The following is a 115,343-nucleotide window of genomic DNA, read 5'->3' as shown; positions in this document are numbered from 1 at the left end:
TAGGTGGTGTAGATGCTTGAGCCCTCGCCGTAGACGTGCGAGAGATGGGTGAACACATGCACGCGCTCGCCCTCGGCGGCCAAGGCGTCGCGCAGGCTGTTTTCGATGAGGCTGAGCAAGTGGTCGACGTTGCTCCAGTCGGTGGCGGTTTCGAGGGTGTCGACCACGTAACCGGCGCTCCACAGGTTCTCGCGCAGGTAGGGAAAACGGAAGCGGTTCTGCGCCCACTTCTTGCCCAGCAGGGTGCCGGTGAACACGCCGCCGAAGGCTTTCAGATGCTGGCGCGCGTGTTTCAGTGACAGTGCGTTTTGCTGGCGATTGCCGGTCACACCGAAGGTCAGCAGGCATTTGCCGTCGCCGGCGCCGCGCAGCTTGAGGTACTTTTCCAGCCAGGCGATCTGCTGCGGATGGCCGGCCAGCGCCAGTTGCGTTTCGGTTTCCACCGCGTTCGACAGACGCAGCATCGACAGCGGTACGCGCGCCTGCGCCAATTGGCGGATCGCTTGCAGCGCCTGCGGCCAGTCGGGCAGGAACACACCGTAGAAACGCTCGTCCGCCGGCAACGCGCTGACCCGCACTTTGACCTCGGAAATGATCCCGAAACGGCCCTCGCAACCGAGCACCATTTCACGCAGATCGGGACCTGCCGCCGACGCGGGAAAGGTTGGAATCTGCAGAGGCCCGGCGAACGTTTCCAGGGTGCCGCCAGCGAACAATTGCTCGATCCGCCCGTAGCGCAACGACTGCTGGCCGCTGGAACGACTGGCCACCCAACCGCCCAGGGTCGACAGCTCCCACGACTGCGGAAAATGCCCCAGCGTGTAGCCGCGCGCGCGCAATTGGCTTTCGACTTGCGGCCCACTGGCGCCGGGGCCGAATGTCGCCAACAGGCTCTGTTCGTCGAGGTCGGTCAGGCGATTCATCCGCGCCAGCGACACCGTCAGCACCGGCCGCGTGGAGTTCGGCGGATTGATGTGTCCGGCCACCGATGTGCCGCCGCCGTAGGGAATCAGGCACAGATCCTGATCATGGGCGAGCGCCAGCAATTGGCGGATCTGTTCGGCCGTTTCAGGAAACGCCACGGCATCGGGATAAGTACCCAGCGCACCTTCGCGCAACGCCAGCCAGTCCGGCAGGCTCTGGCCGCGCGCGTGCAGCAGGCGATCGTGAGTATCGACGCTGTACAAGCGATGCGGCACCAGGCGCGAGGTCGGCACTTGCGCCAACGCCGCCGCCAGAGTCGCATCGGGCAATGCCCGGCCGGCGCCCAAGCGTTCGTCGAGAAATGTCGCGCCCTGGGCCGGCAGTTCGACCACCGTGCCTGCCTCTCCCCAGCCGTTCCAGCGTCGCATGCGTGTGTCCTTTTTCTGCCGTTGGGTCAAGCTTGCATACTAGTCAGCGCTGGAGATCTGTCACGGTCGCATCCGGCCAGAACCTGTAGCGAATGGCGCCAAACGTCCGGGCATTTACATTCGCCGGGCAATCCACTTACCTTGCGCCATTCATTCGCTCACGCACCGTCGATCAAAGGACCGCGACCATGCCATCGCTTGGCTTCACTTCCGTTCCGCCGCTGCTCAAATACCTGCGCCATGCCGAACAGTTGGGCATGGCCGTCGAGCCTGCGTTGGCGGCGGCCGGGTTGCAGGCGCAGCAGTTGAGCGACAACACCTTGCGCCTGCCGGGTGAGGTTCACGAGCGCTTGCTGGATTATTTCTGCGAGCACTCGGGCGATGGGTTGTTCGGGCTGCATGCGGCGAATTTCGTCCTGCCCAATTCGTGGAGCGTGCTCGGTTACATCACCATGAATTGCGCGACGCTGGGCGATGCGATGAGCCGGATCATGCCGTTCGAAAAACTCGTCGGCGACATGGGCGTCAGCCGCGCCGAGGTGCAGGGCGAGCACGTGCATCTGATCTGGGCCTGCCGTTACCAGCGGCCACGGATTCGTCGGCATCTGGTGGAAAATGTGCTCGGTTCGTGGCTGCACTATGCGCGCTGGATCGCCGACACGCAGCTGTCGCCGGCCTGCGTATGGCTGGAGCATGGGCGGCCGGATGCGGTGACGCTGGCCGAGTACGAGGCGTTTTTTGGTTGCCCGGTGCTATTCGATCAGGCGTATTCGGCGCTGGTGGTGCCGCTGGCGTATTTGCAATTGCCGCTGCGTCAGGCCGATGCGCAATTGCTGCGAACCCTGGAAGAACACGCGATGGGTTTGCTGGCGACGCTGGAAGATGCGTCGCTGGCGCAGCAGGTGAAAAACATCCTGCGCGGTTTGCTCAAGGAGGGCTTGCCGCGCAAGGAGCAAGTGGCCGAACAGCTCAGCGTCTCGGTGCGCACGTTGCAGCGGCAATTGCAGCAGGTCGGGACGTCGTATCAGCAGATTCTCGATGAGCTGCGTCAGGAACTGGCCGAGCATTATTTGCTCAACAGCACGTTGCCCATTCAGGACATTGCGCAGTATCTGGGCTTCACCGAACCGCGCTCGTTTCATCGCACGTTCAAGAGCTGGCGCGGGATGCCGCCGGGGGAGTTTCGGCTGCGGAATCGGCGGTGATGCTGATGGCCTCTTCGCGAGCAGGCTCGCTCCCACAGTAGTTCTCGGTTGCCTGCATTTCCGAGTTCACCGCAGCCCCCTTGTGGGAGCGAGCCTGCTCGCGAAGGCGTCATTTGCCACACCGATTAAACGCGTCTTGGCACAACTGTTTAAAGCCGCCAGACATTCAGCGAAACCACCCACAATTCCTTGCGCCGCTGCCTACGCCTGCGCCAGAATCCGCCGGCTTGTGCGCCCCAGACCTCATCGCTACTGTGATTGCGTCACTGCCTATCAGTGATCGGGTTTAGTAGCCCGGAGTATTTGGGGTGCATCGTTCATCAGACAGTCAGGTCTCGCCTGAGCTTTATGGTGGCTGTGCGCAGGGCGCTCTCGGGCGCGCCGGTTTCCCAGATCCCCGGTCTACTAACCTGCGCACAGCTGCCTCCACTTTCTTTAGTAGGAAAGCGGTGGCCAGCCAAAATGAGGATCTGGATATGTTCAAAGTAACCCCAAACCCGCCAACCTCCGACCCGGCATCCCCCTACGAATCCGCCGACTCGAAGAAATTCCACGAAGCCGCCGACCGCGCCCTCGACCATTACCTCGGTCCATCCAGCGCTGAATTCATGGCCCCGCCCTACAAATCCAACACGCTGTACATGGCCAATCCCGAGGCCGACAACGAATCGCTGCTGGCCGATGCCTGCGAAACCCTGGGGTCGGCGACGGTGATGCTCAACGATCAGGCGGGGCTGGTGAACGGCTCGCAGCGCAAGACGTTGCAGGGCATTGCGCAGATTGTGATGGTCGCGGAGATGGCGGTGAATCGGGTGCTGGATCGGCTGGTGCCGACTGATTGAGGGTTTTTGGGGGATTTGGTGTGGGCTGATTTTGGTGGGGTGTCAGGGATTGCCCTCACCCCAGCCCTCTCCCAGAGGGAGAGGGGGCCGACCGTGCGATGCTCACGAAATACGCCGACCTGAAATGATCGCTGTGAATCCATATTCGACACGGTCGTTCAGGTAGACGTTTGAAGCACGGTCAACTCGGTCGGTCCCCTCTCCCTCCGGGAGAGGGCTAGGGTGAGGGGCTTTTGATCTCAGGCATGCAGATCAAAGACTGATCGCATTGGTAAACACCAACCGATTGCCAAACGGATCAGCAATGGTCATGTCCTGACTCCCCCAAGGCATCGCCTGAATCTGCGGATGCGAGAACTTGTAATCCTTGGCCATCAGTTGCTGCTGAAACGCCTCCAGCTCATCGGTCTCGATACGCAGCGCCGAACCCGGGCACGCATCGCCGTGATGCTCGGACAGATGCAGCACACACTCGCCCCGTGACACCTGCAGATACAGCGGAAAATTCGCTTCGAAGCGATGCTGCCAGTCGATCTTGAAACCGAGAAAATCGACGTAGAACTCGACAGCCTTGGCCTCATCGAAGATCCGCAGGATCGGGGTGGTTTTGCCGAAGCTCATGGGGTGCTCCCTGACTGATTGGCCCCACAGTGTAGACGGGGAGGATGTCAGCAAATCGGCTTGTGGATGGCTTTCTTTAATTGCACAGTGCCACTATGAGACATGGATCAAAAGATCGCAGCCTTCGATCTCCTGTAGGAGCTGCCGAAGGCTGCGATCTTTTGGCGCCATCATCATCAATAAAATCATTCGCGCAAATTACCTTCGCGAGCCAGAAACCGCCCTGCCCTGCTGCCATTCGCCTGCCCGTCGCGATAACTCAACACGCCGTTGACCCAAACCCCGTCAATCCCCTGCGCCGCCCGCTGCGGATCGTTGAAATCGGCCACGTCACGCACGGTTTGCGGATCAAACAACACCAGATCCGCCCAATGTCCTTCACGAATCTCGCCTCTTTCCTGCAAGCCAAAACGCGCCGCCGACAGGCCGGTCATCTTGTGCACGGCGGTGTGCAGTGGAAACAACCCGACGTCGCGACTGAAATGGCCCAGCACCCGTGGGAAAGCGCCCCACAGGCGCGGATGCGGGAACGGGTCTTCGGGCAGTCCGTCAGAGCCGACCATCGAAAGCGGATGGGCGAGGATTCTTCTGACGTCGGCCTCGTCCATGCCGTAGTACACCGCGCCGGCCGGTTGCAGACGTTTCGCGGTTTCTTCCAGCGACAGTTTCCATTCGCCTGCGATGTCGATCAGGTCGCGCCCGCTGACTTCCGGGTGCGGCGTCGACCAGGTAATAGTGATGCGGTGGGCGTCAGTGACTTGCTTCAAATCCAGGGTCGAGGAACTCGCCGCATAGGGATAGCAATCGCAGCCGACCGGATGGGTTTTCGCTGCCTCTTCCAGCGCTGCGAGCAATTGCGGACTGCGCCCCCAGTTACCGACGCCGGCGCATTTGAGGTGGGAAATGATCACCGGCGATTGCGCGTGGCGGCCGATTTGAAATGCTTCGTCCATCGCCTCCAACACCGGGGCGAATTCGCTGCGCAAATGGGTGGTGTACACCGCGCCGAACGTCGTCAGCTCTTCGGTCAGTTGCATGACTTCATCTGTGGACGCGTTGAAGGCGCTGGCGTAGGCCAAGCCTGTGGATAAGCCCAACGCGCCAGCCTCGAGACTGTCGCGCAACTGCACGCGCATGGCGGTGATTTCGTCGGGGGTCGCGGTGCGGAACAAGTCGTCGAGGTGATTGCTGCGCAGCGCCGTGTGGCCGACCAGTGCGGCGACGTTCAATGTGGGGTTGGCCGCTTCGACGGCGGCGCGGTAGTCGCTGAAACGCGGGTAGACGAACGCCGCTGCGCTGCCGAGCAGGTTCATCGGATCGGGTGGATTGCCCTTCAAGGTGACCGGCGAAGCGCTGATGCCGCAATTGCCGACAATCACCGTGGTCACGCCTTGGCTAAGCTTGGGCAGCATCTCGGGTTGGCGAATGACCACGGTGTCGTCGTGGGTGTGCACGTCGATGAAACCCGGCGCCAGCACCCGGCCGGCGGCGTCGATTTCTTCGCTGGCGCGGGCGTCAGGCAGATCGCCGATGCGCTCGATGCGGCCATTGAGAATCGCCACGTCTGCGCGGTAGCCCGGCGTGTTGCTGCCGTCGATAACCAGCGCGTTGCGGATCAGGGTGTCGTACTGCATGTCAGTCTCCCAGCGGCAGGTGATCGTCGCCGCCACGGTATTCGTCGAGGGCGAGTTTGATTCGCCGCAGACGTTCTTGATTGTCTTCAGGGCTGGCCAGCGCCAGTTCGGTGGCGAGCACGTCGATGGCCAGCAACATGCCGTAGCGCGCCGCCGTCGGTTTGTAGATGAACGAGGTTTCCGCGCCTTGCAGCGGCAGCACGACGTCGGCCAGTTCGGCCAGCGGTGAATCGCCGCGGGTGATGGCGAGGATGCGCGCGCCGTAGTTGCGCGCCAGCTCCACGGTTTCCAAAAGCTCCGGGGTGATGCCGGTCAGCGAGCAGGCGATCAGCACTTGCTCGGCGTTCAGACTGGCGGCGGTCACGCGCATCATCACCGCGTCATGACACACCGCAATCGGGTAACCGAGGCGCACCAGGCGCACCTGCAATTCATCGCTGCACAGGGTTGAGCAACCGCCCATGCCGAACGCGTGAATCATCCGCGCCTGACCGAGTAATTTCACTGCGTCGGCGAAGCGCGATTCATCGAAACCGGCCAGATGCTGGCGCAGCGTGGTTTCGATGTCGCCAACGATCTGCCCGTAGAACGCCGACTGCTCAGGCGTGCCCGCCGGGTCGAGAAACCGGCTGCCAACGCCGCTGGCCTGGGCCAGTTGCAGGCGCAGATCACGCAGGTCACGGCAGCCGACCGTGCGGGCAAAGCGCGACAGCGTGGCGGTGCTGACCTCGGCGCGTTGTGCGAGGTCTTCGAGGCTGGCGCTGGCGGCAAACCCGACATCGTCGAGCATCAACCGCGCAATGCGTCCCTCGCCGGCGCTGAAGGAATCCTGGCGGGCGCGGATCTGGTAGAGGATGTCCATGGGCGGCGGGCTCCGGTTACAGCAGGTAGGAAAGGCCGACGGTCAGCGCGAAAGCGACCAGCGAAATCAGCGTCTCGAGCACGGTCCAGGTCTTGAACGTCTGCGCGACCGTCATGTTGAAGTATTCCTTGATCAACCAGAAGCCGCCGTCGTTGACGTGGGAAAAGATAACCGAGCCCGCGCCGGTCGCCAGCACCAAAAGCTCAGGATGTGGATAACCCAGACCGATGGCCACCGGCGCGACAACGCCCGATGCGGTGGTCATCGCCACGGTTGCCGAACCGGTGGCAATGCGCATCAGTGCGGCGAACAACCAGCCCATGATCAGTGGCGACAGGTGGAATTCGTGAGCGAGACCGACGATCTGATCGGTAACGCCGGCATCCACCAGAATCCGGTTCAAGCCGCCACCCGCGCCGACCAGCAAGGTGATGCTGGCGGTGGGCGCGAGGCATTCGTTGGTGAACTTGAGGATCGATTCGCGGTTGAAACCCTGAGCAATGCCCAGCGTCCAGAAGCTCAGCAAAGTCGCCAGCAACAGCGCGATCACCGAATTGCCGATGAACAGCAGAAACTGGTTGAACGCACTGCCGGGGGTGGAAATCAGATTGGCCCAGCCGCCGATCAGCATCAGCACCACCGGCAGCAGAATGGTTGCCATGGTGATGCCGAAACCCGGCAATCTGTCGCGCGGCTCGCGCTCGAGAAATTGCTTTTCCAACGGATTGTCCGCCGGCAATTGAATGCGCGGCACGATGAATTTCGCGTACAGCGGGCCGGCGATGATCGCGGTCGGAATGCCGATCGCGATCGCGTACAACAAGGTCTGCCCGACCGACGCCTGATAGGCCTGCACCGCAAGCATCGCCGCCGGGTGCGGCGGCACCAGCGCATGCACCACCGAGAGGCCGGCTACCATCGGCAGACCGACCATCAGAATCGACACGCCAACGCGGCGGGCGACGGTAAAGGCGATTGGCACCAGCAGGACGAAACCGACTTCAAAGAACAGCGGCAGACCGACCAGAAACGCAATGCAGACCATCGCCCAGTGCGCGTTCTTCTCGCCGAATCTGTCGATCAGCGTGCGCGCCATCTGCTCGGCGCCGCCGGACTCGGCCATCATCTTGCCGAGCATCGTCCCCAACGCCACCACCAGCGCAATATGCCCCAACGTCTTGCCGACGCCGGCCTCATACGCACCGACCACAGCCGACGGCGGCATCCCGGCCACCAGCGCCAGGCCCAGGGAAATCAGGGTGATGACAATGAACGGATTGAGCCGGTAACGGGCGATCAACACGATCAGCGCGATGATGGCCACAGCGGCGTAGACCAGCAGCCAATAGCCGAAGGAAGGCGTCATGCGGTACTCCTCGAAAGGGTCACGTTCGAATGGGTTGTGAAACTCATAAATCATTTCGAGATAGAGATTTCAAACCGCATGAAAGTAATTTTCGTGGAGAGACAAGGTGTGTCGCTGATGGGTATGGCGTGTCGTGATTAATGAAAATCGGAGGGCGGGATTTTCATGGCTTCCTGGCCACCACAAAGTCCCTGTGGGAGCTGGCTTGCCAGCGATGACGGCGCCACGTTCAACATGGGTGGCGACTGATCCACCGCTATCGCTGGCAAGCCAGCTCCCACAGGAATTACATTTTTCCAGGCAGAACGCGGTCACCTGTGGGAGCGAGCCTGCTCGCGAATGGCTTCACTCGGTGCGCGCTGGGCTCACACCATTTCGTTACGAATCCATTCCACCACCGACGTGCGCTTCGGCGTCCAGCCCAGCAGTTCCCGGGCGTGTTTGCCGCGTACGCGGCTGTTGGAACCGAGGCCGTAGTTGGCCATTTCGTAGCCCCATTCGGCTTCGGCGTCTTGCAATGGCCAGTCTTGCGGTTCGCCCAGATTGAGGGCTTCGGCCATGGCGGTGGTCATGTCGATGAACGAGGCTTCACCGCTCTCGACGAAGTAGAAAGTGCCGGGCACGTTTTGGGTCAGCGCCAGCCGATACAGGGCGACGACGTCTTCGATGTGCACGTTGGACCAGATGTTCTGCCCTGTTCCGACGTGGCGAACGACGCCGCTTTTGCGCGCCTGTTTCAGCAGTCGCGGCAGTTGCACGCTGTCGCGGTTGACGCCCAGGCTGTGGCCGTAGATCAGGGTGTTGCAGATCACCGCCGAGTTCACGCCATCCTTCGCCGCCGCGAGCACGAGGTTGTCGATGGCTACGCGATCGGCCTTGTCGACAGTCGGCTCCGGCAGGTTGTCCTCGTAGTAAATGTCATCGCTGGATTTGCCGCCGGAAGCGTCGCCGACAATGCTCGAACCGCTGGTGTGCAGAAAGACCTTGTTCGAGCCGCGCAAAGCGTCGAGTAACGCTTCCACCGCACCGCGATGGTCGCTGCTGGCAGCGTTGATGACGGCATCGGTAGCACGGGCCTGTTGCGCCAGCAATTGGCTGTCATCGAGGGTGCCGATTACCGCGTTCATGCCCAACGCTTTCAGCTCATCAGCCTGCTCCGCGCTGCGCACCAGACCAGTAACTGTGTGCCCGGCCTGCAACAGGCCGGTGGCGATGGAACCGCCGATAAAACCAGCCGCGCCGGTAACGAATACGTTCATGGAGAAACTCCCTGCGTGAATAAGTGATGCAGCGAGTATCGGCCGATGAAACCCGGCGAAAAACCCGCCCTCGGCCAATTCACTCTTGCGCAGGGATCACGAATCAGCCCTTGAATTCGGCGCTGGCGTAGGCGGCGAGTTTGCCCTGGATAAAGTCGAGGAAGCACTGGATACGCAACGCCAGTTGCGAGTTGCGGTAGTACACGGCGTTGATCGGCTGGCGGTAGCCACTGTTGAATTCGCCGAGCAGGACTTTCAGGCGCCCGGCACGGATGTCGTCGATGGTCATGAAGTGCGACAGGCAGGCGATGCCCTGCCCCTCCAGCGCCAAATGGCGCACGGTCTCACCACTGGAGGCGCTGATTGCCGGAGTGATCGGCCAACGGTCGCCATGCACATAGCGCAGCGGCCACTGGTTGAGGCCTTCGTTCTGGGTGAAGCCGAGCAACGTGTGTTCGCTCAAATCCGCCACTTGTCGTGGCGCGCCGTGTTTTTTCAAATAGGCGGGGCTGGCGACGATCATTAATGGGCTGCAACCGAGCGAACGCGCATGCAGCGTCGAATCGGCGAGGGTGCCGATGCGGATGGCGACGTCGGTGCTTTGTTCAAGCAGGTCAATGATCAGGTCATTGCTGTTGAGTTCGAGCAGGATGTCCGGGTACAGCTGCCGGAATTCGTCGATGTAGGGAACGATGGCGTGGAGCATGAACGGCGAGGCAGCGTTGATGCGCAGGCGCCCGGATGGGGTCTGCTGGCGCGAGGACAGGCGTTCTTCGAGTTGATCCATCTGGTCGAGAATCAGCTTGGCCTGTTCGAAGAAATACTTGCCCTCCTCGGTCAGGTCCATGCGTCGCGTGGTGCGGTTGATCAGCGTGGTGTCGAGCTTGGCTTCGAGCTTCGACAGCGTGCGACTGACGGCCGACGGCGTCTGGCCGACCTGCTCGGCGGCGGCGGAAATCGAACCGCACTCGATCACGCAGACGAAAATCTGCAACTCATCGGATCTGGCTTTCACGGGTGTCCTCTTTGGAATCGCCAAGATCGCAGCCAATCGCCATGCCCCCTGCGGGACCTACCGAAGGTCGCGATCTTTTGCTGTACCCGGATAGTAGCCCGAAACCCATCAAGCCTTGAGGCCAAACACCTCAGTCAGATGCTGCTCATAGCGCACCACATCATTGTCGATATTCGGACGCTTCATTACGTCGACGCAGAGGAAGGTCGGCAGCGCGGTCATGCCCAGAAACTCGTTGGCCTTGTGGAACGGGAAGTACACCGCGTCCACGCCTTTGGCTTCGAAGAAATCAGCCGGGTCATCGAAGGCTTGCTGCGGCGCGTTCCAGGTCAGCGACAGCATGTATTGCTTGCCCTGAATCAGACCGCCACTGCCGTACTTCTGCGAGGCATCGGAACGGGTGCGGCCGTCGCTGGCGTAGAGGCTGCCGTGACCTTCGGTGAAGACTTCGTCGAGGTACTTTTTCACCGTCCACGGCGCGCCCATCCACCAGCCCGGCATCTGATAAATGATCACGTCGGCCCAGAGGAATTTCGCCACTTCTTCGGCAACGTCATAGCCCTCGTCGATAAACGTGGTCTTGACGTCGACACCGCCGCGATCCAGCACGCTCAGCGCGGTTTCGTGCAGGGTGGTGTTATAGCGGCCATCGGAATGGGCGAATTTTTTACCGCCATTGAGCAACAGCACTTTCTTCATCGGAAAACCTCGGCGCAGCCTTCAAGGCTGGATTGAAACAGGAATTGGAATGGCGGCAGATTAACCATCGATCTCGCGCGGAAACAGCCACATCGACGCAAAATACATTTGATCAAAACGCACGAATCGATCGGCAATTGTTGCCGTAGCATCGCCGCTTTCTGCTTTTGAGGAAGTTGTGATGAGTGAACGCCAGGGTTTCATCCTGCACGCCAAGACCCACCCGGAAAAAGCCGCCGAGTTCGAAGCGCTGTTCCGCGCTTACGTCGAGCCAAGCCGCGCCGAACCGGGCTGCATCGAGTACCACATGCTGCGCGACAAGGAAGATCCGACGCTGTTTATCTTCTACGAGATCTGGGCCAGCCAGGCGCATCTGGATGTGCACTCGGCGTTGCCGCACATGAAAGCGTTTTTCGCCAGGCGCATGGACTATCTGGAGCGCGATTTCGATATCCGCGCGATCGACATGCTCAGCGAATCGTCGGCTAGCCGCTGATCAGCAAATGGGCGCCGAGCGCGCCCAGTCCGATAAAGAACACCCGCTTGAACAGCACCGCACTGATGCGCTGACGCAACCACTGACCGAGCCACATGCCAAGCATGGCCGGGATCAGCGCCAGCAGCGAGGCGCTCAATTCGCCACCGCCGAGTGCGCCGTGCCAGAGCAGCCCAGCGGCCAGCGCCAGGGTCGAGACGGCGAAGGACAGGCCGAGCGCCTGCACCAGCTCATCGCGGCTCAGCCCCAGCGCTTGCAGGTACGGCACCGCCGGAATCACGAAGACGCCGGTGGCTGAGGTGATGACGCCGGTGATCAGGCCACACAGCGGGCCGAGCCACGATTCATGCGCGGATTTGACGTGTAGCGTGGGCAAGAACAATCCGCTCAATGCATACAGCAACAGCGCCGCGCCAAGTCCGCGCACTACCCAATGTCCGCTGGACATGTCGAGCCAGAGGGTGCCGATGCCGGTGCCGAGGAAGATCATCAGCAGCATGGGCCAGAGGCGTTTGATCAATCCTTGCAGATGACCGCCGAAGGCCAGTTGCCAGAGGTTGGTCAGGGTCGCGGGGACGATCAACAAAGCGGCTGCCTGCGCCGGCGCCATAGCCAGACCGAGCAGGCCCATGGCGACAGTGGGCAGGCCGAGGCCGATCACGCCTTTGACCGTGCCGGCGAGGAGGAAGGTGGCGATGACCAGTAGAGAAAGGGTCAGGCCGAGGGTTTGGTAGAAGTCGGTCAGTGTGTGCATTGGGGTAATGTGCACTGATCCGGGCTGGGGGAAAATCTGCCATATACTTAGGCAGCCTCTTCCTTTGCAAGAGGCTGATCTTTGTAGTGAGGCATCTGGCCTCATCGCTGGCAAGCCAGCTCCCACAGAATCTCGGTTGTTCATCCATTTAGAGATCAACAAGAAACCTGTGGGAGCTGGCTTGCCAGCGAAAGGGCCAGCCCACACACCATAAAAATCAGAGGCAAACTCCATGCATTTCGACCTCACCGACCTGCGCCTCTACCTGCACATTCTCGACACCGGCAACATCACCGCCGGCGCCGCCCGCAGCCACTTGTCCCTCGCCGCCGCCAGCGCCCGAATCCGCGCGATGGAAGCCTCGCTGGGCGCCGAATTCCTCGAGCGTGGTCGGCGCGGCGTCACCCCGACCCCGGCCGGTAAAGCCCTCGCCCGCCATGCGCGCATTCTTTTGCAACAGGCCGAACGCATGCAGCAGGATCTGGCCGATTATGCGCATGGCGTCAAAGGCCAGGTGCGGCTGTTATGCAACACCACGGCGATTACCGAGTACCTTCCGGAAGTGCTCGCGGATTTCCTGCGCAGCCATCCCAATCTCGACATCGATCTACAGGAACTGCCCAGTGCGCGAATTACTCATGCCTTGCGTGAAGGCGCAGCGGATCTGGGGATTGTGTCCGACGCGGTCGACACCAACGGCCTGCAGACCCAGGCGTTTCGTGATGATCCGCTGGTGCTGATTCTGCCGCTCGATCACCCGTTGTCTGACGCCGCCGGGGTCAGTTTCAGCGACGCGTTGCAGCACGACTTTGTCGGATTGAGCGCCGACAGCGCACTGGCGATTTATCTGGAAGAACAGGCGCTGCACAGCGGCGCGCGGATGCAGGTGCGCATTCGCGCCGATGGCTTTGATGGCGCGATGCGTATGGTCGCCCGAGGAGCGGGACTGGCCATCGTGCCCTTGGCCGCTGTCGAACGTACGGCGCTCAAACGGTTCCAGTGCGTGACCCTGAATGAGCCGTGGGCGCGCCGCGCGTTATTGCTCTGCGCGAAAGACTTCGCCGCGCTGCCGGGTTATGCCCAAGCGCTGTTACAAGCACTTATTGCTGCGCGCGTTTCTGAGCACTCCGATGTCGACCCCAGACAACTGAGCGGCGACCGGCCGCTATAGGGTGCGACTTCAATTCTCAAGTCCACTTGCCCGGAGTCCCCATGACCGCGACCGCCCCTATCACCGTTCTGCGCGACACCCACCCGCTGCCGGTACTCGACGCCTGCAAATGGGAAAAACTCGAAGGCGACCCGCACACCGTCAACCTCAACGCCTACACCAGCGAAGACGGCAGCAAGATCATGGGCACCTGGATCTGCACACCGGGCAAGTGGCGCGTCGATTATGTGAAGTGGGAGTACTGCCATTTCCAGGAAGGCTACTGCGTGATCACCCCGGACGGCATGGCGCCGATTCATCTGCGTGCTGGCGATATCTTCGTGGTTGAGCCGGGTATGAAAGGCACGTGGGAAGTGGTCGAGACCGTGCGCAAATATTTCGTCTTCGCCTGATGCAAAAAAGCCGGGAAATCACCCGACGTGATTTCCCGGCAACACCTGCTGCAATTTTTAAACACACCCCAGTGTTACCTGTGGACATAGAGAACCCTGTGGCGAGGGGATTTATCCCCGCTCGACTGCGCAGCAGTCGCAAACCCTGAGCACTCGGTTTACCTGACACAATCCAGGGGTCTGCTGCGCAACCCAACGGGGATAAATCCCCTCGCCACAAAGGGCTGATCGCGTTACTGCGGCTTGCGATAGCTGTTGATGATCGCCGAGAAATCCTTCCCGCCGTCACCGCGCTGGCTCATCGCCTGATACAACTGCTGTGCCACCGCGCCGAGCACCACCGGCTGGTGCGCCTGCCGCGCCGCTTCCGTCGCCAGCCCAAGATCCTTGAGCATCAGTTCTGCACCGAACCCGCCGGTATAACCGCGCGAGGCCGGCGCCGTTTCGACGATGCCCGGCCACGGGTTGTACATCTCCGAACTCCAGCAACGGCCGGTCGAGCTGTTGATGATTCCGGCCAGCACACCGGTGTCGATCCCCAGCGCATCGCCCAACGCCATCGCTTCACTGACGCCGACCATCGAGATTGCCAGCAGCAGGTTGTTGCAGATCTTGGCGATCTGGCCGGTGCCGACTTCACCGCAATGCACGATGTTGCGGCCCATCTGCGCCAGCACCGGTTGCAGGGTGGCGAACAGTTCCGGGGTGGCGCCGACCATGAAGGTCAGCGTGCCGGCGGTCGCGCCGCCAGTGCCGCCGGAGACTGGCGCATCGGCCATGGCCACGCCGTGTTTGGCGGCGGCCGCAGCAACGTCGCGGGCGGTCTGCGGATCGATAGTGCTGCAATCCACCGCCGGCACGCCTTGGCGAATGCCGGCGAGCACGCCCTCTTCACCCAGCCAGACACTGCGCACATGCACCGCGGCCGGGAGCATGGTGATCACCAGTTCGGCATCTTCTGCCGCCTCGCGGGCCGAAGCGCGGATGGTGCCGCCCAGTTGCTCGAGTTCCGCCAGCACGGTTTTGTTCAGGTCGACCAGGTTCAACGAGTGGCCGGCCTTGATCAGGTTGCGCGCCATCGGCGCGCCCATGTTGCCCAGCCCGATAAATGCGATTTTCATGATCGAATCCTCAGCGCAGGTTGATGGTGGTGTTCACGCCGTCGTTGACGCTGTCATCATCGAACCAGCGCGCCGTGACCGTTTTGGTCTGCGTGTAGAACTGCACCACTTGCTTGCCGTACGGGCCGAGGTCGCCGAGTTTCGAACCGCGCGAACCGGTGAAGCTGAAGAACGGTACCGGCACCGGAATCGGAATGTTGATGCCGACCTGACCGACGTCGATTTCAGTCTGGAATTTACGCGCCGCCGCACCGCTCTGGGTGAACAGGCCAGTGCCGTTGCCGAAAGGATTGGCGTTGACCAGCGCAATCGCCTGGTCGAGGGTGTCGACTTCCAGCACCACCAGCACCGGGCCGAAGATTTCCTGGGTGTAAATCTGCATGTCGGTGGTCACACCGGAGAACAGGGTCGGGCCGACAAAATTGCCTTGTTCATAACCCGGCACGCTGATGTCACGACCATCGAGTTCAAGCTTGGCGCCTTCCTTGATGCCGCTTTCGATCAGTTCAAGGATCCGCGCCTTGGCCTTTTTCGAAATCACCGGGCCGACATCGGTACCCGGCTCGCTGCCGGCGTTGACCTTGAGCTTCTGCGCCAGCGCTTTCAGGTCTGGCAGCCACTGTTTTGCGGCACCGACCAGCACCACCACCGACGTGGCCATGCAACGTTGCCCGGCCGCACCGAAACCGGCGCCGACCAAGGCATTCAGCGCTTGCTCGCGATTGGCATCGGGCAGCACCACAGCGTGGTTTTTCGCGCCCATCATCGACTGCACGCGTTTGCCGTGTTTGCCGGCCAGGTCATAAACGTGGGTGCCGACAGCGGTCGAACCGACGAACGACACGGCTTTGATGTCCTTGTGCGTGCACAGGCCATCGACCACATCCTTGCCGCCGTGAACCACGTTGAGTACGCCAGCAGGGACGCCCGCTTCGATCGCCAGCTCCACCAGCAACATGGTCGACAGCGGATCCTGTTCCGAAGGCTTCAGGACAAAGGTGTTGCCGCAGGCGATCGCCATCGGGAACATCCACAGCGGAATCATCGCCGGGAAGTTGAACGGCGTGATGCCGGCGCACACACCGATCGGCTGGCGCAGAGTGTAAGTGTCGACGCCGCCAGCGACGTTCTCGGCGAATTCACCCATTTGCAGGGTGCCGATCGAGCACGCGTGCTCGACCACTTCCAGGCCACGGAAAATATCGCCTTCGGCGTCAGCAATGGTCTTGCCCTGTTCGGCGCTGAGGACCACGGCGATGCGCTTGGAGTGCTCGCGGATCAGCGCTTGCAGCTTGAGCATGATGCGCATCCGCGCGCCGATCGGGGTCAATTTCCAGGTCTGGAAGGCACGCTGGGCGGCGCTGACAGCGGCATCGACCTCAGCGGCGGTGGCGAACGGAACCTTCGCCAGCACTTGCTGGGTGGCCGGGTTGACGATGTCGTGCCACTCGGTGGTCTGCGACTCGACCCACTCGCCGTCGATCAGCAGCTTGACCTTTTGCAGCGTGGTGTCGTTGGGCGTAAGCGATGCGTTCATGCTGGTCTCCAGAACTTGTTTTTATCGTAGGAGCCAAGGCGAAAGGTTCGCCTTGAGATGAGGCGTGTGTCGCGAATTGGTTGTCGGACTGTTTTTGGAGTATAGATGTGCAAACTTCTAATAAGAACGCACATATAAGCCCGACCATCATGCAAAAAAACATCACCTCGCTAGGCTCGCTGAACTGGGACGACCTGAAGTTTTTCCTCGAAGTCGCCCGCACCCGCAAGGCCAGCACCGCCGCCAAACGCCTGGCCGTCGACTACACCACGGTGTCGCGACGGATCAGCTCGCTGGAAGCGGCGCTCGGCACATTACTGTTCGAAAAGTCCCGCACCAGCGGTTTCGTCCTGACCACTGAAGGCCAGCGCTTGCTCGGTTATGCCGAGTCGATCGAAAGCACATTGCACATGGCCTGCGAACAGGTTTCCGGCTCGGGCGTGGCCCTGTCCGGGCACGTGCGCATGGGCTGCACCGAAGGCTTCGGCAGTTTTTTCATCACCCCGCAACTGAGCCATTTCGTCGACGCCTACCCGGCGATCTCGGTGGACATCCTGCCGCTGCCGCACTTCATCAGCCTGTCCAAGCGCGAGGCCGACATCGTCATCGCCCTCGAGCGGCCGGAGCACGGGCCGTACGTCTGCTGCAAACTCTGCGACTACCGTTTGCAGCTGTACGCAACCCAGGACTATCTGGACAAACACCCACCGATCCGCCGCCCGGCCGACTTGAGCAAGCATCAATTCATCAGTTATGTGGACGACCTGGCGTTCAGCTCGGAGCTGCTCTACCTGGCCAACGTGCTGCCCGGCGCCAGCGCAAACTTGCGCAGCACCAGCGTGATCGCGCAATACGTTGCCGCGCAGCAGGGCCGCTCGCTGGCGATCCTGCCGTGCTTTCTCGCCGCACAAGACCCGCGATTGCTGCCGGTGCTGCCGGAGGAAATCGACATCACCCGGCAGTTCTGGATGTACTGCAGGGAGGATCTGCGCAAGTTGAAGCGGATTACGTTGTTGTGGGATTACATCCGTGAGGTGACTGAACGCAATCAGGCGTTGTTGATGGGTGAAACGCGGGAGATGCGCTTTGCCGATTAGTCGGCGCTGACCACGATCGACACCCGGCGATTTTCCGTGCGCCCCGCTGCGGTGTCGTTGGAAGCCACCGGTTCGCTGCTGCCCAGGCCTTGCAGCTGGATGTTTTCCTGCTTCATGCCGACCGTGCCGAGGACGTTGGCGACGCTCTTGGCCCGGCGCAGCGACAGTTGCTGATTGTAGGTTTCCTTGCCGGACGCATCGGTGTGGCCATCGACGCGCACCTGCTCGATTCCCACGCCGAGCAACGCCTTGCCGATGCGTTCGACGATTTCCGTGCTGGCTGCGTTCAGGCTTTCGACGTCGCTGCCAAAAAGCACTTTGCCCGACAGGCCGAATTCCCAACCGTCGTCGGTCAACTCGAAACCCTGCTGTTTGAGCACGGCGACCTGCGCCGGTGTCAGGCCTTTCTGCGGGGCGGTCTGGCAACCGCTCAGGGTCAGCGCGGCGATCATCAGCAATGCGGAAAAAAGTCGAACGGGAAGAGTGAACACGGGCATCAGCTCCTGGTGTGAACGGAATCGACCGGGCGCTCCGACCCGGCGGTGAATTGCGCGCCCCGCGACAGGCGCTTGGCCTGGTACATTGCCGCGTCGGCTGCGTTGAGCAAGGCACCCGGCGTGGCGCCATGATCGGGGTAAACGGCGATGCCGATACTCAGCGAGGTCACCACACTGCTGTCGCCGGGCAGGGTGATCGGCATGTCCATGCTGGCGAGAATCTTGTCAGCGATGTGCTCAGCGTCTTCGACCGTGTGCAGTGGCGCGAGCAGCACGGCGAACTCGTCGCCACCCAGCCGCGCGACCAGATCATCCTCGCGCAATTGCGCTCGCACGCGATTGGCGATGGCCACCAGCACTGCGTCGCCCGAGGCGTGGCCGAAGTTATCGTTGATGCCTTTGAAGCGGTCGCTGTCGAGAAACAGCACGGCGACCCGCTCATCGTGTTTTTTGCCGTTGCGCAAGGCGCGGATCAATCGGCCTTCGAAAAACGCGCGGTTGGGCAAACCGGTGAGGCTGTCGTGGGTCGCTTGGTGAGCGAGAGTTTCGTTTTCGTTTTGCAGATGGGTTTGCCACGACTCGAGTTCGCCGAGCAAGGCATTGAAGTCGTTGCCCAGATTGTCCAGTTCGGCGATTTGCGCCGGCGGCACGCGCCGATCCAGCGCTCGCTCACTGCGCGCGGCGTGGGCGACGGAGGCGAGGCTGTGCAATGGGCCAATGATCGCGCGCAACTGCCGCCGCGCCAGATAGAGCGCGACCCAGGCGCTGATCGCGGTGCACAGCACAATCCCGGCGAGGCCGCTAAGCAGGAAGCGCATCAGGCTGCCGCCGTGACCGATGAGCAGGACGCGACCGATTTCGCGGTCCTGATGCTCAATCGGCAGGCTCACCGGTTTTTCCAGAAGAGCGCGGGTGATCTGCATTTCCAGCTCGGAGAACAAGCCGGTTTCAGCGCGCTGCCATTGCGCGATCAATTGGCCTTGCGCGTCGAGCACTCGGGCATCCGCTACTTCCTCGGTGGCGGCGATGATCGCCAGCGCCTCGGTTGCCGCCGCTTTGTCATTGAACACGACGGCCGCTTCGACGGTGTAGCTGATCGAACGGGCGATCAAATGCAGGTTGTGATCGGCATACACCCGCAGCGCGAGCACGCCCAGCAAGGTCAGCGAAACACTGGCCATCGCTACCGCCACCAGCGCGACAATCAAATGCCCACGGCCAATGACCGAACCAAGGGTGGGGCGAGCCTTCCAACTGAACAGCTTCATGGCGCCGCCGCTTTGCGACGGGACAACTGCAGGACGCTGGGGTGTATGCGCACACCACTGCGAGCCACGGAGTCGAGATTGACCTCGAACGACACTTGTTCATCGCCAACGCGCAGGCAGAACAGACTGCCGACGGTGCATTGATCGTCTGCTTCGCTGATGCTCAGCACCGGATGCCCGATCAACGATGCGAACAGGCGACTGCGTTCATCGGCGGTCAGCTTGCCGATGTACACCGCGTCGCATTCGCTGACGATGGCCGGGTTGTCCGCCAGCAGACGCCGCACAGCCACCGGCCGACCCGTGGCTTGGGTGGTGCCTTTGACCAGGTCATCGGTGTATTCGGTGGGGCCGACGATGCACAGACGCAATTGCGCTGGTTCCACCGGCCAGCGTGCATAACTGAGGATGCCAAGAACCACTTGTGTGACCGCTTTGGCCCGTTGCTCGGCCGGCCCGGTTTGCGCTTGGGCGATGGCGCTGCCCGTCAAAAACCAGAGCAAAGCGATCAGCAATGCGTGCTGGCAGGCCACCACACGCTGTGTCGCCCAGACGGCCACCTTCATGGAGGGATTCTCTTGGAGCGTAACGAAATGATGCCGCAACGATAGCACAGCGCTAGAACACCAGCGAGGCGCCTGCCTCTGACCGGTTGGTCAGTATTCGTTGTCGGTCATTCAGCACTTCATCCCTGAGACTCGGCACCCTCCTCCAGCTCCAGCATCAGCCCGCTCAGCCGCTTCACCTTGCGCAGCACCGCCTCTTCAAACACGCCGGCACGCGGCTCGATCAAGGTGAACCAGTGCCGGGCGCGAGTAATCCCGGTGTAGATCAACTCTTTGGTCAGTACCGGATTCAGCGCATCCGGCAGGATCAGCGCCGTGTGGGCGAACTCCGAACCCTGGGACTTGTGCACCGTCATGGCGTACACGGTTTCGACATCATTGAGTCGACTCGGCAACACGAAGCGCACGCCGCCCTGACCATCGTTACGCGGGAAGGCCACGCGCAGAACCGTTTTGCCGATTTCTGCGCCTTCACGCTCGGGCAGTTTCAGGGCGATACCGATGTCACCGTTCATCAGGCCCAGACCATAGTCGTTGCGTGTCATCAGCACCGGCCGACCTTCATACCACTGCTGATCGCTCTCGATCAGACGCGCCTTGAGCAACGCAGCGGTGATGCGCTGGTTCAGACCTTCAACGCCCCATGGCCCTTTGCGCACGGCGCACAGCAACTGGAACGTGTCGAACGCCTGCAAGACTTCCCGCGCCCAATCGGTCCAGGCCGCATGCTCAAGGGGCCGCGTCGACGGTGGACGCTGATCGCGCAGTACGCTCAGGTAATGGCGGTAACCTTGCGGGCCGTTGCCGTGACCTTCGAGCAGCAGACGTTCGAGCTTGAGATCGTGCTCGCCTTTGAGCGGCAGCGAATACACGTCGTCGTAGCCGCCAGCGGCGAGCAACTGTCGCGCCTCGTCGGCCAATTGCTGATTGACCCGGCGCGCAAGCTGACCGATACCGCTGCCCTCGCCGAAGCGGCGCGAGTGACGCAGCATCACCACTTGTTGCGCCAACGGATGGGTGCCGTCGCGATCTTCATGCAAACCGCTGCCCTGCAACGACTCGCCACTGACAGACTCCAGCCATTGTCGCGTTTGCGGGCTGTACCAACCGCCCTCGGCGTCACGGCACAGATCGCCCAGTACCGCACCGGCCTCGACCGAGGCCAACTGATCCTTGTCGCCCAGCAGCACCAGCCGAGCATGGGCCGGCATGGCGTCGAGCAAGTTCGCCATCATTTCCAGGTCGATCATCGACGCTTCATCGACCACCAGCACATCCAGCGGCAGGCGGTTGCCGGCATGGTGACGGAAATGCCGGGTGCCCGGTCGACTGCCGAGCAGACGGTGCACGGTGGTCACATCGCTGGGGATCGCCGCGCGCACCGCTTCGGCGACTTGCAGTGATTGCACTTGCTGACTGATCGACTCGGTCAAACGCGCAGCGGCCTTGCCGGTCGGTGCGGCCAGACGAATGCGCAGCGGATGGCCAGCCTCGACGGCCGGTGCCTGCAGCAACGCGAGCAAGCGCACCACCGTAGTGGTTTTCCCGGTGCCCGGGCCGCCAGTGATGATGCTGAAGGCGCTGCGCGTTGCGATGGCGCAGGCGAGTTTTTGCCAATCGATGACAGCTGCGGATTCCGCGCCGCCGAACAATTCGTTCAGACGCTGCGGCAGATCATCCGGCGTCGGCTCCTGCTGCATCAAGCGTTGGCGCAACGCTGCATCGATGCGGCGTTCGTAGGTCCAGTAGCGGCGCAGGTACAAGCGTTTCGAGGACAGCACCAGCGGACGTGTCTGCGCTGTTTCACTCGGGTCAGCGGCCAGGGCCACCAATGGACTGCTTGCCAGCACTTTGCACCAATGGGCTCCATCGAGCGTTTCGAGCAATTGCGAGGGCAGCAACAACACACCGCCCTGCACGTCGCCTTCGGGCGGCAATGACAGTGCAAAATCCGGCGCCTTGAGGGTTTCAAACAGGTCCAGACACACATGACCATGGCCGAGTTGGTGACTGGTCAACGCCGCCGCGAGCAACACCAGCGGATCGGTCTCGGGCTCGAGTTCATGCAGGAACGCGACAAAGGCGCGGTCCAGCGCGCGCAGCCAGCCGCGCTCGACCCAACGGCTCAGCAACAACAGCAAATCATCGGCGCGGGTCAGCGGCGAGAGTTTCGACAGGCTGTCCGCTTCCAGCGGCGTCGGCAGCAGATCGGCGAATGTGCGGCTCATAGCAGGACTCCCTGTTCCCAGGCGGGTTCGGACTTGGGTTCGGGTTTGCCCTGGAACATCCGGTCGAGGCGTTCGATCAATTCCCGTGGCGGACGCACGAAGTACATGCCACGACTTTCCGCACGCGTACCGCGCAGAAACAGATACAGCGCCCCGCCGATGTGACGGTCGTAATCGTAATCCGCCAGCCGCGCCTTCAACTGGCGATGCAGTGCCAGCAGATACAGCACGTATTGCAGGTCGTAACGGTTGTCGAGGATCGACTGCTCCATCGCCTGCACCGTGTAGGCCTGATCATCCACGCCGAGCCAATTGGATTTGTAATCGGCGACGTAGTAACGGCCAGCGTGCTCGAAGGTCAGGTCGATAAAGCCCTTGAACATGCCGTTGAGCTGAACCGGTTCTGCCGCAACACGAGCGACGCCATTGTGGGTGTGCTGGCGCACCTGTTCGTCGAGTTTGAGCACGTCGACTTTGTGGCTGGCGAACCAGAACTCCATCTCGACGCGGTATTGCGTCAGTTGCTCAAGAACCACCGGCGGTTGCCCGCCAGCAATCGGCAACGGTGAGTTGAGCAAATGCTGCAGCCAGTCAGTCAGCGTGGTGATCCAGCCTTGCCAGCCGCGCAGGTTGCAACGCCGGGCAATTGCATCTTCCAGCGCTTCGCGGGTAACCGAAAAACCTTCAGCACCCGCCCATTCGAGCAAGCCATGTAAAAACGTGCCCGGGTTAGGGCCACGCGGGAAGCGGTGGATATCTGCTCCACCACTGCTGATTTCATGTGGCGCGTCGGGATCGAGGCGCTCGTCATCGAAGAGCTTTTGCGCCTGCGGACTGTCCGGTGCTTCATCGCTGCCGACGCTCAATATGTCGCTGATGCGCAAAGCGCTATAGGAAGCGATCCACCAGTTTTCACTGGCTTTGCGCTTGGGCCGTAGCGTGGCTCGCAGGACTGCTTCATTGCGCGGCGGCTGGTAATGCTCCTCAGTGGGATGAGGCATTTCGCCGATGCCGATGGCCGGGCAGTCTTGCTGCAGATCCCGCAGCCAGCGATTCAATTCGCTGGACTCGCCCAAAGCGGCACCGCCCCCCAGCAAGTAACCCAGCGCTGACAGGTGCAGCACCGAGCTGTTGTTATTGCCGCGTTTCAGGTCAGTGACGCCCAGCCAGCAGGCATGCTGCGCGCGGGTTAACGCGACATACAGAAGACGCAGATCTTCGGCCAGACGCTCATCGTCAGCCAGGGCGATCAACTCGGGGGTAGGCTTGAGGCTGATCTGCGCCTTGCCCGCAGCGTCGTGGTAATGCAGCGGCAAACGGCTGCCATCCACCGGTTTCGCCGAGCAAATGAATGGCAGGAACACCAGCGGATATTCCAGACCCTTGGATTTGTGGATGGTCACCACTTTGACCAGTTGCTCGTCGCTTTCCAGACGCAGAATCTGCTCTTCACCGGCCTGACCGGACAGTGCCAGCAGCTCGGCCAGATGGCGGATCAGCGCTTGCTCGCCGTCCAGTTCAGCAGCGGCTTGCTGCATCAGCTCCGACAGGTGCAAAAGGTTGGTCAGCACGCGCTCGCCGTCACTGCGCCGCATCAGGGTTTGCGGCAGATGGAAGTCGTGAAGCAGGCGTCGCAACATCGGCAACACGCCCTGTTTGCGCCAGAGCTCTCGATAGCCGCGGAACTGCATGACCCGGGCTTCCCAGACCATTTCGTCCTGGTTCAGACGCTCCAGTTCGATCAGCGGCAGGTTCAATGTGGTGCAAGCCAGCGCAGCCTTGAGCGAGCGTTCGACATCGGGTTCGGCGCAAGCCTTCAGCCACGCCAGCAGATCGTGCGCCTCTTGGGCGGCAAACACCGAATCCTTGTCTGAGAGATAAACACTGCGCACACCTCTGGCGGCGAGTTCGGCGCGTACGGCCTGGGCTTCCTTACCGTCGCGGACGAGGATCGCGATGTCCGAAGGGCGTAAACCTTTGAAGTCGTCTGCTTGAAAGAAACCAGCGCTGCCGGTTTGCCCGCCATTGAGCAGTGCGGTGATTTGACTGGCGCAGGCGGCGGCCATTTGCTGGCGATAAACCGCGCCGGACAGCGGCTGATCGCTGGGCAGTAGCCAGACATTCAGTGCCGTGACGTCTTGCCCGGCAATCCGCAGCGTTTCCTTGCGTCCCTGAGACTCGACCGGGAGGAACGGTACCGGGTTCTCGCCGGTTTTCTCGCGAAACAAAAACGCGCCGCGCCCCTGCTCTCGGGACTCGGCGCGTTCGAATACGTGATTGACCGCTGTCACCATGCCGTGGCTGGAGCGGAAGTTGGTGCCTAGTGTATGCAAACGGCCGGTAGTGGCCTGACGTGCGCGCAGATAGGTGTAGATGTCGGCACCACGGAAGGCATAGATCGCCTGCTTGGGGTCGCCGATCAGGAACAGGCCGGTGTCAGGGTGATTGTCTTCGATGCGGTAAATGCTCTCGAAGATGCGGTACTGAACCGGGTCGGTGTCCTGGAATTCGTCGATCAGCGCGACCGGGAACTGCTCGCGGATCAGCGTTGCCAGACGCTCGCCGCCCTCCGATTGCAGCGCGGCATCCAGACGCAGCAACATGTCGTCGAACCCCATTTCTGCGCGACGGCGCTTCTCTTCTTCAAAACGCGCGCCGACCCACTTGGCAGCGTGTTGCAGAACAGCAGCATCGGGCGTCGGCAAGGCATCAAGGCTCGACTTGAGTCCGGACATGGTGTCCAGTCCCGGATGACTGGGCGCCGGGCCTTTCCAGGCCTCGGCCATGCCATCGGGCGTCAATCGGGTGAAGCCGGTGCCAATGTCCAGTTGCTCAAGCGACTCGTCTTCGGCCCAGGTCTTGAGCTTCTCGAACCAGGGCTCGAAATAACGCGCCTGCATCTTGCGGCCATCGACGGTTTTGCTGGCGACGCCTTCATGGCAGAGAGCAAGCAGCTCGTCTGCCCAGTCACGCCAAGGCATTTTCAGTTCGACCAACGCCGCTCGCCGCTCCAGCAAACACTCCTCGATCAGCTCCGCGGGCGCCTTGCCTTCATCGGTGTCACGCTCGCTGGCAAACAAGCCGCGCACCCGAGGCAACAACGCGGCGGGGCCACCCCAATTGCTGCGCACCCAGTTCAGCGCATCGCCCTGCATCGGGTAGCAGAACAGTCGCCAGTAATCGCGCAACACTTCGCCAAGCAGATCGCTGTGATCGGTTTCCAGGGATTGCGTGAACAGGCTGCCGCTGTCGAACGCATGCTCGCGCAGCATGCGCTGACACCAGCTGTGAATGGTCGAGACGGCGGCTTCGTCCATCCACTGCGCGGCGATATCGAGGCGGTTGGCACAGCCCGGCCATTGCAGCGGATCGAACTGATCGCGCAGCTCGGCAATCAGTCCGTCCGGGGCAACAATTTCGTCGCGGAAGAACCGCGCGGCCTCAGCCAAGCGTGTCCGAATGCGTTCACGCAGCTCTTTGGTAGCAGCGTCGGTAAACGTCACTACGAGGATTTGCGGCGGCAGCAGTTCGCGTGAAAAACCGCTTGTCTCGCCGCCATGGCCGAGAATCAACCGCAGATAAAGTGCCGAAATCGTGAAGGTTTTGCCGGTGCCTGCGCTTGCTTCGATCAACTGACTGCCGCGCAGCGGGAAGGCCAGAGCCAACGGTGTTTTGGTACTCATGCGCGCGCACCTTCGCTGGACAAGGAACGCCACGGCGCTTCGAATAATGGGCGGTACAACGCGTCGCACCAGCCGGTGAAGGTTTCGTCTGCCAACAATGCATCGAAGTCGGGATATTGCCGGAGCAGTGCCGGGCTTTCGCGCCGCTCGCCGTTGCTGGTCTGGCCGTCACCGTCACCGTCATAGGCTTTTCGCGCAGCTGCTTCGGCTTTGACCGGGTCAGTTTGAGACAACCAGGCGAACGCGGTTTTTATCGCAATCGGCAAGGGCTGGCGCATGCCTAATTGCCAGGCAAGAAGCAGGTCACCGAGCAAACGCAACGCTCGGTCTCGCTCCATTGGCTCCAGCAACAACGTATCGTCACTGGCGACCAATGCCGTGGTCAGCGCATGCTCGCTGGCGCAGGCGACCAGATGGGTAACCCACGATTTGGTCAGCCGATGCCACTTGCGAGTTTTGATCGAGCCGATGCTATTGGGAATGGTCGTGACCGACAGCAGGCCGCCATCGGCGCGTTGATGCAGGTTTGCGAGCCAGCCCTCCAGCCGCAAACCCTGCAGGTCGAGACTGACCGGGATCGCACTGGTCAACGGCGTCGGCCATAACGTCAGCAACTGTTGATAACGCTGCAGAAGATCCGGCAGCGGTTCGATCAGTTCACGCTGTAGGCATTCGCCAAAACCGGCCATAGGCAGCAGACCACTGTTTTGCAGGCGCAGCGCCCGGGCTTGCAGCGCCTGATCGATATTGTCCGGCTGGCTGAGTGCGGCTTCCAGCAAACTGTCGCTCAGCGTGTAGCGCTGCAGCGCGTCCAGCACGAAAGGTTCTTCATCGGCCAACGGCGCTTGCGCCGCCTCGAAATAGACCTTGAGACGCTGGGTGAAGAAATGCCGAACCGGGTTTCGCAGAAAATCCTGCAGCAATGCCAGCGTCAACGGTTCCTCTTGAACATATGGCGCGAGTAACGGCGCTTCGCTTTGCTGCGCTTTCTCTTGATGTAACACCTGCCACTCGCTGGCGTAGCTGAACAGTTGCTCGCCTTCGTGGAAATAGCGGGCACTGAAAGGTTGCAAGGGGTGTTCTTCGGTCAGCGCGTCCAACAGATCCTGGATTGGGTCGATTGAACGCCAGCCGCTGGCGAGGTGATCGCGCAACTGGCCGATGAGCACCGAGGCGGGTCGTTCGCTGTTGTCGCGAATGCTGCGACCGACCCAACTGATATAGAGCTGAGTGCGTGCGGATAACAGCGCTTCGAGTAACAGGTAACGGTCGTCTTCACGTCGTGAGCGGTCGCCTGGGCGGTAATCACTGCCCATCAGATCGAAGTCCAGCGGCGGCTGCGCGCGCGGATAATCGCCGTCGTTCATGCCCAGCAGACAAACCAGTTTGAAAGGAATGGCACGCATCGGCATCAAGGTGCAGAAATTCACCGCACCGGCGAGGAATCGTTGCGACAATCGGCCCTGATCGAGCCCGGCGAGCCAGGCTTCGCGCACAACAGTCAGCGGCAATTCGTCAGTCAGGCCGACCGCCTCGCAGGTTTCCAGCCAGGTCTCGCGAAGCTCTTCGAGCTGGGTCAGCAGGTAGTCGTCGTGCTCGTTGCTCGCCTGAAAGAACACCTGCATCAGCGCCTGCAAGCGCAGCCCCCACTCTTTCGGTTGAGCCGGTTGCGTGAGTTGCTGATGAGCGATTTCCAAGGCATCCAGCAGCGCAACCAATGGCCCGATCAGGGCAGCATCAAGTCCACCAATTTCGTCGTAAGGCTCGATACCTGCACATGCATCGGCACTGCCGACGGCGTAGCCCAGCAGCATTCGGCGTAGACCGAAATGCCAGCTGTTCTGCTCCAGTTCCTCAGGCAATCCGAGACCGGCCCGTTGTTCGGCACTCATGCCCCAACGCACGCCGGCGCCCTCGATCCAGCGGTGCAGAGTTGGCAGGTCACGTTCCTCTACGCCAAAGCGAGTACGCAGAGCTGGAACATCGAGCAGGTCGAGGATCTCGCTGACCGGGAAACGGCTGTCCGGCAGCTTGAGCAGGTGCTCGACGGCGATCAGTAATGGATCACGTCCTCGCTGGCCCTGGTCCGCCAAAGTGAACGGAATGAAGCGCGGGTCAAATCGATCGAGCTGACCGAAAACCGCGCGGATATGCGGGGCATAGCTGTCGATATCCGGGACCATCACGATCACGTCCCGTGGGCGTAGAGCCGGGTCGGCGCTGAAACGCGCCAGGAGTTGATCGTGCAGGATTTCGACTTCACGCTGGGCACTGTGGGCGATGTGGAAACGTATTGAATGGTCTTGGGTTGCATCAACCGCAGGCCAGAGTTCGCGTGTCTCGTTGAGGGGACGTAACTCCAGAATGTCATCCTGAAGCTGGTTAAGCATGTTGTGCGGCTGGGCTTCGCTGAACAGGTCGATGCGGCCGTCACGAAAGGCTGCGCGGTAGCTGTTGGGATCGTCGTAGCTGTCGAGCAGGTTGATATAGTCGCGACCTTGTTTGCCCCAAGCGGCCAGCAAAGGATGTGCATGCTGATGCAGGGTCTCGGCATCAAGGACCACTGGCATCCCGCTTTTGCGTTGTTGCCGCTTGTATTGATGTCGCAGCAGGTCCTTGTCGGCGACGATATCGGCCCAGTGATGGCGACAGGGGTTGTGTACGCAAAGCAGAACCTGACTGAAGCGCGCCAGACCGGCGAGCGCTTCAAGAACTTGTGCGGGCAATGAAGAAATGCCAAAGACGATCACGCGCGGCGGCAGCGCAGCCGGGGCCTTGTCGAGTATGTTGATGCGCTCCATGAAACGTTGATGCACGCCGGCACGACTCTGCGCCATGCCTTGTTCGCCGACGTCATCCAGCAGCGCTCGCCACAACTCTGCCTGCCAGCAACTGGTCGCTGGCAGAGACTTGATTTCACCTCGCACATTGCGCAGTTGATGACGCCCCTCAGCCCAATCTTCCAGCCAGTCAGCCCGGTAGACCTGATATTGGTCGAACAGATCGGCTAGACGCTCTGACAACTGATAGCGCTTGCGCAGATCGCTGTCGTGAGTGAGGAAGCGTTGCAGCGGCTCGAAATGGGGGCGATCGATTACCTGTGGCAAGAGGCGCATCAGACGCCAGGTCAGCGGAGCTTTATCGAGCAGGGATTTCGCCGGAATTTCTTCTCGTCCCAATACCATGCGATACAGCTGCCACATGAAACTGCCGGGTAGTTGAACGTCAATCGCCGCAGCGATCCCGCAACCGCCAAGGTCATCGTCTTCAGGATCTTCGGCCAATGCGAGTTTGAGCCATTGGGCGATGCCGTTGCTTTGCACCAAAGCGATTTCGTTTTCCAAGGGTGCCAGTGGGTAGCGCCGCATGATGCTGACCACAAGACTGCGCAGCTCATCGAGACTGTTGCTCTGAACCACCATGAATGCAGCGTTGAGGGACTGGGCGTCCGACATATGGATTCCTTGGAAAATCGCTAAAGCCGAGGCAGAACCTTAGCATTGTCGGCCGGCTGTGACAGCCGGACGAGGTCTGCGAAGCCTGTAAGAACTTTCTCGCAGGCAAAACAAAACCCCAACTGCTTTCGCAATTGGGGTTTCGGAATTTAATCTTGACGATGACCTACTCTCACATGGGGAAACCCCACACTACCATCGGCGATGCATCGTTTCACTGCTGAGTTCGGGATGGGATCAGGTGGTTCCAACGCTCTATGGTCGTCAAGAAATTCGGGTACTGACTCGTGACCAGATGGCCTCGCTTCAGCAAATTGGGTATGTGACAGCTAGGTGTTTGTGAATTTCGAACTTTCGGTTCGTTTCGTCTTCACACACCGCAATCTGGCGCCTTTTCAGGTCAGCAAATTGCTTGGGTGTTATATGGTCAAGCCTCACGGGCAATTAGTATTGGTTAGCTCAACGCCTCACAGCGCTTACACACCCAACCTATCAACGTCGTAGTCTTCGACGGCCCTTCAGGGAACTCAAGGTTCCAGTGAGATCTCATCTTGAGGCAAGTTTCCCGCTTAGATGCTTTCAGCGGTTATCTTTTCCGAACATAGCTACCCGGCAATGCCACTGGCGTGACAACCGGAACACCAGAGGTTCGTCCACTCCGGTCCTCTCGTACTAGGAGCAGCCCCTCTCAAATCTCAAACGTCCACGGCAGATAGGGACCGAACTGTCTCACGACGTTCTAAACCCAGCTCGCGTACCACTTTAAATGGCGAACAGCCATACCCTTGGGACCGGCTTCAGCCCCAGGATGTGATGAGCCGACATCGAGGTGCCAAACACCGCCGTCGATATGAACTCTTGGGCGGTATCAGCCTGTTATCCCCGGAGTACCTTTTATCCGTTGAGCGATGGCCCTTCCATACAGAACCACCGGATCACTAAGACCTACTTTCGTACCTGCTCGACGTGTCTGTCTCGCAGTCAAGCGCGCTTTTGCCTTTATACTCTACGACCGATTTCCGACCGGTCTGAGCGCACCTTCGTACTCCTCCGTTACTCTTTAGGAGGAGACCGCCCCAGTCAAACTACCCACCATACACTGTCCTCGATCCGGATAACGGACCTGAGTTAGAACCTCAAAGTTGCCAGGGTGGTATTTCAAGGATGGCTCCACGCGAACTGGCGTCCACGCTTCAAAGCCTCCCACCTATCCTACACAAGCAAATTCAAAGTCCAGTGCAAAGCTATAGTAAAGGTTCACGGGGTCTTTCCGTCTAGCCGCGGATACACTGCATCTTCACAGCGATTTCAATTTCACTGAGTCTCGGGTGGAGACAGCGCCGCCATCGTTACGCCATTCGTGCAGGTCGGAACTTACCCGACAAGGAATTTCGCTACCTTAGGACCGTTATAGTTACGGCCGCCGTTTACCGGGGCTTCGATCAAGAGCTTCGCGTTAGCTAACCCCATCAATTAACCTTCCGGCACCGGGCAGGCGTCACACCCTATACGTCCACTTTCGTGTTTGCAGAGTGCTGTGTTTTTAATAAACAGTCGCAGCGGCCTGGTATCTTCGACCGGCATGAGCTTACGGAGCAAGTCCTTCACCCTCACCGGCGCACCTTCTCCCGAAGTTACGGTGCCATTTTGCCTAGTTCCTTCACCCGAGTTCTCTCAAGCGCCTTGGTATTCTCTACCCAACCACCTGTGTCGGTTTGGGGTACGGTTCCTGGTTACCTGAAGCTTAGAAGCTTTTCTTGGAAGCATGGCATCAACCACTTCGTGTTCTAAAAGAACACTCGTCATCAGCTCTCGGCCTTAAGATCCCGGATTTACCTAAGATCTCAGCCTACCACCTTAAACTTGGACAACCAACGCCAAGCTGGCCTAGCCTTCTCCGTCCCTCCATCGCAATAACCAGAAGTACAGGAATATTAACCTGTTTTCCATCGACTACGCTTTTCAGCCTCGCCTTAGGGACCGACTAACCCTGCGTCGATTAACGTTGCGCAGGAAACCTTGGTCTTTCGGCGTGGGTGTTTTTCACACCCATTGTCGTTACTCATGTCAGCATTCGCACTTCTGATACCTCCAGCAAGCTTCTCAACTCACCTTCACAGGCTTACAGAACGCTCCTCTACCGCATCACCCGAAGGTGATACCCGTAGCTTCGGTGTATGGTTTGAGCCCCGTTACATCTTCCGCGCAGGCCGACTCGACTAGTGAGCTATTACGCTTTCTTTAAAGGGTGGCTGCTTCTAAGCCAACCTCCTAGCTGTCTAAGCCTTCCCACATCGTTTCCCACTTAACCATAACTTTGGGACCTTAGCTGACGGTCTGGGTTGTTTCCCTTTTCACGACGGACGTTAGCACCCGCCGTGTGTCTCCCATGCTCGGCACTTGTAGGTATTCGGAGTTTGCATCGGTTTGGTAAGTCGGGATGACCCCCTAGCCGAAACAGTGCTCTACCCCCTACAGTGATACATGAGGCGCTACCTAAATAGCTTTCGAGGAGAACCAGCTATCTCCGAGCTTGATTAGCCTTTCACTCCGATCCACAGGTCATCCGCTAACTTTTCAACGGTAGTCGGTTCGGTCCTCCAGTCAGTGTTACCTAACCTTCAACCTGCCCATGGATAGATCGCCCGGTTTCGGGTCTATTCCCAGCGACTAGACGCCCTATTAAGACTCGCTTTCGCTACGCCTCCCCTATTCGGTTAAGCTCGCCACTGAAAATAAGTCGCTGACCCATTATACAAAAGGTACGCAGTCACAGAACAAAGTCTGCTCCCACTGCTTGTACGCATACGGTTTCAGGATCTATTTCACTCCCCTCTCCGGGGTTCTTTTCGCCTTTCCCTCACGGTACTAGTTCACTATCGGTCAGTCAGTAGTATTTAGCCTTGGAGGATGGTCCCCCCATATTCAGACAAAGTTTCTCGTGCTCCGTCCTACTCGATTTCATGACTAAGAGATTTTCGCGTACAGGGCTATCACCCACTATGGCCGCACTTTCCAGAGCGTTCCGCTAATCTCAAAGCCACTTAAGGGCTAGTCCCCGTTCGCTCGCCACTACTAAGGGAATCTCGGTTGATTTCTTTTCCTCAGGGTACTTAGATGTTTCAGTTCCCCTGGTTCGCCTCTTGCACCTATGTATTCAGTACAAGATAACCATCTTATGATGGCTGGGTTCCCCCATTCAGACATCTCCGGATCAAAGTCTGTTTGCCGACTCCCCGAAGCTTTTCGCAGGCTACCACGTCTTTCATCGCCTCTGACTGCCAAGGCATCCACCGTATGCGCTTCTTCACTTGACCATATAACCCCAAGCAATCTGGTTATACTGTGAAGACGACATTCGCCGAAAATTCGAATTTCTCAATTAAGAGAACTCACAAATTTTACCTTAGCCTGATCCGTTACCAGTGAAAGTAACGTTCAGTCTATCTTTCTATCACATACCCAAATTTTTAAAGAACGATCTAGTCAAAGACTAGAAATCAACATTCATCACCAAACCGGTGGAATGCTCATTTCTAAGCTTTCAAACTTCAGAAGCAGTAGTGGTGGAGCCAAGCGGGATCGAACCGCTGACCTCCTGCGTGCAAGGCAGGCGCTCTCCCAGCTGAGCTATGGCCCCGTATTTCTACAGGCGTTTCCCACACAAAATTGGTGGGTCTGGGCAGATTCGAACTGCCGACCTCACCCTTATCAGGGGTGCGCTCTAACCAACTGAGCTACAGACCCAATTTCGGGCTGCTTCTATCGTCTTCTTCAATGAATCAAGCAATTCGTGTGGGAGCTCATGCAGCAGCTGATGTCGTCGATTAAGGAGGTGATCCAGCCGCAGGTTCCCCTACGGCTACCTTGTTACGACTTCACCCCAGTCATGAATCACACCGTGGTAACCGTCCCCCCGAAGGTTAGACTAGCTACTTCTGGTGCAACCCACTCCCATGGTGTGACGGGCGGTGTGTACAAGGCCCGGGAACGTATTCACCGCGACATTCTGATTCGCGATTACTAGCGATTCCGACTTCACGCAGTCGAGTTGCAGACTGCGATCCGGACTACGATCGGTTTTATGGGATTAGCTCCACCTCGCGGCTTGGCAACCCTTTGTACCGACCATTGTAGCACGTGTGTAGCCCAGGCCGTAAGGGCCATGATGACTTGACGTCATCCCCACCTTCCTCCGGTTTGTCACCGGCAGTCTCCTTAGAGTGCCCACCATTACGTGCTGGTAACTAAGGACAAGGGTTGCGCTCGTTACGGGACTTAACCCAACATCTCACGACACGAGCTGACGACAGCCATGCAGCACCTGTCTCAATGTTCCCGAAGGCACCAATCCATCTCTGGAAAGTTCATTGGATGTCAAGGCCTGGTAAGGTTCTTCGCGTTGCTTCGAATTAAACCACATGCTCCACCGCTTGTGCGGGCCCCCGTCAATTCATTTGAGTTTTAACCTTGCGGCCGTACTCCCCAGGCGGTCAACTTAATGCGTTAGCTGCGCCACTAAGAGCTCAAGGCTCCCAACGGCTAGTTGACATCGTTTACGGCGTGGACTACCAGGGTATCTAATCCTGTTTGCTCCCCACGCTTTCGCACCTCAGTGTCAGTATCAGTCCAGGTGGTCGCCTTCGCCACTGGTGTTCCTTCCTATATCTACGCATTTCACCGCTACACAGGAAATTCCACCACCCTCTACCATACTCTAGCTTGCCAGTTTTGGATGCAGTTCCCAGGTTGAGCCCGGGGATTTCACATCCAACTTAACAAACCACCTACGCGCGCTTTACGCCCAGTAATTCCGATTAACGCTTGCACCCTCTGTATTACCGCGGCTGCTGGCACAGAGTTAGCCGGTGCTTATTCTGTCGGTAACGTCAAAATTGCAGAGTATTAATCTACAACCCTTCCTCCCAACTTAAAGTGCTTTACAATCCGAAGACCTTCTTCACACACGCGGCATGGCTGGATCAGGCTTTCGCCCATTGTCCAATATTCCCCACTGCTGCCTCCCGTAGGAGTCTGGACCGTGTCTCAGTTCCAGTGTGACTGATCATCCTCTCAGACCAGTTACGGATCGTCGCCTTGGTGAGCCATTACCTCACCAACTAGCTAATCCGACCTAGGCTCATCTGATAGCGCAAGGCCCGAAGGTCCCCTGCTTTCTCCCGTAGGACGTATGCGGTATTAGCGTTCCTTTCGAAACGTTGTCCCCCACTATCAGGCAGATTCCTAGGCATTACTCACCCGTCCGCCGCTGAATCCAGGAGCAAGCTCCTCTCATCCGCTCGACTTGCATGTGTTAGGCCTGCCGCCAGCGTTCAATCTGAGCCATGATCAAACTCTTCAGTTCAAACATCTTTGGGTTTTTAAGAAACCCTAAACTTGGCTCAGCAATCGTTGGTTACATCTTTGATTTCTCGCGGAGTAACTTGTGATGCTGATAATCTTGTTGACTATCAGTCTGACTGCACAAGCACCCACACGAATTGCTTGATTCAGTTGTTAAAGAGCGGTTGGTTAAGATCTTTCGTCTCAACCGAGGCGCGCATTCTACAGCAGCCTCATTTGCTGTCAAGTGATTATTTTCAGAAGTTTTCGAAGAATTCTTCAACAACTTCAACCACTTGCGCTTCCGATCTCTCGTTAGCGGGAGGCGAATTCTACAGCGTTAATCGCTGCTGTCAACACCTCTTTTCTCCGCTTTCGACCGAGAAGATCGAACCGTTAAAAGAGCTACACATCACTGCTCTTTCAACTCCTTCCAGGCTTCGATGATCTGAAGCAAGCCACTGTCGAAAACTGCGTAACTCTTTGAATCTCAAGGAGTTTTCCGTTTCGACTGCGCCGGAAGTGGGGCGAATTATAGACCTCTGGAATCTGCCGTCAACACCTATTTTCATATTTCTGTCATATGGGGCAAAAAGCCCCGAAAACGCGAAGGCCGACCTGAAAGGTCGGCCTTCTGCACATCCAGCTACTTATAAGCTAGGAAATGCGAACTGCGAAGCTTCATGGCTTGCACGCTGCGGCCAGCGCTGGGTGATCGCCTTGCGACGAGTGTAGAAGCGCACGCCATCCGGACCATACGCATGCAGGTCGCCAAACAGCGAACGCTTCCAGCCGCCGAAACTGTGATAAGCCACCGGCACCGGCAACGGCACGTTGACGCCGACCATGCCGACTTCGATCTCGTCGCAGAACAGCCGCGCCGCTTCGCCGTCACGGGTGAAGATGCAGGTGCCATTGCCGTATTCGTGATCATTGATCAGTTGCATCGCCTCTTCCAGGCTGTTCACCCGCACCACGCACAGCACCGGCCCGAAGATCTCTTCTTTATAGATGCGCATCTCAGGGGTGACGTTGTCGAACAGGCAGCCACCGAGGAAGAAGCCGTCTTCATGACCGGCGACGCTCAGACCGCGACCATCGACCACCAGGGTCGCGCCCGCCGCCACACCGTCATCCACATAACCGCTGACCTTGTCACGCGCCTGACCGGTAACCAACGGCCCCATGTCCAGACCGCACGAGGTGCCCGCGCCGATTTTCAGCGCTTTGATCTGTGGAACCAGTTTCGCCACCAGCGCGTCCGCGACCTGATCGCCAACACACACGGCCACCGAGATGGCCATGCAGCGTTCGCCGCAGGAACCGTAAGCCGCGCCCATCAGTGCACTTACCGCATTGTCCAGATCGGCATCCGGCATCAGTACCGCGTGGTTCTTCGCGCCGCCCAGTGCCTGTACGCGTTTGCCGCGCTTGGTGCCTTCGGCGTAGATGTACTCGGCAATCGGTGTCGAACCGACGAAACTCAGCGCTTTGACTTCCGGCGCTTCGATCAACGCGTCCACCGCTGTCTTGTCACCATGGACCACACTCATAACGCCTTTCGGCAACCCTGCTTCCAGCAGCAACTGAGCGATCAGCAGCGTCGAGCTTGGATCGCGCTCGGATGGCTTGAGGATGAAGCAGTTGCCGCAGACGATCGCCAGCGGGTACATCCACAGCGGGACCATGGCCGGGAAGTTGAACGGGGTGATACCGGCAACAATCCCCAACGGCTGGAAGTCCGACCAGGCATCGATGTTCGGGCCGACGTTGCGGCTGTACTCGCCCTTGAGGATTTCCGGGGCGGCGCAGGCGAACTCGACGTTCTCGATACCGCGCTTCAATTCACCGGCGGCATCTTCCAGGGTCTTGCCGTGCTCTTCGCTGATCAGTTGCGAGATGCGCGCTTCGTTCTGCTCCAGCAGTTGCTTGAAGCGGAACATCACCTGGGCGCGTTTGGCCGGTGGCGTATTACGCCACGCAGGAAACGCAGCCTTGGCGGCATCGATGGCTTTCTGAATGGTGGCCTGGCTGGCCAATGGCAGTTTATGGATCGCCTGGCCGGTAGACGGGTTGAACACATCTACCGCGCGACCGGTTTCGGTTACCAGTTCGCCATTGATCAAATGCGGGATAACGCTCATCGAACACTCCTGAATTCTGGTCCGCAGGCGCCGTGAGAGGCGCCCGCACTTTTGTACATATATAGAGGGAAAAATCAGTCGAGCTTGTTCAGCACTTCGCCGACCGCGTCGAACAGACGATCAAGGTCTTGCGGCTTGCTGTTGAAGGTTGGGCCGAACTGCAGGGTGTCGCCGCCGAAGCGTACGTAGAACCCGGCTTTCCACAAGGCCATGCCCGCTTCGAAAGGACGCACGATCGCGTCGCCGTCACGCCCGGCAATCTGGATCGCGCCAGCCAGGCCGTAGTTGCGGATGTCGATGACGTTCTTCGAGCCCTTCAGACCATGCAGCGCGTTTTCGAAATGCGGCGCGACTTCGGCGACGCTCTGCACCAGGTTTTCCTTTTGCAGCAGGTCGAGTGCTGCAAGGCCGGCGGCACAGGCCACCGGGTGTGCCGAATAGGTGTAGCCGTGAGGGAATTCCACGGCGTATTCCGGCGTCGGCTGGTTCATGAAGGTCTGGTAGATCTCGGAGCTTGCAATCACCGCGCCCATTGGAATCGCGCCGTTGGTGACTTGCTTGGCGATGCACATCAGGTCCGGGGTCACGCCGAAGCTCTCGGCGCCGAACATCGAACCGGTGCGGCCGAAACCGGTGATCACTTCATCGAACACCAGCAGGATGTTGTGCTGATCGCAGATTTCGCGCAGACGCTTGAGGTAACCCTGTGGCGGAACCAGTACGCCGGCGGACCCGGCCATCGGTTCAACGAACACCGCAGCGATATTGGAAGCGTCGTGCAGTTCGATCAACTTGAGCAGTTCATCGGCCAAAGCGATACCGCCCTGCTCCGGCATGCCACGGGAAAACGCATTGCTCGCCAGCAGCGTGTGCGGCAGGTGATCGACATCCATCATCGCCTGACCAAACAGTTTGCGGTTGCCGTTGACGCCGCCGAGGCTGGTGCCGGCGATGTTCACACCGTGGTAGCCACGGGCGCGGCCGATCATTTTGGTCTTGGTCGCCTGACCTTTCAGACGCCAGTAGGCACGGACCATTTTCACCGCAGTATCGGCGCACTCGGAACCGGAGTCGGTGAAGAACACGTGGTTCAGATTGCCCGGGGTCAGTTCGGTGATTTTCTCTGCCAACTGGAACGACAACGGATGGCCGTACTGGAAACCCGGCGAGTAATCGAGAGTGCCCAGCTGTTTCGCAACGGCTTCCTGAATTTCCTTGCGGGTGTGCCCGGCGCCGCAGGTCCACAGACCGGACAGCGAGTCGTAGATCTTGCGGCCCTTGTCGTCGAACAGCCAGCTGCCTTCAGCGCCGACGATCAGACGCGGGTCGCGTTGAAAGTTACGGTTGGCGGTGTACGGCATCCAGTGCGCGTCCAGCTTCAGTTGACTGGCCAGTGGCGACGGCGCGTTTTCAGGCATGTTCATCGGGCAAAACCTCGCAGGGCATAAGCGTCAGGGAGATGGAAAGCGTTGTTGCAGCTAAATTGCCACGGCGATAAAGTCGGTGAAATCCAACTCTTCTAACCTTCAGTTAGATCATCGCTAAACAAAGAGAACAAAAAATGAGCAGCCGCCGCGCCGATCCACTGGCTCAGGTCAGTGACTTTGATATCCGTCTGCTGCGGATTTTTCGCAGTGTCGTGGAATGTGGCGGCTTCTCCGCAGCGGAAACAGTGCTCGGCATCGGCCGTTCGGCGATCAGCCAGCAGATGAGCGATCTGGAACAGCGCCTCGGCTTGCGCCTGTGTCAGCGTGGCCGGGCCGGATTTTCCCTGACCGAGGAAGGTCGTGAGGTGTATCAGTCGGCACTACAGCTGTTGAGTGCACTGGAGAGTTTTCGCACTGAGGTCAACGGACTGCACCAACACCTGCGCGGCGAGCTGATCATCGGCCTCACCGACAACCTCGTTACCCTTCCGCACATGCGCATCACCCACGCCCTCGCGCAGTTGAAGGAACGCGGGCCGGATGTGCAGATCCAGATCCGCATGATTGCGCCAAACGAAGTTGAACAAGGTGTGCTCGACGGGCGCCTGCACGTTGGCGTGGTGCCGCAGGCCAGCGCCTTGTCAGGACTGGAATATCAGCCGTTATACAGCGAGCGTTCGCTGCTGTATTGCGCGGTGGGTCATCCGCTGTTTTATGTCGACGACAAGCAACTCGATGATCAACGCCTCGACAGTCAGGACGCGATTGCGCCGACCTTTCGTTTGCCGGCGGAGATTCAGGCGCACTATCAGGCGCTCAATTGCACTGCCAGTGCCTCTGACCGTGAGGGCATGGCATTTCTGATTCTGACCGGGCGCTACATCGGTTACCTGCCGGATCACTACGCCAGCCTTTGGGTGCAGCAGGGGCGTTTGCGTGCGCTCAAGGCCGGCACGCGTTTTTACGATTTGAGTCTGGCATCGGTCACGCGCAAGGGGCGGCGCCCTCATTTGGTGCTGGAAAGTTTCCTGGAGAGTCTGGCGGCGACGCGATAGATAAGCGCGCAGAGCCCAGCCCGGCAGGGCCTCATCGACAGAATCCAGGAATAACCTGAGCAAGTGGACAGGTTTTTGCAGTGAAGGGCTGACTCGTCCTTCAACAAGAAGCCAAAACCATGCAGCCAGATTCCGATTCGTCCAGTGAACTGATCTACGGCCTCAACGATCGCCCCAAACCACTCGCCGCCATTCTCGCCGCACTGCAACACGTGCTCGCCAGTTTCGTCGGCATCATCACCCCGCCACTGGTGATCGGTTCCGCGCTCGGGCTGACCGCGCATCTACCGTACCTGATCAGTATGGCGTTGATGGTCTCGGGCGTCGGCACCTTTATCCAGGCGCGACGACCGTTCGGCATTGGCGCGGGGATGATCTGTCTGCAAGGCACCAGTTTCGCGTTTCTCGGTGCGGTGCTGTCGGCCGGGTTTCTGGTCAAGCAGCGCGGCGGCAGCCCGGAAGATATTCTGGCGATGATTTTCGGCGTGTGCTTTTTCGGCGCAATCGTGCAGATCGTGCTCAGCCGTTTCATCGGTCAGTTGCGCCGAGTGGTCACACCGCTGGTGACCGGCATTGTCATCACGCTGATCGGCATCAGCCTGATCAAGGTCGGCATCACCGATCTGGGTGGCGGCTTCAATGCCCCGGACTTCGGCGCGCCGGGCAATCTGGCCTTGGGCGTGTTCGTGCTGCTGACGATCATTCTGCTCAACCGTTCGAACACGCCTTGGGTACGACTGTCGGCGATCATCATCGGACTGGTGCTAGGCAGTCTCGCTGCGTGGTTCAGCGGAAAATTAGTGCCACAGCCGTTGCCTGACCTGCCGCTGGTGAGTTTTCCTACGCCGTTCAAGTTCGGATTCAACTTCGACTGGACCGCTTTCCTGCCGGTCGCTCTGATTTACCTGATCAGCACCATCGAAACCGTCGGCGACCTCACCGCCAACTGCATGCTCGCCCGCCAACCGATCAGCGGCCCTTCTTATATAAGCCGCTTGCGCGGTGGCGTGCTTGGCGATGGCGTGAGCTGCATGATCGCGGCGACCTTCAGCGCTTTCCCCAACACAACGTTCGCGCAGAACAACGGCGTGATCCAATTGACCGGCGTTGCCAGCCGCTACGTCGGTCTGTACATCGGCGCGATCCTGTTCTGCCTCGGCCTGTTCCCGATGATCGGTGCGGTGCTGCAACAGATTCCGAAACCGGTGCTGGGCGGCGCAACGCTGGTGATGTTCGGCGCAGTGGCGGCGGCGGGCATACGCATTCTCGCGCAGGCGCCGCTGGACCGGCGCAGCATGTTGATCATCGCCACTTCGTTCGGCGTCGGCCTTGGCATCGCCGCGCAACCGAACCTGCTGCACCTGCTGCCGAAACTGGTGCAGAACCTGTTCGACTCGGCGATCACCAGCGGCGGGCTGACGGCAATCGTCCTGTGTCTGTTGTTGCCGGAAGGCAAAACCGCTGAGACAAAAAGCCCCGCGTCATTGAACAAGATCGAACAGGCGTAACTGTTTTTCCGCGCAAGGACTTGTCGGATGCCTGTGGGTGCGCTATCAACGCAACTGGTTGCACCCACAGACAATCCCGGAAGTGCCTATGACCTTTGAAGTCCCAGCCCACGGCGGCAAACCCGCCAGCCGCATTCGTCAGAAGAACGAAGAGACCATTCTCAAAGCCGCCGAAGACGAGTTCGCCCGTCACGGGTTCAAAGGCACCAGCATGAACACCATCGCGCAGAATGCCGGGCTGCCCAAGGCCAACCTGCATTACTACTTCACCAACAAGCTCGGTTTGTATGTGGCAGTGCTGAGCAACATCATCGAGTTGTGGGACAGCACCTTCAACACCCTCACCGCCGAGGATGATCCGGCCGAAGCGCTGACCCGCTACATCCGCGCGAAGATGGAATTCTCCCGGCGCCAGCCACAGGCTTCGCGAATCTTCGCCATGGAAGTGATCAGCGGCGGCGAATGCCTGAGCGAATATTTCAATCAGGATTACCGCACCTGGTTCACCGGGCGCGCGGCGGTGTTTCAGGCGTGGATCGATGCGGGCAAGATGGATCCGGTCGATCCGGTGCACCTGATCTTCCTGCTGTGGGGCAGCACCCAGCATTACGCCGACTTCGCCACGCAGATCTGCCGCGTCACCGGGCGCAGCAAGTTGACCAAGCAGGACATGGAAGACGCCGGCAACAACCTGATCCGCATCATTCTCAAAGGCTGCGGCCTCACTCCTTCTCTATAAGACGTTTATGCCTTTCACCCTCAGCGGTTTTTGCGAGTACCGCGAAGAGATTCGCAAAAGCCGCTTCATCACTCTGGCGACGCCGATCAGCAGCCCCGCCGATGCGCAGGCGTTTTTCGAGCAGCACAGCGATTTGAATGCCACGCACAACTGTTGGGCGTGGAAACTCGGCGCGCAATACCGCAGCACTGACGACGGCGAGCCGGGCGGCACCGCAGGGCGCCCTATTCTCGCGGCGATCGAAGCGCAGGACTGCGATCAGGTCGCGGTGCTGGTGATTCGCTGGTACGGCGGCATTCAACTGGGCACTGGCGGCCTGGCCCGGGCCTACGGCGGTGGCGCCAACAAGTGCCTGCAAGCGGCGGAAAAAATCGAGCTGATCAGCCGCGTGCCGCTCAGTTGCGCCTGCGGATTTGCCGAGTTGGCGCTGGTGAAGTTGCGCGTGGCGGATCTCGGTGGATTGGTGGTGGAGGAAAACTTCACGGCCAATGGGGTTGAGTTGAAATTGGCGGTAGGAGAAGCGCAGATCGAAGTGCTGCAAAGTCAGTTGGCGGATCTGAGCCGTGGGCGGATTTTGTTGCAGCGTTGAGAGTGGAAGATCAAAAGATCGCAGCCTTCGGCAGCTCCTACAGGGGGATCGCATTCCAATTGTAGGAGCTGCGGAACGCTGCGATCTTTTTGGGGCATTACATGCATTCCATTTTCTGCCGACTTGCCCACATCGGCTGTGCACCCGACTGTGGATAACCTGAGCACATACCGCTGTAACCCTTCTGTCATGCGGCTTTGCGCGATTTGTTCACTTTTCGTTCAATTGATCCGACGAAACGAAAAATCGGCGTAAAAACAGATAGTTAACATCGTTTATCACCATTAGAAGAAAGCATCGCAGTGCTTATGCCCGACCTCGGCGCTTGCGCACAATTACTGTGGAACAACCTGTGGATAAGCCGTTCATGACCGTCGCTGTCGCAGGATCTGCCTAGGCCCCAAGTGATTGCTCGTTTTTTAACCAATGTAGCGCGAGCAAAACTGGAGCCTGTTCAATGGCTTTGCGCTGAATTGGTGCTCGATAGAAAGACAAAACGCCCGCCGATGCGCTGCTGTCGGCACTTGCGGACCGGCTCCGCAAGCGTTCCTGACTCAATGGCCAGGAAATTGCTTTATCCACAGGCACAACTCCAAGTCAGTCGAGCCTGTCATGTCCATCGCCCCTTCCCCGCCGCGCCTGCAACTGCGCCAGATCAGCAAACGCTACCCCGGTTGTCTGGCCAACGACGCCATCGACCTGAGCATCGCGCCGGGTGAAATCCATGCCCTGCTCGGTGAAAACGGCGCGGGCAAAAGTACGTTGATGAAGATCATTTACGGGGTCACCCAGTGCGACAGCGGTGAAATGCTCTGGCAGGGGCAGCGCGTGCAGATGCGCAACCCGGCACAGGCGCGGCAGTTGGGCATTGGCATGGTGTTCCAGCATTTCTCGCTGTTCGAAACCCTCAGCGTCGCGCAGAACATTGCCCTGGCGATGGGCGCGGCGGCCGGCACGCCGAAGCAACTGGAACCGAAAATTCGCGAAGTATCGCGGCGTTACGGCATGGCGCTGGAGCCGGAGCGACTTGTCCACAGCCTGTCGATCGGCGAGCGGCAGCGGGTGGAAATCATTCGTTGCCTGATGCAGGACATCCGCCTGTTGATTCTCGACGAGCCGACCTCGGTGCTGACGCCGCAAGAGGCGGACGAATTGTTCATCACCCTGCGGCGCCTTGCCGACGAGGGCTGCAGCATTCTGTTTATCAGCCACAAGCTCGGTGAAGTGCGGGCCTTGTGCCACAGCGCCACGGTGCTGCGCGGCGGTCGGGTAGCCGGGCATTGCCTGCCGGCGCAATGTACGGATCAGCAACTGGCACAACTGATGGTCGGCGAAGCGGCGGGATTGATTGGCGAGTATCCGAAGGTCAGCGGTGGCCCGGCGTTTCTGCAGGTGCAGGGTTTGAGCTGGCACAACCCGGATCCGTTCGGTTGCTCGCTGACAGACATCGACCTGCAAGTGCGCAGCGGTGAAATCGTCGGCATCGCCGGGGTCGCGGGCAATGGTCAGGATGAGCTGCTCGCCCTTCTCAGCGGCGAGCAGCCCTTGCCTCGTGCGCAAGCGGCGACCCTGCGCTTCGCCGAGCGAAACGTCGCTGACCTGCGCCCGGACGCGCGGCGCAAACTCGGTCTGGCCTTCGTGCCGGCCGAACGCCTCGGCCACGGCGCGGTGCCGGAGTTGAGTCTGGCCGATAACGCCCTGCTCAGTGCTTTCCAGCAAGGACTGGTCAGCCACGGGTTGATTCAACGCGGCAAGGTCGAAGCCCTCGCGCAGCAGATCATCCAGCGTTTCGGCGTGAAGACCCCGGACACGCAAACCGCTGCGCGCAGCCTGTCCGGCGGCAACTTGCAGAAATTCATCCTCGGCCGGGAAATTCTTCAGCAACCGAAACTGCTGATCGCCGCGCACCCGACCTGGGGCGTCGACGTCGGTGCCGCCGCCACCATCCATCGCGCCTTGATTGCCCTGCGCGATGCCGGCGCGGCGATTCTGGTGATTTCCGAAGACCTCGATGAGCTGTTCCAGATCAGCGATCGCCTTGGCGCGCTGTGCGGCGGGCGTCTGTCGGCACTGCAAGACACCGGCCTTACACAACTGAGCGATGTCGGCGCGTGGATGGCCGGCCAGTTCGATCACTCACCTCGCGCCGCCTCGGTTTAACGGAGTTTCAACATGCTGCTTTCCCTCGAACCCCGTGGCCAGCAATCGCGCCTGATGCTGTGGTGCTCGCCGTTATTGGCGGCGGCGCTGACCCTCGGCTGCGGCTCGCTGTTGTTCATCGCGCTGGGCCACGACCCATTGCAAACCTTGCACACACTGCTGATCGCGCCCGTCAGCGATTTGTATGGAGTGTCCGAATTGCTGGTCAAGGCGCTGCCGATTTTGCTCTGCGCACTCGGCCTGGCCGTGGCCTATCAGGCGCGGATCTGGAACATCGGCGCCGAAGGCCAACTTCTACTTGGCGCGTTGGCCGGCAGTGCTCTGGCAGTGAACGTTATCGACATGCAAAGTCGCTGGGCGCTGGTGCTGATTCTGCTGACCGGCACGCTGGCGGGCGCCGCATGGGCCGGGCTCACCGCATGGCTGCGCACGCGCTTCAACGCCAACGAAATCCTCACCAGCATCATGCTCAACTACATCGCGCTGAACCTGCTGCTGTTCTGCGTGCACGGGCCGTTGAAGGATCCAGCGGGCTTCAATTTCCCGGAGTCGGCGATGTTCGGCGACGCCAGTCGTTTGCCGCTGCTGCTGGAGGACGGCCGCGTGCATGCCGGCGTGTATTTCGCCCTGCTCGCGCTGGTAGCGGTGTGGGTGTTGTTGCAGAAAAGCTTCATCGGCTTCCAGATCAAAGTGCTCGGGCTGGACAAGCGTGCGGCAGGTTTCGTCGGCTTTCGCGAGAAGCGCCTGATCTGGCTGGCGCTGTTGATCAGCGGAGCTCTGGCCGGACTCGCCGGAGTCTGCGAAGTGACCGGGCCGATCGGCCAACTGGTGCCGCAGGTGTCGCCGGGCTATGGCTACGCGGCGATCACCGTGGCGTTTCTGGGACGGTTGAATCCGCTCGGCATTCTGTTCTCCAGTCTGCTCATGGCGCTGCTGTACATCGGCGGCGAGAGCGCGCAGATGTCGCTCAATCTGCCGCAAGCGATCACCCAATTGTTCCAGGGCATGATGCTGTTTTTCCTGCTCGCCTGTGACGTGCTGATTCTCTATCGGCCACGCCTGAAACTGCGCTGGAGCCGGCGCGCCTCGACCCCTGCCGTAACCGCCGGAGCGCTGTGATGGATATCGATCTGTTGAGCAATATTTTCTATGCCATGGTCCGCTGCGGCACGCCGCTGTTGCTGGTGGCATTGGGTGAGTTGATCTGCGAGAAAAGCGGCGTCCTCAACCTCGGCCAGGAAGGCATGATGCTGTTCGGTGCGGTGATCGGTTTTATCGTCGCGCTGAACAGCGGCAACCTGTGGCTGGGTGTGCTGTTGGCGATGTTGGCCGGGATGTTGTTGTCGTCACTGTTTGCCTTGGTCGCGCTGGTGTTCAACGCCAATCAGGTCGCCACCGGTTTGGCCCTGACGATCTTTGGTGTCGGGCTTTCGACGTTTGTCGGCGCGGCATGGGTGGGTAAGCCGCTGGCGGGTTTCGAGCCTCTGGCGATTCCGTATCTGAGTGAGATCCCGCTGATCGGGCGGATGCTGTTTGCCCAGGATCTGCTGGTGTATCTGTCGTTCGCGCTATTTGCCTTGGTGGCGTGGGTAATCATCAAAAGTCGTGTCGGCCTGATCATTCAAGCGGTCGGTGAAAACCCGGATGCGGCCAGCGCGATGGGCTTGCCGGTGCTGACCGTACGCACCTTGGCGGTGTTGTTCGGCGGAGCAATGGCCGGGCTGGCCGGGGCCTATCTGTCGCTGGCCTACACGCCGATGTGGGCGGAAAACATGACCGCCGGGCGCGGCTGGATTGCCCTGGCGCTGGTGGTGTTTGCCAGTTGGCGGGTGTGGCGGTTGTTGCTCGGGGCGTATCTGTTTGGTCTCGCCAGCATCCTGCATTTGGTGGCACAGGGATTGGGACTGGCGATACATTCGAGCCTGCTGGCGATGCTGCCGTATGTGGCGACGATTTTGGTGCTGGTGTTGCTGTCCCGCGATGCCGTGCGCACTCGGTTGTATGCGCCGGTTTCGTTGGGGCAGCCGTGGCAATCGGGACATTAGTTGATGTCAGAGCGGGCCTCTTCGCGAGCAGGCTCGCTCCCACAGGGGATCTGAGTGAACGCGGGCATATGTGGGAGCGAGCCTGCTCGCGAAAGCGTCCGCACAGGCAACACTTGAACCACGCCTCATGATTGTTTCTGATCAAACACCCTCGAGAAACTCAAGAAGCCTGGAGTATGCTCCGGGATCAAAGCCTGTTTTTCGCCAAGCGCTGCAACTGTGGCTCGGTCAGGCGTGTCCATTGAAACCTGAATGCTGACTTTCAAGGAAACCCATCATGTCTCAGGCAAAAAACGCACTGATCATCGGCGCCTCCCGCGGCTTGGGCCTCGGTCTGGTGAAGACCCTGCTGGGCGATGGCTGGCAAGTCACCGCGACGGTGCGCAATCCGCAGAAGGCCGAGGCGCTGCAAGCGCTGGGTGACGTGCGCATCGAGAAGCTCGACATGGACGATCAGCAAGCGGTGATCGCTCTGAGCCAGAAGCTCAAGGGCGAAACCTTCGATCTGTTGTTCGTCAACGCCGGGGTCAAAGGCCCGGACGTGCAGACGCCGGGCGGCGCGACCCTGGCCGAGGTCGGGCAGCTGTTTTTCACCAACGCGGTGGCGCCGATCAATCTGGCCCAGCGTTTCGTCGGGCAGATTCGCGACGGCAGCGGCGTGCTGGCGTTCATGAGTTCGGTACTCGGCAGCGTGACCATGCCCGACGCGCCGGAGCTGGCGTTGTACAAGGCGAGCAAAGCGGCGCTGAATTCGATGACCAACAGTTTCGTCACGCAACTGGGCGAGCAGAAACTGACCGTACTTTCGCTGCACCCGGGCTGGGTGAAGACCGACATGGGCGGCGAAGGCGCCGATCTCGACGTCGAGACCAGCACCCGCGGGCTGATCGATCAGGTCAATGCGTTTACCGGCAAGGGCGGGCATCACTTCGTCAATTACAAGGGTGAAACCATTCCCTGGTAAGCACTGATAATCCCGATGTGGGAGCGAGCCTGCTCGCGAATACGATCTGTCAGGTAAATCTGTATCGACTGACATGACGCCTTCGCGAGCAGGCTCGCTCCCACAGGGGGATGATGGTGAATGGTCGGGTGGCGCTTGCCCGATGGGGCGATTTGTTTGAAACTGCGCGCCTCGTCCTTCGCGGCGACCCTGGATCAGCAGACAGGGCAACACTGAGCTGGCAACCCTGAACCCAACTTTCAGAGGAGCCGGCCACAATGCCTGCGACCCGTACCTGGTTAAAAAATCCCCTCGCCATTTTCACCTCCAACGAGATTGATGCCCGTGGCGGCCTTGTCGTGCAAGACGGTGTCATCGTCGAAGTCCTCGCTGCCGGTCAGCAGCCGTCGGCGCCGTGCAATGAAGTGTTCGATGCCCGCGAGCATGTGATCCTGCCGGGCCTGATCAACACCCACCATCACTTCTATCAAACCCTGACCCGCGCCTGGGCGCCGGTGGTCAATCAGCCGTTGTTTCCATGGCTGAAGACCCTGTACCCGGTATGGGCGCGGCTGACGCCTGAAAAACTCGCCCTCGCCACCAAAGTGGCGCTGGCCGAATTGCTGCTCTCGGGTTGCACCACGGCTGCCGACCATCACTATCTGTTCCCGGACGGTCTGGAAAACGCCATCGACGTGCAGGTCGAAACGGTGCGTGAACTGGGCATGCGCGCCATGCTCACACGCGGCTCGATGAGCCTTGGCGAGAAGGACGGCGGTCTGCCTCCGCAACAAACGGTGCAGGAAGGTCAGGTGATTCTCGACGACAGCCAGCGGCTGATTCACGAGTATCACGAGCGTGGCGATGGTGCGCAGATCCAGATCGCTCTGGCGCCATGCTCGCCATTCTCGGTGACCCCGGAAATCATGTCGGCCAGCGCTGATCTGGCGAACAAGCTCGATGTGCGTCTGCACACCCACCTCGCTGAAACTCTCGATGAAGAAGACTTCTGTCTGCAACGCTTCGGCCTGCGCACCGTCGATTATCTGGACAGCGTCGGCTGGCTCGGCCCGCGTACCTGGCTGGCCCACGGCATCCATTTCAACCCCGACGAAATCGCCCGCCTCGGCCAGGCCGGCACCGGCATTTGTCACTGCCCAAGCTCGAACATGCGCCTGGCGTCCGGCATCTGCCCGAGCATCGAGCTGACCGACGCCGGCGCGCTGTTCGGCCTTGGCGTTGACGGTTCGGCGTCCAACGATGCCTCGAACATGATCCTCGAAGCGCGTCAGGCTTTGTACATCCAGCGCCTGCGCTACGGCGCCGAAAAGATCACCCCGGAGCGCGTGCTGGGCTGGGCGACCAAGGGTTCGGCGAGCCTGCTCGGCCGCACTGACATCGGCGAAATCGCCGTGGGCAAACAGGCGGATCTGGCGTTGTTCAAGCTCGATGAACTGCGCTTCTCCGGTAGCCATGATCCGATTTCGGCGTTGCTGCTGTGCGGCGCCGATCGGGCAGATCGGGTGATGATTGGCGGCAAGTGGCGTGTGGTTGATGGGCAGGTTGAAGGGTTGGATCTGAAAGGTTTGATTGCCGATCACAGCCAGGCGGCTCGGCAGTTGATTGCCGGCACCTGAGTCACCGCCGTTCAAAACTGTGGGAGCGAGCCTGCTCGCGAAGAGGGAGTGTCAGACAACATGTTTGTTGGATGACACACCGCTTTCGCGAGCAGGCTCGCTCCCACATGGGTATCAGCCAGCCCTAAAGGCCCAGTAGCGACAGCATGATAAAGGTCGCAAACAGCACAAAGTGCGTCATGCCCTCAATGGCGTTGGTCTCGCCGTCATTGAGGTTGATTGCGCTGACGATCAGGGTGATGAAGATCATCACCGTTTGCACCGGGGTCATCGCCATTTGAAACGGCTGGCCGGTGTACAGCGCCATCGCTTCCATCACCGGTACGGTCAGAATCACCGTCGACAGTGACGCCCCCATCGCAATGTTGACCACCGACTGCATGCGATTGGCCAGCGCCGCTCGTAATGCGGTGAGAATCTCCGGCGCGGCGGAAATCGCTGCCACCAGAATCGCCGTGATTACCGGCGGCGCGCCCGTGCCTTCCAGGCCCAGATCGAGGGTCTTGGACATCACCTCGGCCAGTGCGCCGATGATCACCACCCCCGACACCAGAATGCCGACCGACAGCGCCAGGCTGACCGGCTTCGGCTCCTGCTCGACGGACTCTTTGCGTCGGCGCTTGTCCGGGTAGCTGTAGCTGAAAAAGTAACTGTGCGGGCCGACCTGCATGCGCAGGAACAGCGCGTAGAGCACCATCATCGCGCCAATGGTGAACGCCGAATACATCTTCCAATTGGCCTCGGGAATGAACTCCGGGACCACCATCGACACGCCCATCGCGGTGAGGATCATGACGCTGTAGCTGCGCGCCGAATCGTCGTTGTAGGACTGTTCGCCGTGTTTGATCCCGCCCATCAAAGCGGCGAGGCCGAGGATGCCGTTGATGTCGAGCATCACCGCTGAATAAATCGTGTCGCGCACCAGTGTTGCCGAGGCTTCGTTGCTCATCATGATCGCCAGGATCACCACTTCGACCAGCACTGCCGAGAGTGTGAGGATCATCGTGCCGTAGGGATCACCGACTTTTTCCGCCAGCAGTTCGGCGTGATGAGCGACGCGCATCGACGCGGCGACGATGAAGGCAATCAGCAGCAGACCGCCGCCCAGCGCGACGATCTGGCCGCTGTGCAGCAGCCAGTGTTCCAGTGGATAAGCAACGCACGCGGCAAGGACTGCCAGCAGCAGGAAGCTTTCTTGTTTGAGGGTCGAGAGCATGACGGGCCTTTTGCCGAAAAGAGCTGATGAAGCTACTGACTGCCGCGCGCCGCTAACGTTTCGTTACATCTTTACGCACCACGCGATGGCAGCTGGATTCAGGCATGCACTTTTATTGGCCTTGCCGGCCTCTTCGCGAGCAGGCTCGCTCCCACATTGAAATGCGTCCCTGTGGGAGCGAGCCTGCTCGCGAAGGCCGCACCGCGTTTTCAAATGAGTTTGTTGTCCTGTTGGTCAGCAATTTGCATTGGCCCTGAGCACACACAACAAAATGGAGTTCGGGTTCATGCCAATACGTCCGCTGCACAAACTGCTGTACGCCGCCATCGGTCTGGGAATCAGCCTGAGCGCCAGCGCTGCCGATCCGCTGAAGGTCGGTTTCGTCTACATCGGCCCGATCGGTGACCACGGCTGGACGTATCAGCACGAACAGGGGCGCAAGGCCCTGGCGGAAAAACTCGGCACGCAGATCACCACCAACTACGTGGAAAACGTCGCCGAGGGCGCCGACGCCGAGCGGGTGATCCGCAACATGGCCAAGGACAAATATGACCTGATCTTCACCACGTCTTTCGGCTACATGAACCCGACAGTGAAAGTCGCCAAGCAATTTCCCAAGGTGACGTTCGAACACGCCACCGGTTACAAGCAGGAGAAGAACCTCGGCACCTACCTGGCGCGCACTTACGAGGGCCGTTACGTCGGCGGTTTCCTCGCGGCGAAGATGACCAAGACCAAGAAGATCGGCTACGTCGCCTCGTTCCCGATTCCGGAAGTGATACGCGACATCAACGCCATCCAGCTGGCCTTGAACAAGTACAACCCTGGCACCGAAATCAAAGTGGTGTGGGTCAACTCCTGGTTTGATCCGGGCAAGGAAGCCGACGCCGCCAACGCGCTGATCGATCAGGGCGTCGACGTGGTGTTCCAGCACACCGACAGCCCGGCGCCGATCCAGGCTGCCGAACGGCGCGGCGTGTATGCCGTGGGCTACGCCTCGGACATGGCCCACTTCGGCCCGAAAGCGGTGCTGACCTCTATCGTCAACGACTGGGCGCCGCACTACATTCAGGCGACGCAGAGCGTGATCGACCACACCTGGAAATCCCAGGATTACTGGGGCGGGTTGAAGGAAGGTACGGTGGAACTGCCGATCAGCGACCTGGTGCCAGCGCCGGTGAAAGCCGAGGCCGAGCAGTTGATCGCCGACATCAAGAGCGGCGCATTGCAGCCGTTTACCGGGCCGATCAAGGATCAGGCCGGTGTAGAAAAAATCCCGGCGGGCGTGAGCGCGACCAATGCGGAACTGGCTTCGATGAATTACTACGTTGAGGGCATGAAGGCCGAGATGCCGAAGTAGTCCCCCGATTCACCACACAAAACCCTGTGGGAGCGAGCCTGCTCGCGAAAGCGGTGTGTCATTAAACAAAAATGTTGTCTGACACTCCCTCTTCGCGAGCAGGCTCGCTCCCACATTGGAAACACAGCGTATTCAAGGATTGTGTATGGATCAGCTTCCGATCATTGATATCAGCCCGCTCTATAGCGACGACGAAAACGCCTGGCCTGCGGTGGCCGAACAAATCGACCAAGCCTGCCGTGAGTGGGGCTTTTTCTATATCAAGGGCCATCCGATCTCGGCGCAACGTATCGAGGATCTGCTCGATCACGCCCAGCGCTTCTTTGCCCTGCCAGCCGCAGAAAAACTCAAGATCGACATTACCCAGACCCGCCATCATCGCGGCTACGGCGCAATTGCCACCGAGCAACTGGACCCGGACAAACCCAGTGACCTCAAAGAAACCTTCGACATGGGCCTGCACCTGCCGGACGAGCATCCCGAGGTGCTCGCGGAAAAACCCTTGCGCGGCCCCAATCGGCACCCGGCGCAACCCGGCTGGGAAACGCTGATGGAGCAGCATTACCTCGACATGCAGGCGCTGGCGCAAACCCTGCTTCGAGCGATGACCGTTGCGCTGGGCATCGAGCGCGACTTCTTCGATACGCGTTTTGTCGAACCGGTCAGCGTGTTGCGCATGATCCATTATCCGCCGCGTCACACCGCCAGTTCCGCCGAGCAGCAAGGCGCCGGCGCCCATACCGATTACGGCTGCATCACCCTGCTCTATCAGGACAGCGCCGGCGGTTTGCAGGTGAAGAACGTCAATGGTGAATGGATCGACGCGCCACCGATTGACGGCACGTTCGTGGTCAACCTCGGCGACATGATGGCGCGCTGGAGCAACGACCGTTATCGCTCGACGCCGCACCGGGTGATCAGCCCGCTGGGCGTGGATCGCTATTCGATGCCGTTCTTCGCCGAACCGCACCCGGACACGCGCATCGAATGCCTGCCCGGCTGCCAGGACGCGCAGCATCCGGCGAAATATCCGACCACCACCTGCGCCGAATTCCTGCTGTCGCGTTTCGCCGATACCTACGCGTATCGACGTGAGCAAGAGGCGGTTTGATCGATCACCTGGTCAGGTTTTGCCAATTGTTGCGGCCAGCCTCTGTAGAATGCCGGCATTGCACCTGATGAGAAAAGACTATGTACGACTGGCTCAACGCCCTGCCCAAAGCCGAACTGCACCTGCATCTGGAAGGTTCGCTGGAGCCTGAACTGCTGTTCGCCCTGGCCGAACGCAACAAGATCGCCCTGCCGTGGAGCGACGTCGAAACCCTGCGCAAGGCCTACGCCTTCAACAATCTGCAGGAATTTCTCGACCTGTATTACCAGGGCGCCGATGTGCTGCGCACCTCGCAGGACTTCTATGACCTGACCTGGGCCTACCTGCTGCGCTGCAAAGCGCAGAACGTGATCCACACCGAACCGTTCTTCGATCCGCAGACCCACACCGACCGGGGCATCCCGTTCGAAGTGGTGCTCAACGGCATCGCCGCCGCACTCAAGGATGGCGAGACGCAACTGGGCATCAGCAGCGGTTTGATCCTCAGCTTCCTGCGCCACCTCAGCGAAGACGAAGCACAGAAAACCCTCGATCAGGCGCTGCCGTTCCGTGATGCGTTTGTCGCGGTCGGGCTCGACAGTTCCGAGATGGGCCACCCGCCGAGCAAGTTCAAACGCGTCTTCGATCGCGCCCGCGACGAAGGCTTCCTCACCGTCGCCCACGCCGGTGAAGAAGGCCCGCCGGAGTACATCTGGGAAGCCATCGACCTGCTGAAAATCCAGCGCATCGACCATGGTGTGCGCGCCATCGAAGACGAGCGCCTGATGCAGCGGATCATCGACGAGCAGATCCCGCTGACCGTGTGCCCGCTGTCGAACACCAAGCTCTGCGTGTTCGATCACATGTCGCAGCACAACATCCTCGACATGCTCGAGCGCGGCGTGAAGGTCACGGTCAACTCCGATGACCCGGCGTATTTCGGCGGTTACGTGACCGAGAACTTCCATGCGCTGCACGAGCATCTGGGAATGACCCAGGATCAGGCCAAGCGTCTGGCGCAGAACAGCCTGGATGCGCGGTTGGTAAAACCGTAAGCAACACCGCAAAACCAATGTGGGAGCGAGCCTGCTCGCGAAGAGGGAGAGTCAGTCAACATTTACGTTGAATGACACACCGCTTTCGCGAGCAGGCTCGCTCCCACATTCATATCGATGTTCACTCGGTAAGCTCTTCCAGGGTCTTGCCCCGCGTCTCCATCCCGAACAGCCACACCACGCCCGCCGCAATCGCGAAGCACGCCGCGCCGAGCGCGAACACCCCGCCCTGCCCGGTAATCGGGAACACCAGCCCGGTCACCAATGGCCCGAGCAGAGAGCCGACGCGGCCGATGGCCGAGGCGAATCCCGAGCCGGTTGCCCGTGCGGACGTCGGGTACAGCTCCGGCGTGTAGGTGTAGAGCACCGCCCACATGCCGAACAGGAAAAACTGCATCAACAATCCGGTGCCGATCAGCAGCGCCACGTTACCGCCGAACACCGCGCTCTGCCCGTATAGAAACGCCATCACCCCGCCGCCCAGCAGGGTGACGATGCACACCGGTTTGCGCCCCCAACGCTCGACCAGCCACGCCGCCATGAGGAAGCCGGGAATCCCGCCGAGCGAGATCAGCACCGTGTAGTACACCGACTGCGTCACGGCGAAACCCGACTGCTGCAGCAATGCACTGAGCCAGGAAGTCAGCCCGTAAAAACCCAGCAATGCGAAGAACCACAGACTCCAGATCATCGTTGTACGCTGGCGATATTGCGGCGACCAGATCTGCTTGAGTGCCGAGAAGAAATTACCCGGTGGCGTCACCGTGCGTGGCAAACGAACCGGTTCCGGCAAGCCTGCACCGCCCAGCGAAGCACGCACTCGCGCTTCGATGCCGTTCAACACCTTGTCCGCGTCGACGTCGCGCCCGGCCTGTTCCAGCCAGCGCGGCGACTCAGGGATGAAAAAGCGGATCGCCAGAACGAACACCGCCGGCACCGCCAGCACCAGGAAGATATCGCGCCAGCCAATCAGCGGCAGCAGGAAGTACGAGAGCACACCCGCCGCGACAAACCCCAGCGGCCAGAAGCCGTCCATCAGGGCGATGTAGCGCCCGCGCCGTTGTGCTGGAATCAGCTCCGACAGCATCGACTGTGCGATGGGAAACTCCATGCCCATGCCAATTCCGAGCAGGATGCGAAACAGCGTCAGCGTCTCCACCGTTTGCGCCGTCGAACACAGGTAACTGGCCACGCCCCACAACACGATGCTCCACTGAAACACCGGTTTGCGCCCGAAGCGGTCGGCGAGCATTCCCGACAGCGACGCGCCGAGCACCATGCCGAAAAAGCTCGAACTGGCTAGCAACCCCGCTTGCGCACTGCTCAGGCCGAACTCGGCTTTGATCGAGCCGAGCAGGAAAGTCATCATCGCCAGATCCATGGAATCGAAGAAAAACGCCAAGGCGATGATGATGAAAATGACGCGGTGATAGCCGCTGAGCGGCAGCCGTTCCAGGCGTTCAGCCGCACTAAAGCGTTGTGTATTCATGTTGTGCTCCCCCATCCGGAAAATCCCCGGATCGAGTGTGCGCGATGGTCATACAGAGGTCGTACTGGATGCGACCTGTTCACAGCCGTGGACGACGTCAGCCTTCAGCTCATCGCCGAGCAACGCTCTAGAACGCTGTTTCCAGCTCGGTTTCCTTGGCAAAGCGATGGATTTCGCGCTGGCCGGTGGCGGTCAACTGCAAGGCGCGGGAATCGTTGGGCAAGGTCAGCCAGCCGGACTGCATGAACAACTGCAACAGCGCCGCGCCCAGTGAGCCGCCCATGTGCGGACGGCGCTCGCTCCAGTCCGGGCAGGCGCAGGCGACCTGCACGTTGCGGTGGGCCAGGGCCTGGATGAACACTCCGCGCTGCGCCAGTCGGGTGGAGCCCTTGTGCGTCACAACCACCCGCTGCTCAAGCTGTTCGATCCAGCCGGCGTCGAGCAGGCGCTGATACAGGTCGGCCGCCAGGGTACCGCCCAGATGATCGTCGCAGAACCGCGCGCGCAACAGCGAAGACGGCGCCGCCTGCGGCCTGACCATGGGAGTCGTGCGTTTCAGCGCATCAGGGATTTGCCGTGGCGCGCTGGCAATGGTGGCGCTGGCCAGTGCTTCGATCGCCGCGCCGATTTCCGGTGCCGCCAGGCGAAAGAAGCGTTTGCGCCCACGCATTTCGATGTTCAACAGCCCCCCTGCGGACAGGCGTCCCAGATGCGCACTGGCCGACGACGGCGAGAGCCCGGCCAGCAGCGCCAGCTCTTCGGCTTGCCGGGCCGAGCCATCCATCAACGCCCACATCATCGCGCTGCGCTTGGGGTCGGCCAGCAATGTCGCGATCTGGCTGATGCACGGTGCATGTTCCATATGTTCACTCCCTGTTGAATCGTATCGTCTACCGCTCGGAGACATCCTGGCCGGTTATGGGGCATCGGCCAACACGCGAAAATCGCCCGGGATCGGTGGCAAGGGATGCCATCGACACCAGCTGCTCCGGCACACAACCTGGCAGCAGAAGTAGCAACCGTCACCAAAAGCCGGCAACGCGTTACGGGGTCTGCGCGCCGGGTGTCAGTGCAGGCATGAGGCGGGCGCTAGTATAAGCGGGTTAAGCCAGACGTCCTGCGCCTGGGCCTGGGCAGGTGGCGATTGTTCCTGACAGAAATTTCTCTAATTGCCTGCGACTAATGATCAACTTTGAGGAAACCGGGAAATTGGCTACTCAATTCGGCGCATCGGCTGGCGAGCATCTCTCTCAGAAGGTTCACCGGCTTACTCAATTGCGCGCGATGGGCGCACAACAGATTCAGCGGTGCGCGCTCACACAGCAGTTCCGGCATCAGCACTTTCAGGCGCCCGGCCAATACATCGGTGCCGACGTCCAGCCAGGATTTGTAGGCAATGCCGGCACCGGCCAGCGCCCATAACCGTACTACGTCGGCGTCATCGCTGAAGCGGTCGCCGCTGACGGTCAGGCCGACTTCGCGCTTGCCATCGTGAAAACTCCAGTGGTCGTGGACGCGGCTGCCGAGCATGTACAAAAGGCAATTGTGCTGGGCCAATTGCTCGAGATGGCGCGGCTCGCCCTGCCGGGCCAGGTAATCGGGGGATGCGCACAACACCCGGCGATTGTGTGGGGCGATGGGCAAGGCGATCAGGCTGGAATCCTCCGGCTCGCCGTAGCGCAGGGCGATGTCCACCGGTTGCCGGAACAGGTCGGCGATGCGGTCGCCAAGCAGCAGGCGCACCGTCAATTTCGGGTGTTCACGCTGGAACGCGTCGAGCCACGGCAGCAGCAGATTGCGACCGAAGTCCGAGGGCGCCGACAACTGCAGAATTCCGCTGACCTGGTCCTGACCGCTGGCGAGCAGGCGACGCCCTTCGTCGAGATTGCTCAGGGCGGCGCGGGCATACTCAAGGAAGCCTTCGCCCTCGGCGGTGAGGCGCAGGCTGCGGGTCGACCGCGCCAGCAGCCGCGCACCGAGTTGCTGCTCGATGCGCTTCAACGCCGCGCTGGCCACCGCCGCGGACATGTCCATCACCCGTGCCGCCGCCGACAGGCTGCCCAGATCCGCCGCGCGAACAAACAACTGCAAGTCATCAAAACGCAGCATGCGCAGCCTCGATTATCAAAAAAATATTGAAAGAGACTGCTCTTTTAGCCGGTTTTATCGCGCAGAGAAATAGCCAATGATGGCCTCCATCGAATTCATCCCGATTCTGGAGTCCGCGCATGTCCCAGCCCTTTACCGCTATAGCCACCCTGACCGCTAAATCCGGCCAGCAGGACGTTCTCGAACAGGCGTTGCGTGCCCTCGTCGAACCGAGCCGCGCCGAGCCGGGTTGTGGCCAGTACGACCTGCACCGCGACCTTGCCGATCCGCAGGTTTTTTATGTCATCGAACAGTGGGCCAGCGACGAGATTCTTGAGGCGCACAACGCCAGCGCGCATTTTCAGAAGTTTCAGGCCAGCGCCGGCCACACCATCGAACACTTCCAGCTCAAACGCCTCGGCAAAATTGCCTGATTCCTCCTTCTATCAACTGTACGGAGCCACTTATGAAAGCCATTGCCTATTACGCTTCCCTGCCGATCAGCGACGCCAAGTCCCTGCAGGACATTGAACTGCCAGAGCCGGTCGCCGGCCCGCGCGACCTCTTGGTGGAGGTCAAAGCCATTTCGGTCAACCCGGTCGACACCAAAGTGCGGCAGAACATGGCGCCGGAAAACGGCGCGGCGAAAGTGCTGGGCTGGGACGTTGCCGGTGTGGTGAAAGCCGTGGGCAGCGAAGTCACCCTGTTCAAGGCGGGCGACAAGGTGTTCTACGCCGGTTCGATCGCCCGGGCCGGTGGCAACAGCGAGTTGCACGTGGTCGATGAGCGCATCGTCGGCCACATGCCCAAGTCCCTCGGTTTTGCCGAAGCCGCCGCGCTGCCGCTGACCGCGATCACTGCGTGGGAATTGCTCTTCGAGCGCCTGCAAATCAGCGAAGGCAGCAATGATGAGGGTCAGAGCCTGCTGATCGTTGGCGCGGCGGGCGGAGTGGGCTCGATCCTTACCCAATTGGCCAAGCAGTTGACCGGCCTGAAAGTGATCGGCACCGCTTCCCGCCCACAGACCCGTGACTGGGTCAGCGAACTCGGTGCCGATCTGGTCATCGATCACAGCCAGCCACTGAGCGAAGAATTGAAGCGCGCCGGCATCGACAGCGTGACCCACGTCGCCAGCCTGACCCAGACCGATCAGCATCTGGCGCAACTGGTCGAAGCCCTCGCGCCGCAAGGCAAGCTGGCGCTGATCGACGATCCGAAGTCCCTCGACATCAGCCTGCTCAAGCGCAAGAGCCTGTCGCTGCACTGGGAGTTCATGTACACCCGCTCGCTGTTCGAAACGCCGGACATGATCGAACAGCACAAGCTGCTCAACCGCGTCGCCGAACTGATCGACGCCGGCACTTTGAAGACAACTTTGGGCGAGCACTTCGGTGTGATCAACGCAGCCAACCTGCGACGCGCCCATGAGCTGCTGGAAAGCGGCAAGGCCAAGGGGAAAATTGTTTTAGAAGGTTTCTAAAAAAATAAAGCCTCGCAACCGCTCGTGATGCCAGAGCGGTTGCGGGGCTTTTTGCCGTCAGTCGGTTGCTTGACCCTTGTCACAATTACGCGGGTATCGAGGTCTACAATCGAAGCCTCTGCGATACATCTTTTACGCAAGGGAGGTCAGCAATGAAGATCCTGATAAAAGAAGTGGCAAAGTCTCAATGGCAGGTGCGCCTGGACCAGCACGTCGTAACCTTTCGCAGTGAAGCCGAGGCTCTGGCCTTCACTCGCACCCTCGAAGCGCGACTCTGCGCGCCCCACCGAATCCCCGAACCCAGCCAGCAGCGCGCCGCCGGCTGAGCTCCAAAGTCGAGCGTTCAGACCTGGGCTTGCGCCAACGCCCGGGCATTCTGCAAACGCCGGGTGAGCAGCGCGACGCTCACCACCAGCAAACCGCACAGGCTGATGACCATCGCCATCGGCACGGCGCTGCCATCGTGCAACACCCCCACCAACGCGGCGGCACCGGCGGCGATGCTGAATTGCAGGCAACCGAGCATTGCCGATGCACTGCCGGCACGGGCGCCCTGACCGTTCATTGCGCAAGCTGAGGCGTTGGGAATGATGCAGCCGAGGCTGGCAATGCAGATGAACAGCGGAATCAGCAACGGCCACAACGCCTCTGGACGCATCGCGCCGACCGCCAACAGCGTCAGCCCGGCGAGGAAATACACCCACACCGCGCGCACCAGCAAGAACGCCGGGCCACGCTTGGCCAGCAGACGCGCATTGACCTGCGCCACCAGAATGAACCCCGCCGCGTTGGTGCCGAACAGCCAGCCAAAATGCTCGGCGGGTACACCGTAGAGCTTGATGAACACAAACGGTGAGCCAGCGATGTAGGCGAACATGCCGGCGATCGCGATGCCGCCGGTCAGGGCGTGGCCGAGGTAGACCGAATCCTTGACCAGTCGCGCGTACTGGCGCAACGCACCGGACAACGGCTGGCGCGGCACATGGGCCGGCATGCTTTCCGGCAGCCCCAACGCCACCGCCAGACCCGCCGCCGCACTGAACCCGGTGAGCACCAGAAAGATCGACTGCCAACCCGTGGTATTGACCAGCAGCCCACCGAGCATCGGCGCCAGAATCGGCGCCAGGCCCATCACCAGCATCAATTGGGAAAACACCTTCGCCGAGCCCACCGCGTCGCACTTGTCGGCAACCACCGCGCGGGAAATCACCATCCCCGCACAGCCACCGAGTGCCTGGACGAAACGCGCGCCGATCAGCCATTCCAGGCTCGGCGCGTAGGCGCAGGCCAATGACGCCAGGGTGAACAGAGCAACGCCGCTGAGCAGCGGAAGTCGCCGGCCGAAACGATCGGAAATCGGCCCGTAAGCCAGTTGGCCCAGCGACAGACCGAGGAAGTACGCCGCCAGCGTCAGCTGGACATGCTGCTCATCGGTGCCGAACGCCAGCGCCATGGCCGGGAAGGCAGGCAAATAGAAGTCGATCGCCAAAGGACCGAAGGCGCTCAAGGCGCCGAGTATCAAAATCGTGCGGAAATTCATCAGGCATCCAGGTGGGCAAGTCGCAGCCCGACAGTCTAGCCGCGCCCGGACGCCTTGAACATTCCGATAGCTCGCTAACGATCAATTTCAGACGAGCTTCACCTCATAACCCTCTTCGCGGATCGCTTCGATGACCTGATCGGCACTCAGCGCACTTTCGACGCCGACTTCCTTGGCCGCCAGATCGACGCGCACGCTGGCTGCCGGATCCAGCGCCTGTACCGCAGTGGTGATGGCTTTGACGCAATGACCGCAGGACATGCCTTGAACGTTGAACACTTGCATGGGAAGACTCCTTTGAGTGAGGTTGCCGGCAGTCTCGAGCTTGCCACGATGGCAAGGTCAAGTTCTGCGAAAAACTGCCGGGCTGGCAATCGGCGCCGCGCTCGGCCAAGCTGCGTGTATCAATGACTGAAATTCAGGAGATTCAGCCATGCGCTGGTCAGCTTTGGGCCTGTTTGGCTTGCTCAGCCTTTTCGCCGCCGTCCCGCAGGTGCAAGCCGCCGGCGAGGATTACGCGGTACTGATCATTTCCCGCGAGCGCCTCGAAGTGGCGACCTCGTGCGAGATCGGCGTGTACATCCAGGACCAGCTCTCGGCGCGCCTGTTCCAGGAGCAGAGCACGTCGTTCAACCTGCCGCCGGGCAAGGTTTCGCTGCGCTTGAAACTGCTGCCGGGCCAGGCACCGGGTTGCAACCCCGGCATGCTCGCACCGGGCTCGCAGGAAGTCGTGCTGCATGCCGGGGATGTGCTGAAGTTCCGCCTGGCGATGAATGCCGAAGGCGTGTACCTCAAGCCGGCTGGCCTCGGTTACTGAGCAACCGCCTCGACCTGTGGGAGCGAGCCTGCTCGCGAAAGCGCCGGGTCAGCCAACATGATTGCTGAATGATGCACCGCATTCGCGAGCAGGCTCGCTCCCACAAGAATGGTGCTTGACCTTGCCCGCATGGCAAGGTTGATCCTGTAGACATCCACTACAGGGAGCGCGACCGATGTCCGAATCCACCACTTTCGATCTGCCGATTGCCGGCATGACCTGTGCCAGTTGCGCCGGGCGTGTCGAGCGGGCGCTGCGCAAGGTCAGCGGCGCCAGTGCCGTCAGTGTCAACCTCGCCACCGAACAGGCGCGGGTACAGGCGCCCGGCGACAGCCTGCCGGCGCTGATGCAAGCCGTGGAGCGCGCCGGTTACAGCGTGCCCCGGCAAACCGTCGAATTGAGCATCGACGGCATGACCTGCGCGTCCTGCGTCGGTCGCGTCGAACGCGCCCTGAGCAAAGTCCCAGGCGTGAGCAGCGTCAGCGTCAATCTGGCCAACGAACGTGCGCACCTCGAATTGCTCGGCCAGGTCGATACGCAAACCCTGCTCGACGCGGTGAGCAAGGCCGGTTACTCGGCCAGAGTCTGGCAAGCTGAACGGCCACAGTCCGATGACCAGCAAAAACGCCTGCATCGCGAGCGCTGGGCATTGATCTGTGCGATCGCCCTCGCTCTGCCGCTGGTGCTGCCGATGTTGCTGCAGCCGTTCGGCATTCACTGGATGCTCCCGGCCTGGGCGCAATTCGCCCTCGCCACCCCCGTGCAATTCATCTTCGGCGCACGCTTTTATGTTGCGGCGTGGAAAGCCGTGCGCGCCGGCGCCGGCAACATGGACCTGCTCGTCGCCCTCGGCACCAGCGCCGGTTATGGCCTGAGTGTCTATGAATGGACCAGCGCCGCCGGACGCATGCCGCATCTGTATTTCGAAGCCTCGGCCGTGGTCATTGCCCTGGTATTGCTCGGCAAATATCTCGAGAGCCGCGCCAAACGCCAGACCGCCAGCGCCATCCGCGCTCTTGAAGCGTTGCGGCCGGAGCGGGCGATTCAAGTCATCGACGGGCGTGAGCAGGACGTTGCGATCAGCGCCCTGCGCCTCGACGATCTGGTGCTGGTCAAACCCGGCGAACGCTTCCCGGTGGATGGCGAAGTCGTTGAAGGCCAGAGCCACGCCGACGAAGCGCTGATCAGTGGCGAAAGCCTGCCAGTGCCGAAACAGCCGGGCGACAAGGTCACCGGCGGCGCGATCAATGGCGAAGGTCGTTTGCTGGTGCGCACCCAGGCGCTCGGCGCGGAAACCGTGCTGGCGCGGATCATTCGTCTGGTCGAAGACGCGCAAGCGGCGAAAGCGCCGATCCAGAAATTGGTGGACAAGGTCAGCCAGATCTTCGTGCCGACCGTGTTGCTGATCGCCCTGGCCACGCTGATCGGCTGGTGGCTGTACGGCGCACCGCTGGAAACTGCGCTGATCAATGCCGTCGCCGTGCTGGTGATTGCCTGCCCGTGCGCCCTCGGCCTCGCCACCCCGACGGCGATCATGGCCGGCACCGGCGTCGCCGCACGCCACGGCATTCTGATCAAGGACGCCGAAGCGCTGGAGCGCGCCCATGAAGTCAGCAGTGTGGTGTTCGACAAGACCGGCACGCTGACCTCGGGTACGCCGCGTATCGCGCACTTCAGCGCGGTCGATGGCGACGAAAACAATCTGCTGACACTGGCCGGTGCCTTGCAGCGCGGCAGCGAGCATCCGTTGGCCAAAGCGGTGCTGGATGCCGCCGCCGAACGCAGCTTGAACGTGCCCGACGTCAGCGACAGCCAGTCGCTGACCGGACGCGGCATTGCCGGCACGCTGGATGGCCGGCGCCTGGCGCTGGGCAACCGGCGGATGCTCGACGAAAGCGCCTTGAATGCCGGTGAATTGAGCACATCCGCCGAAGCGTGGGAACGCGAAGGTCGGACACTGTCGTGGCTGATCGAACAAAGTCCTGAGCCGAAGGTGCTGGGCCTGTTCGCCTTCGGTGACACGCTGAAACCCGGCGCTCTGCAAGCGGTGCAACAACTTGCCGCACGGGATATCCAGAGTCACCTGCTGACCGGCGACAATCGCGGCAGCGCACGGGTGGTGGCCGAGGCTCTGGGCATCCAAAATGTCCACGCCGAAGTGCTGCCTGCCGACAAAGCCGCGACGGTGGCCGAGCTGAAGAAAACCGGCGTGGTTGCCATGGTCGGCGATGGTATCAACGATGCCCCGGCCCTCGCCGCCGCAGACATCGGCATCGCCATGGGCGGCGGCACCGACGTCGCCATGCACGCGGCCGGCATCACGTTGATGCGCGGCGATCCGCGACTGGTGCCGGCAGCGCTGGAGATCAGCCGCAAGACCTACGCGAAGATTCGCCAGAACCTGTTCTGGGCCTTTGTCTACAACCTGATCGGCATTCCGCTGGCGGTGTTCGGCTTCCTCAATCCGGTGCTGGCCGGTGCGGCGATGGCGTTGTCGAGCGTCAGCGTGGTGAGCAATGCGCTACTGTTGAAAACCTGGAAACCCAAGGACCTGGAGGAACACCGATGAACATCGGCCAAGCAGCCCGACAGAGTGGCCTGAGTGCAAAAATGATTCGTTACTACGAGTCGATCAGTTTGCTCAAAGCGGCCAATCGCACCGACAGCGGTTACCGCGTATACGGCAGCGATGACCTGCACACGCTGGCGTTCATCAAGCGCTCGCGGGATCTGGGCTTTTCTCTGGAAGAGGTCGGCAAGCTGCTGACCCTCTGGCAGGATCGCCAGCGTGCCAGCGCCGATGTGAAAGCACTGGCGCGCCAGCACATCGACGAGCTGAACCAGAAGATCCGCGAGCTCGGCGAGTTGCGCGACACCCTGCAGGATCTGGTCGAGCATTGCAGCGGCGACCATCGCCCGGACTGCCCGATCCTCAAGGAGCTGGCGTCGGGCTGCTGCGCGCAACCCGCTCGCGCCTGATCCGCAACAGCGTCACCACGCACAGGGTGCCGAGGGGAATGCCGTGGAACAGCATGACCACGGCCCCCGGCGTCCACCACGCATAGAACGGCGCAGCGACCAACATGCCGATGCCGAAACCGCTCATCTGCAGCAAGGTCAGCACGCTGAAAATCGGCAGGCGCAACGCCGCAGGTTCCCGTTGTAGCCGTGACATCAGGCTGACTTCGGAAACCCCGTCGCCAAGCCCCGCCGGCAAGGCGAACACCAGCAGACCGTAGAGGCTGTGCTGCTGGAACATCAGAATGAAACCGCAGGACATCAGCGCCACGCCGCAGAAAAATCTTCTTTCGAGGTGGCTGTTCTCCGAGCCCTTGAGGTGACTGGCGATGCGTGCGCCGAGCAGTTTGCCGCTGGCCCATACCGCAAGCGCCAGGCCCAAGGTCGTACTCGCCGCCTCCGGCGTGAGCAGTTTCGAAATGATCGGGAAGCCGACGTTGTGCGCGGCGCTGCCCAAGGTATCAGCCATAGTCACCGCGAGCATGGCCGCGACCACAGGCGCCGAACGCAGGCCCTGCCGTAGCGCAAACCATTCACCGCGCTCCGGCTGTTCGATGACATCGTTTTTTTCGAAACGCAGCGGCACGATCAGCAGAGCCGCGAGCACATAGGTCAGCGCGTTTAGGGCGAAGACCGTTTCGAAACCAAAAGCAGCCACCAGCAACCCCGACACCAGACTGCCGCCGACCATGGCGGCTGAAGAGGCTGAAGTGATCCAGGCGTTGGCCTTGAGCAACTGCGCCGGCTCGATCAAACGCGGCAACTGGCTGTTGAGGCCGATGGCGAACATCGAATTGCCCAAGCCGAGGCCGAAGGCAATCAACGGCAACAGCCACGCCTGCTGACTCGCCGGAGTGATCAACAGCAGCCCCAGCAGCGCCGCACGCAACAGATCGAACGCAATCAGCGGCGCGCGGCCCTGCCAGCGTCGGTAGAAGCGTGTGCCAATCAGACTGGCGACGATTCCGCCACCGACGCGGCTGGCAAGGAAAACGCCGACGCTCATGGCGCTGTTGCTTAACAGATAAACGTAGGTGGCCAGCGCGACCATGTTGAGGAAGGCGCCGAAATCGGAGATCAGCCGGGCGGTTACGATCAGGTGGGTGTTGCGTGGGGTGGTCACATTCAGTCCTTGAGTGTGGTTGGAGCGCTGGACAGTAGACGCGAATAAGCCAGGATCCGAAAGCCCCCTCACCCTAGCCCTCTCCCAAAGGGAGAGGGGACCGATTGGGGGATATTTGGGAGATACACCGACCTGAACGTTTTTCTTTGAATCCATAATCGACTCGGTTTTTTCAGGTCGATGTATGGCTAAAGACACCTCGGTCGGCCCCCTCTCCCTCCGGGAGAGGGACCGATTGGGGGATATTTGGGAAATACACCGACCTGAACGTTTTTCTTTGAATCCATAATCGACTCGGTTTTTTCAGGTCGATGTATGGCTAAAGACACCTCGGTCGGCCCCCTCTCCCTCCGGGAGAGGGACCGATTGGGGGATATTTGGGAGATACACCGACCTGAACGTTTTTCTTTGAATCCATAATCGACTCGGTTTTTTCAGGTCGATGTATGGCTAAAGACACCTCGGTCGGCCCCCTCTCCCTCCGGGAGAGGGCTGGGGTGAGGGTGCTTTTTGACTCAAACAAAAAACCCGGCCGAAGCCGGGTTTTTCATCACGCGATCACTGCATCCACGGCGGTGGAGGCGGTTCTTCGGGTTTGCCTTTCGGCGCGTCGTCCGCCGCGCGAATGGCCTGCTTGCGTTCCTCGTCGAGGCGCGCCGCTTCGATTTCGCGCAGCACCCCGCCGACATCCGCCAGGTCCTCCGGATCGTCGAACTCGCCGGTCAGCACACTGTTCGGGTGCAAGGTGCCGGCTTCGTACAACGCCCACATTTCCTTGGCATATTTGGTCTTCTTCAATTCCGGCGCGAAGCGACCGAAGTACGAAGCCATGTTGCCAACGTCACGCTCGAGCATGCTGAACGCGTGGTTGTTGCCCGCAGCGTCGACTGCCTGGGGCAGGTCAATAATCACCGGACCGGTCGGGGTCAGCAGCACGTTGAACTCGGAGAGGTCACCGTGCACCAGACCGGTACACAACATCAGCACGATCTGCGAAATCAGGAAGGCGTGATACTCGCGCGCCTGATCAGGCTCCAGCACCACATCGTTCAGACGCGGCGCGGCGTCGCCGAATTCGTCGGCCACCAGCTCCATCAACAGCACGCCGTCGAGGAAGTCATAGGGTTTGGGCACTCGCACGCCGGCGCCGGCCAGACGGAACAGCGCCGCCACTTCGGCGTTCTGCCAGGCGTCTTCGGTCTCTTTGCGACCGAACTTGGACCCCTTCGCCATGGCCCGCGCCTGACGACTGTTACGAACCTTGCGGCCTTCCTGATACTCGGCCGCCTGGCGGAAACTGCGTTTATTCGCCTCCTTGTAGACCTTGGCGCAACGTAACTGATTGCCGCAGCGCACTACATAAACAGCTGCCTCTTTGCCACTCATCAGTGGACGCAGCACTTCGTCGACCAGACCGTCCTCGATCAGGGGTTCAATGCGTTTTGGAGTCTTCATCAGCTTTTATTGTGGGTCCTTTATTACCAAACACGCGAATGTCACTCGTTATACGGCAATCCTCGCCCGACGGGGAGGGGTTGCCGACCTGTGAACCTTGAGGATGCACACACTGTGCCGGATCAATCGCAGCGACCCGGGCGAATCATAGCCGAGACCGTGGCATTGATTGGTATCGGTCGGCAAGGGCATTTGCGACAGAATCTGACATGGTCGGTGAACTTCAGTTGCCCTCACCCCAGCCCTTTCCCAGAGGGAGAGGGGGCCGACCGAGGTGTCTCCCGTAATACATCGACCTGAGAGACCGCAGCGCTTATGGTTTGAATCGCATCTCTGGATTCGGTGAAGGGCGCTCAGGTCGGCGTCGATTTCAAGCATCCCCCGATCAGTCCCCTCTCCCTTTGGGAGAGGGTTAGGGTGAGGGGCTTTTTCAGCGTTCAATGATCGCGGTGACACCCTGCCCGCCCGCCGCACAGATCGAAATCAACCCTCGCCCCTTGCCCGCCGCATCCAGCAGCTTGGCCAAATTCGCGACAATGCGCCCGCCCGTTGCGGCGAACGGATGCCCCGCCGCCAGCGAACTGCCTTTTACATTGAGCCGACTGCGATCAATCGAACCCAGCGGTGCCTCGAGCCCGAGGCGGGTTTTGCAATATTCGGGATCTTCCCAGGCCTTGAGCGTGCACAGCACTTGCGCGGCGAAGGCTTCGTGAATTTCGTAGTAATCAAAATCCTGCAACGTCAGCCCATTGCGCGCCAGCAAGCGTGGCACGGCGTACACCGGCGCCATCAGCAGGCCCTCGGCACCGTTGACGAAATCCACCGCCGCCGCTTCACCGTCGCGCAAGTAGGCAAGAATCGGCAAACCGCGCTCTCTGGCCCATTCTTCACTGCCGAGCAACACCACCGAAGCGCCATCGGTGAGCGGCGTGGAATTGCCCGCCGTCAGCGTGCCCTTGGCGCTTTTCTCGAAGGCCGGTTTCAGCGCGGCGAGTTTTTCCAGGGTCAGGTCCGGGCGCAGATTGTTATCGCGGGTCAGGCCGAGGAATGGCGTCATCAGATCGTTGTGCCAGCCTTCGCCGTAGGAAGCGGCGAGCTTGTGGTGGCTTTCGAGGGCCAGTTGATCCTGTTCTTCACGGGGAATATTCCAGGTCTGCGCCATCAGTTCGCAGTGCTCGCCCATCGACAGGCCAGTGCGTGGCTCGCCGTTGCGCGGGAATTCGGGGATCAGGTGCTGGGGGCGCAACTGCAAAAGGGTTTTCAGTTTGTCGCCGGTACTCTTGGCGCGGTTGGCGTGCAGAAGAATCCTGCGCAGGCCTTCGCTGACGCTGATCGGCGCGTCGGAGGTGGTGTCGACGCCGCCGGCAATGCCGCAGTCGATCTGGCCGAGGGCGATCTTGTTCGCCACCAGCAACGCCGCCTCCAGACCGGTGCCGCAGGCTTGCTGGATGTCATAGGCCGGTGTCGTCGGAGACAAGCGCGAGCCGAGCACGCATTCGCGGGTCAGGTTCATATCCCGTGACAATTTAAGCACCGCGCCTGCCACCACCTCGCCGATGCGCTGGCCGTGCAGGTTGTAGCGTTCGATCAGGCCTTCCAGCGCGGCGGTGAGCATGGCCTGATTGCTGGCCGTGGCGTACGGCCCGTTGGAGCGGGCGAAAGGGATGCGGTTACCGCCGATGATCGCGACGCGGCGCAGCTGGGTCATGGATAACTCCTGTGGAATTTGCGGATTCACATGGAAACCTGTGGGAGCTGGCTTGCCAGCGATGGGGGCGGCACTCCCAACCCTTCAGCGGCTGACACTCCGCTATCGCGGGCAAGCCCGCTCCCACAGGGTCAGTGGTCTACTCTGCTAAACCAGCGTAGGCCTTATTGCGCCGATCGAACGATTGATTGCCGTAGACAGTCCACACTTTGAACCCCAACTTCTGGAGAGCGTTCCATGTCTGACCGCTATATCGACTTCGCCAACTCATCCTTCGGCCATCGTCTGGTCGGGGCCTTGGGCCTGCCGTCGCCGGTGCGGCTGGAACGCTGGCAGGCGGGGCGTCTGCGGCCGATCGAGGGCGCCCTGTTGATCGGTGGCGGGCCGCTGGCCGAACGGATCAGCGTGTTTGCCAACCGCTTGACCGATGCAATCTACAGCTACGGCACCGAGCCCTCGCTGGCCACCGCGTGGATCCCCGGCCACGGGCCGAAACTCAAAGCGGTGGTGTTCGACGCCAGCGGTCTGCAACACACCGACCAGCTCAAGCAGTTGCGCGAGTTCTTCCAGCCATTGATGAAGAACCTCGACCATAGCGCGCACCTGGTGATTCTCGGCCGTGCTCCGGAAAGCCTGGGTGATCCGTTCGCCTCCAGTGCGCAGCGAGCACTCGAAGGCTTCTCGCGCTCGCTGGCCAAAGAGCTGCGCGGCGGTGGCACCTTGCAGTTGATCTACGTCGGCGAAGGTGCCGAGGATCAATTGGAAGGCCCGCTGCGATTTTTCCTCTCGCCGAAAAGCGCATTCGTTTCCGGCCAGGTGATTCGCCTGACCGCGTGCGCCACGCCAGTGACCGACTGGACCCGACCGCTGGCCGGGCGCAAGGCGCTGGTCACCGGTGCTGCGCGCGGCATCGGCGCGTCGATTGCCGAAACCCTCGCCCGCGATGGCGCCGAGGTGATTCTGCTCGACGTACCGCCGGCCAAAACCGATCTCGAAGCCCTCGCCGCGCGCCTCGGCGGCCGGGCGATCACCCTCGATATCTGCGCCGATGACGCCGCCGTGCACTTGATCGAACAGCTGCCCGACGGCCTCGACATCCTCGTGCACAACGCTGGCATCACCCGTGACAAAACCCTGGCCAATATGACCCCGGAATTCTGGGACGCGGTGCTGGCCGTCAACCTCAATGCCCCGCAAGTGCTGACCAAGGCGCTGCTCGACAGCGGCACCCTGCGCGACAACGCACGGGTGGTCCTGCTTGCCTCGATCAGCGGCATCGCCGGCAATCGCGGGCAAACCAACTACGCGGCGAGCAAGGCTGGCCTGATCGGTCTGGCCCAGGCCTGGGCGCCGACGCTGCTGGAACGCGGCATCAGCATCAACGCCGTCGCCCCCGGGTTCATCGAAACGCAAATGACTGCGCACATCCCATTCGGCCTGCGCGAAGCCGGGCGGCGCATGAGTTCGCTGGGCCAGGGTGGCTTGCCGCAGGACGTCGCCGAAGCCGTGGCGTGGCTGGCGCAACCGGGCACGGGCGCGTTCACCGGGCAAGCGTTGCGGGTCTGTGGGCAAAGTGTTCTGGGGGCTTGAGCATGAGCATCGAATGGCACACGCTGGATCGCGAACCGAGTCTGCCGGGGCTTTATTCGCGCGCAGCGACGCGACGCAAAATCACCGGTACGCAACTGCCCGACAGCGGCCTGCGCTGCTGGGTCGATATCGACAGCAAACGGCTGACGGCTTATCGCAAGGTCTGCGGTTTCGTCGATGACGGCCTGCTGCCGCCGACCTATCCACACATCCTCGCCTTCGCCTTGCAGATGCAATTGCTCACGGCCAGGGATTTTCCCTTCCCGCTGCTGGGGCTGATTCACCTGAGCAACCGCATCCGCGTGTTGCGGCCAATGGGCGCGATCAGTCGCGCGCAAGTCAGCGTGCGCGTGCACAACCTGCAACCACATGCCAAGGGCGCGACGTTCGATCTGTTGACCACCCTCGACGATCAGCTCGGGCCGCTGTGGGAAGCCGAAAGCCGGATGCTCTGTCGCGGGGTGAAACTCGAGGGCGAGGCGCTGGCACAGGACTGGCAGCCGTCGCAGGATTTGCTTGAGGTGACGCGTTGGACTGCGCCGGCCGATATCGGTCGCCAGTATGCGAAAGTCTCCGGCGACTACAACCCGATTCACCTGAGTGCAGCGAGCGCCAAACTGTTCGGGTTCCCCACCGCGATCGCCCATGGACTGTGGAACAAGGCACGCACACTGGCGGCACTCTCCGATCACCTACCCAAAGCCAACCTGGAAATCGCCGTGCACTTTCGCAAACCGGTGCGCCTGCCCAGTGAAGTGACATTGCTGGCCAGTGCCGCGGGATCCAGCGGTGAGTTGCGTCTGATCGGCGCCGGCGCCCTGGAACATATGGTCGGTCAGTGGCAACCGATCGCCTGATCTGGCGGGGCGGAAAAACCCGTTAATTGTGTATATATCACTTAAGTTTTTCCGCGCCCTGCCCGCTGCTTTGCAAAAAACCGAGCCTTGAATTTCAAGGCTTTTTTTTGCCCGTTTATTACCTGGGTATTAGTCCTTCGGCATAGCGCCGAGCCCTCTATATAAAGGGGTTAATACCAACTTGAGAATGGTGAAAAACCTGCCCTCGACTGAGATTACAGCCACGGACGAGGCATCGCCGACGACAGATCGGCGAGCCATCGAAGGCAACGTAACGTTGTGACAGGTGCAGGAATCTCAATCATGAAAACTCAAGTGATGTGGTCCAAATCGGCAATCGCGCTGGCACTGATTCTTTCGGTCGGCCTCGTCGGCTGCAGCAGCGGCGGTGGCGGTCATCGCAGCAGTTCGGGCAGCTCGACGGCGGACGGCACGGCGGGTACCGATGGCAGCGGTGGCGCGGGCGGCGGAACCGGCGGCGATACTGCCGGCACTGGTGGCACAGGTGGCGGAACCGGTGGTACTGGCGGCACTGGCGGCGGCACCGATCCGACCAATCCAACCAATCCGACAGACCCGACCGATCCCACCAACCCGACCAATCCCGCTGCACCTTCGCTGGTGACCACAACACTTGTTCAGGATGTCGGCAAAACCGTCAGCGGTGTCGGCGATGGCGTCGGCCAGATCGGCGATTCGCTGAGCACTGTTCCGGTCGCTGGCGGCATCGTGCAAAGCCTGGCCAACACCACCGGCAACGTGGTCAGCACCTTGGGCGATGGCGTCACTGATGGCATCGGCAAACTGGCCACTGACCCCAATGGCCTGACCACCACCGTCGCCTCGGTTGGCGGCGTGGTTTCCGATGTTGGCGACGGCGTGTCGGACCTCAGCGTCAAATTCAACACAGCGACCCGCAGCGTTCCTGTCGTTGGCGGTGTAGTCACCCGCGTGGCGCCGCTGGTCGATGGCATCGGCGAAAAAGTCACCATGCTTGGCGACACCCTCAACACCTCACTGACCAGCGGCCCGACCCGCCAGTTGACCGACAAGGTCGGCAGCGGCCTGGTACCGGTGATCGCCATGGTCGAAAGCACCACCGACAAACTCGGCGATGCCACCGGTCTGGGTGATCCGCTCAAAGGGGTGATCTCCAAGGTGGGCGGCACGGTGAACAGCCTTGGCGGCAAAGTCACCGACGCAGGCAGCGGCAATGCCCTGACCAACACCCTCGGCGGCGCCCTGAGCAACACCGGCACGGCGGTCGGCAAAGCGGGTGGTCTGGTGTCCAATGGCACTGGCTCGGGCAGTGGCGGCATCGGTGGCGGGCTGGGCGGCACCGGTCTGCTGCAAACTGTCGGTGGTGCGGTGGTCAACGTCGGCAGCGGTCTGAATGCCGGCAGCACCAGCGGCGTGGTCAGTGCCGGCGGCGTCACCGCCGGCGGGCTGGGCAACACGATTGCTTCGATCAACACCGTACTCGGTGGTTCGGGCACACCGATTACTGCATCCACCTCGCCGCTGGCCAGCGTCGGCGCCGCAGTCGGAGCCGGCCTCAATCCGGTCACCAGCGCGGTGACCACTGTCACTCAACAGGTCGGCGCCGCTACCGGTCTCGGCACTCCGGTGGCGGGTATCACAAGTCAGGTCGGCGCTGCGGTGGGCAATCTCGGCGGGGCGATCGCCGCAACCAACAACCCGGTCACCACAGCGGTCGGCGGTCTGGTTACCAACGTCGGCGGCACCGTGGCAGCGGTCGGTGGTCTGGTCAACAGCGGCACTGCCACTGGCGGCGGCACGGCAACCGGTGGCCTGGGCGGGGTACTCGGCGGCCTGACCGGCGCGCTGGGCGGCAACAGACGCTAAATTGCACCTGGCCGATTCGACGGCCTTACCTACAGCGCCTACGCTTGGTTGAGGGCGGAAGATTCCCACGAGTCTTCCGCCTTTTTTCTAAGGAAAAATCTGCCCTGTGCTGTGTTCTGACCATGGAGTGTCCTATGCGCGTACTGGCATCCCTGCTGTGCCTGAGCCTCAGTTCCGCTGCCCTCGCCGACACCTTGCCCAGCTTTCTCAACAGCAACGAAACCATCCGCAACCTGCCCGTTCCCAACCTGCCCGCCGACGCCTATCGCCCGAGCGCGGCGCCGCTGCAAGTGCCGGACCCGGGTGCAACCGCCGCACAGCCACTGCTGATGGAAACCAAGGTCAACCTCAAGACCGTGCAGATCGAAGGCGGCACGATTTACCCGCTCAACGAACTCGCGGAAATCTACAAGCCCCTGATCGGCCGCCAGGCCAGCCTTGCCGAACTGATCGAAGCCACGCGCAACATCACCCGTCGCTATCAGCAGGACGGCTATCTGTTGTCCTACGCGTTCCTGCCGCAACAGAACTTCGATGATGGCGTGGCCCGCGTGGTGCTGGTCGAGGGCTACGTGCGCGATATCCAGATGCAGGGCGACATCGGTCGGGTCAAAGGCCTGCTGGATAAACTCGCCGCGAAAATCCAGGCCGAACGCCCGCTGACGCGCAAGACCTTCGAGCGCTACACCACGCTGATGAGCCGCATTCCCGGCGTGACGATTCAAGCGCAAGTGCCACCGCCGGGCACCACCGATGGCGCGACCACCCTGGTTGCCCAGGCCAGTCGCAAACCGTTCACCAGCACCCTGAGCACCACCGAAGACAACCGTAACGGCCCGCAAGCGTTGCTCGGTGTCAGCAGCAATTCGCAGACGTCGATGGGCGAACAGTTGAGCCTCAGCGGCCTGTTCCCACCGGGCGACGACAAAGAGCATTACTACCGTCTCGACTACAGCCAGTTCCTCGATACCGAAGGCACGCAACTCAACGTCTCGGCCTCGCGTTACCGCGCCGACCCGGACACCGAAGTGCTGGTCGGCGGTGGCGGACGCCTGAGTACCCATCGCGAAAACGATCGCTACTCGATCGGCTTCAGCACGCCCTTGATCGCCTCCGCCAACGAGCTGCTGACGGCCGGCTCACGTCTGTATGCGGTCGATGACAAGACGCGCTACGACGGCATCAACTTTCCCTTCAGCACCGAACTGCGCACCGATGTCCGCGCCCTGGCTTTCGAAGGCGACTGGCGCAAGGCCGACGCCCGCCAACTGCGCATCCTCAGTGCCGGCGTCTACCAGGGCTTCGACAGCCTCGGCGCACACACCAACTACGACGACATCGACCTGGATTTTTTCCGCGTGCGCTTGTCCGGCGTGCAGAGCGACAAGTTCCTCGACAACTGGCAAGGCGTGCTCTCGGCGGCGCTGTACTGGAGCGACGACACCTTGCCCGACAGCGAACGCGCCGTGTTCGGCGGGCAGAACTTCGGCCGTGGCTACCCCGACGACCAGGCCTCGGGCGACAAGGGTTGGGGCGTGGCCTACGAGGTCAACTACAGCTTCAACCGCGACGGCAACTGGGTGCGCATCCTGCAACCCTACGTAGTTGTCGACCGCTCGCGCAGCTGGTTCAACCAACTGCCGGTGCAGGCCAACAACCTGTCATCGACCGCCGTCGGGCTGCGCTTTGGTGATGCCAAGTATTACAACGTGGCGCTGGAAGTGGCGAAGGCGATGTCGGATGAAGCACTGGATACGTTCAATCGCAAGCCTCGGTACAGCATCAGTTTCAGTTATCAGCTGTGATGGCCGAGCGGTGTGTCAGTCAGGATTTTTTTGACTGACGCACCGCCTTCGCGAGCAGGCTCGCTCCCACAGATTCGGCGGTGTTCATGGTTGCTGAGTACAACCGCCGTCCCTGTGTGAACGAGCCTGCTCGCGAAAGCGTTCGGCTATTCAACCGATTTATCGCAGCGCTTTAAACCAGCCGTTTAAACACACGCCCCGTTACCTCGCAACAGCCCACAAATCCTTGCGCCGTTGCCTACGGCTACGCCAGAATCCGCCGGCTTGTGCGCCTGGGGCGCGGGTTCTATCGTTTGCCTGCCACTGCTCATCAGTGGTCGGGTTTAGTCGCCCGCTTGTCCACGACGCACAGGTTCCTGTCAGCCAGGTATTGCATACCTGCACTTGATGGTGGCTGTGCGCAGGGCGCCTTCGGGCGCGCCGATTTCGTGGCTCATCGGTCGACTAACCTGCGTGCAGCTGCCTCCCTTTCGTTTAGTCGCGAACCGGTTGCGGCCCTACTCCACAAGGAGACTGAGCCCGTGAAAAAGATAACGCCCGATCCACCCCTTGCCGATCCAACCTTCGCCGACCCGCTCGTCGAAGCGCAAAAGCTCAAGGAAGCCGCCGACCGCGCCATCGATTACTACCTCAACCCCCGCCTCATCAAAGACCCCGCTGCACCGCGCAAACCCAGCACCCTGTTCATCGTCGACCCGGCTGCGGACAACGAAATTTTGTTGGTCCATGCCTGCGAATCACTGGCCTCGGCGAGCATCATGGCCAGCGACCTCGCCGGATTTATCGATGGACCACAGCGCAGCTCCCTGCTGGGGATACAACAGGTGATCATGCTGGGCGAACTGGCGGTCAACCGCGTACTGGACAGGCTTGTGCCGGAGTGACAAGAGCAAGAGGCTGGTTGCGAAGGTGGTGAGACAGGCAGAGCGTTGTTGGCTGACTGGCCGCCATCGCTGGCAAGCCAGCTCCCACAGAATTCATGTACATCAGGCAGGAATGGGTTGGCTGGCAGGGCGCTATCGCGAGCAGGCTCACTCCTACAGTTTTGATCGTGGGTGTTCAGTGAGAGACTGGTGGCTGGCAGGGCGCCTTCGCGAGCAGGCTCGCTCCCACAGTTTGAATCGAGTACATCAGTGAGAGACAGGTCGGCTGGCAGGCCGCCTTCGCTGGCAAGCCAGCTCCCACAGGATTGATGTACATCAGGAAGAAAATGGTCGGCTAGCAGGGCGCAATCGCGAGCAGGCTCACTCCTACAGTTTTGATCGTGGGTGTTCAGTGAGAAACAGGTCGGCTGGCAGGGCGCTTTCGCGAGCAGGCTCGCTCCCACAAAAGCAAAAGCAAAAGCAAAAGCAAAAGCAAAGCAGCGCAGCTGCCCGCGGCGAAGCCGCACCACTCAACAATGAGCGCAAGCTCGAGTGCTCTTGATCTTGATCCACCGGCGACGTCGGAAGGCTGAGCGGAGGGATTGATCCGGGCGTGGGAGCGTAGCGACCGTCTGGCGCAGCCAGACACAGCGGAAGGAGGTGCAGCGAAGCAAACCGGAGCCGCTGCGCCCGGATCAGTCCCGGAGCGAAGGAACCCGAGCCTGCGAGGGCCGGACGCAGGAGCTAGCGTTTTTTGCTTACTTTTTTAGGCGCTTGTAAAAAAGTAAGTCGCCGTCAGGCGAAACCGCCAGCCGCAGCACCCGAAGCAACGGATATTCACCCAAAACCCCACCAACACGGTCGGCCCAAAGGCCGCCGAGTTCACCCACCCTGAACCTTAGGCTTGGGAAAAAGATTATCGAGAGTCTCCAACAACCTGACGTGATAAATCGGCTTGCGAAACAGATCCAGTACCTGCAACCGCAACATATCGCTGACATCCTCCATATCCGCATGCCCCGACATCACAATCACCGGCAAATGCGCCCGCGACGTATGCTCACGCAACCGCCTGATCAGCGACATGCCCGACTCCTCCGGCATACGCAGATCAGTAATCACCAAAGCAATATCCGGATGCCGGGTCAGATGATGCAGCGCGAGCTTCACCGACGTCGCGGTATGACAGACAAACCCCTCCCCCTCCAGCAACTCCGCCAACTCCAGCAACGCGTCTTCTTCATCATCAACCAGAAGCAGTTGTTGGCGGGGCGACGAAGACGCGTTCATAGGCAATACCTGAATACTGAAAGGTAAATCCAGTGTAGTGCGATATCAGCCAGGTGCAGTGTTCACAAGATCAGGGCGTTGGCCGAGTCACAGCCGTACCATCGAGCGAGGTCAGAATATTGTTGAAGATCGCCAATACCCTGTCTCCAAGCGGAGTGACGAACGCCACGACCACCACAGCCACCATCGCCACCACAATCGCATACTCGATCGCCGAAGCACCCTCTTCACTGCGGGCAAACGCGCGAGCCTTGGCGATCACATAATCAAAAGTCATACGAAACATAGGTCCACTCCTTCGCGCCTCTGGCGCCGACATCACCACCGCGGCAAGGTTCCACCGTGCCACCTGAGCATTGTCAACAAACCCCCGCCCAACAACTGTAAGAACGCATTAATCACAAAGCATTAATCCCATCGTTTTTCCGCCGTTGCCGGCTGTTAACTGGCCAAAGTCATACTTTGGTACGGTTATTTCGCCTGTCACTAATGGCGCTTTTGCTTGGATCAGCTAGCTTGGAAATAGCGAAATAGTTGCATGTTCATAGCTGCCGATTCAGTCCGCCTTTCGCAAGCAAATGCAGTCGGTTGTGCAGCAGGAAAGGGAGAGCCGTCATGAACAGTCGCGTCACCATGGGCCTAGCCGCGTTGCTGTTGCTCGGCGCGGTTGTTGTCGGTTACTGGGGGCTGGTGCTCAGTCGTCAGCCGGCCCCGGTCGCCGAGGCGCCCGTCGCCCCAGCGGTCAGCATTGAACAGACTGTCGCGATTGCCGAAGACCAGACCCGCCAACCGGTGGTGGTGCTGCTCCACGATGTGCCGCCGTTCACGCCGTTGACCGCCGCCGATGTAACCGTGGAAAAACTGCGCAGCGCACCGGCGGGCAGCCTGACCAGCATCGAACAAGCAGTCGGCCGCACGCCTTGGCGCCACCTCAGCGCTGGCACCTGGCTCAATGACGAAAGCTTCCAGGCCGGCGGCGCGCTGGCGCGGATGATTCGCCGCGACGAGCGCGCGCTCACCGTGGCCGTCGACGAAGTGATCGGTGGCGCCGGGCAATTGCTGCCGGGCGATTACGTTGATGTGCTGCTGTATCTGCGCGAGGACGCGAGCAACCTGCAGCAGTCGGCGCAGATCGCCGTTCCTGCCTTGCGCGTGCTCGGAATCGGCGATCAGTACGGCCTGACCAATGACGGCCAACCGGCATCGCCCAGCCTCAGCGCCGAAGAAAAAATCAAACAGGACCAACGCCGCATCGCCGCACGCACCGTGGTGCTGGCGGTGCCGGAACAACTGCTCAGTCGTCTGATGCTGGCCACTCAAGTCGGCACGTTGCGCCTCGCGGTGCGCAGCAGCGAAGAACAGCGGCTGGCCAAATATTGGGCCGGCGAAGCGCAATCGCCCGCGCACCTGGATCGGGCCAATAGCCAGCTTTTCCAGTTCACTCAACTCGCCCTGGGCAGCGCGCAAAAAGCACCTGCCACCGCCAGTGCCGGCGCGGCGCCCAGGCCTGCGGTGGAAATCATTCGCGGCAACCAGATCAGCCAACAAACCCCATGACTGCGCAAGGATTCACGTGCATGCAGAGTCGACTCAGACCGACATTGAAACCGGCGCTCCGGGCCTTGCTGTTGTTGGGATTGACGATGGACAGCGCCCTCGCGGCGGCGGGCAACTGCTCGGCACTGCCGCGCCTGCCTTCGGTGATCGAGATCGGTGAAGGCTTCCAGCAGGACATGCAGTCACCGGTGGCAATCACTCGGCTGGCGGTCGGCGACCCGAAAATTGCCGACGTGCATGCCAATGGCGGTTCGTCCTTTTTGCTGACTGGCGTCGGCCCCGGCGCGACCAGCCTGATGGTCTGGACGGCGTGTTCGGCGCAGCCACAGCAAGCCATGGTCTTCGTCCAGGGTGCGGCGACCACGGCATTGACCAGCAGCGTGCCGTCGGACGATCCGACCCTGCCGTCGCAAGTGCAGACCGACATCCGTTTCGTCGAAGTCAGCCGCACCAAGCTCAAGGAAGCCACGGCCTCGCTGATCGGCACCCGCGGCAATTTCCTGTTCGGCTCGCCTGGCACACTGCCGCCGATTGGCGGCGTGCCGCAGCCGCGCTTGCCGGTGGATAACTCGCTGTTCAATTTCTCCTGGGTCGGCGGCAAGACCATGGCGATCATCAACGCCCTGGAAACCAGCGGCTTCGCCTACACGCTGGCGCGACCAAGTCTGGTGGCGTTGAACGGGCAAAGTGCGAGCTTCCTGGCCGGCGGAGAAATCCCGATTCCAGTGCCCAGTTCCGGCAGCGACAGCGTGTCGATTGAGTACAAGGAATTCGGCATCCGCCTGACCCTGACGCCAACCATCATCGGCCGCGACCGCATCGCGCTGAAGGTCGCCCCGGAGGTCAGCGAACTGGATTTTGCCAACGCGGTGAACATCGCCGGCACCACCGTTCCGGCGCTGACCATCCGCCGCACCGACACCAGCGTGTCGCTGGGTGATGGCGAAAGTTTCGTCATCAGCGGTTTGATCAGCACCACCAACAGCTCGCAAGTGAACAAGTTTCCAGGCCTGGGCGACATTCCCATCCTCGGCGCGTTTTTCAAGGGTTCGCAAATCAAACGCGAAGAGCGCGAACTGCTGATGATCGTCACCCCGCATCTGGTCCAGCCATTGGCGGCGGACGCGCGACTGCCGTCATTGCCGGGGGAGAAACTGCGCAATTACGACCCGAATTTCTATCGCATGTTCTTCCTCGAGAACGGTAACTTCGACAAGCGCAGCGGGTTGTCGCAATGAGCCAGAATCTCAGTCAGACCTTCCTCGCCATCACCCGCAACAGCACCGATCTGGAATGGCTGCAAAGCGCACTCGCGCCACTGGGCCAGGTGGTCAGCGCCGGTGCCGGCAGCCTCGACGAACTGCTCGCACTGGTCGATGTGACGTTCGCCAATCTGGTCTTCGTCGGTCTCGATCGCGAGCATGTCGTGGCGCAAAGTGCGCTGATCGAAGGTGCGCTGGAAGCCAAGCCGATGCTGGCAATCGTCGCCCTCGGCGACGGCATGGACAATCAGCTCGTACTCAATGCGATGCGCGCCGGTGCACGGGATTTCGTCGCCTATGGCTCACGTTCAAGCGAAGTCGCCGGGCTGGTGCGGCGCTTGGGCAAACGCCTGCCCGCCGTCACTCCCAACACGCAGCTGGGCGGGCTTACCGTGATGTACGGCGTGCAGAGCAGCTCCGACGGTGCCTTGCTCGCCAATCACATGGCCATGGTGGTGCAGAAGAGCGGCCAGCAAACCTTGCTGCTAGACCTTGGCCTGCCCCGTGGCGACAGCCTCGCGCTGTTGGGGCTGGAGAGCTCGTTTCACTTCGGCGACGCCCTGCGCCATCTGCGCCGGCTCGACGCTACGCTGATCGACAGCGCTTTCACCAGCGCCGACCACGGCCTGCGCATTCTTGCCTACGCCAACACTGACGAGCCGCTGGAAACCACCAGTGCCGCCGAGCTGTACATGCTCCTCAGCGCCCTGCGCCAGCACTTTCAGCACATTGTCGTGAACCTCACCGGGCAGGCCGACAGTGAGGCATTGCGCACCTTCGTCAGCCATTGCGACAAACTGCTGTGGTACACCGACCAGAACGTACTCAACTGCCGACGCAACCTCGCCGTGCTTAACCAGTGGCGCGAGAAAGGCATGAAACTCGAGCATGGGCGCTTGCTGATCGATCGCTACCTGAGCAACGTCGCGCCGGATGCCGAGACCTTGGGCAAGACCTTCAATCTGGAAGTCATCGCCGTGCTGGCGTTCAGTCCCGACGTGCGCCTGAACGCGAAAAACCAGGGCGTCAGCCTGTTCGAACTGGCGCCCAGGGAGAAACTCACCCAGAGCCTGCGCACCCTCGGCGAGCGCTTGGCGAAACGCTCCGAAGGCCTGAGCAAACCGAAAGTCACCTGGTTCGACCGTCTGCGAGGCCACTCATGAGCGCAGAAAAACTCTTTGGCGCAACGTCGCACGGAGCGATCGGCAACAGCGACCACGAAGGCCTGAAACTGGTCCTGCACCGCTACATCATCGACGCCATCGAGGAGTCGGGGAAAAACCTGCTGGAAGGTTCGCGCCAGCAACTGGCGCAGTTCGTCACCGACAAGGTCGCCGAATACATCGCGCGTTTGCACTTGGCGATCTCGCGCTACGAAATGGAGCGCCTCGGCGAAGAAATCGTCGACGAACTCACCGGATTCGGCCCACTGGAAGTCCTGCTGCGTGACCCGTCGGTGACGGAAATTCTGGTCAACGGCCCGCACCGGGTGTTCATCGAGCGCGACGGCGTATTGCATCAAAGCGATCTGCGTTTTATCGATGCGCATCACGTCGAGCGGGTCATGCAACGCATCCTTGCGCCGCTCGGGCGCCGCCTCGATGAGTCCTCGCCGATGGTCGATGCGCGCCTGCCGGACGGCAGCCGGGTCAACGCGATCATCCCGCCGATTGCCCTCGACGGCCCGTGCCTGTCGATCCGCAAGTTCCGCAAGGACATGCTCAAGAGCACCGACCTGATGGCGATGCAGACCATTGATCTGGCGATTTTCGAATTCCTGCAGAACGCCGTGGGCAAGCGCTGCAACATCCTGATCAGCGGCGGCACCGGCACCGGCAAGACCACGCTGCTGAACATCCTCAGCCAGTTGATCAACCCGCACGAACGGCTGGTGACCATCGAAGACGTCGCCGAACTGCAACTCGGCCATCCGCATGTAGTGCGTCTGGAAACCCGTCCGCCCAACGCTGAGGGGCATGGCGAGGTCAAGGCCAGCGACCTGATTCGCAACGCCCTGCGCATGCGTCCTGACCGGATCATTCTCGGCGAGATCCGTGGCGTCGAAGTGGTCGACGTGCTCACCGCGATGAACACCGGCCACGACGGTTCGATGAGCACCGTGCACGCCAACAACGCCCAGGACGCGCTGCTGCGTCTGGAGACACTGGTCGGCCTGACCGGGCGCTCGATTGCCGAACGCACCCTGCGTCAGATGATCTGCGCCGCCCTCGACGTGATCATTCAACTGACACGCATGCCCGATGGCCGGCGCTGCGTCAGTGAAGTGGTGGAAGTGGTCGGCATTCGCGAGGACGTCTACGTCACCAACACCCTGTTCCGCCTCGACCGCCGCACGGGGTTCGGTTTTGTGCGCGAAGCGGTCAACCCGGCCGGCGACAAGCTGCGCCACGAAGCTCACCTGGGCTGACGGCGAGGAGCACGCAGATGCTGGGACCGATCATTCTCATCGCCATTTGCCTGATGCTGCTGGGGCTGTCGATCTATCTGTTCCTGAAAGGGCTGCGCAAGACCGCGAAGGAAAAAGTCCTCAATCGACTCGCCGCCGGACAACCGCAGCTGGCCGTCGAGCAGGCCAGGTGGGTGGGACTGGAACGGATGTTTTTACGTGCTGGACTGGGTCGGCCGAGCGAGCGTTTCGGTCTGTGGCTGAGCCTGTGGGCAGCGGCAATGGGCCTGGGATTTCTGCTCGCCAGTTGGGTCGGCCTGCTGATCATGTTGCTCGTCCCGCCCGTGGCGTTGCGGTTGTACATCGCCATTCGCTACCGACAACGGATCCGTCGCATGATCGAACAACTGCCGCAACTGCTCGACCACACCGTGCGCAGCCTCAAGTCCGGGCGCACCCTCAGCGATGCAGTCCTGGGCGCCATCGAAGCCAGTGAAGCCCCTTTGAAAGCGGCCATGGGCCGGGTACAGCGCAACGTGCAACTGGGGGTGAACTTGCCTGACGCCGTCAGCGATTTTGCCGAACTCTACGAGCAGGACGAACTGCGCATGTTCGCCCTCGGCCTGAAGGTCAACCACCGCTACGGCGGCAACGCCAGTGAGCTGCTGGAGAACCTGATCAAACTGATCCGCGAGCGCGACCAGGGCGCGCGGCAGTTGCGCGCGCTGACCGGGGAAACGCGCATGACCGCTTGGGTGCTCGGTTTGCTGCCTTTGATTCTGGTCAGTTACTTCATGCTCACCAACCCCGGCTACATGCTCGGCATGTGGCACGACGAAAGCGGCCAGACCATGCTGCTCAGCGCCGCCGTGTTGCAGGTGCTGGGCAGTCTGGCGCTGTGGCGCATGTTGCGGAGCGTTTGAGATGGTCTGGCTCGCGGCGTTGCTGTTGCTCCTCGGTTCGCTGTTATTGCTGGGCAATCACCTGCTCACCGAGCGCCGCCGCGTGCGACAGGTGCATCAGCGCTTGCACGGTCAATTGGTCCGGGAGAACCGTTTCGGCCACTGGCTGCGCGCGCTGGGCAACAGCCGTTTCGGCCGGGGCTCGGTGAGCATCGACAGCGAAACCCAGACCCTGCTCGGCCGCCTCGGCTGGCGCCGCGCCAACGAACGCGCGCTCTTCGCCGCCTGCCAGATCGGCACGCCGCTGCTCGCTCTGGGGCTGGCGATCTTTTTGCAGGAAGTGTTTTTCCCGCAGACCAGCCACCGCTGGATGGCGCCGATGTTCGCTGCGGGCGGCGGCTATCTCTTGCCCAAACGCCTGCTCGCCTACGCCGCCGCCCGCCGGCAGAAAACCATCGCCGTGGAAATTTCCACATTCATTCCGCTGCTGCGCATCCTCTTCGAATCCGGCATGGCCGTGGAACAAGCGTTGCGCGTGCTCAGCGTCGAAGCGCAGAAACTGCTGCCGGAGCTGACCAGCGAACTGCGCCTGATCCTCAGCCGCGTCGACTCGGGTCTGGAGCTGGGGCAGGAGCTGAACAAGACGGCGGTGATGCTCGCGGTGGACGAATTCACCGACACCTGCGTGATCCTCCAGCAACTGATCCACCAGGGCGGCGGCGCGATGAAATCACTGCTGGCGCTCAAGCAATTACTCGATGACCGACGCCTGACCCGGCTGCAGGAATACATCTCGAAAATGTCGGCGAAGATGTCGGTGGTCATGATGCTGTTTCTGTTTCCGGCCCTGCTCATCGTACTGGCCGGCCCGGGTTTCACCGCCATTGCCCGCGCCTTCGCAAACTGACCTTGGCTCATGGAGAGCGTTTGATGAAAGTACTGATAGTTATGGCAAGTCTGTTGCTGCTCAGCGGCTGCGCCACGGATGGCCAGGCGCCGTGGACCTCGCTGCTGTCGCCGTCCAGCTGCAGCAAACTCACGTCGGAGCAGGAACTGTCGCTGAACCTCGCCGATGACCTGGCCAGCGACGGCAAGCTCCACGCCAGCCTCGCCAACCTGCAAAGCCTGCCGGACAACCTCAGCGAAGTGCGCCTGCGCAAAGCCAAGGTTTATCGCCTGCTCGGCCGCAGCGAAGCCGAGCCGCTCTACCGCAGCCTGCTCGGCGGCTGCCTCACCGCCCAGGCCGAACACGGCCTCGGCCAGGTCTACGCCGCCCGCGGCGACAACGGCCAGGCCCAGGCCCACCTGCAACGCGCAGCACGCCTGGCACCCACTGACGAGAAAATCCGCAATGACCTCGGCGTGGTCTACCTCAACCAACTGCGCCTCAACGAAGCGAAATTCGAATTCCTCACCGCCATCGAACTGAGCCAGAACAATCAACTGGCGACGCTGAACATGGTCACCCTGCTGCTCTACCAGAACGACTGGCCGCAAGCCGCGGAAATCGTCAGCCGCTCGAAACTGACCCCGGAACAATTCACCGAAGCGCAGCAACGCGCAGAAAAACTCAAAGCCCCGGCCAACGCCAAAGCCACACCCGGCGACCGCGTCGCCGCCTTCATCGACCCGCTACCGCCGACGCTCGAATAGGAGACAGCCATGACCATCCGCAAAGGCCTGTGCTACCTGACCCTGCTCACCCTGCCCCTCAGCGCCCAAGCCATCGACGCCGGCCCTGCTTCTGCGCAGCAGCAAGAAACCGAAGGCTGGCTGGTCCTGCAAAGCCGCAACAAAGCCGCCTCCCCCAAACCTCAGAGTGCAACAGCCACCGAACGCGAACTGGCGATGCGGCGCTGGCTGAAGAAATACCAGTACGAGATCCCGGATTTTTATGATCCGGATGCGGGCGGGAAGATCGAGAGCAAGAATTAGTTTGGTGGTGCCCTTGAAGGCCCCTTCGCGAGCAGGCTCGCTCCCACAGTCGACCGCGTGCTTTCGGTGGGAGCGAGCCTGCTCGCGAAGAACGATAACGCGGTCGCAGGTCAGGTCTGCGGATCAACCCGATCCAGCGCCCGATTCACGGCTAGCTCGGCCAGCATGACAATCTGCTGAATCGCCAACGCCGTGCTGCGCTGAAACCCGCTCAACTCGCCAGCGAAATTACTCGCCATCGCACTCGCTGACGCCAGCGACTCACAGGCATGCGCCAACAAGCTTTCGGTATCGACATTGGGCACCACCATGAACAGCGCGCTGGGCGGGTGCGGTTTTGCGGGTTCGGGGCAGAGATAGAAATCGAGCGCGCGTTTTATCGCTTCGCGGTTTTTCACAAGATCGTCGGCGCGCATGGCGTCTTCGAGCGGGGTGGTGGGGGATGGGGGTGGGTCTGGGATCAGTTTGTCCATTAAAACGGCTCTCCAAAATCTGCGGTGCGACCCAATGCCATTCTCACGGGGCAAAAGGTGGCAACTGTATGCGGGGTGAGAATACCGGTTATGGACACCCGGCCAGACCGAAGTCTGCCCGCACACAGCCGCCATGACACATTGCAGACAGCGGACAAGCTGGCGGCGATTATGCGTGCACAGATACTGGATGACCATAAGTAGCAGGGTTCTCACACCCGATCGCCGAAGATTCGACGACAGCCAGAGACTAGTGACCCGACGTCCGACGGACAACCTGAAAACCTTCTGGGAAGGTTCTGGCAAATCACACACAGATTTAAACAATCAAAACCAAAAGCACCCTCACCCTAGCCCTCTCCCAGAGGGAGAGGGGACCGACCGAGTTGTTTGGGCGAAGTACACCGACCTGAAATACCGAGTCGAATGCAGATTTTGAAGCAGATCAAAAGCACCCTCACCCTAGCCCTCTCCCAGAGGGAGAGGTGACAGACCGAGTTGTTTGGGCGAAGTACACCGACCTGAAAAACCGAGTCGAACACAAATTTTGAACAACCCACAAATCGGCTCCCTCTCCCTCGGGAGAGGGCTGGGGTGAGGGGCGAATCCAGCGCAAAACAAAAGCCAGACACCGCATGCTTTTCACCACTCAAAACAATGAGCGCAAGCTCGAGTAGCTTTTGATCTTGATCTGGGAGCCCGTCGGCAGGCTGAGTGGAGGGATTGATCCGGGCGTGGGAGCGCAGCGACCGTACGACGCAGTCGTACACAGCGAGTGTAGGTGCAGCGGAGCAAACCGGAGCCGCTGCGCCAGGATCGATCCCGGAGCGAAGGAACCCCGAGCCCCAGCGAGCGGGCCGAACGTCAGGGCGAAGCCCTTTTGGTTACTTTTGGGGCGTTTGCCAAAAGTGACCCGCCGTAAGGGCGGAACCGTAATCAGCGACACCAAAAAAACGGATATTCACCCCAACCACCCAAAGCATGGTCGGCCCAAAGGCCGCCAAGTCAATGCGCAGTAACCCGCTGCCGCCCAGCAGATCCAACGGGCGAAAGGGCCAAAGCCAACTGCGTCCGATTATGCATATGCGTCAACCGCAACACCTGCGACACATACAGCTTCACCGTGTTCTCGGTAATCCCCAACTCACAGGCAATCTGATAATTGGTCTGCCCCTTGCCCACCAGCCGCGCCACATCCAACTGCCGGGGCGACAACTGACTGAACACCGCCGGCATCTCCACGGACTCAGGCTCACCATCACTCACCACCGGCACGGGCGAGCGCCGCACCTTGTCCAGATCCTGATAAAGGTCATCGATCGACTCGGACAAGAACTGCAACTTCTGATTCAGATGACCCAGATGCAGATTCTTCTGCCGTTCCTGCAAAGCCAGCTCCTGACGCTGCACCCCCTCGAGCAACTCAGCCAGATCAATCGGCTTCTGATAGTAATCGGCAATCCCCGCACGCAAGGCCTTGATCACATCCTGCTTGTCAGCGCGCCCGGTGAGCATGATCGCCTCGAACACCCGCTGCTTGCCGGCCAGCCGCTGCAAAGCCTGGATCAACTCGATGCCGTCCATGTCCGGCATGTGCAAATCACTCAGCACCAGACCGATGTCCGGGTCCGCCCTGAACAGCTCGATGGCTTCAAGGCTTGAGTCGCACGGCACGCAACGGTAGCCACTGCTCTCGAGAAACTCACAGAGTTCTTCGACGATCAGCGGCTGATCATCGACCACGAGGATTTTTACCGAATTAGGCTTGTTCACGAACCACTCCATTTGCTCGGCCAACGCTGACGATTCCTGCACTTTGGTGGCGTATTCGCCTGAATTGAAAGTAGACCCACTTTCCGACTATGTACATAGGACTAGTGGCACCCCGCGATCAGGTGATCCAGTACAGCGAAAGCACTACCCCTACCCACACGAACGGCGCAAATGGCAGCTTTTTTGACTTGTCCGGGGCCAGATGCCGCAGATGCGCTCTAAGCCCTTGAGCCATATGAGGCCAGACTTTTGGCGCGAGCAGCAGCCACAGCACGCTGGCCACGCCCGCGCCGATAAACGCGCCAAGAACGAATATGCCGTTCGTCGCAAGACCCAGGGCTGTCATTAATTTCACATCACCAGCGCCCATGCGGCCCATGAAATAACCGGGCAGCGTCAGCAGCAAAGCGATCAGGCAGGCCCAGCCGCCCTGCCCCGCGTCGGCACCCAGCCAGGTGCTGCCGGTCGCCAGCAACCAGACCAGCGCCAGCGCGCCCACGCCTAACGTCAATGCGTTGGAAATTCGCCGCTGCCGGGCATCTTGCGCGGCGCAGATCGCCAGCCAGATCAGAACAAGGGAAATCTGCATCCGCTGAAAGCCGTCCGTTTTGCTTGATTGATTCTATGCTGATACTACGCAGTGACTGTCAGGGTAGACGCACGCATGAAAAACGGCTTTCGCAGGTCGCAAAAAGGTGCGGTGGCGATCGAATTCGCCTTGGTGTTCATCATCTTTTTCGCAGTGTTTTACGGGCTGGTCAGCTACGGCCTGCCCTTCGTGATGATGCAATCGTTCAACCAGGCCACCGCTGAGGCGGTGCGCCGCAGCGTTGCGGTGGACCCGACCACGCCGAACTATTCGACGGTGGTGGTCAACACCGCCAATGCTGCGCTGACCCAACAACTGCAATGGCTGCCCTCGGCCTTGAATCTGGTGGTCGGCACCGACACCAGTGCGGCTTACGACGCGGGGACCGGCACCCTGACCGTCAGCGTCAATTACCCGGTGAGCAAGCTCAATCAGATCATGCCGTTTCTGGTGCTGCCCGGGATCGGCACGGTGCCTAATCTGCCCACGCATCTCACCGCCCGCTCGAGCCTGCAATTTTGACCGCCGGCGATAAGCTTTTCGGGCGCTTGCTCAAGCGCGCCCCCGTCGCAGCCCACGACTTGCCGGACCACCTCGGCGCGCCGCCGATCGGCCTGCATTTTTATCTGGATGGCAACGGCGATGTGTTGCAGATCGCCGGCCCGCTGCGGCATTTGCTCGCCCAGCACAAACCTCAGGGTCAGCCGCTGCCGCTTCGCGCCTATCTGCTGCCGCATAGCCTGCTGAGCGTCGAAGGCCAGCCGCGGGACTGGCACGGGCAATTGCTCGATCTGGATTTCACCGGCCTGAATGATCAGCCGCTGCACCTGCGCGGCTGGGTGCAGCCGCTGGAGGATGGCTGGCGATTGCAGCTGCTCGACATCGCCGACCTGTTGCTCGAACGTCAGCAAGCGCGCGACCGCGACGCCTGCCAGGCCCTCGCCGCGCAAGTCAGCGATCGCCTGCGCACCTGCAGCCTGACGCGTTTGCCGATGGTGCTCGGCGAACAATTGCAGGCCATCGCCCAGCGCTGGCACGTCCCCTGCCTCGCCGTGGCGCTGCTCGATGAACAGGCCCAGGGCTGGCAGATTCATCAACAGTTTCGTGGCCATGACGCTCCACAATTGTGGGAGGACGGCCAGCCATTGGGCACGCCGCTGGACAGCCTCAACGGCAGCGCGCCGCAACGCCTCGCCGGCCCGCAGGGCCGCTATGAACATTCGCGATTGCAGGCCACGTTCGGCAACGCCAACGGTTTCGCCGTGCCCTACAGCAATGACCAGGGCGTGGTCGCGTGGCTGCTCTGTGGGTTTTATACGGTCGACAACGTGGCGCCATGGCTGACCGATCGCGACTGGCTGACCCTAGCCGGTGCGCTGGCCGGACCGCTGCTCAGCCGCTTGCGCGAGCAGCGCCATGTGCAATCGATGGAGCGTCTTGATTCCCTGCAAAACCTGCTCGGCACTGGCTGGTGGGAAATCAGTGCCGAAGAGCAGATTGCGCTGGCGCCGACGCTGGCCTCGGCACTGAATCTCAGCGATCGCCTGCTGCCGGTAGAGGACTGGCTGTCGCTGTTTCATCCCGCCGACCGCGACGAATTGCGCAGCCGTTTGCGCGCCCTGCAATGGCAGGGCGAGGCGCTGACCCTGAGCGTGCGTCTGCACCACGCGGAGGTCGGCGCAGCAGCGACGTGGTATCGGATTCAGGGTCAGGTCAGCGGCACCGGTGAGCATCGGCGTCTGGTCGGATTCATGCTCGACATCAGCGACATCCAGAATCAACAACAGCGCGCCGCTGCCGCCCATGCGCGGCTGGACAATCTGATCGCCAGTTCGCCGGCGGTGATCTACGTGCAGCGCTACGCAGAAGGCGCGCTGATCCCGGCGTTTTTCAGCGCCAGCCTGCAACCCTTGCTGGGCTGGACGCTGGAAGATTGCGACACGACAGCGCTGGTCGAGCGCGTGCACCCCGACGACCGCGAACTGTATTTCCAGCGCAACCGCCAGTTGCTGCGCGAAGGCTCGGTGCGTGCGCGTTATCGCCTGCGCGACAACCGTGGCGAGTATCACTGGCTGCTCGATGAGGCAAAACTGCTGCGCAATGATCTCGGGCTGCCGGTCGAGGCGGTGGGCCTGTGGCTGGATGTCACCGACGCGACGCTTGCCGCCGAGCAGGTGCGGCAGAGCGAGGAGCGCTACCGGATTCTGGTAGAGGATTCGCCGGCGATGATCTGCCGTTATCGCCCGGACCTGACGCTGATCTTTGGCAACCGACCCTTGGCGACTTATCTGGAATGCACCCCGGAACAACTGCCCGGCGTTGATCTGGGTGGCTGGATGTCCGAAGAACAGCGCGGCGCGTTTGTGCAGCGCCTGAGCCAACTGACCCCGGAACAGCCAGTGAGCACCGCCGAAATCAGCCTGCAATTGCCCGGACGCGAACACGCCTGGTGGGTGTGGTCGGATCGCGGCGTGTTCGACGAGCGCGGCCAGTTGATCGAAGTGCAAGCGGTGGGCCGCGACAACACCGAGGTGCGCCGCTCGCAACAACAACTCACGCAAAGCGCGAAAATGGCCACCCTCGGCGAAATGGCCACCGGCCTCGCCCACGAAATCAATCAGCCGCTGAACGTGATGCGCATGGCCATCGTCAACGTGCTCAAGCGCCTCGGCAACGGTGATGTACAGGTCGATTACCTGACCGACAAACTCAACCGTATCGACGCTCAGGTTCAACGCGCAGCGAAGGTGGTCGACCACATGCGTGTGTTCGGTCGCCGCTCGGAAATCGAACAACAATTGTTCAACCCGGCCCAAGCCATCGAAGGCACCTTGTCACTGCTGGCCGAAGGCATGCGCGGCAAAGGTGTCGATCTGCGCATCAGCGAAACTGCCTTCGAGGCGCAGGTGCGCGGCTACGTCGATCAACTGGAGCAGGTGCTGATCAACCTGATGGTCAACGCCCGTGACGCCCTGCTCGGCAAGCGCGAGCACGAGCACGAGCACGACCCGGCATTCAAACCGTGGATTTCAATCTACGCCGAACGTGACGAGGAAAGCGTGCGCTTGTGGGTCGAGGACAATGGCGGCGGTATCGATCCGCGTTTGCTGGAGCGGATCTTCGAGCCGTTCTTCACCACCAAGCCGATCGGCGTCGGCACCGGCCTGGGCCTGTCGGTGAGCTACGGCATCATCGCCAACATGGGCGGGCAATTGAGCGTGCGCAACTCCACGGAGGGCGCACGATTCTGCATCGAATTGCCGATCGCCAGCGACGATCAGATCACCAGATAAGCCTTGCCGGTCTGCCCGCAGGTCATGTTGGCGCCCACCTCGGTGTTCATCAGATTGATGCCCAGGCCTTTGAGCAAATTGTTCAACAACGGGTCGAGCAAGGGACTGATCAAACCGGTGACCACTGGCAACAAGCGGTTGCTGACGTCGCTGATCAACGAAGCCACACCGGTGACGACAGCGCCCAGCGGGTTGCTGCCCACGGGTTTGTAGACGATCAGGTTGATGCCCGACAGGGTGTTCGCCAGGCTGCCGACGATGTTGCTGGTCGGCGCGGCCGGCAGCAGGCTCGGCGGCAGTTTCAGATTGGCCGGGGTGGCGAAGGGTGTGGTGCTGGAGAACAGCAGATTCTGCGTGGTCTGCGCGACGCTGGTGTCGAGTTTGAGGGCGATGCCGCCCGCGCCGTATTGCACGTGGGAGGCGGCATCGCAGCTGCCGATGCCGAGAATCTTGTGGCAGGTGATGATGCCGAGATCGACCAGCGGCAGCGGCGCCACCGTTGGTTCGGCGACTGAAGAGAACGCCGCGACGGGATCTATCTTGCCGAGTTTGAGATCAGCCAGAGAAGTCGTGGTGGCGGCAGTCAGGCTTTTGCTGTCGGTATCGCCGGTCGGACAGCGGTAATCGGTGACATAGCTTTTCGCCCCGCCGGCATCCAGCGCAATGTCGATTTGCGGTGAGGGCAGCAGCTTCGGATCGAGCTGTTGGCAGCCGGCACCCAACAGGCAGAACACTGAATTGAGCGTGTCCACCAGATTCAGGCTCAACAGTGCATTGAGCGTCGGCGTCAGCGTACCGACCAGGCCCAGCACCGCATTGGTCAGCCCCGTCACCCCCGAGAGCACCGGCAGATTCACCGACAGCAGCGTGCGAACCTGCGCCGTGCGCACATAAATCCGGTCCGGCCCCAACGGATCGGCCTTGGCCCGCGCTGGGTCGCCAATCGCCGAGAACTGCGGCGGCTCGATCACCTTGACCCGCACCGTGACACCGGCCAGCCCCAGCACGTTGACCGGCAAGGTCGCCGCCACCGCGCTCTTGCTGTTGGCCAGTTGCACCACGCCCTGCACCAGTTGCAGCAATTGCAGATTGGCATCCAGCCCCGCCGCCGTAGTGCCGGTCTGCAGTTGCAGGATCTCGCCGAGTCTGACCGGCGCCGCGTTGATCGCGGCGACCTGCAACTGGCCCAGCGCGGTGACCACTTGCGCGGTTGCGCCGTTGAGCTGCACCACCGTCGCCGCTGCCTGAATCAGTTGCGTCACGGTCGCTTGGGTATTGAGCAACTGCGTGTAATTGCCGGCGCCGACGTTGAGGTCGATGGCCAGTTGATCGAGGTATTTGAGCAGGTTGATATCGGTGTGCAGCAAACCGTCCCAGCCCAACGCCGTGAGGTTGACGTTGCCGCCGAGCAACCCGGAAAACAGCGGATTGAGGATGTTCGACTGCGCCGTGTCGATGCTGGCGAGGGTGCTGCGGATATTCAGTTGGGCGATGGTCGGCTGCGGTTTGGCCGCGACTGCCGATGCATTGAGGGTGGTATTGAGGCTGACCGGCGTGGCGCTGAACAGCGCCTGCACACCACCAGCAAAACTGCTGGTGACCGTACGACTGGCGGCGACTTTGACTGCGCTTGATTGCGTGGCATCGACGGTGAAACTGCGCAAACCGCTGGCAGCGGTGGCCAGCGTGCCGCAAGTGGTGACGAGCGTATTGGCGGCGTCCACCACGTAACCATTGCGCAGCGCACTTTGCCCGGCATAACTGGCGGCGGTCAGCCCGGGCAGGCAATTGCCGCCGCGACTGACCGCTTCGAGGGCGGCGGTATCGACGACCCGCTGCAATTTGCGCTGTTCCATGTACAAGCGACCGCTGTCGACCACCAGCAACATCATCACCAGCGCCAGACTCAGGGTGGCGGCTGCCATCAAGCCGATCGCCCCGCGTTGCCGGGCCGGGCCGTTGCCTTGCGATCCTCGCGACATGGCGCACTCCTTTGCCGGCGCAGTGCCGAGCGCTACCTCCGTTGGTGAAAATGAGTGTAGACGCGGTCGGTCGAGAGTGCTGGCGTGGCGCCATTCCTGTCACCACCGCCACGGTGGGAGCGAGCCTGCTCGCGAAAGCGTCGTGCCAGAGGATTCAATGCTGAATGACACACCGCCTTCGCGAGCAGGCTCGCTCCCACAGGGACGGTTCAGAGCGGTTCAACGCGGTGGATAGTTGGCCAGAATCCGTGCGACGGTCTCGCGAATGGCATTGCTGCGGTCAGCCGGATTCGGGCGGTTGCTGAGCATTTGCTCATCGCTGCCACGCCAGACCAGTTTGCCGTCCTTGCCGTCGAGCAGGTCGATCTGAATGGTCGCGACCTTGTAGGTGATGTTGCGCGTTTCGTTGTACATCGGCGCGCCCCAGTAGCCGTTCCACGGGCCGCCCCAACCGCCGCCGTAATTGGTCGTCACTTGCTGCTGCCGGTCCTCGACGATCAGGTAGGTCTGCACGCTCAGATCACCCTTGCCACCGCCAGCGGCCGGGCGCAAACCGCGCTGATCGAGTTGATCGGACACCGCCTGGCGGATGCGCTGTTCGGTCAGGTCACTTTTGATGCGCGGATCATCGGGGCGATATTGCAGGGCCGGGTCTTTCCAACTCCAGCTGCGATACGCGGCAAAGTCGCGGCTGGCGTCGAAATCGTGATTGACCTGATTGGCGGCGCAGGCACTGAGCAGCGCGGCAACAGCGAGTAGAGCGAGACGGCGGAACATGATTTTTCTCCGGGTGAAGACATGAACCTGCTGACACGACGTCAGCTGGGAGGATACGCCGCCATGGCTTTTTCCACAGCCTCGCGGATCGCATCGGCGCGTTCGATCTGATTGCCCTGGGTGCCGGTTTCGGCGCTGGCGCTCCACACCGGCTGACCATTGCCGGCATCGAACAGATCGACCCGCACCACCACGACCTGCTCTTGATAGGTGCGCACGATCGGCACGCTGTTGTACATGCCGTAACCGCGACCATAACGATCATAGCCGCCGTATCCGCCGTAGTAGCCGTAGTCGTCGCGAACCTGGCGCAAACGGGTTTCCAGACGCAGATCGGCGCTGACCAGCAGGTCCGCCGGGCGGTTGTCGCGCATCGGCCGCAAGCCGCGCTGGTCGAGAGCATTGCTGACCGCCTCGGCCACCTGCGCCGAGTCGGCCCACGCCGTGCCCGGCGGCAACTGCCCGTTGCGCCAAGCCCAATTGCGGTAGCGTCCGTAATCCCGCGGCGGCGCCGGGTAGGCGCTGCGGTCGAAGGTGGTGGCGGCTTGCGGCGGTGCCGGCGGCAACGGCCGTGACAGGGCCACGTAGGGGTTGCTGCCCTGGCAAGCGGCCAACCCCAGACTTATCAGCAATAACCCGCATTGAGCTTTCATGTCGCGCTCCGCTCAGATCGGCCGGCAGATCCAGTGCAAGTAACGCCCAAGCCCGGCGAAGCCTGGGTGACGACGGTGCGCGAGTTCCATTTCCAGCAGGTCCGCCAGTTCGGCGCGGGCCTGGAATTCCACCGGCATGTAATCGTGAAATACCCGTACGCCGCTCTGACTTTCGACCTGCCATATACCGGCGAGTTGCGTTGCCAATTCCCGTGGGTCGAGAGGCTGCTGCGGGGTCAGGCTCTGCTTCTCGCCGGCCATGACGTTCTTGCGCATTTTCTTGAAATGGCCCTTGAGCAGATTGCGATAAATCAGCGCGTCACGGTTGTAGAAGGCCAGCGACAGCCAGCCGCCGGGCTTGGTCAACTGGTGCAGCACCGGCAGGATCGCGTGGGGCTCGGCGAGCCATTCCAGCACGGCGTGGCAGATCACCAGATCGTAGGTCTCGGTGAGCTGACCGGGCAGTTCCTGCCACGGCGCCTGAATGAATGTCGCGGTGTGTCCGGCTTCGGCAAAACGCTGGCGCGCGCCTTCGAGCATCGGTTCCGCCGGCTCGGTGAAGGTGACGTCATGGCCGCGCTCGGCCAGCCACAGCGACATGTGCCCAAGGCCCCCGCCGATATCCAGCACCCGCAGCGGCCGATCCGGCAAGGCCTCGCTCAGGTCGGCCTGCAACACCGCGAGGCGAATCGCGCCTTTGGCGCCGCCGTAGATTTTTTCCGCGAAGCGCGTGGCCAACTGATCGAAATGACGGTCGCTCATCAGCTGAACCGCCGTTCGCTGTCGGCGAGCTTGGCGCGCACCACTTCATTCATGTCCAGACCCAGTTCGCTGCACAGCAGCAACAGATACAGGACGATATCGCCGACTTCCTGCCCGGCGTGGGCGAGCTTGTCCGCCGGCAACTGGCGCGACTGGTCTTCTGTCAGCCACTGGAAGATTTCCACCAGCTCGGCCATTTCCACGCTGGCGGCCATGGCGAGGTTTTTCGGGCTGTGAAATTGCCGCCAGTCATTGCGGTCGCGAATGGCATGCAGGCGTTCGGTCAGTTCAACAAGGTTCATCGGGCTCTCCTGAAGACGCATAGCTTCGGGGGGATGCGGGCTGAAGGCAAGCAGCGCAGATGATCTATTGTGGGAGCGAGCCTGCTCGCGAAAGCGATGGATCATCCAGACCGGATTTGCCTGACACGCCCCCTTCGCGAGCAGGCTCGCTCCCACACATGATCCGGGCAAACCTTCTATCATGCAGGGAACTCGGCCGCCCTCGGCGTGGCCCAAGGCTCAGCTCTTTCATCAGGGATGCACACATGCGTGTAGAAAGCTTTTTCGAATGGCTAGGCCAGGCACTCGGTTCGGTCATCCGCTTTATCGTCGATGGCCTCAGCGGCCTGTTCAATATGCTCAGCAATGCCGGCGGCAACTTTGTCGACGGCCTGGCGCAAACGCTGGGGATGGACACCTCGATCATCAGCATCATCGCCCTGATCGTTGGCCTGATGCTGCTGTGGTCGGCGATCCGGGCGTTCATGAACGCGTCGATCATTGCCGGGATCATCTGGTTGCTGCTGGGGTTGTGGTTGTTGAGCTGGATTATTCACTAGCGCTTCAAAAGCCCCTCACCCCAGCCCTCTCCCAGAGGGAGAGGGAGCTGACCGCGTTGCTTTGAAATTCTCCACCGACCTGGAATATCGAGTCGAACTCACGCTTGAGAACGACGAAGATTGGCCCCCTCTCCCTCTGGGAGAGGGCTGGGGTGAGGGTGTTTCTGCCGCTACAATCCCCGCTCCCCCAAGGAGCCTGCATGTCCTCACTGATTACCGACTGGCGCGACCGCCCGACTCACCGCAAGGTCTGGGCGCTCGCCGCGCCGATGATTCTTTCCAATATTTCCGTGCCGCTGGTGGCGCTGGTCGACAGCACTGTCATCGGTCACTTGCCCCATGCCCATCAATTGGGCGCGGTGGCGGTCGGCGCCAGTCTGTACACGTTTCTTGCCTGGGCGATGGGTTTTCTGCGCATGGGCACCACCGGATTTGCCGCCCAGGCTGCCGGGCGCAGCGATGGCGCGGCGTTGCGGCAGATTCTCTTGCAGGGCCTGCTGCTGGCAATGGGGCTGGCCGTCGTGCTCGGCACTCTTGGCGTGCCGCTCAGCGGCGTCGCTCTGCACTTCATGCAGCCGTCGGCGGAGCTGGATCAGCTGACCCGGGAGTTTTTCCACACGCGCCTGTTTGGCCTGCCCGCCGCGCTGGCGACGTATGCGCTGGTCGGCTGGTTCCTCGGCACGCAGAACGCCCGAGCGCCGCTGGCGATTCTGCTGAGCACCAACCTGATCAACATCGTGCTCAACCTGTGGTTTGTGATTGGCCTGGACTGGGGCGTGGTCGGCTCGGCGCGGGCTTCGGTAATCGCCGAATGGAGCGGCGCCCTGCTCGGCCTGTGGCTGACGCGCACGGCATTGCGCGCCTATCCGGGGCAGATCATCTGGTCGGCGCTGAGAGTCTGGCAGAGCTGGCGGCCGCTGCTGGCTGTCAACCGTGACATTTTCATCCGCAGCCTCGCCCTGCAATCGGTGTTTTTCCTGATCACCGTGCAGGGCGCACGGCTCGGCGATGCGACCGTAGCGGCCAACGCGCTGCTGCTCAACGGCCTGCTGCTGACGGCCCACGCACTGGATGGCCTGGCCCACGCAGTCGAAGCCTTGTGCGGCCATGCCATTGGCGCGCGGGATCGCCTGGCATTGCGTCGATCGCTGGTGGTGGCCGGCGGCTGGTCGCTGATCGCCAGCCTCGGGTTTGCCGTGCTGTTTCTGCTGGCGGGGCACCTGTTCATCGAGATGCAGACCGATATTCAGAGCGTGCGCGAGACGGCGTTCGTCTACCTGCCCTACCTCGCCGTGCTGCCGCTGATTGCGGTGTGGAGTTACCTGCTCGACGGCCTGTTCATCGGCGCTACCCGCGCGCGGGAAATGCGCAACGGCATGCTGCTGACGGTGTTGTTGCTCCTGCCGTTCGCCTGGCTCTTGCAAGCGTTGGGCAATCACGGCCTGTGGATATCTTTTCTGCTGTTCATGGTCTTGCGCAGCGTGACCCTTGGCGCGCAAGCCCTGTGGCTGAAACGCCGCGATGGCTGGTTCAGCGGCAAGGCTCACTGACGGACAGTCAGCCCGCGCCCCACTGCCGACGCAGGAAGTCGAGCCGTTCCGGCTGCGTCAATCCGGCCGGCGGCACAACCAGCACGGCGCGCGGATTGAGCAGGCGCAGCCACAGCCAGCCATCCAGCACAGCACGATCGCTGAAACCCAGCGCCAGACCTTGTTGCACATGCACAGCGATCGTCTGGTAATCAACGCTCAGAGACTGGCACCAGCGCCAGATGTGCTGCTCCAGCAGACAGGTTTGCAAGCGCTCGCGCTGGCGCCGGGTCAGGCTTTCTTCGATGCCCAAAGGTTCGACGAGCAGGCCGGGATTGCGCAGCTGTTGCCAGCCCTGACTGCCAATGGCGCGGTCGGCCCAGGTGCCGCCAAACCAGCGCAACTGGCGGATTGGCCCGAGCCAGCGACTCAGTTGCGCGGCGTCGCAGGCGTCGAAGAAATAGCTGGCGGTCTGACGGTTGTAATAGCTGAGCAAGGCCCGGTGATTCAAACCGAACGAGACGGTAAGCATGCGCTGCAAGTGGCTGAGCAGCTGCTGCGCCGGTATCTCGCAGCTCAGCAACAGGCCACGCCAGGTGTCCGGATCGCGCAGGCACAAGGCGGTCAATGCCGGACTCTCGCGCAAGTCGACGAGGACCGGGCCGTGCTCGCTGACCGGTTGAAATTCGGTGCCGTCAAACAATCGGTGCCGCTGCACATCGGCAAAGCCCTGGCGCAAGGTCAGCAGGGCGCGTGCCGCGTCCGGGGTGTCGAGCAACAGCCATTGCGCCATGGGCTCAAGCGCCGCGCCGCTCATCGTGCGCTGCTCTGATCGAGCGCGGTGAGCAGCCGGCAACTGCACACGGACTCGGCGCAGTGGTTGAAGCTGCCACCGCCCGGCATCAGGCACAGCAGCAGCAACGGCTCGCCAGACTGCAACAGTTGCTGCAACCCATCGCTCACCAGCAGTTCTGGGAGCGATACCGGATCATCGTCCTCGACCGCAGCCTCTGGCAACACTGAGGGCTGGAGCACGCCACTGACCACCGGCTGATCGGGGTCGCCCTCAAGAAAACTCACCACCACTTCCACACCATCAGCGAGTGCCGCCGAGGGCAGCTCGTTCAAGTCAGGCGCGAGGGGCAGCCAGCAATGACTCGGCGAAGCCCCTTCGCCCTGATAAAGCCAGTCGAATTGCACCGCCACCGGCCGCGAGCAATCCGGCTGCGGCTCATCGACGGTGACCACCCAGGCTCGCTGCAGGCTGTGCATGCGCTGCTTGGACTGCGCAGCGGCAGGCGCACAGACGGGTACCCGCGCGGCCGCGAACAGGCGATTGCAATAGGGCGGTTCGAGAGACTGATCGGCACGGTGCTCGATGCGGGTCAGCAACCATGGGCGGTTGCATTCGATGAAAGGATGGTCGTCCAGGGGCAACCACTGACCGCTGCGCAAGGCGGGCAGATCGCTGTGGCCTTCGGCACTGGGGCCTCGCTGGCTGGCCTGCGAGTCTTCGTGCAGTTGCCATTGGCGGACGGCTGGAGCGACGCCACGCTGGTCATGCTCGGCCTGATAGGGCGCGACGTCTGCATGGGGCATTCGCGTCGGATCGTCGCCGAACACCAGGCAGTGCCTGTCGCGGTGATGCTCGAAGTAATAGTGAATGCGCGCCTCTGCGCACAGGCGCTGGAGCAGTTGCAGATCGGATTCGCGGTATTGCGTGCAGAAGGTGCGGGTCGGGTAGTCGCTATGCAGGTCGAAACGTCGTTGCAAGCCGACGATGCCATGCTCGCGCAGAACCTGTTCGATGATCTGCGGCACGCAGCGGCCACTGAAGATGCGCTGACTCAAACGCAGGTCGAGGCAGTCGAGCCTCGGCCCGAGACGTACTCGACACAAACGCAAGCCATGGCCATGCTCGTGCTGGACAAGGCTGTGCAACTGCCCGTGCACACCCTGGCCGGGCGAGCCGAAGCACAGGAACGCAGAACGATGCAGCAGGCTGGCAAGATCCAGATGCGGATCGTCGATCACCACATCGATCTCGAAGGCAAAGGGTTCGCTGAGCGCTTCCCTTCCGGTAAAGGCGAGAACTTCGAAGGGGTCGGACAGGCCCGCTACATCGAGACGAAACGACGGCTCGTTGACTGGATCGAACATGGGCGGATCTCTACAGGAGGGGCGGCCGGGGATTCTCGCCGAGAGGCATGGCCGAGTAGAGAGGCGAAGTACAACTTAGGAAATGACCTACGCGAAAAGCAGACCAGATGAGTTTGCTGACCGTGATCGCACAGGTTTTCGTGAAAAAATCAGGAGATGTCCCACCGGGTTATCCGAATTTTCCACAGCTTGCGGAAAAAAATCGGACAACCCGGGCGGAACGCTATCGGGTCTCAGGAAGACAGATAGGAGGAGCGGGTCAGGCCCAGACGCAAGGCATCGAGGAACTGCGTGCGCTCGCTGGCACTGATGCGGGCACTGGCGCACTTGTCGCGGTAGTGCGTCATCAGTTCTTCCGGCGACAAGTGCACGTAACGCAGCATATCTTCGATGGTGTCGTGGGTCTCGATACCAGCGTGGTACACGCTGCCATCGGCGTTCTGGTAGATGTTCACCGAGTCGGTGTCACCGAACAGGTTGTGCATGTCGCCGAGGATTTCCTGATAGGCACCGACCAGGAACACGCCCAGCAGGTAATCTTCGCCTTCATTCAACGCGTGCACCGGCAGGCTGGTTTCGATGCTCTGCTCGTCGACGTACTGGTTGATCTTGCCGTCGGAGTCGCAGGTCAGATCCTGCAGCACCGCGCGGCGCAGCGGCTCTTCGTCGAGGCGATGCAGCGGGATGATCGGCAACACCTGATCGATCGCCCAGGTGTCCGGCAGGCTCTGGAACACCGAGAAGTTGCAGATGTACTTGTCGGCCAGCTTGTCGTTGAGTTCGTCGAGCACTTGGCGGTGCGAACGCTGACGCGCTTTCAGCGAGTTGTGCAAGCGACGGCACACGGCGAAGTAGCACTGCTCGGCCAGGGCTTTTTCCGCCAGGGTCAGCTTGCCGTCGGCGTACTGCGCGGCCACGTCGCTCATGTAGTGGGTGGCGCGCCAGTAGGTTTCGGTGACCATTTCGATGTCGGTCGGGCCGAGCAGATCGACCAGCCACTGCACGGTTTCCGGCAGGCTTTCCTTGTTTTCGATCAGCGGGATTTCGTCGTTGTGTTTCTCGACGTCGGTGACCTGCACAACCAGCATTGCGTGGTGCGCAGTCAGCGAACGGCCACTCTCGGAGAAGATGTGCGGATGCGGCAGACTCTGCGCGTCGCAGAATTCCTTGAGCATGCCGACCACGACACCGGCGTAATCGTCCATGTCGTAGTTGATCGAACTGGCGTTGCGCGAATGCGTGCCGTCGTAGTCGACACCGAGGCCGCCGCCGACGTCGATGTGATCGACCGGCAGACCGAGGTTGCGCAATTCGCCGTAATAACGGATCGCTTCCTTGAAGCCGTGCTGATAGTCAGCGAGGTTGGCGATCTGCGACCCCATGTGAAAGTGCAGCAGGCGGATGCCCTGATCGAGGCCGGCGCCACGGAAGCGTTCGACCACCGACAGCAGTTGCGCCGCCGACAGACCGAATTTGGATTTTTCGCCACCGGTGTCCGCCCATTTCGACGAGGCCAGCGACGACAGGCGCACGCGCAGACCCACCTGCGGCTTGACCTTCAGCGAGGCGGCTTCTTCGATCACCAGGCCGACTTCGGATTCTTTCTCGATGACGATGAACACGTTGTGGCCGAGCTTCTGGCCCATCAGCGCCAGACGGATGAACTCGCGGTCCTTGTAACCGTTGCAGACGATGGTGCCGCCCTTCGGCGCCAGCGCCAGCACCGCCAGCAGCTCAGGCTTGGAGCCGGCTTCCAGACCGATGGAAACGTTCTGCGTGGCGATGATGTTCTCGATCACCGCTTCCTGCTGGTTGACCTTGATCGGGTACAGCGCGGTGTATTTGCTCTGGTATTCCAGGCGCTCGATGTTTGAATCGAAAGCACCGGTCAACTGACGGACACGGTCTTGCAGGATGTCGGGGAACCGCACCAGCAGCGGCAAGGACAAACCGCTCTTGCGCAGTTGGTCGACTTGCTCGAACAGATCGATAGGCGAGCTGCTCGGGCCGTTCGGACGTACTTCGACGCGACCGGCTTCATTGATCGCGAAATACCCGGCCCCCCAATGGCGAATCCCGTAAACGCTGCGGCTGTCCGCAACTGTCCATTGGCTGCCATCGTCTTTACGTGTGCGTCGTACGGACATCGAAGTCCCCTATAAAGAAGTCAGAGTGCGTCGCCTGAAGTGCAGGCCGGCGCAGTCTAAAGAATGAAAATGACGGTTCGTCAGTGCGGCGGTAGACCGCACTGACTGCGTGGAGTTTAGAAACCGGTCATGAACAGGCTCTGTGAAAACCATGGCGACGACGCCGGATCCGAGAACACTCGAAGCCGGATCAAGCCGCCGGAGGGTTTCACAGAGGCTGCTAGCCGCCGGATTTCTTCGCTTTGAAACCGTGCTTGATCAGCTCTGCCAAGAGTAGCTCGACGTGATCGCCCTGGATTTCGATGATGCCGTCCTTCAACGCCCCGCCGGTGCCACAACGTTTCTTCAACGTCGTCGCCAGCTCCTTGAGCGCGTCTTCGGCCAGAGGCACGCCGGTGATGGTGGTCACCGTCTTGCCGCCACGCCCTTTGCTTTCGCGACGCACGCGGGCAATGCCGTCACCGGCCGGAATCACGGTTTGTTTGCAGATACAGGCGTCCACCGGCTTGCTGCATTCCGGGCAATGACGACCTGCGTCGGTGGAAAATACCAGGCCGCCCAGGGCGGCGAAGGATGCGGCTTTCTTGGCCACCGGCAATCCTCTCGGGAGGACAAAGACTGATCGCAACCTTGGGCAAGGTCAGCGACCGCGAAGCCCCACTCAGGCAGGGGCAGCGCTACTGCATCGGAAAACTTTGGACGCTGGACTGAATCTGTAGGAGCTGACGAGTGCAACGAGGCTGCGATCTTTTGATCCTGATCTTTAACGGCAAGATCAAAAGATCGCAGCCTTCGGCAGCTCCTACGGTAAATCTGCAGGCCAACCTCAAGCTATCCGGTGCAGCTTGAAAAGGTCGCGCAGTGTAACGGCAAAAATCGCGATTGCTAAGTGCCAATCGGCGCCAATTCATGTGTTCTTTGCGACGTTGCTTTGCTGCGCCTTGAGATAGCGCCTTAACGCGGCCAGAGAGTCCGGGCAATAAGGCTTTTCGCTGATTTCGCGCATGACCTGTTCGACAGGGATGAATCGCGCTTCGAGGACTTCTTCCGGCTGCAGTTTCAGCGGCCCGTCCCATACAGCGGAAAATGCCGAACACCACAGACGGTTGCCGGTGTCTTCGAAATAGAAGTGATCGTGAGCGGTGAGTTCGACGCCGCTGACGCCCAACTCTTCTTCCAGCTCGCGCGCCGCCGACTCGGCATAACTTTCGTCGGCCTGGACCATGCCGCCTGCGGCAACATCCCAGTAACCAGGATAAATCGCCTTGCTCAACGTACGGCGGTGCACGCACAGCTCACCGGCGGAATTGAACAGCATGATGTAAGTGCCACGGCCAATCAGCCCGCGCTCACGCAAATCTGAGCGCACCAGAGCGCCGAGCAGGTTGTCCTGTTCGTCGACCCAGGCGATCTGTTCAGCGTCCGAGGCGGCGCGATGGGCCGCCTCTCTTGTAGTCTGGCTCACGTATCAGCCCTGATTGAGCAGTTGACGCAAATCGATCACCGCAGCGTTGGCCCGGGAAATGTAGTTGGCCATGACCAGCGAGTGGTTGGCCAACACGCCGAAACCGCTGCCGTTGAGGATCATCGGGCTCCAGACCGGCTCTTGCGAAGCCTCCAGCTCACGGATGATCTGGCGCACGCTGACGGTGGCGTTCTTCTTCGCCAGCACATCGGCGAAGTCGACTTCGATGGCGCGCAGCAGATGCGACAGCGCCCAGGCCTGACCGCGCGCTTCGTAGAACACGTTGTCGATCTGCATCCACGGGGTTTCCACGACTTCTTCGTCAACCTGCGGCACTTCGCCGACTGCCGGAACTTCGGTCTTCAGGGCAGTGTTGAGCTTGACCCGGCCGACACTGGCCGACAGGCGTTGCGACAGCGAACCGAGACGGGTACCGACATCGCCCAGCCAGTTGTTGAGGTTGTCGGCGCGCGCGTAGAACAGCGCGTTTTTCTGGTTCGGATCAGACAAGCGCGACTGATAGCGGCTCAGGGAGTTGATGCCTTCCTGGTATTCCGACTCGCTGGACGGCAGCACCCAGCTCTTGTTGTCGAAGTTGAAACGCGGTTCGGCCTTGGCCAGATCGGCGTCTTCGGCGGACTGCGATTGCGAACGGGCAAAATCCTTGCGCAGGGCGCGGGTCAGGTCACGCACCTGCACCAGCACGCCGTATTCCCAGCTCGGCGTGTTGTCCATCCACAGGCCCGGCGGGAAACGGTCATTGGAAATGTAACCGCCCGGCTTGTTGAGCAAGGTGCCGGCAACGGTCTTCAGGGTTTCGACCGTGGTGTAGCCGACCACCATTTGCTTGCCTTCTTTCTCGGCAGCGACCTGGGCGTTCTGCGCCACCGGAAACAGCTCCGGTTCCTGGCTCCAGTACCAGCCCAGCGCGATGGTGACCAGCAAGTACAGACCGACCACTGTGGCCAGCGCCCGGCTGAACAGCAGCCCGCCGACATAGCTGCGGGTGGCCGACTTGGGCTCGGCGGCACGTTCAGGCGCGCTGCCCGCGCGGTTTTTCCAGTCCAGCATGGCGATATCCTTTCAATCACTTGGGTTCAACGGTTCGACCACAACCATACAACAACGTGCCAAGGCCTAGCACCCGCTATCGCGGCACTGGCGCAAAACAAGCGAAGGACGTCGCGAACGAAAGGATAGACGCAGATTTCAGACGTTGAAGATGCGCAGCGAAAGCTGCGGCACTTGGTCGTCGGTAAACAGATGTGCAATGCCTTGGGCGTCAGTTCGTCGCTGACTGGGTATTCCATCGATCGTGGCGATGTAGGCCTGCGCGGGCAACGGCTGACCGGTCACGCTGTCGACCAGACGAAAGATTCGTGCGGTGCGCGTGGGCTGCTCGGGCGGGTTGTTCATCAGATCGAGCACGGCCTGGTGGAACACCGCTTCGGCGCCCTGCCAGTAGCCATAGTCGGCCTCGGCTTTGATCAGGCTCCATTCACCCTGTTCGATCTGCGCCAAAACTTCGCTGTCCAGATTGATCATCAAGCCTGCGCGTAGCTGGTCCAGCCCTTCGAGCGGTTGGCGCATGCTCAACAGACTGCTGACGTGCTCCAGCGCCTCTTCCACGCAACAGACATGCTGGCGCTCCTGCTGGGTCAGGCTCAGTTCACGGACCAGCCTCATCGAAGTCCCTCGCCTTGCCACTCATCCGAACCCATCGTCCGGCTGATTTCGTGGCGCCAGTAGATGCGCCGGTAGCTGAAGTGGACTTTCTCCAGTTGCGTAAGGTGCGACGTGCCGCTGTCGAGACAGTGCGGCATCAATAGTTCGCTGCCGACGACCAACGCATCCTCCAGTTCCACCGTGTAGAAGTGCTCCTGCACGCCGCTGGCCGAAGTGCGATAAAACTCCACGCGGCATTCGCTCAGCAACTCGCCGCTGGACAGCGCCATATTCAGCAAGGGCGAAGCCTTGTCGAGGGTTTTGGTGATGATCAATGGCCTGTGCATCCGCCGCCCGGCGCCCTGATCCTTGGGTATGTACATGCCATGGCTGAGGGCCTGCACCATGATCTTGTCTTCGCGCCCGCTCTGGTAGGTATTGCCCACCGAGGCTTCAGTGAAAGCGCCGGCGGTGATCAGGCCCTGGCGGCTGCCGTGGATGGTCATGAAGGCTGGGATGGGCATGGGATAGCTCCTTTTTCGGGCAGGGGTGGGAGGAAGTGATGGGATTCGAGGCGGCGATCTTCGATTTCGTCGAAAGGAATCCACGGTTCGGCAACGTCGAGAGTGATGAGGTAGCGCTCCTGATCAAGATGTCTGGAATCTCTGAAGCGCCCTAAACTCAGCATTGCCTGATATTTGTCGCCGGCCTGCCAATAGGACACCCCCGAAAGCACTCCTTGTCTGACGTATGCGCGCCATTCGGGGGTGTCCGCGATTGTCGGGTCACCCTGCGTACCCATCGGTCTCCAGCCTTTTGCACACCACTGCCTCTGCAGATCGGTGACAACCTTCATGGCGTCGTCGATCAGCAAAGGCTCGATTTGCGGGGACATACTGATGTCAACGACCAGATTGTTGACGAACGTCACGGTGAAAAACCGAGCCAGCGGCGTCTCGAACCCGTACTGCGGATCAACGAAGCGCAGGCGCGCATCCGTCTTCGGAATTCCACCGGAAACAGTCTTGCTACCGCGCCCCCACATACTGAACGGAGCAGTCGAATGTGCCTCCATGTACTCGGAGGTTTCGCCGATCCTCAAGGCAATGACTGGATCGTTCCATAGCGGCTGCATCAATTGCCGCAAGGTGGCCAGCGCAACGACGGTACAAATCGCAAACCACACACACCGACGTCGGCCGATTTGAGCAAGGCGCAAGCTCATCAGCCCTCCTCCCTGAGCGCAATCTCGCGAATGGACTGCGCCAACAACGCTTTGTTGCTGTCGTTGAGCAACAGATCAAAACGACTTGCCGCCCGCAGCACAAACTTCATTCGCTGGTCGATATCGGACAAATCCGCCAGCGGGCTGCTATCAAAATCAATGGTGCGGCCATCATCGACACGCTGGCATTGGCTGGTCAGTGTCAGTTCGATGGCCTGAGCGACGCCGGAAGGAAAGTTGGTGACGTAAGAAAAATGATTGCCGCGCAAAAGCGCAACCAGGTGGCTGTTTTCGTAAATGGTCGGCTGGAGGATGTTTCGCTGCTCGTGCCACGCCAAATGCTCCACGCTTTCAGCAACGCTCCCCGCGTCTATAGCTTCAAAGGCCATCTCTATTTCAGGACGTACATATCCAAACTTGAGTGTTGCCTGGCCCACCGGCCAAAGCACCGGCCACTTCGCATGCCCTTGAATCTTCTCCCGGTCGCGAAGACATTTCTTCAACTCCGCCAATCCCCGCACCGCATAGAACTGATGCAACGGATAAACATCCAGAAACAGCGTGGTATTACCCATCGCCATCATTTCGTAGACATGCCGGAACTGTTGCTCGGCCACCGACAGCTCTTCACCTGGCACCCGGGCATCCATGACAGACAGCGGATTACGCGCCTGAGCCTGTTGATATTCACGCAGGTCTTCGGCCTGTCCCGGCATTTTTTCCGGCGTGAGCAATCCGGATTCGCGTCGGCTGTCTCGCAGCCGCTGCCGCGCTTCGTATTCCTCGCGGATGCGTTCGATATTCTGTGCCGCATGCAGCAAGCCACAGCCGACCTGCTTGGAGGCAAACGCCGCCAGGCCCGCCCATTGAAAACGTGAGTCGTGCAACCACAACCGGGCATAAGCCGCGTTGATCGCTCGGTTGCGCGCGACCGGATCGGCAATCAGCACGCCGTTCGGGGCGACAATTGCCTCGGCGGCGCGCTGATAGCGCCGCCAGAGGCATTGGCAGGTCAGCACTGGCACCTCTGTCACTTGCACCCGCTCGCCATACAACAACTCTTCGCCGCAGGCGCAGTCGTCGATGGGCGTGATGTTGTGATTGAGGCGCTGGGCATCACTGGCGAGTTCGGTGAAACATTGGCTCATGGCGGATGGACGGCAGCTAGGGGAATCCCTGAACCGTAACAGCCAACCGGGCCGGTGAAAGCGCGTAGAAGAAAAATCAGAAAGCGCTGTCAGACGCCGCCTATCAAGGCCGGTGAAATGTCGACAGCGCTGGCAGGATTGCTCGCTAAGCCCCAGCATGCGGGCACTTGGTCAAAATCAGAGGTAAAAACAAAACCACTCGGTCAGAAACTGAATCGTGTCGTCCAGCAGATTATTGACGTACGACACTCGTCTAAGGGAAAAGAGGTGCTAGCATAGAGCCACCAGTCGATCTCAGCATGCACCCTAACTAGTAGTCAGGATATGACCGAGCCAGAAGACCCCAGCCGTGAGCGTCTCAAGCACCACTTTGCCCAGCGGGTAATTCATCAGGCACGTCAGATTCTTGAGATATGGCAGCGCCTGCAACGCAGTGAGTGGTCCACCGTCGATCTTGCCGAACTGAGCGAGGCGAATCTGCGTCTGCTGCGTTTTGCCGAGCGCTTTGAACAGCCGGAACACACTCAGTTGGCGCATCACATCAGCCAGTCGCTGCAAGCGGTGGATGCCAACCGTGGGCGCCTCAGCAGCGGCCTGATCACCGATCTCAATCGTTTGATGCAGCGCCTGTCGCGCACTGGCCTGCGCCATGGCGATCAGCTCGACCAGACGTTCCTGCCGCCGCTGCGCAAGCCGATCTACGTGATGTTGCAGGATCACGACCGCGCTGAACGCCTGGCCAAGCAACTGGAATTTTTCGGCTTGAGCGCGCAGGCACTGGACAGCGTGGCCGCGTTTCGTTCGTCGATGGTCGAGCGCTTGCCCGCGGCGATTGTCATGGACGTGGATTTCAGTGGCCCCGGCATCGGCCTGAAACTCGCCGCCGAAGCTCAGGTCGGCCTCGAAGAACCCCTGCCGCTGCTGTTCTTCAGCCTGCACGAAACCGACACCCCGACCCGCCTAGCCGCCGTGCGCGCCGGTGGCCAGGAATTCCTCACCGGCACCCTTGAAGCATCGAGCCTGCTGGAAAAAATCGAAGTGCTGACCTGCGTCGCCCAGTACGAGCCTTATAAAGTGCTGATCATCGACGACTCGCGCGCCCAGGCCCTGCACACCGAGCGCCTGCTCAACAGCGCCGGGATTGTCACACGCACCCTGATCGAACCGATTCAGGCAATGGCCGAGCTGGCGGATTTCCAGCCGGACCTGATCATCCTCGACATGTACATGCCGGCCTGCACCGGCACCGAGCTGGCGAAGGTCATTCGTCACAACGACCGCTACGTCAGCGTGCCGATCATTTACCTGTCGGCCGAGGACGATCTGGACAAGCAGCTCGACGCCATGAGCGAGGGCGGCGATGACTTCCTGACCAAGCCGATCAAACCGCGACACCTGATCACCACCGTGCGCAACCGCGCCGCGCGGGCACGCAATCTGAAAGCACGGATGGTTCGCGACAGCCTCACCGGCCTGTACAACCACACGCACATCCTGCAATTGCTCGAAGACTGCTCGTTCCGCGCGCGCCGCGAAAACAAACCGCTGAGCTTTGCCATGCTCGACATCGATCACTTCAAGCGGGTCAACGACAGCCATGGCCACCCGATGGGTGACCGGGTGATCAAGAGCCTGGCGCTGTTTCTCAAGCAGCGTTTGCGCAAGACCGATTTCATTGGCCGATACGGCGGCGAAGAGTTCGCCATCGTCATGCCCGACACCGATATCGACGCGGCGCACAAAGTCCTCGACGAGATTCGCCAGCGCTTCGCCGAGATTCATTACCCGGCGCAGCCGCAGGACCTCTGGTGCACGTTCAGCGCCGGCGTAGTAGAAATGTGCGATGACTCCGACAGCCTGATGATGGCCAGCCAGGCCGATGAGGCGCTGTATCGCGCCAAGGGTGCAGGACGCAATCGGGTGCAGACCGCGCGCCAGTCAAAGCAAAGTGCCACTTTTTCATCGGAATCCACTGATTCGGTCATAACCTTGTAATGGATCCGCAATAAATTCAGGCGCTTACCATTTCTGCCGTTGGTAGCCGTCATGCGCCTGAAGTTGCTCACCAATCTCAACACTCTGCTGCTGGTCGCCGTCTGCGTGGCCCTTGGCGCCACGCTGTGGTGGTCGCAAAAAGCCCTCGAACGTCCGTATCTGTTGATGGAGCGTTACCTCGGGCTGTCGCAACAATTTCAGAACGAGGTGGCGCGCAACGTTGAGGATTATCTCGCCAGCGGTGACGCGCTGCGTTTGAGCAGCGCCGCCCAGGCCATCGACAGCGTGCACAAGCAACTGGGTGAGCTGCCCCCGACGCTGGCCGACACCGTGCAGCCAAGTCTGTCGAGCCTTGATGAATTCAGCAAAACCGACCTGCTCGCCGCCGGCAAACTGGCTGGCGATCCGCAGGCGCTGCTGTTGCAGGCCGAACGCGAACTCAGCGCCAGCCTCGACCAGCTCAACACCTACGCCAATGGCAACGCCGCCTACCTCGCACCACTGCTCGCCGCATCGCAGCATCTGGGCAGACTGTCGCTGGCGCGGGACAAACTGGTCAGCAGCGGGCGCAGTGAACTGGCTGCCGATGTCGAGCGCGAAGTGAGCAACATGCGCGCCCAGGCCGAGGCCATCGATGCCCTGCCCTTGCTCGGCGTGGTCGCCAGCAACGAATCGAGCAGTGACGATTTCGCCGCGTTGATGGGCATCGAAACCACCGACGAAGCCGCCGCTGAAGATGCCGGTGTCGGCCTCAAACGCGAACTCAACAGCTTGCTCGGCCGCTATCCGGCGGAACTGGCGCGCACTCGCGAGCAGATCCAGAAACGCGCCGAGCTCAGCGCCGCCACCCACGAAAAAATCGCCAGCGTGCAACACGCCATCGCCGGCCTTGAACCGGTGGTACGCGCGCAACATGGGCAGATCCAGGGCGAAGTGCGCCTGATGCAAGGCGTGATGATCGGCCTGATTCTGCTGATCGCCCTGCTCATCGATACCTTGCAGCGGCGCCTGGCCCGCACCCTGACCAACCTCGCCCCGGCATTGTCGACCTGGGCCGAGGGCGATTTCAGTCGTGACATCCAACTGGGCAAGACCAATCGTGAACTGCACGACATCGAAGCCTCGCTCAACCGCTTGCGCGCCTATCTGGTGGATCTGGTCGGCACCATTCGCGGCAACGCCGAACAAGTCGCGGGCAGCAGCCGCACCCTCGCCGAACTGAGCAATGACCTGCACAGCGGCGCCGAACATCAGGCCGGCGATACCGCGCTGATTCGCGATTCGCTGGGAGAACTCGAGGCGACCATTCAGCAAGTGGCCGGCGATGCCCGTCAGGCTGCCGACGCCAGTCGTCATGCCGGACTGGCCGTCGAGCATGGGCAGGCTGTAATCGGCCAGAGCCTGACCGGACTGCATGCGCTGGTCGGTGAGGTTCAAGGCAATGCGCAGATGATCGAACATCTGGCAGAAGAATCAGCAACCATCGGCGGCGTGCTGACAGTGATTCGTTCGATTGCGGATCAGACCAATCTGCTCGCCCTGAACGCCGCGATCGAGGCCGCCCGCGCCGGGGAGATGGGTCGTGGTTTTGCCGTGGTCGCCGAGGAAGTGCGCTCGCTGGCACAACGCACCGCCGGGGCCACGGCGGAAATCCAGACACTGATCGCCGGCCTGCAGACCGCCGCGCGGCAATCGGTCGAAGGCATGCGCGCGCAGGTCGAACACGCCGAAGCCACGGCCAGTCAGGCGCAAGCGGCGGACGGTGCACTGGACAAAATCGTTGGCGCGATACAGACCATCGCCGACACCGCTGTGCGCATCGCCGATGTCACCGCGCAGCAAAGTGGCGCGGTCAGCGAAATCCGCGATCACAGCGAGCGCATTCATCAATTGGGTGGGGATAACCTGCTGCGCATCGGCCAAGGGCGCGAACAGGGCGAGAATTTGTTGGTTCTCGGCGGCCAACTGCATACTGCCGTTCAAGCCTTTCGCGTCTGACACACCGCCTTCGCGAGCAGGCTCGCTCCCACATTGGAATGCATACCCCTGTGGGAGCGAGCCTGCTCGCGAAGAGGCTCTTGCCGACACCACGAATGACCGGATCAGCTCACTCGGTCACAAATTTCGCGCAAACATCGCCCATCGTGCCGCCTATTGCATGGAACTGGACAGTCACAAAGGCTTTGCGGCATAGTCGCCGGGTTCTGACGACTGCTCATTGATAACAAGGACAACGCAGATGGCAACGCTACTGGTGCTGCATGGCCCCAACCTGAACCTGCTCGGCACCCGGGAACCGGGGACCTACGGGTCGACGACCCTGGCGCAGATCAATCAGGATCTGGAGCGGCGCGCCCGTGAAGCCGGCCATCATCTGCTGCATCTGCAAAGCAACGCCGAGTACGAATTGATCGATCGCATCCACGCTGCACGCGGTGAAGGCGTGGACTTCATTCTGATCAATCCGGCGGCTTTTACGCACACAAGTGTCGCATTACGTGACGCGCTGCTGGGAGTGAGCATCCCATTCATCGAAGTGCATTTGTCCAACGTGCACAAGCGCGAACCTTTCCGCCATCACTCCTACTTCTCCGATGTAGCGGTAGGAGTGATCTGCGGCCTTGGCGCCAGCGGTTACCGACTGGCCCTGGAGGCCGCACTAGAGCAGCTTGAACACCAAGCTATACGCCCCTGACCGACCCTTGGGAGTTGATGATTCATGGATATCCGTAAAGTTAAGAAACTGATCGAATTGCTGGAAGAGTCCGGCATCGACGAGCTCGAGATCAAGGAAGGCGAAGAGTCCGTACGCATCAGCCGTCACAGCAAGACCCCGGCGCAGCAGTACTACGCGCCAGCCCCGATGCAGGCTCCGGCCGCTGCCCCTGCTGCCGCGCCAGTCGCTGCCGCTGCTCCGGCTGCCGCTGCTGCACCCGCGCTGAACGGCACCGTTGCCCGTTCGCCGATGGTCGGCACCTTCTACCGTAAATCTTCGCCAACCTCGCCTGCCTTCGTTGAAGTCGGCCAGACCGTGAAGAAAGGCGACACCCTGTGCATCGTCGAAGCCATGAAGATGATGAACCACATCGAAGCTGAAACCAGCGGTGTGATCGAATCCATCCTCGTCGAAGACGGCCAGCCGGTTGAGTACGACCAACCGCTGTTCACCATCGTTTGAACCGCGGAGAGCCTTTGATGACTGCGAAGTTGGAAAAAGTTCTGATCGCTAACCGCGGTGAGATCGCCCTGCGGATTCTGCGTGCCTGCAAAGAGATGGGCATCAAGACCGTCGCCGTTTACTCCAAGGCCGACAAAGAGCTGATGCACCTGGGTCTGGCAGACGAATCCGTCTGCATCGGCCCGGCGTCCGCCGCTCAGTCTTACCTGCACATTCCGGCCATCATCGCTGCCGCTGAAGTGACCGGCGCTACCGCCATTCACCCAGGCTACGGTTTCCTCGCGGAAAACGCCGATTTTGCCGAGCAGGTCGAGAACTCCGGCTTCGCCTTCATCGGCCCGAAAGCCGACACCATCCGCCTGATGGGCGACAAGGTATCGGCCAAGCACGCGATGATCGAAGCCGGCGTACCGACCGTTCCTGGCTCTGACGGCCCGCTGCCGGAAGACGAAGAAACGGCGCTGCGCATCGGTCGTGAAGTCGGCTACCCGGTGATCATCAAGGCCGCCGGTGGCGGTGGTGGTCGCGGCATGCGCGTGGTGCACAAGGAAGAAGACCTGATCGCCTCGGCGAAACTGACCCGCTCCGAAGCAGGCGCGGCGTTCGGCAACCCGATGGTCTATCTGGAAAAATTCCTCACCAACCCGCGCCACGTCGAAGTGCAGGTTCTGTCCGACGGCCAGGGCCACGCCATCCACCTGGGCGACCGCGACTGCTCGCTGCAGCGTCGTCACCAGAAGGTTCTCGAAGAAGCGCCGGCACCGGGCATCGACGAGAAAGCGCGCCAGGAAGTATTGGCTCGCTGCGTCAAGGCATGCATCGACATCGGCTACCGTGGCGCCGGTACTTTCGAGTTCCTCTACGAGAACGGCCGTTTCTACTTCATCGAAATGAACACCCGTGTTCAGGTGGAGCACCCGGTTTCGGAGATGGTCACCGGTATCGACATCGTCAAGGAGATGCTCAGCATCGCCGCTGGCAACAAGCTGTCGTTCACTCAGGATGACGTGGTCATCCGCGGTCACTCGCTGGAGTGCCGGATCAACGCTGAAGATCCGAAGACCTTCATGCCGAGCCCGGGCACGGTCAAGCATTTCCACGCCCCAGGCGGCAACGGCGTTCGCGTCGATTCGCACCTGTACAGCGGTTATGCCGTGCCACCGAACTACGACTCGCTGATCGGCAAGCTGATCACTTACGGCGCAACCCGCGACGAAGCCATGGCACGCATGCGCAATGCCCTGGACGAAATCGTGGTCGACGGGATCAAGACCAACATCCCGCTGCACCGTGATCTGGTTCGTGACGAAGGCTTCTGCAAAGGCGGTGTGAACATTCACTACCTCGAGCACAAGCTGGCCAAACAGTCGTAAGGCTGAAGCGGCATGAAAAACCCGATCCCTGCGGATCGGGTTTTTTTATGCCTGCAACAAGCAGATCAGACCATTACCGTGGAGAACGCCTGCTGCTCGACCATTGTGGCAGATGCCCCCAGGCCAGCCTCATCGACCACCGCTCCTGCTGCGTTTTCATGTAACGGTCTGCGGGTGAACCGCCTCGTAAAGTTTCGGGCACGTATCGAGAGCCCGTCCGTGGCATAACTCGATCTGGCGATAAGCGGGTTGTACAGCCTGCCAATCTGACCAGAGGAATGCTTGAACACTCTCGAGACTCCATTGTTCAGATTCAGCACCACGCCATAGCTGTTGCCCAGGCACGACGAGTATGACCAGTAATCCCAGGTCGGCTGCAGGCCCTGTTCGCGCAACACGCGCCTGACCGGACCGCCGATGTCAGCACCCGCCGACAGCCAGTCGCCACCCACCAGCGTGGCGCGAATGTTCTGCGGTGTTCCCCCCAGACGCTCCAGCACCTGCGTGACACTTCGCTCGATCAACGGGCGAATATTGTGATCAAAATGAATGACCGCCCCCACTCTTGTCGTCGGGTTATACAGCGAGGCGATGACGCAACTCTGCGCATTCAACGAAAACAGGTAGTTATCCTGCGATCCGGGACGGAAAGCCGCCACCACGGCTTCGCCCTGCAGCGCGCCGCGGTTCAGCACGGGCTCGACACCTCCAGGAAAAGCATCATTCAAATTATTCACGCGCCCAAGGTTGCGCACGTTGCCTCCTGTTAGTCCGACCCTGGCGTGTGTCCACTTGCCCCCCGGAGCAAGCTGAATCGGTTGCTGATAGATGGCGGTCGGGCGACGGGCATCGACCAGGCTCAGGCCACCGAAATGCGGATTTTCCCTGACCAGAAAGTACTTGCCTCTGTTGCGAATGTAATAGGCCGGTTGCGGCTGTGCAGCGCTAGGCGGGCTGCGCCAGGTGCCGAAAAAGACGCCTTCTTCGCTCACCCTTTGCAAATGTTCGGGCGTCTTGCTGACGGCCTGCCTGGCATGAAAGCGTACCTCCCGGATCGCCGGCAGCGCGTCCCTGCGTAGCGGAGCCACGGTATTCAGACGCTCTGACAACAACGAGACAGGCCTCATCGTGTGCTTCAGACTTCTGGCCGCACCGCCCAGCCACTTGATCGCACTGCCTGCGCCGACCATGGCAAACAGCGCCCCCCACGACGCCTCCAGCCAGTGGCCGAGAGCGCCATCGATGTCGCCCTCCAGATGCGCCGCGACCGCCTGACCAGCGCTGACGGCAATCAACACAACGTCAAGCAGCAAGGCAAACGGAGGAAACACCATACAAAACGGTGCGGCTGCAAACATCAGCCCCTTGACCACTTGGCGTTCGATCATTTGCGCGCGGCTGGTGGTGATGTCCTGCACATCCGTGACCGCGCGCTCGATGTACGCGTTGAACTCGCTGCGCGCGTCAATCAGGCGCTGCGCTTCGTGCAGCGTATCGACGCGTTGTTTTTTGGCCGCAATCGCATACAGGGTGCGCGACACGATGCTGCGCGCAGCAACCGGCGTACGCGCCATCAAGTAGTCATGCAAAGCGCCGGCGATGTCGCCGGACAGTGACTGATACGCACGCACCACAATTCCGTCGGGGGCATCAGGCGTGTACAGCCACCAGGACGGCTCGGGGTCGAACGAGGTCAGCACATACACCCCGAGCACGACGTGATGGCGGACGGTGAACCTGAACACGCCGTCACTTTCAACCATGCTGGCGCCCGGAAAATGCGTACCCGGTGCTGGCACCTCGCTCAACAGAGAGACCTGACGGACCAGCGC

95 protein-coding genes, 2 tRNA genes and 3 rRNA genes (2 of these 100 running past the window's edge) are annotated in these 115,343 nt (G+C 61.0%); 46 read left to right on the top strand and 54 right to left on the bottom strand.

Annotation, left to right across the window (positions count from 1 at the left end):
- Positions 1-1,352: the 5' portion of an FAD-binding oxidoreductase gene (locus tag NF676_RS04260; protein ID WP_252887294.1), read on the bottom strand. Its footprint begins 253 nt before the window's first position; the window shows 1,352 of its 1,605 coding nt (coding positions 1-1,352); its start codon is at positions 1,350-1,352; its stop codon lies off the left edge, out of view.
- Between the two features lie 188 nt (positions 1,353-1,540).
- On the opposite strand from NF676_RS04260, the gene gliR reads away from it, so the two are divergent.
- Both gliR and NF676_RS04250 read left to right on the top strand, forming a co-directional pair.
- Positions 1,541-2,557: an AraC family transcriptional regulator GliR gene (gene gliR / locus NF676_RS04255; RefSeq protein WP_252887293.1), complete on the top strand. Its 1,017-nt coding sequence runs from the start codon at positions 1,541-1,543 to the stop codon at positions 2,555-2,557.
- Between the two features lie 476 nt (positions 2,558-3,033).
- On the top strand, positions 3,034-3,399 hold the full coding sequence (locus tag NF676_RS04250; protein WP_252887292.1) for a DUF6124 family protein: 366 nt from the start codon (positions 3,034-3,036) through the stop codon (positions 3,397-3,399).
- 252 nt (positions 3,400-3,651) lie between these two features.
- Here the strand turns inward: NF676_RS04250 and NF676_RS04245 are convergent, their stop codons facing one another.
- The 7 genes from NF676_RS04245 to mdaB form a co-directional block, all read right to left on the bottom strand.
- Complete coding sequence (locus tag NF676_RS04245; RefSeq protein WP_016771789.1) at positions 3,652-4,020, bottom strand: glyoxalase superfamily protein; 369 nt, start codon at positions 4,018-4,020, stop codon at positions 3,652-3,654.
- Positions 4,021-4,205: 185 nt separating this feature from the next.
- Positions 4,206-5,654, bottom strand: coding sequence for an N-acyl-D-amino-acid deacylase family protein (locus NF676_RS04240; RefSeq protein WP_252887291.1), 1,449 nt, complete (start codon positions 5,652-5,654; stop codon positions 4,206-4,208).
- A 1-nt stretch (position 5,655) separates the two neighbouring features.
- Positions 5,656-6,516, bottom strand: a complete 861-nt coding sequence (locus NF676_RS04235; protein WP_122508182.1) for a MurR/RpiR family transcriptional regulator — start codon at positions 6,514-6,516, stop codon at positions 5,656-5,658.
- 16 nt (positions 6,517-6,532) lie between these two features.
- The gene (locus NF676_RS04230) at positions 6,533-7,882 is read right to left on the bottom strand and encodes a GntP family permease (protein WP_150635986.1); all 1,350 of its coding nucleotides are present in this window, start codon (positions 7,880-7,882) and stop codon (positions 6,533-6,535) included.
- 365 nt (positions 7,883-8,247) lie between these two features.
- On the bottom strand, positions 8,248-9,141 hold the full coding sequence (locus NF676_RS04225; protein ID WP_252887290.1) for an NAD-dependent epimerase/dehydratase family protein: 894 nt from the start codon (positions 9,139-9,141) through the stop codon (positions 8,248-8,250).
- Positions 9,142-9,244: 103 nt separating this feature from the next.
- Entirely contained in the window at positions 9,245-10,156 is a 912-nt protein-coding gene (locus tag NF676_RS04220) for a LysR family transcriptional regulator (RefSeq protein WP_252887289.1), read from the bottom strand.
- A 108-nt stretch (positions 10,157-10,264) separates the two neighbouring features.
- A complete protein-coding gene (gene mdaB / locus NF676_RS04215; protein WP_252887288.1) occupies positions 10,265-10,855 on the bottom strand; it encodes an NADPH:quinone oxidoreductase MdaB in 591 nt (196 codons plus the stop codon).
- A 181-nt stretch (positions 10,856-11,036) separates the two neighbouring features.
- Between mdaB and NF676_RS04210 the strand changes: the two genes are divergently transcribed.
- Positions 11,037-11,351 carry a putative quinol monooxygenase gene (locus tag NF676_RS04210; protein ID WP_095180327.1) on the top strand — a complete coding sequence of 105 codons (315 nt, stop codon included), beginning with the start codon at positions 11,037-11,039 and terminating at the stop codon, positions 11,349-11,351.
- Here the strand turns inward: NF676_RS04210 and NF676_RS04205 are convergent.
- The gene (locus NF676_RS04205) at positions 11,341-12,105 is read right to left on the bottom strand and encodes a sulfite exporter TauE/SafE family protein (protein WP_252887287.1); all 765 of its coding nucleotides are present in this window, start codon (positions 12,103-12,105) and stop codon (positions 11,341-11,343) included. The genes NF676_RS04210 and NF676_RS04205 overlap by 11 nt on opposite strands.
- Before the next feature lie 232 nt (positions 12,106-12,337).
- Between NF676_RS04205 and NF676_RS04200 the strand changes: the two genes are divergently transcribed.
- Entirely contained in the window at positions 12,338-13,276 is a 939-nt protein-coding gene (locus NF676_RS04200; RefSeq protein ID WP_252887286.1) for a LysR substrate-binding domain-containing protein, read from the top strand.
- A 41-nt stretch (positions 13,277-13,317) separates the two neighbouring features.
- A complete protein-coding gene (locus NF676_RS04195; RefSeq protein ID WP_016770579.1) occupies positions 13,318-13,668 on the top strand; it encodes a cupin domain-containing protein in 351 nt (116 codons plus the stop codon).
- A 233-nt stretch (positions 13,669-13,901) separates the two neighbouring features.
- On the opposite strand, the gene mmsB is transcribed toward NF676_RS04195, so the two are convergent.
- On the bottom strand, positions 13,902-14,789 hold the full coding sequence (mmsB, locus tag NF676_RS04190; protein WP_016770578.1) for a 3-hydroxyisobutyrate dehydrogenase: 888 nt from the start codon (positions 14,787-14,789) through the stop codon (positions 13,902-13,904).
- A gap of 10 nt (positions 14,790-14,799) precedes the next feature.
- A complete protein-coding gene (locus NF676_RS04185) occupies positions 14,800-16,326 on the bottom strand; it encodes a CoA-acylating methylmalonate-semialdehyde dehydrogenase (RefSeq protein WP_024011486.1) in 1,527 nt (508 codons plus the stop codon).
- 149 nt (positions 16,327-16,475) lie between these two features.
- Between NF676_RS04185 and NF676_RS04180 the strand changes: the two genes are divergently transcribed.
- Complete coding sequence (locus NF676_RS04180) at positions 16,476-17,423, top strand: LysR family transcriptional regulator (RefSeq protein WP_016771799.1); 948 nt, start codon at positions 16,476-16,478, stop codon at positions 17,421-17,423.
- Here the strand turns inward: NF676_RS04180 and yfiB are convergent.
- The 13 genes from yfiB to aptA all read right to left on the bottom strand — a co-directional run bounded on the left by yfiB (position 17,420) and on the right by aptA (position 38,031).
- The gene (yfiB, locus tag NF676_RS04175; RefSeq protein ID WP_252887285.1) at positions 17,420-17,920 is read right to left on the bottom strand and encodes an outer membrane lipoprotein YfiB; all 501 of its coding nucleotides are present in this window, start codon (positions 17,918-17,920) and stop codon (positions 17,420-17,422) included. The two genes, NF676_RS04180 and yfiB, sit on opposite strands and share 4 nt — an antisense overlap.
- On the bottom strand, positions 17,920-19,188 hold the full coding sequence (gene dgcN, locus NF676_RS04170; RefSeq protein ID WP_252887284.1) for a diguanylate cyclase DgcN/YfiN: 1,269 nt from the start codon (positions 19,186-19,188) through the stop codon (positions 17,920-17,922). The genes yfiB and dgcN overlap by 1 nt, the downstream gene beginning before the upstream one ends.
- On the bottom strand, positions 19,185-19,754 hold the full coding sequence (gene yfiR, locus NF676_RS04165; RefSeq protein WP_252887283.1) for a regulatory sequestration protein YfiR: 570 nt from the start codon (positions 19,752-19,754) through the stop codon (positions 19,185-19,187). Before yfiR ends, dgcN begins: the two co-directional genes overlap by 4 nt.
- Before the next feature lie 119 nt (positions 19,755-19,873).
- Entirely contained in the window at positions 19,874-21,982 is a 2,109-nt protein-coding gene (recD, locus tag NF676_RS04160; protein WP_252887282.1) for an exodeoxyribonuclease V subunit alpha, read from the bottom strand.
- On the bottom strand, positions 21,979-25,665 hold the full coding sequence (gene recB, locus NF676_RS04155) for an exodeoxyribonuclease V subunit beta (RefSeq protein ID WP_252887281.1): 3,687 nt from the start codon (positions 25,663-25,665) through the stop codon (positions 21,979-21,981). Before recB ends, recD begins: the two co-directional genes overlap by 4 nt.
- On the bottom strand, positions 25,662-29,120 hold the full coding sequence (gene recC / locus NF676_RS04150) for an exodeoxyribonuclease V subunit gamma (RefSeq protein WP_252887280.1): 3,459 nt from the start codon (positions 29,118-29,120) through the stop codon (positions 25,662-25,664). Before recC ends, recB begins: the two co-directional genes overlap by 4 nt.
- Positions 29,121-29,273: 153 nt before the next feature.
- A 5S ribosomal RNA gene (gene rrf, locus NF676_RS04145) occupies positions 29,274-29,389 on the bottom strand.
- 154 nt (positions 29,390-29,543) lie between these two features.
- Positions 29,544-32,437: ribosomal RNA gene (locus NF676_RS04140) — 23S ribosomal RNA — on the bottom strand.
- A gap of 247 nt (positions 32,438-32,684) precedes the next feature.
- Positions 32,685-32,760, bottom strand: a tRNA-Ala gene (locus NF676_RS04135).
- A 30-nt stretch (positions 32,761-32,790) separates the two neighbouring features.
- Positions 32,791-32,867, bottom strand: a tRNA-Ile gene (locus NF676_RS04130).
- Positions 32,868-32,948: 81 nt separating this feature from the next.
- Positions 32,949-34,485, bottom strand: a 16S ribosomal RNA gene (locus NF676_RS04125).
- The 16S, 23S and 5S rRNA genes sit together here with 2 tRNA genes alongside, the layout of an rRNA operon.
- A gap of 628 nt (positions 34,486-35,113) precedes the next feature.
- Positions 35,114-36,607, bottom strand: a complete 1,494-nt coding sequence (locus NF676_RS04120) for a CoA-acylating methylmalonate-semialdehyde dehydrogenase (RefSeq protein WP_071174323.1) — start codon at positions 36,605-36,607, stop codon at positions 35,114-35,116.
- Between the two features lie 74 nt (positions 36,608-36,681).
- The gene (gene aptA / locus NF676_RS04115) at positions 36,682-38,031 is read right to left on the bottom strand and encodes an omega-aminotransferase AptA (protein ID WP_016771806.1); all 1,350 of its coding nucleotides are present in this window, start codon (positions 38,029-38,031) and stop codon (positions 36,682-36,684) included.
- Positions 38,032-38,168: 137 nt separating this feature from the next.
- Here aptA and NF676_RS04110 point away from each other — a divergent pair, with 137 nt between their 5' ends.
- The 9 genes from NF676_RS04110 (at position 38,169) to NF676_RS04070 (ending at position 48,710) form a co-directional block, all read left to right on the top strand.
- Positions 38,169-39,089: a LysR family transcriptional regulator gene (locus tag NF676_RS04110; RefSeq protein WP_056787796.1), complete on the top strand. Its 921-nt coding sequence runs from the start codon at positions 38,169-38,171 to the stop codon at positions 39,087-39,089.
- Between the two features lie 119 nt (positions 39,090-39,208).
- The gene (locus NF676_RS04105) at positions 39,209-40,597 is read left to right on the top strand and encodes a uracil-xanthine permease family protein (protein ID WP_252887279.1); all 1,389 of its coding nucleotides are present in this window, start codon (positions 39,209-39,211) and stop codon (positions 40,595-40,597) included.
- Between the two features lie 88 nt (positions 40,598-40,685).
- Positions 40,686-41,336, top strand: coding sequence for a TetR/AcrR family transcriptional regulator (locus NF676_RS04100; RefSeq protein WP_016771809.1), 651 nt, complete (start codon positions 40,686-40,688; stop codon positions 41,334-41,336).
- A gap of 7 nt (positions 41,337-41,343) precedes the next feature.
- Complete coding sequence (locus NF676_RS04095) at positions 41,344-41,925, top strand: IMPACT family protein (protein WP_125917571.1); 582 nt, start codon at positions 41,344-41,346, stop codon at positions 41,923-41,925.
- Between the two features lie 612 nt (positions 41,926-42,537).
- The gene (locus NF676_RS04090; RefSeq protein WP_095180877.1) at positions 42,538-44,085 is read left to right on the top strand and encodes an ABC transporter ATP-binding protein; all 1,548 of its coding nucleotides are present in this window, start codon (positions 42,538-42,540) and stop codon (positions 44,083-44,085) included.
- A gap of 12 nt (positions 44,086-44,097) precedes the next feature.
- Positions 44,098-45,204 (top strand): ABC transporter permease, encoded by a 1,107-nt coding sequence (locus NF676_RS04085; protein WP_056787784.1) that lies wholly within the window; start codon positions 44,098-44,100, stop codon positions 45,202-45,204.
- Complete coding sequence (locus tag NF676_RS04080) at positions 45,204-46,130, top strand: ABC transporter permease (RefSeq protein WP_252887278.1); 927 nt, start codon at positions 45,204-45,206, stop codon at positions 46,128-46,130. The genes NF676_RS04085 and NF676_RS04080 overlap by 1 nt, the downstream gene beginning before the upstream one ends.
- Before the next feature lie 277 nt (positions 46,131-46,407).
- The gene (locus NF676_RS04075; RefSeq protein ID WP_016771812.1) at positions 46,408-47,094 is read left to right on the top strand and encodes an SDR family oxidoreductase; all 687 of its coding nucleotides are present in this window, start codon (positions 46,408-46,410) and stop codon (positions 47,092-47,094) included.
- A gap of 257 nt (positions 47,095-47,351) precedes the next feature.
- Positions 47,352-48,710, top strand: a complete 1,359-nt coding sequence (locus NF676_RS04070) for an 8-oxoguanine deaminase (protein ID WP_150638119.1) — start codon at positions 47,352-47,354, stop codon at positions 48,708-48,710.
- Positions 48,711-48,834: 124 nt separating this feature from the next.
- Here NF676_RS04070 and NF676_RS04065 read toward each other — a convergent pair whose 3' ends face one another.
- Entirely contained in the window at positions 48,835-49,926 is a 1,092-nt protein-coding gene (locus NF676_RS04065) for a calcium:cation antiporter (protein WP_252887277.1), read from the bottom strand.
- Positions 49,927-50,212: 286 nt separating this feature from the next.
- On the opposite strand from NF676_RS04065, the gene NF676_RS04060 reads away from it, so the two are divergent.
- From NF676_RS04060 to NF676_RS04050, 3 genes are all read left to right on the top strand, one after another.
- Positions 50,213-51,286 carry a BMP family ABC transporter substrate-binding protein gene (locus NF676_RS04060; RefSeq protein WP_095180882.1) on the top strand — a complete coding sequence of 358 codons (1,074 nt, stop codon included), beginning with the start codon at positions 50,213-50,215 and terminating at the stop codon, positions 51,284-51,286.
- A 145-nt stretch (positions 51,287-51,431) separates the two neighbouring features.
- On the top strand, positions 51,432-52,397 hold the full coding sequence (locus NF676_RS04055) for a 2-oxoglutarate and iron-dependent oxygenase domain-containing protein (RefSeq protein ID WP_252887276.1): 966 nt from the start codon (positions 51,432-51,434) through the stop codon (positions 52,395-52,397).
- Between the two features lie 80 nt (positions 52,398-52,477).
- On the top strand, positions 52,478-53,431 hold the full coding sequence (locus NF676_RS04050; RefSeq protein WP_024011466.1) for an adenosine deaminase: 954 nt from the start codon (positions 52,478-52,480) through the stop codon (positions 53,429-53,431).
- 121 nt (positions 53,432-53,552) lie between these two features.
- On the opposite strand, the gene NF676_RS04045 is transcribed toward NF676_RS04050, so the two are convergent.
- The 3 genes from NF676_RS04045 to vimR all read right to left on the bottom strand — a co-directional run bounded on the left by NF676_RS04045 (position 53,553) and on the right by vimR (position 57,029).
- The gene (locus tag NF676_RS04045; RefSeq protein ID WP_150638125.1) at positions 53,553-54,920 is read right to left on the bottom strand and encodes an MFS transporter; all 1,368 of its coding nucleotides are present in this window, start codon (positions 54,918-54,920) and stop codon (positions 53,553-53,555) included.
- A gap of 127 nt (positions 54,921-55,047) precedes the next feature.
- A complete protein-coding gene (locus NF676_RS04040) occupies positions 55,048-55,782 on the bottom strand; it encodes an ArsR/SmtB family transcription factor (RefSeq protein ID WP_041479646.1) in 735 nt (244 codons plus the stop codon).
- Positions 55,783-56,099: 317 nt separating this feature from the next.
- The gene (gene vimR / locus NF676_RS04035) at positions 56,100-57,029 is read right to left on the bottom strand and encodes a transcription regulator VimR (RefSeq protein ID WP_252868758.1); all 930 of its coding nucleotides are present in this window, start codon (positions 57,027-57,029) and stop codon (positions 56,100-56,102) included.
- A gap of 119 nt (positions 57,030-57,148) precedes the next feature.
- Between vimR and NF676_RS04030 the strand changes: the two genes are divergently transcribed.
- The 3 genes from NF676_RS04030 to NF676_RS04020 all read left to right on the top strand — a co-directional run bounded on the left by NF676_RS04030 (position 57,149) and on the right by NF676_RS04020 (position 58,814).
- Positions 57,149-57,442 carry a putative quinol monooxygenase gene (locus NF676_RS04030; protein WP_016771821.1) on the top strand — a complete coding sequence of 98 codons (294 nt, stop codon included), beginning with the start codon at positions 57,149-57,151 and terminating at the stop codon, positions 57,440-57,442.
- Positions 57,443-57,474: 32 nt separating this feature from the next.
- Positions 57,475-58,488, top strand: a complete 1,014-nt coding sequence (locus NF676_RS04025; RefSeq protein ID WP_252887275.1) for a zinc-binding alcohol dehydrogenase family protein — start codon at positions 57,475-57,477, stop codon at positions 58,486-58,488.
- A gap of 152 nt (positions 58,489-58,640) precedes the next feature.
- Positions 58,641-58,814, top strand: coding sequence for a hypothetical protein (locus NF676_RS04020; RefSeq protein WP_016771823.1), 174 nt, complete (start codon positions 58,641-58,643; stop codon positions 58,812-58,814).
- 17 nt (positions 58,815-58,831) lie between these two features.
- Here the strand turns inward: NF676_RS04020 and NF676_RS04015 are convergent, their stop codons facing one another.
- Positions 58,832-60,028, bottom strand: coding sequence for a multidrug effflux MFS transporter (locus NF676_RS04015; RefSeq protein ID WP_016771824.1), 1,197 nt, complete (start codon positions 60,026-60,028; stop codon positions 58,832-58,834).
- A gap of 87 nt (positions 60,029-60,115) precedes the next feature.
- Positions 60,116-60,313, bottom strand: coding sequence for a cation transporter (locus NF676_RS04010; RefSeq protein ID WP_056787762.1), 198 nt, complete (start codon positions 60,311-60,313; stop codon positions 60,116-60,118).
- Between the two features lie 148 nt (positions 60,314-60,461).
- Here NF676_RS04010 and NF676_RS04005 point away from each other — a divergent pair, with 148 nt between their 5' ends.
- From NF676_RS04005 to cueR, 3 genes are all read left to right on the top strand, one after another.
- Entirely contained in the window at positions 60,462-60,845 is a 384-nt protein-coding gene (locus NF676_RS04005; protein WP_024011458.1) for a hypothetical protein, read from the top strand.
- Positions 60,846-61,020: 175 nt separating this feature from the next.
- Positions 61,021-63,414, top strand: a complete 2,394-nt coding sequence (cueA, locus tag NF676_RS04000) for a copper resistance metal-translocating P1-type ATPase CueA (RefSeq protein WP_252887274.1) — start codon at positions 61,021-61,023, stop codon at positions 63,412-63,414.
- Positions 63,411-63,824, top strand: a complete 414-nt coding sequence (gene cueR, locus NF676_RS03995; protein WP_252887273.1) for a Cu(I)-responsive transcriptional regulator — start codon at positions 63,411-63,413, stop codon at positions 63,822-63,824. Before cueA ends, cueR begins: the two co-directional genes overlap by 4 nt.
- Here cueR and NF676_RS03990 read toward each other — a convergent pair.
- From NF676_RS03990 to NF676_RS03980, 3 genes are all read right to left on the bottom strand, one after another.
- Positions 63,778-64,986, bottom strand: coding sequence for an MFS transporter (locus tag NF676_RS03990; protein ID WP_252887272.1), 1,209 nt, complete (start codon positions 64,984-64,986; stop codon positions 63,778-63,780). The genes cueR and NF676_RS03990 overlap by 47 nt on opposite strands.
- Before the next feature lie 558 nt (positions 64,987-65,544).
- Positions 65,545-66,441 carry a PA4780 family RIO1-like protein kinase gene (locus NF676_RS03985; protein ID WP_016771829.1) on the bottom strand — a complete coding sequence of 299 codons (897 nt, stop codon included), beginning with the start codon at positions 66,439-66,441 and terminating at the stop codon, positions 65,545-65,547.
- Positions 66,442-66,871: 430 nt separating this feature from the next.
- On the bottom strand, positions 66,872-68,149 hold the full coding sequence (locus NF676_RS03980) for an acetyl-CoA C-acetyltransferase (protein WP_252887271.1): 1,278 nt from the start codon (positions 68,147-68,149) through the stop codon (positions 66,872-66,874).
- A gap of 237 nt (positions 68,150-68,386) precedes the next feature.
- Here NF676_RS03980 and NF676_RS03975 point away from each other — a divergent pair, with 237 nt between their 5' ends.
- The 5 genes from NF676_RS03975 (at position 68,387) to NF676_RS03955 (ending at position 75,151) form a co-directional block, all read left to right on the top strand.
- Positions 68,387-69,739 (top strand): 3-oxoacyl-ACP reductase, encoded by a 1,353-nt coding sequence (locus tag NF676_RS03975; protein ID WP_252887270.1) that lies wholly within the window; start codon positions 68,387-68,389, stop codon positions 69,737-69,739.
- Positions 69,740-69,741: 2 nt separating this feature from the next.
- The gene (locus NF676_RS03970) at positions 69,742-70,596 is read left to right on the top strand and encodes a MaoC family dehydratase (protein ID WP_095180890.1); all 855 of its coding nucleotides are present in this window, start codon (positions 69,742-69,744) and stop codon (positions 70,594-70,596) included.
- A 303-nt stretch (positions 70,597-70,899) separates the two neighbouring features.
- Positions 70,900-72,462: a collagen-like triple helix repeat-containing protein gene (locus tag NF676_RS03965; RefSeq protein ID WP_252887269.1), complete on the top strand. Its 1,563-nt coding sequence runs from the start codon at positions 70,900-70,902 to the stop codon at positions 72,460-72,462.
- A gap of 134 nt (positions 72,463-72,596) precedes the next feature.
- The gene (locus NF676_RS03960; RefSeq protein ID WP_056787743.1) at positions 72,597-74,267 is read left to right on the top strand and encodes a ShlB/FhaC/HecB family hemolysin secretion/activation protein; all 1,671 of its coding nucleotides are present in this window, start codon (positions 72,597-72,599) and stop codon (positions 74,265-74,267) included.
- A 521-nt stretch (positions 74,268-74,788) separates the two neighbouring features.
- Positions 74,789-75,151 (top strand): DUF6124 family protein, encoded by a 363-nt coding sequence (locus NF676_RS03955; RefSeq protein ID WP_252887268.1) that lies wholly within the window; start codon positions 74,789-74,791, stop codon positions 75,149-75,151.
- An 861-nt stretch (positions 75,152-76,012) separates the two neighbouring features.
- Here NF676_RS03955 and NF676_RS03950 read toward each other — a convergent pair.
- Both NF676_RS03950 and NF676_RS03945 read right to left on the bottom strand, forming a co-directional pair.
- Positions 76,013-76,420 (bottom strand): response regulator, encoded by a 408-nt coding sequence (locus NF676_RS03950; protein WP_041480644.1) that lies wholly within the window; start codon positions 76,418-76,420, stop codon positions 76,013-76,015.
- A 70-nt stretch (positions 76,421-76,490) separates the two neighbouring features.
- The gene (locus NF676_RS03945; protein ID WP_370593582.1) at positions 76,491-76,706 is read right to left on the bottom strand and encodes a Flp family type IVb pilin; all 216 of its coding nucleotides are present in this window, start codon (positions 76,704-76,706) and stop codon (positions 76,491-76,493) included.
- 329 nt (positions 76,707-77,035) lie between these two features.
- On the opposite strand from NF676_RS03945, the gene cpaB reads away from it, so the two are divergent.
- The 8 genes from cpaB to NF676_RS03905 are packed head-to-tail and all read left to right on the top strand — an operon-like array spanning position 77,036 to position 84,483.
- Positions 77,036-77,977, top strand: a complete 942-nt coding sequence (cpaB, locus tag NF676_RS03940) for a Flp pilus assembly protein CpaB (RefSeq protein WP_252887267.1) — start codon at positions 77,036-77,038, stop codon at positions 77,975-77,977.
- 20 nt (positions 77,978-77,997) lie between these two features.
- Positions 77,998-79,215, top strand: coding sequence for a type II and III secretion system protein family protein (locus NF676_RS03935; RefSeq protein WP_252887266.1), 1,218 nt, complete (start codon positions 77,998-78,000; stop codon positions 79,213-79,215).
- Positions 79,212-80,402 carry a CpaE/TadZ family protein gene (locus tag NF676_RS03930; RefSeq protein ID WP_056787738.1) on the top strand — a complete coding sequence of 397 codons (1,191 nt, stop codon included), beginning with the start codon at positions 79,212-79,214 and terminating at the stop codon, positions 80,400-80,402. The genes NF676_RS03935 and NF676_RS03930 overlap by 4 nt, the downstream gene beginning before the upstream one ends.
- Entirely contained in the window at positions 80,399-81,667 is a 1,269-nt protein-coding gene (locus NF676_RS03925) for a TadA family conjugal transfer-associated ATPase (RefSeq protein WP_252877377.1), read from the top strand. The genes NF676_RS03930 and NF676_RS03925 overlap by 4 nt, the downstream gene beginning before the upstream one ends.
- 17 nt (positions 81,668-81,684) lie before the next feature.
- Positions 81,685-82,569 carry a type II secretion system F family protein gene (locus tag NF676_RS03920; RefSeq protein ID WP_095180898.1) on the top strand — a complete coding sequence of 295 codons (885 nt, stop codon included), beginning with the start codon at positions 81,685-81,687 and terminating at the stop codon, positions 82,567-82,569.
- A gap of 1 nt (position 82,570) precedes the next feature.
- Positions 82,571-83,455 carry a type II secretion system F family protein gene (locus NF676_RS03915; protein ID WP_110647081.1) on the top strand — a complete coding sequence of 295 codons (885 nt, stop codon included), beginning with the start codon at positions 82,571-82,573 and terminating at the stop codon, positions 83,453-83,455.
- 23 nt (positions 83,456-83,478) lie between these two features.
- On the top strand, positions 83,479-84,201 hold the full coding sequence (locus tag NF676_RS03910; RefSeq protein ID WP_150741613.1) for a tetratricopeptide repeat protein: 723 nt from the start codon (positions 83,479-83,481) through the stop codon (positions 84,199-84,201).
- Between the two features lie 9 nt (positions 84,202-84,210).
- On the top strand, positions 84,211-84,483 hold the full coding sequence (locus NF676_RS03905; protein ID WP_252877374.1) for a DUF3613 domain-containing protein: 273 nt from the start codon (positions 84,211-84,213) through the stop codon (positions 84,481-84,483).
- A 110-nt stretch (positions 84,484-84,593) separates the two neighbouring features.
- Here NF676_RS03905 and NF676_RS03900 read toward each other — a convergent pair whose 3' ends face one another.
- The 3 genes from NF676_RS03900 to NF676_RS03890 form a co-directional block, all read right to left on the bottom strand.
- Positions 84,594-84,956, bottom strand: a complete 363-nt coding sequence (locus NF676_RS03900) for a DUF6124 family protein (RefSeq protein WP_252887265.1) — start codon at positions 84,954-84,956, stop codon at positions 84,594-84,596.
- Positions 84,957-85,961: 1,005 nt separating this feature from the next.
- Entirely contained in the window at positions 85,962-86,741 is a 780-nt protein-coding gene (locus NF676_RS03895; RefSeq protein WP_370695132.1) for a response regulator, read from the bottom strand.
- 106 nt (positions 86,742-86,847) lie between these two features.
- Complete coding sequence (locus tag NF676_RS03890; RefSeq protein ID WP_150638175.1) at positions 86,848-87,318, bottom strand: A24 family peptidase; 471 nt, start codon at positions 87,316-87,318, stop codon at positions 86,848-86,850.
- Between the two features lie 75 nt (positions 87,319-87,393).
- Between NF676_RS03890 and NF676_RS03885 the strand changes: the two genes are divergently transcribed.
- Positions 87,394-87,840, top strand: coding sequence for a TadE/TadG family type IV pilus assembly protein (locus tag NF676_RS03885; RefSeq protein WP_024011435.1), 447 nt, complete (start codon positions 87,394-87,396; stop codon positions 87,838-87,840).
- Complete coding sequence (locus NF676_RS03880; RefSeq protein WP_252887264.1) at positions 87,837-90,611, top strand: PAS domain-containing sensor histidine kinase; 2,775 nt, start codon at positions 87,837-87,839, stop codon at positions 90,609-90,611. Before NF676_RS03885 ends, NF676_RS03880 begins: the two co-directional genes overlap by 4 nt.
- On the opposite strand, the gene NF676_RS03875 is transcribed toward NF676_RS03880, so the two are convergent.
- From NF676_RS03875 to NF676_RS03855, 5 genes are all read right to left on the bottom strand, one after another.
- Positions 90,596-92,593 carry a pilus assembly protein TadG-related protein gene (locus NF676_RS03875; RefSeq protein WP_252887263.1) on the bottom strand — a complete coding sequence of 666 codons (1,998 nt, stop codon included), beginning with the start codon at positions 92,591-92,593 and terminating at the stop codon, positions 90,596-90,598. The two genes, NF676_RS03880 and NF676_RS03875, sit on opposite strands and share 16 nt — an antisense overlap.
- A 219-nt stretch (positions 92,594-92,812) precedes the next feature.
- Positions 92,813-93,370: a DUF4136 domain-containing protein gene (locus NF676_RS03870; protein ID WP_041480657.1), complete on the bottom strand. Its 558-nt coding sequence runs from the start codon at positions 93,368-93,370 to the stop codon at positions 92,813-92,815.
- 41 nt (positions 93,371-93,411) lie between these two features.
- The gene (locus NF676_RS03865; RefSeq protein WP_252887262.1) at positions 93,412-94,023 is read right to left on the bottom strand and encodes a DUF4136 domain-containing protein; all 612 of its coding nucleotides are present in this window, start codon (positions 94,021-94,023) and stop codon (positions 93,412-93,414) included.
- Positions 94,024-94,035: 12 nt separating this feature from the next.
- The gene (locus NF676_RS03860; RefSeq protein WP_252887261.1) at positions 94,036-94,785 is read right to left on the bottom strand and encodes a methyltransferase domain-containing protein; all 750 of its coding nucleotides are present in this window, start codon (positions 94,783-94,785) and stop codon (positions 94,036-94,038) included.
- Positions 94,785-95,087 (bottom strand): MazG-like family protein, encoded by a 303-nt coding sequence (locus tag NF676_RS03855; RefSeq protein ID WP_016771852.1) that lies wholly within the window; start codon positions 95,085-95,087, stop codon positions 94,785-94,787. Before NF676_RS03855 ends, NF676_RS03860 begins: the two co-directional genes overlap by 1 nt.
- A gap of 245 nt (positions 95,088-95,332) precedes the next feature.
- On the opposite strand from NF676_RS03855, the gene NF676_RS03850 reads away from it, so the two are divergent.
- Positions 95,333-95,626 (top strand): hypothetical protein, encoded by a 294-nt coding sequence (locus NF676_RS03850; protein ID WP_039757018.1) that lies wholly within the window; start codon positions 95,333-95,335, stop codon positions 95,624-95,626.
- 200 nt (positions 95,627-95,826) lie between these two features.
- Positions 95,827-97,176, top strand: a complete 1,350-nt coding sequence (locus NF676_RS03845) for an MATE family efflux transporter (protein ID WP_252887260.1) — start codon at positions 95,827-95,829, stop codon at positions 97,174-97,176.
- 7 nt (positions 97,177-97,183) lie between these two features.
- On the opposite strand, the gene NF676_RS03840 is transcribed toward NF676_RS03845, so the two are convergent.
- The 10 genes from NF676_RS03840 to NF676_RS03795 all read right to left on the bottom strand — a co-directional run bounded on the left by NF676_RS03840 (position 97,184) and on the right by NF676_RS03795 (position 106,965).
- Positions 97,184-97,972 (bottom strand): DUF4123 domain-containing protein, encoded by a 789-nt coding sequence (locus tag NF676_RS03840; RefSeq protein ID WP_252868741.1) that lies wholly within the window; start codon positions 97,970-97,972, stop codon positions 97,184-97,186.
- Positions 97,969-99,315, bottom strand: coding sequence for a type VI secretion system Vgr family protein (locus NF676_RS03835; protein WP_252887259.1), 1,347 nt, complete (start codon positions 99,313-99,315; stop codon positions 97,969-97,971). The genes NF676_RS03840 and NF676_RS03835 overlap by 4 nt, the downstream gene beginning before the upstream one ends.
- A 233-nt stretch (positions 99,316-99,548) precedes the next feature.
- Complete coding sequence (speA, locus tag NF676_RS03830; RefSeq protein WP_016771856.1) at positions 99,549-101,462, bottom strand: arginine decarboxylase; 1,914 nt, start codon at positions 101,460-101,462, stop codon at positions 99,549-99,551.
- Between the two features lie 220 nt (positions 101,463-101,682).
- Positions 101,683-102,054: a translation initiation factor Sui1 gene (locus NF676_RS03825; protein WP_007914613.1), complete on the bottom strand. Its 372-nt coding sequence runs from the start codon at positions 102,052-102,054 to the stop codon at positions 101,683-101,685.
- Between the two features lie 315 nt (positions 102,055-102,369).
- A complete protein-coding gene (locus NF676_RS03820; RefSeq protein ID WP_041480663.1) occupies positions 102,370-102,927 on the bottom strand; it encodes an NUDIX hydrolase in 558 nt (185 codons plus the stop codon).
- A 3-nt stretch (positions 102,928-102,930) separates the two neighbouring features.
- The gene (locus NF676_RS03815) at positions 102,931-103,998 is read right to left on the bottom strand and encodes a DUF2333 family protein (protein WP_016771859.1); all 1,068 of its coding nucleotides are present in this window, start codon (positions 103,996-103,998) and stop codon (positions 102,931-102,933) included.
- A gap of 138 nt (positions 103,999-104,136) precedes the next feature.
- Positions 104,137-104,613 (bottom strand): hypothetical protein, encoded by a 477-nt coding sequence (locus tag NF676_RS03810; RefSeq protein ID WP_252887258.1) that lies wholly within the window; start codon positions 104,611-104,613, stop codon positions 104,137-104,139.
- Positions 104,610-105,116, bottom strand: a complete 507-nt coding sequence (locus tag NF676_RS03805; protein WP_150638191.1) for an Hcp family type VI secretion system effector — start codon at positions 105,114-105,116, stop codon at positions 104,610-104,612. Before NF676_RS03805 ends, NF676_RS03810 begins: the two co-directional genes overlap by 4 nt.
- Positions 105,095-105,817, bottom strand: a complete 723-nt coding sequence (locus NF676_RS03800; RefSeq protein WP_224789886.1) for a hypothetical protein — start codon at positions 105,815-105,817, stop codon at positions 105,095-105,097. Before NF676_RS03800 ends, NF676_RS03805 begins: the two co-directional genes overlap by 22 nt.
- Entirely contained in the window at positions 105,817-106,965 is a 1,149-nt protein-coding gene (locus NF676_RS03795; RefSeq protein WP_150741798.1) for a DUF2515 family protein, read from the bottom strand. Before NF676_RS03795 ends, NF676_RS03800 begins: the two co-directional genes overlap by 1 nt.
- A 324-nt stretch (positions 106,966-107,289) precedes the next feature.
- Between NF676_RS03795 and gcbA the strand changes: the two genes are divergently transcribed.
- From gcbA to accC, 5 genes are all read left to right on the top strand, one after another.
- A complete protein-coding gene (gene gcbA / locus NF676_RS03790) occupies positions 107,290-108,960 on the top strand; it encodes a diguanylate cyclase GcbA (RefSeq protein WP_016771860.1) in 1,671 nt (556 codons plus the stop codon).
- A gap of 51 nt (positions 108,961-109,011) precedes the next feature.
- Positions 109,012-110,958, top strand: coding sequence for a methyl-accepting chemotaxis protein (locus NF676_RS03785; protein ID WP_252887257.1), 1,947 nt, complete (start codon positions 109,012-109,014; stop codon positions 110,956-110,958).
- Between the two features lie 241 nt (positions 110,959-111,199).
- On the top strand, positions 111,200-111,655 hold the full coding sequence (gene aroQ, locus NF676_RS03780; RefSeq protein WP_016771861.1) for a type II 3-dehydroquinate dehydratase: 456 nt from the start codon (positions 111,200-111,202) through the stop codon (positions 111,653-111,655).
- Positions 111,656-111,679: 24 nt separating this feature from the next.
- Complete coding sequence (gene accB / locus NF676_RS03775; protein ID WP_016771862.1) at positions 111,680-112,138, top strand: acetyl-CoA carboxylase biotin carboxyl carrier protein; 459 nt, start codon at positions 111,680-111,682, stop codon at positions 112,136-112,138.
- 17 nt (positions 112,139-112,155) lie between these two features.
- Positions 112,156-113,511, top strand: a complete 1,356-nt coding sequence (accC, locus tag NF676_RS03770; RefSeq protein WP_024011424.1) for an acetyl-CoA carboxylase biotin carboxylase subunit — start codon at positions 112,156-112,158, stop codon at positions 113,509-113,511.
- Between the two features lie 65 nt (positions 113,512-113,576).
- Here the strand turns inward: accC and NF676_RS03765 are convergent, their stop codons facing one another.
- Positions 113,577-115,343, bottom strand: partial view of a type III effector 1 gene (locus NF676_RS03765; protein WP_435406604.1) — the end only. It continues 2,058 nt past the right edge of the window; the window shows 1,767 of its 3,825 coding nt (coding positions 2,059-3,825); its start codon lies off the right edge, out of view — the gene reads right to left on this strand; the stop codon is at positions 113,577-113,579.

This window comes from Pseudomonas siliginis, assembly GCF_024072275.1.
GTDB classification, from domain to species: Bacteria; Pseudomonadota; Gammaproteobacteria; order Pseudomonadales; family Pseudomonadaceae; genus Aquipseudomonas; species Aquipseudomonas siliginis.
This window is presented reverse-complemented; position numbering and strand designations above follow the sequence as displayed.

Bases quoted from the DNA above. Each gene is read 5' to 3' on its own strand.
- NF676_RS04245 (WP_016771789.1), bottom strand. From the start codon at position 4,020: ATGAGCTTCGGCAAAACCACCCCGATCCTGCGGATCTTCGATGAGGCC.
- NF676_RS04055 (WP_252887276.1), top strand. From the start codon at position 51,432: ATGGATCAGCTTCCGATCATTGATATCAGCCCGCTCTATAGCGACGAC.
- NF676_RS04225 (WP_252887290.1), bottom strand. From the start codon at position 9,141: ATGAACGTATTCGTTACCGGCGCGGCTGGTTTTATCGGCGGTTCCATC.
- NF676_RS03860 (WP_252887261.1), bottom strand. From the start codon at position 94,785: ATGAGCGACCGTCATTTCGATCAGTTGGCCACGCGCTTCGCGGAAAAA.
- NF676_RS04040 (WP_041479646.1), bottom strand. From the start codon at position 55,782: ATGGAACATGCACCGTGCATCAGCCAGATCGCGACATTGCTGGCCGAC.
- NF676_RS03855 (WP_016771852.1), bottom strand. From the start codon at position 95,087: ATGAACCTTGTTGAACTGACCGAACGCCTGCATGCCATTCGCGACCGC.
- NF676_RS04015 (WP_016771824.1), bottom strand. From the start codon at position 60,028: ATGAATTTCCGCACGATTTTGATACTCGGCGCCTTGAGCGCCTTCGGT.
- NF676_RS04210 (WP_095180327.1), top strand. From the start codon at position 11,037: ATGAGTGAACGCCAGGGTTTCATCCTGCACGCCAAGACCCACCCGGAA.
- gliR (WP_252887293.1), top strand. From the start codon at position 1,541: ATGCCATCGCTTGGCTTCACTTCCGTTCCGCCGCTGCTCAAATACCTG.
- NF676_RS04075 (WP_016771812.1), top strand. From the start codon at position 46,408: ATGTCTCAGGCAAAAAACGCACTGATCATCGGCGCCTCCCGCGGCTTG.
- NF676_RS03785 (WP_252887257.1), top strand. From the start codon at position 109,012: ATGCGCCTGAAGTTGCTCACCAATCTCAACACTCTGCTGCTGGTCGCC.
- NF676_RS03960 (WP_056787743.1), top strand. From the start codon at position 72,597: ATGCGCGTACTGGCATCCCTGCTGTGCCTGAGCCTCAGTTCCGCTGCC.
- NF676_RS03875 (WP_252887263.1), bottom strand. From the start codon at position 92,593: ATGTCGCGAGGATCGCAAGGCAACGGCCCGGCCCGGCAACGCGGGGCG.
- yfiB (WP_252887285.1), bottom strand. From the start codon at position 17,920: ATGCCCGTGTTCACTCTTCCCGTTCGACTTTTTTCCGCATTGCTGATG.
- NF676_RS03835 (WP_252887259.1), bottom strand. From the start codon at position 99,315: ATGTTCGATCCAGTCAACGAGCCGTCGTTTCGTCTCGATGTAGCGGGC.
- NF676_RS03920 (WP_095180898.1), top strand. From the start codon at position 81,685: ATGCTGGGACCGATCATTCTCATCGCCATTTGCCTGATGCTGCTGGGG.
- recB (WP_252887281.1), bottom strand. From the start codon at position 25,665: ATGAGTACCAAAACACCGTTGGCTCTGGCCTTCCCGCTGCGCGGCAGT.
- NF676_RS04180 (WP_016771799.1), top strand. From the start codon at position 16,476: ATGCAAAAAAACATCACCTCGCTAGGCTCGCTGAACTGGGACGACCTG.
- NF676_RS04010 (WP_056787762.1), bottom strand. From the start codon at position 60,313: ATGCAAGTGTTCAACGTTCAAGGCATGTCCTGCGGTCATTGCGTCAAA.
- NF676_RS04050 (WP_024011466.1), top strand. From the start codon at position 52,478: ATGTACGACTGGCTCAACGCCCTGCCCAAAGCCGAACTGCACCTGCAT.
- NF676_RS03980 (WP_252887271.1), bottom strand. From the start codon at position 68,149: ATGACCCAGCTGCGCCGCGTCGCGATCATCGGCGGTAACCGCATCCCT.
- NF676_RS03985 (WP_016771829.1), bottom strand. From the start codon at position 66,441: ATGAAGACTCCAAAACGCATTGAACCCCTGATCGAGGACGGTCTGGTC.
- NF676_RS03945 (WP_370593582.1), bottom strand. From the start codon at position 76,706: ATGTTTCGTATGACTTTTGATTATGTGATCGCCAAGGCTCGCGCGTTT.
- NF676_RS04080 (WP_252887278.1), top strand. From the start codon at position 45,204: ATGGATATCGATCTGTTGAGCAATATTTTCTATGCCATGGTCCGCTGC.
- accB (WP_016771862.1), top strand. From the start codon at position 111,680: ATGGATATCCGTAAAGTTAAGAAACTGATCGAATTGCTGGAAGAGTCC.
- recC (WP_252887280.1), bottom strand. From the start codon at position 29,120: ATGTCGGACGCCCAGTCCCTCAACGCTGCATTCATGGTGGTTCAGAGC.
- NF676_RS03805 (WP_150638191.1), bottom strand. From the start codon at position 105,116: ATGCCCATCCCAGCCTTCATGACCATCCACGGCAGCCGCCAGGGCCTG.
- NF676_RS03965 (WP_252887269.1), top strand. From the start codon at position 70,900: ATGAAAACTCAAGTGATGTGGTCCAAATCGGCAATCGCGCTGGCACTG.
- NF676_RS03865 (WP_252887262.1), bottom strand. From the start codon at position 94,023: ATGAAAGCTCAATGCGGGTTATTGCTGATAAGTCTGGGGTTGGCCGCT.
- NF676_RS04105 (WP_252887279.1), top strand. From the start codon at position 39,209: ATGCAGCCAGATTCCGATTCGTCCAGTGAACTGATCTACGGCCTCAAC.
- NF676_RS03815 (WP_016771859.1), bottom strand. From the start codon at position 103,998: ATGCTGGACTGGAAAAACCGCGCGGGCAGCGCGCCTGAACGTGCCGCC.
- recD (WP_252887282.1), bottom strand. From the start codon at position 21,982: ATGAGCCGCACATTCGCCGATCTGCTGCCGACGCCGCTGGAAGCGGAC.
- NF676_RS04085 (WP_056787784.1), top strand. From the start codon at position 44,098: ATGCTGCTTTCCCTCGAACCCCGTGGCCAGCAATCGCGCCTGATGCTG.
- NF676_RS03810 (WP_252887258.1), bottom strand. From the start codon at position 104,613: ATGAGGCTGGTCCGTGAACTGAGCCTGACCCAGCAGGAGCGCCAGCAT.
- NF676_RS03910 (WP_150741613.1), top strand. From the start codon at position 83,479: ATGAAAGTACTGATAGTTATGGCAAGTCTGTTGCTGCTCAGCGGCTGC.
- NF676_RS04185 (WP_024011486.1), bottom strand. From the start codon at position 16,326: ATGAACGCATCGCTTACGCCCAACGACACCACGCTGCAAAAGGTCAAG.
- NF676_RS03850 (WP_039757018.1), top strand. From the start codon at position 95,333: ATGCGTGTAGAAAGCTTTTTCGAATGGCTAGGCCAGGCACTCGGTTCG.
- NF676_RS04095 (WP_125917571.1), top strand. From the start codon at position 41,344: ATGCCTTTCACCCTCAGCGGTTTTTGCGAGTACCGCGAAGAGATTCGC.
- gcbA (WP_016771860.1), top strand. From the start codon at position 107,290: ATGACCGAGCCAGAAGACCCCAGCCGTGAGCGTCTCAAGCACCACTTT.
- NF676_RS04200 (WP_252887286.1), top strand. From the start codon at position 12,338: ATGCATTTCGACCTCACCGACCTGCGCCTCTACCTGCACATTCTCGAC.
- accC (WP_024011424.1), top strand. From the start codon at position 112,156: ATGACTGCGAAGTTGGAAAAAGTTCTGATCGCTAACCGCGGTGAGATC.
- NF676_RS04065 (WP_252887277.1), bottom strand. From the start codon at position 49,926: ATGCTCTCGACCCTCAAACAAGAAAGCTTCCTGCTGCTGGCAGTCCTT.
- vimR (WP_252868758.1), bottom strand. From the start codon at position 57,029: ATGCTGCGTTTTGATGACTTGCAGTTGTTTGTTCGCGCGGCGGATCTG.
- NF676_RS04250 (WP_252887292.1), top strand. From the start codon at position 3,034: ATGTTCAAAGTAACCCCAAACCCGCCAACCTCCGACCCGGCATCCCCC.
- NF676_RS04090 (WP_095180877.1), top strand. From the start codon at position 42,538: ATGTCCATCGCCCCTTCCCCGCCGCGCCTGCAACTGCGCCAGATCAGC.
- NF676_RS04060 (WP_095180882.1), top strand. From the start codon at position 50,213: ATGCCAATACGTCCGCTGCACAAACTGCTGTACGCCGCCATCGGTCTG.
- NF676_RS04235 (WP_122508182.1), bottom strand. From the start codon at position 6,516: ATGGACATCCTCTACCAGATCCGCGCCCGCCAGGATTCCTTCAGCGCC.
- NF676_RS03845 (WP_252887260.1), top strand. From the start codon at position 95,827: ATGTCCTCACTGATTACCGACTGGCGCGACCGCCCGACTCACCGCAAG.
- NF676_RS04110 (WP_056787796.1), top strand. From the start codon at position 38,169: ATGAGCAGCCGCCGCGCCGATCCACTGGCTCAGGTCAGTGACTTTGAT.
- cueR (WP_252887273.1), top strand. From the start codon at position 63,411: ATGAACATCGGCCAAGCAGCCCGACAGAGTGGCCTGAGTGCAAAAATG.
- NF676_RS03900 (WP_252887265.1), bottom strand. From the start codon at position 84,956: ATGGACAAACTGATCCCAGACCCACCCCCATCCCCCACCACCCCGCTC.
- mdaB (WP_252887288.1), bottom strand. From the start codon at position 10,855: ATGAAGAAAGTGCTGTTGCTCAATGGCGGTAAAAAATTCGCCCATTCC.
- NF676_RS04195 (WP_016770579.1), top strand. From the start codon at position 13,318: ATGACCGCGACCGCCCCTATCACCGTTCTGCGCGACACCCACCCGCTG.
- NF676_RS03800 (WP_224789886.1), bottom strand. From the start codon at position 105,817: ATGAGCTTGCGCCTTGCTCAAATCGGCCGACGTCGGTGTGTGTGGTTT.
- mmsB (WP_016770578.1), bottom strand. From the start codon at position 14,789: ATGAAAATCGCATTTATCGGGCTGGGCAACATGGGCGCGCCGATGGCG.
- NF676_RS04045 (WP_150638125.1), bottom strand. From the start codon at position 54,920: ATGAATACACAACGCTTTAGTGCGGCTGAACGCCTGGAACGGCTGCCG.
- NF676_RS04070 (WP_150638119.1), top strand. From the start codon at position 47,352: ATGCCTGCGACCCGTACCTGGTTAAAAAATCCCCTCGCCATTTTCACC.
- NF676_RS04030 (WP_016771821.1), top strand. From the start codon at position 57,149: ATGTCCCAGCCCTTTACCGCTATAGCCACCCTGACCGCTAAATCCGGC.
- NF676_RS03885 (WP_024011435.1), top strand. From the start codon at position 87,394: ATGAAAAACGGCTTTCGCAGGTCGCAAAAAGGTGCGGTGGCGATCGAA.
- NF676_RS03905 (WP_252877374.1), top strand. From the start codon at position 84,211: ATGACCATCCGCAAAGGCCTGTGCTACCTGACCCTGCTCACCCTGCCC.
- yfiR (WP_252887283.1), bottom strand. From the start codon at position 19,754: ATGAAGGTGGCCGTCTGGGCGACACAGCGTGTGGTGGCCTGCCAGCAC.
- cueA (WP_252887274.1), top strand. From the start codon at position 61,021: ATGTCCGAATCCACCACTTTCGATCTGCCGATTGCCGGCATGACCTGT.
- NF676_RS03840 (WP_252868741.1), bottom strand. From the start codon at position 97,972: ATGAGCGGCGCGGCGCTTGAGCCCATGGCGCAATGGCTGTTGCTCGAC.
- NF676_RS04025 (WP_252887275.1), top strand. From the start codon at position 57,475: ATGAAAGCCATTGCCTATTACGCTTCCCTGCCGATCAGCGACGCCAAG.
- NF676_RS03930 (WP_056787738.1), top strand. From the start codon at position 79,212: ATGAGCCAGAATCTCAGTCAGACCTTCCTCGCCATCACCCGCAACAGC.
- NF676_RS04230 (WP_150635986.1), bottom strand. From the start codon at position 7,882: ATGACGCCTTCCTTCGGCTATTGGCTGCTGGTCTACGCCGCTGTGGCC.
- NF676_RS04100 (WP_016771809.1), top strand. From the start codon at position 40,686: ATGACCTTTGAAGTCCCAGCCCACGGCGGCAAACCCGCCAGCCGCATT.
- NF676_RS03870 (WP_041480657.1), bottom strand. From the start codon at position 93,370: ATGTTCCGCCGTCTCGCTCTACTCGCTGTTGCCGCGCTGCTCAGTGCC.
- aroQ (WP_016771861.1), top strand. From the start codon at position 111,200: ATGGCAACGCTACTGGTGCTGCATGGCCCCAACCTGAACCTGCTCGGC.
- NF676_RS04205 (WP_252887287.1), bottom strand. From the start codon at position 12,105: ATGCACACACTGACCGACTTCTACCAAACCCTCGGCCTGACCCTTTCT.
- cpaB (WP_252887267.1), top strand. From the start codon at position 77,036: ATGAACAGTCGCGTCACCATGGGCCTAGCCGCGTTGCTGTTGCTCGGC.
- NF676_RS03895 (WP_370695132.1), bottom strand. From the start codon at position 86,741: ATGGAGTGGTTCGTGAACAAGCCTAATTCGGTAAAAATCCTCGTGGTC.
- NF676_RS03925 (WP_252877377.1), top strand. From the start codon at position 80,399: ATGAGCGCAGAAAAACTCTTTGGCGCAACGTCGCACGGAGCGATCGGC.
- NF676_RS03950 (WP_041480644.1), bottom strand. From the start codon at position 76,420: ATGAACGCGTCTTCGTCGCCCCGCCAACAACTGCTTCTGGTTGATGAT.
- NF676_RS03970 (WP_095180890.1), top strand. From the start codon at position 69,742: ATGAGCATCGAATGGCACACGCTGGATCGCGAACCGAGTCTGCCGGGG.
- dgcN (WP_252887284.1), bottom strand. From the start codon at position 19,188: ATGAAGCTGTTCAGTTGGAAGGCTCGCCCCACCCTTGGTTCGGTCATT.
- aptA (WP_016771806.1), bottom strand. From the start codon at position 38,031: ATGAACATGCCTGAAAACGCGCCGTCGCCACTGGCCAGTCAACTGAAG.
- speA (WP_016771856.1), bottom strand. From the start codon at position 101,462: ATGTCCGTACGACGCACACGTAAAGACGATGGCAGCCAATGGACAGTT.
- NF676_RS03795 (WP_150741798.1), bottom strand. From the start codon at position 106,965: ATGAGCCAATGTTTCACCGAACTCGCCAGTGATGCCCAGCGCCTCAAT.
- NF676_RS03975 (WP_252887270.1), top strand. From the start codon at position 68,387: ATGTCTGACCGCTATATCGACTTCGCCAACTCATCCTTCGGCCATCGT.
- NF676_RS04020 (WP_016771823.1), top strand. From the start codon at position 58,641: ATGAAGATCCTGATAAAAGAAGTGGCAAAGTCTCAATGGCAGGTGCGC.
- NF676_RS04005 (WP_024011458.1), top strand. From the start codon at position 60,462: ATGCGCTGGTCAGCTTTGGGCCTGTTTGGCTTGCTCAGCCTTTTCGCC.
- NF676_RS04120 (WP_071174323.1), bottom strand. From the start codon at position 36,607: ATGAGCGTTATCCCGCATTTGATCAATGGCGAACTGGTAACCGAAACC.
- NF676_RS03890 (WP_150638175.1), bottom strand. From the start codon at position 87,318: ATGCAGATTTCCCTTGTTCTGATCTGGCTGGCGATCTGCGCCGCGCAA.
- NF676_RS04240 (WP_252887291.1), bottom strand. From the start codon at position 5,654: ATGCAGTACGACACCCTGATCCGCAACGCGCTGGTTATCGACGGCAGC.
- NF676_RS03935 (WP_252887266.1), top strand. From the start codon at position 77,998: ATGCAGAGTCGACTCAGACCGACATTGAAACCGGCGCTCCGGGCCTTG.
- NF676_RS03915 (WP_110647081.1), top strand. From the start codon at position 82,571: ATGGTCTGGCTCGCGGCGTTGCTGTTGCTCCTCGGTTCGCTGTTATTG.